The 85,208-nt window shown below is 45.2% G+C and carries 75 protein-coding genes and 2 pseudogenes (1 of these 77 only partly in view); 47 read left to right on the top strand and 30 right to left on the bottom strand.

What is annotated here, in order from left to right:
• The 5 genes from recN to dnaN form a co-directional block, all read right to left on the bottom strand.
• On the bottom strand, nucleotides 1–792 hold the beginning of the coding sequence (gene recN, locus CIK88_RS09545; RefSeq protein ID WP_094436116.1) for a DNA repair protein RecN. It extends 870 nt beyond the left edge of the window; 792 of the gene's 1,662 nt are visible here — the first part of the coding sequence; it begins with the start codon at nucleotides 790–792; its stop codon lies beyond the left edge, outside the window.
• A gap of 20 nt (nucleotides 793–812) precedes the next feature.
• Nucleotides 813–1,700, bottom strand: coding sequence for a DUF4835 family protein (locus CIK88_RS09550; protein WP_254046238.1), 888 nt, complete (start codon nucleotides 1,698–1,700; stop codon nucleotides 813–815).
• A gap of 14 nt (nucleotides 1,701–1,714) precedes the next feature.
• Nucleotides 1,715–2,908 (bottom strand): bifunctional phosphopantothenoylcysteine decarboxylase/phosphopantothenate--cysteine ligase CoaBC, encoded by a 1,194-nt coding sequence (gene coaBC / locus CIK88_RS09555; RefSeq protein ID WP_094390040.1) that lies wholly within the window; start codon nucleotides 2,906–2,908, stop codon nucleotides 1,715–1,717.
• Complete coding sequence (locus CIK88_RS09560) at nucleotides 2,909–3,772, bottom strand: 3'-5' exonuclease (protein WP_094436118.1); 864 nt, start codon at nucleotides 3,770–3,772, stop codon at nucleotides 2,909–2,911.
• Nucleotides 3,773–3,887: 115 nt separating this feature from the next.
• Nucleotides 3,888–5,012: a DNA polymerase III subunit beta gene (gene dnaN, locus CIK88_RS09565; protein ID WP_094436120.1), complete on the bottom strand. Its 1,125-nt coding sequence runs from the start codon at nucleotides 5,010–5,012 to the stop codon at nucleotides 3,888–3,890.
• Between the two features lie 164 nt (nucleotides 5,013–5,176).
• On the opposite strand from dnaN, the gene CIK88_RS09570 reads away from it, so the two are divergent.
• Nucleotides 5,177–5,563, top strand: coding sequence for a DUF3127 domain-containing protein (locus CIK88_RS09570; protein WP_094436122.1), 387 nt, complete (start codon nucleotides 5,177–5,179; stop codon nucleotides 5,561–5,563).
• A 408-nt stretch (nucleotides 5,564–5,971) separates the two neighbouring features.
• Here CIK88_RS09570 and rpsA read toward each other — a convergent pair whose 3' ends face one another.
• Entirely contained in the window at nucleotides 5,972–7,753 is a 1,782-nt protein-coding gene (gene rpsA / locus CIK88_RS09575; protein WP_094436124.1) for a 30S ribosomal protein S1, read from the bottom strand.
• A gap of 426 nt (nucleotides 7,754–8,179) precedes the next feature.
• Nucleotides 8,180–9,658: a proline--tRNA ligase gene (gene proS, locus CIK88_RS09580; protein WP_094390045.1), complete on the bottom strand. Its 1,479-nt coding sequence runs from the start codon at nucleotides 9,656–9,658 to the stop codon at nucleotides 8,180–8,182.
• 132 nt (nucleotides 9,659–9,790) lie between these two features.
• Between proS and CIK88_RS09585 the strand changes: the two genes are divergently transcribed.
• Entirely contained in the window at nucleotides 9,791–10,456 is a 666-nt protein-coding gene (locus CIK88_RS09585) for an OmpA family protein (RefSeq protein WP_094390046.1), read from the top strand.
• Complete coding sequence (gene mtgA / locus CIK88_RS09590; RefSeq protein WP_094436126.1) at nucleotides 10,457–11,182, top strand: monofunctional biosynthetic peptidoglycan transglycosylase; 726 nt, start codon at nucleotides 10,457–10,459, stop codon at nucleotides 11,180–11,182. It begins immediately after the preceding gene.
• A gap of 273 nt (nucleotides 11,183–11,455) precedes the next feature.
• Here mtgA and CIK88_RS09595 read toward each other — a convergent pair whose 3' ends face one another.
• The 3 genes from CIK88_RS09595 to CIK88_RS09605 all read right to left on the bottom strand — a co-directional run bounded on the left by CIK88_RS09595 (nucleotide 11,456) and on the right by CIK88_RS09605 (nucleotide 14,552).
• The gene (locus tag CIK88_RS09595) at nucleotides 11,456–13,093 is read right to left on the bottom strand and encodes an ABC-F family ATP-binding cassette domain-containing protein (protein WP_094436128.1); all 1,638 of its coding nucleotides are present in this window, start codon (nucleotides 13,091–13,093) and stop codon (nucleotides 11,456–11,458) included.
• A gap of 371 nt (nucleotides 13,094–13,464) precedes the next feature.
• Entirely contained in the window at nucleotides 13,465–14,037 is a 573-nt protein-coding gene (locus tag CIK88_RS09600) for a 2'-5' RNA ligase family protein (RefSeq protein ID WP_094436130.1), read from the bottom strand.
• 53 nt (nucleotides 14,038–14,090) lie between these two features.
• On the bottom strand, nucleotides 14,091–14,552 hold the full coding sequence (locus tag CIK88_RS09605) for a peroxiredoxin (RefSeq protein WP_094390070.1): 462 nt from the start codon (nucleotides 14,550–14,552) through the stop codon (nucleotides 14,091–14,093).
• A gap of 223 nt (nucleotides 14,553–14,775) precedes the next feature.
• On the opposite strand from CIK88_RS09605, the gene trxA reads away from it, so the two are divergent.
• Genes trxA through CIK88_RS09620 form a run of 3 tightly spaced genes read left to right on the top strand, consistent with a single transcriptional unit; the run spans nucleotide 14,776 to nucleotide 18,506 of the window.
• Nucleotides 14,776–15,072, top strand: coding sequence for a thioredoxin (gene trxA / locus CIK88_RS09610; protein WP_094390050.1), 297 nt, complete (start codon nucleotides 14,776–14,778; stop codon nucleotides 15,070–15,072).
• A 16-nt stretch (nucleotides 15,073–15,088) separates the two neighbouring features.
• Nucleotides 15,089–17,572 (top strand): FAD-dependent oxidoreductase, encoded by a 2,484-nt coding sequence (locus tag CIK88_RS09615; protein WP_094390051.1) that lies wholly within the window; start codon nucleotides 15,089–15,091, stop codon nucleotides 17,570–17,572.
• A gap of 7 nt (nucleotides 17,573–17,579) precedes the next feature.
• Complete coding sequence (locus tag CIK88_RS09620; RefSeq protein WP_094390052.1) at nucleotides 17,580–18,506, top strand: LysR substrate-binding domain-containing protein; 927 nt, start codon at nucleotides 17,580–17,582, stop codon at nucleotides 18,504–18,506.
• Nucleotides 18,507–18,595: 89 nt separating this feature from the next.
• Here CIK88_RS09620 and CIK88_RS09625 read toward each other — a convergent pair whose 3' ends face one another.
• The 4 genes from CIK88_RS09625 to CIK88_RS09645 all read right to left on the bottom strand — a co-directional run bounded on the left by CIK88_RS09625 (nucleotide 18,596) and on the right by CIK88_RS09645 (nucleotide 24,490).
• Nucleotides 18,596–19,945, bottom strand: a complete 1,350-nt coding sequence (locus tag CIK88_RS09625; RefSeq protein ID WP_094390053.1) for an NAD(P)-dependent oxidoreductase — start codon at nucleotides 19,943–19,945, stop codon at nucleotides 18,596–18,598.
• A gap of 103 nt (nucleotides 19,946–20,048) precedes the next feature.
• On the bottom strand, nucleotides 20,049–20,618 hold the full coding sequence (locus CIK88_RS09630) for a methylated-DNA--[protein]-cysteine S-methyltransferase (RefSeq protein ID WP_094436132.1): 570 nt from the start codon (nucleotides 20,616–20,618) through the stop codon (nucleotides 20,049–20,051).
• Nucleotides 20,619–21,005: 387 nt separating this feature from the next.
• Entirely contained in the window at nucleotides 21,006–21,788 is a 783-nt protein-coding gene (locus tag CIK88_RS09640) for a ZIP family metal transporter (RefSeq protein WP_094436136.1), read from the bottom strand.
• 197 nt (nucleotides 21,789–21,985) lie between these two features.
• Nucleotides 21,986–24,490: an alpha-L-arabinofuranosidase C-terminal domain-containing protein gene (locus CIK88_RS09645; RefSeq protein ID WP_094436138.1), complete on the bottom strand. Its 2,505-nt coding sequence runs from the start codon at nucleotides 24,488–24,490 to the stop codon at nucleotides 21,986–21,988.
• A gap of 374 nt (nucleotides 24,491–24,864) precedes the next feature.
• Here CIK88_RS09645 and CIK88_RS09650 point away from each other — a divergent pair, with 374 nt between their 5' ends.
• From CIK88_RS09650 to CIK88_RS09660, 3 genes are all read left to right on the top strand, one after another.
• Entirely contained in the window at nucleotides 24,865–26,349 is a 1,485-nt protein-coding gene (locus CIK88_RS09650; RefSeq protein WP_158214671.1) for a pectinesterase family protein, read from the top strand.
• A 107-nt stretch (nucleotides 26,350–26,456) separates the two neighbouring features.
• Nucleotides 26,457–26,636, top strand: a complete 180-nt coding sequence (locus CIK88_RS09655; RefSeq protein WP_094436142.1) for a hypothetical protein — start codon at nucleotides 26,457–26,459, stop codon at nucleotides 26,634–26,636.
• Between the two features lie 11 nt (nucleotides 26,637–26,647).
• Nucleotides 26,648–27,010 carry a hypothetical protein gene (locus CIK88_RS09660; protein ID WP_094390059.1) on the top strand — a complete coding sequence of 121 codons (363 nt, stop codon included), beginning with the start codon at nucleotides 26,648–26,650 and terminating at the stop codon, nucleotides 27,008–27,010.
• Between the two features lie 257 nt (nucleotides 27,011–27,267).
• Here CIK88_RS09660 and CIK88_RS09670 read toward each other — a convergent pair whose 3' ends face one another.
• From CIK88_RS09670 to CIK88_RS09680, 3 genes are all read right to left on the bottom strand, one after another.
• Nucleotides 27,268–27,870, bottom strand: a complete 603-nt coding sequence (locus tag CIK88_RS09670) for a lysine exporter LysO family protein (RefSeq protein ID WP_094436146.1) — start codon at nucleotides 27,868–27,870, stop codon at nucleotides 27,268–27,270.
• The gene (locus CIK88_RS09675) at nucleotides 27,867–28,172 is read right to left on the bottom strand and encodes a LysO family transporter (RefSeq protein ID WP_094436148.1); all 306 of its coding nucleotides are present in this window, start codon (nucleotides 28,170–28,172) and stop codon (nucleotides 27,867–27,869) included. Before CIK88_RS09675 ends, CIK88_RS09670 begins: the two co-directional genes overlap by 4 nt.
• A gap of 129 nt (nucleotides 28,173–28,301) precedes the next feature.
• Entirely contained in the window at nucleotides 28,302–28,817 is a 516-nt protein-coding gene (locus CIK88_RS09680) for a hypothetical protein (protein ID WP_094436200.1), read from the bottom strand.
• 422 nt (nucleotides 28,818–29,239) lie between these two features.
• Here CIK88_RS09680 and CIK88_RS09685 point away from each other — a divergent pair, with 422 nt between their 5' ends.
• On the top strand, nucleotides 29,240–30,283 hold the full coding sequence (locus tag CIK88_RS09685) for a hypothetical protein (protein ID WP_254046883.1): 1,044 nt from the start codon (nucleotides 29,240–29,242) through the stop codon (nucleotides 30,281–30,283).
• A 17-nt stretch (nucleotides 30,284–30,300) separates the two neighbouring features.
• On the top strand, nucleotides 30,301–30,918 hold the full coding sequence (locus tag CIK88_RS09690) for a hypothetical protein (protein WP_005812828.1): 618 nt from the start codon (nucleotides 30,301–30,303) through the stop codon (nucleotides 30,916–30,918).
• Between the two features lie 268 nt (nucleotides 30,919–31,186).
• Here CIK88_RS09690 and CIK88_RS09695 read toward each other — a convergent pair whose 3' ends face one another.
• The 4 genes from CIK88_RS09695 to htpG form a co-directional block, all read right to left on the bottom strand.
• A complete protein-coding gene (locus CIK88_RS09695) occupies nucleotides 31,187–31,936 on the bottom strand; it encodes a nucleoside phosphorylase (protein WP_006743466.1) in 750 nt (249 codons plus the stop codon).
• A gap of 11 nt (nucleotides 31,937–31,947) precedes the next feature.
• Nucleotides 31,948–32,448 (bottom strand): nucleotidyltransferase domain-containing protein, encoded by a 501-nt coding sequence (locus CIK88_RS09700; RefSeq protein WP_006743465.1) that lies wholly within the window; start codon nucleotides 32,446–32,448, stop codon nucleotides 31,948–31,950.
• A 682-nt stretch (nucleotides 32,449–33,130) separates the two neighbouring features.
• Complete coding sequence (locus tag CIK88_RS09710; protein WP_094436202.1) at nucleotides 33,131–33,436, bottom strand: AAA family ATPase; 306 nt, start codon at nucleotides 33,434–33,436, stop codon at nucleotides 33,131–33,133.
• Between the two features lie 2,156 nt (nucleotides 33,437–35,592).
• A complete protein-coding gene (gene htpG / locus CIK88_RS09715; protein ID WP_094436152.1) occupies nucleotides 35,593–37,647 on the bottom strand; it encodes a molecular chaperone HtpG in 2,055 nt (684 codons plus the stop codon).
• A gap of 171 nt (nucleotides 37,648–37,818) precedes the next feature.
• Between htpG and CIK88_RS09720 the strand changes: the two genes are divergently transcribed.
• Genes CIK88_RS09720 through CIK88_RS09730 form a run of 3 tightly spaced genes read left to right on the top strand, consistent with a single transcriptional unit; the run spans nucleotide 37,819 to nucleotide 40,273 of the window.
• Nucleotides 37,819–39,060 (top strand): hypothetical protein, encoded by a 1,242-nt coding sequence (locus CIK88_RS09720; RefSeq protein WP_094436154.1) that lies wholly within the window; start codon nucleotides 37,819–37,821, stop codon nucleotides 39,058–39,060.
• Nucleotides 39,061–39,105: 45 nt separating this feature from the next.
• Nucleotides 39,106–39,594 carry a DUF4494 domain-containing protein gene (locus CIK88_RS09725; protein ID WP_094436156.1) on the top strand — a complete coding sequence of 163 codons (489 nt, stop codon included), beginning with the start codon at nucleotides 39,106–39,108 and terminating at the stop codon, nucleotides 39,592–39,594.
• A gap of 4 nt (nucleotides 39,595–39,598) precedes the next feature.
• Nucleotides 39,599–40,273 carry a YggS family pyridoxal phosphate-dependent enzyme gene (locus CIK88_RS09730; RefSeq protein ID WP_094389929.1) on the top strand — a complete coding sequence of 225 codons (675 nt, stop codon included), beginning with the start codon at nucleotides 39,599–39,601 and terminating at the stop codon, nucleotides 40,271–40,273.
• Between the two features lie 21 nt (nucleotides 40,274–40,294).
• Here CIK88_RS09730 and CIK88_RS09735 read toward each other — a convergent pair whose 3' ends face one another.
• Nucleotides 40,295–41,068 (bottom strand): EFR1 family ferrodoxin, encoded by a 774-nt coding sequence (locus tag CIK88_RS09735; protein WP_094436158.1) that lies wholly within the window; start codon nucleotides 41,066–41,068, stop codon nucleotides 40,295–40,297.
• Nucleotides 41,069–41,432: 364 nt separating this feature from the next.
• Here CIK88_RS09735 and ftsY point away from each other — a divergent pair, with 364 nt between their 5' ends.
• From ftsY to CIK88_RS09760, 5 genes are all read left to right on the top strand, one after another.
• The gene (gene ftsY, locus CIK88_RS09740; protein ID WP_094389893.1) at nucleotides 41,433–42,389 is read left to right on the top strand and encodes a signal recognition particle-docking protein FtsY; all 957 of its coding nucleotides are present in this window, start codon (nucleotides 41,433–41,435) and stop codon (nucleotides 42,387–42,389) included.
• The gene (gene rimO, locus CIK88_RS09745; RefSeq protein WP_094436160.1) at nucleotides 42,382–43,683 is read left to right on the top strand and encodes a 30S ribosomal protein S12 methylthiotransferase RimO; all 1,302 of its coding nucleotides are present in this window, start codon (nucleotides 42,382–42,384) and stop codon (nucleotides 43,681–43,683) included. The genes ftsY and rimO overlap by 8 nt, the downstream gene beginning before the upstream one ends.
• Nucleotides 43,680–43,964, top strand: a complete 285-nt coding sequence (locus tag CIK88_RS09750) for an HU family DNA-binding protein (protein WP_094389895.1) — start codon at nucleotides 43,680–43,682, stop codon at nucleotides 43,962–43,964. Before rimO ends, CIK88_RS09750 begins: the two co-directional genes overlap by 4 nt.
• The gene (locus CIK88_RS09755; protein ID WP_094436162.1) at nucleotides 43,961–45,229 is read left to right on the top strand and encodes an HU family DNA-binding protein; all 1,269 of its coding nucleotides are present in this window, start codon (nucleotides 43,961–43,963) and stop codon (nucleotides 45,227–45,229) included. Before CIK88_RS09750 ends, CIK88_RS09755 begins: the two co-directional genes overlap by 4 nt.
• Before the next feature lie 76 nt (nucleotides 45,230–45,305).
• Nucleotides 45,306–47,516: a bifunctional (p)ppGpp synthetase/guanosine-3',5'-bis(diphosphate) 3'-pyrophosphohydrolase gene (locus tag CIK88_RS09760; RefSeq protein WP_094436164.1), complete on the top strand. Its 2,211-nt coding sequence runs from the start codon at nucleotides 45,306–45,308 to the stop codon at nucleotides 47,514–47,516.
• 27 nt (nucleotides 47,517–47,543) lie between these two features.
• Here CIK88_RS09760 and CIK88_RS09765 read toward each other — a convergent pair whose 3' ends face one another.
• Together CIK88_RS09765 and CIK88_RS09770 are read right to left on the bottom strand one after the other, a co-directional pair.
• Nucleotides 47,544–47,918 carry a hypothetical protein gene (locus CIK88_RS09765; protein ID WP_094436166.1) on the bottom strand — a complete coding sequence of 125 codons (375 nt, stop codon included), beginning with the start codon at nucleotides 47,916–47,918 and terminating at the stop codon, nucleotides 47,544–47,546.
• On the bottom strand, nucleotides 47,915–49,375 hold the full coding sequence (locus CIK88_RS09770) for an aminoacyl-histidine dipeptidase (RefSeq protein WP_094389899.1): 1,461 nt from the start codon (nucleotides 49,373–49,375) through the stop codon (nucleotides 47,915–47,917). Before CIK88_RS09770 ends, CIK88_RS09765 begins: the two co-directional genes overlap by 4 nt.
• 306 nt (nucleotides 49,376–49,681) lie before the next feature.
• On the opposite strand from CIK88_RS09770, the gene CIK88_RS09780 reads away from it, so the two are divergent.
• From CIK88_RS09780 to CIK88_RS09860, 16 genes are all read left to right on the top strand, one after another.
• Nucleotides 49,682–50,299, top strand: coding sequence for an OmpH family outer membrane protein (locus tag CIK88_RS09780; RefSeq protein ID WP_094389901.1), 618 nt, complete (start codon nucleotides 49,682–49,684; stop codon nucleotides 50,297–50,299).
• Nucleotides 50,300–50,358: 59 nt separating this feature from the next.
• Complete coding sequence (locus CIK88_RS09785) at nucleotides 50,359–51,678, top strand: DEAD/DEAH box helicase (protein ID WP_094436204.1); 1,320 nt, start codon at nucleotides 50,359–50,361, stop codon at nucleotides 51,676–51,678.
• Nucleotides 51,679–51,839: 161 nt separating this feature from the next.
• Nucleotides 51,840–52,907 carry a 3-phosphoserine/phosphohydroxythreonine transaminase gene (serC, locus tag CIK88_RS09790; protein WP_094436168.1) on the top strand — a complete coding sequence of 356 codons (1,068 nt, stop codon included), beginning with the start codon at nucleotides 51,840–51,842 and terminating at the stop codon, nucleotides 52,905–52,907.
• 11 nt (nucleotides 52,908–52,918) lie between these two features.
• Complete coding sequence (locus tag CIK88_RS09795) at nucleotides 52,919–53,836, top strand: NAD(P)-dependent oxidoreductase (RefSeq protein WP_094389903.1); 918 nt, start codon at nucleotides 52,919–52,921, stop codon at nucleotides 53,834–53,836.
• A 347-nt stretch (nucleotides 53,837–54,183) separates the two neighbouring features.
• Complete coding sequence (locus tag CIK88_RS09805; RefSeq protein ID WP_094389904.1) at nucleotides 54,184–55,431, top strand: DUF1015 domain-containing protein; 1,248 nt, start codon at nucleotides 54,184–54,186, stop codon at nucleotides 55,429–55,431.
• 49 nt (nucleotides 55,432–55,480) lie between these two features.
• Complete coding sequence (locus tag CIK88_RS09810) at nucleotides 55,481–56,059, top strand: YigZ family protein (protein WP_094389905.1); 579 nt, start codon at nucleotides 55,481–55,483, stop codon at nucleotides 56,057–56,059.
• Between the two features lie 87 nt (nucleotides 56,060–56,146).
• The gene (gene ileS / locus CIK88_RS09815; protein ID WP_094436172.1) at nucleotides 56,147–59,581 is read left to right on the top strand and encodes an isoleucine--tRNA ligase; all 3,435 of its coding nucleotides are present in this window, start codon (nucleotides 56,147–56,149) and stop codon (nucleotides 59,579–59,581) included.
• A 27-nt stretch (nucleotides 59,582–59,608) separates the two neighbouring features.
• A complete protein-coding gene (locus tag CIK88_RS09820) occupies nucleotides 59,609–59,992 on the top strand; it encodes a molecular chaperone DnaK (RefSeq protein WP_094389907.1) in 384 nt (127 codons plus the stop codon).
• A gap of 4 nt (nucleotides 59,993–59,996) precedes the next feature.
• Entirely contained in the window at nucleotides 59,997–60,629 is a 633-nt protein-coding gene (locus CIK88_RS09825) for a lipoprotein signal peptidase (protein WP_173815661.1), read from the top strand.
• A gap of 40 nt (nucleotides 60,630–60,669) precedes the next feature.
• Complete coding sequence (locus CIK88_RS09830; protein ID WP_094389908.1) at nucleotides 60,670–61,638, top strand: DUF4296 domain-containing protein; 969 nt, start codon at nucleotides 60,670–60,672, stop codon at nucleotides 61,636–61,638.
• Nucleotides 61,639–61,703: 65 nt separating this feature from the next.
• Complete coding sequence (locus tag CIK88_RS09835) at nucleotides 61,704–62,999, top strand: MFS transporter (RefSeq protein WP_094436174.1); 1,296 nt, start codon at nucleotides 61,704–61,706, stop codon at nucleotides 62,997–62,999.
• Nucleotides 63,000–63,016: 17 nt separating this feature from the next.
• Entirely contained in the window at nucleotides 63,017–63,748 is a 732-nt protein-coding gene (locus CIK88_RS09840; protein ID WP_094436176.1) for a 16S rRNA (uracil(1498)-N(3))-methyltransferase, read from the top strand.
• A 2-nt stretch (nucleotides 63,749–63,750) separates the two neighbouring features.
• Complete coding sequence (locus tag CIK88_RS09845) at nucleotides 63,751–64,395, top strand: ATP-binding cassette domain-containing protein (protein WP_094436178.1); 645 nt, start codon at nucleotides 63,751–63,753, stop codon at nucleotides 64,393–64,395.
• Between the two features lie 20 nt (nucleotides 64,396–64,415).
• Nucleotides 64,416–65,726 carry a phenylacetate--CoA ligase family protein gene (locus tag CIK88_RS09850; protein ID WP_094436180.1) on the top strand — a complete coding sequence of 437 codons (1,311 nt, stop codon included), beginning with the start codon at nucleotides 64,416–64,418 and terminating at the stop codon, nucleotides 65,724–65,726.
• Nucleotides 65,727–65,750: 24 nt separating this feature from the next.
• Nucleotides 65,751–66,308: a DUF3256 family protein gene (locus tag CIK88_RS09855; protein ID WP_094436182.1), complete on the top strand. Its 558-nt coding sequence runs from the start codon at nucleotides 65,751–65,753 to the stop codon at nucleotides 66,306–66,308.
• Between the two features lie 201 nt (nucleotides 66,309–66,509).
• Nucleotides 66,510–67,706, top strand: coding sequence for a uracil-xanthine permease family protein (locus CIK88_RS09860; RefSeq protein WP_094436184.1), 1,197 nt, complete (start codon nucleotides 66,510–66,512; stop codon nucleotides 67,704–67,706).
• 252 nt (nucleotides 67,707–67,958) lie between these two features.
• Here the strand turns inward: CIK88_RS09860 and CIK88_RS09865 are convergent, their stop codons facing one another.
• Entirely contained in the window at nucleotides 67,959–68,849 is an 891-nt protein-coding gene (locus CIK88_RS09865) for a glycosyltransferase family 2 protein (RefSeq protein ID WP_094436186.1), read from the bottom strand.
• 126 nt (nucleotides 68,850–68,975) lie between these two features.
• Here CIK88_RS09865 and CIK88_RS09870 point away from each other — a divergent pair, with 126 nt between their 5' ends.
• The 3 genes from CIK88_RS09870 (at nucleotide 68,976) to CIK88_RS09880 (ending at nucleotide 71,603) form a co-directional block, all read left to right on the top strand.
• Nucleotides 68,976–69,614 (top strand): lipocalin-like domain-containing protein, encoded by a 639-nt coding sequence (locus CIK88_RS09870; protein ID WP_094436188.1) that lies wholly within the window; start codon nucleotides 68,976–68,978, stop codon nucleotides 69,612–69,614.
• 161 nt (nucleotides 69,615–69,775) lie between these two features.
• On the top strand, nucleotides 69,776–70,312 hold the full coding sequence (locus CIK88_RS09875) for a 30S ribosomal protein S16 (protein ID WP_094389916.1): 537 nt from the start codon (nucleotides 69,776–69,778) through the stop codon (nucleotides 70,310–70,312).
• 133 nt (nucleotides 70,313–70,445) lie between these two features.
• Nucleotides 70,446–71,603: a glycosyltransferase family 4 protein gene (locus CIK88_RS09880; protein WP_094436190.1), complete on the top strand. Its 1,158-nt coding sequence runs from the start codon at nucleotides 70,446–70,448 to the stop codon at nucleotides 71,601–71,603.
• A gap of 158 nt (nucleotides 71,604–71,761) precedes the next feature.
• On the opposite strand, the gene CIK88_RS09885 is transcribed toward CIK88_RS09880, so the two are convergent.
• Complete coding sequence (locus CIK88_RS09885; RefSeq protein WP_094436192.1) at nucleotides 71,762–73,423, bottom strand: AMP-binding protein; 1,662 nt, start codon at nucleotides 73,421–73,423, stop codon at nucleotides 71,762–71,764.
• Nucleotides 73,424–73,453: 30 nt separating this feature from the next.
• Entirely contained in the window at nucleotides 73,454–75,112 is a 1,659-nt protein-coding gene (locus CIK88_RS09890; RefSeq protein ID WP_094389919.1) for an AMP-binding protein, read from the bottom strand.
• A 368-nt stretch (nucleotides 75,113–75,480) separates the two neighbouring features.
• Between CIK88_RS09890 and atpD the strand changes: the two genes are divergently transcribed.
• The 9 genes from atpD to CIK88_RS09935 all read left to right on the top strand — a co-directional run bounded on the left by atpD (nucleotide 75,481) and on the right by CIK88_RS09935 (nucleotide 82,801).
• A complete protein-coding gene (atpD, locus tag CIK88_RS09895; protein WP_094389920.1) occupies nucleotides 75,481–77,007 on the top strand; it encodes a F0F1 ATP synthase subunit beta in 1,527 nt (508 codons plus the stop codon).
• A gap of 5 nt (nucleotides 77,008–77,012) precedes the next feature.
• On the top strand, nucleotides 77,013–77,261 hold the full coding sequence (gene atpC, locus CIK88_RS09900) for an ATP synthase F1 subunit epsilon (protein ID WP_094389921.1): 249 nt from the start codon (nucleotides 77,013–77,015) through the stop codon (nucleotides 77,259–77,261).
• A 13-nt stretch (nucleotides 77,262–77,274) separates the two neighbouring features.
• Nucleotides 77,275–77,706 (top strand): hypothetical protein, encoded by a 432-nt coding sequence (locus CIK88_RS09905; RefSeq protein WP_144007235.1) that lies wholly within the window; start codon nucleotides 77,275–77,277, stop codon nucleotides 77,704–77,706.
• 10 nt (nucleotides 77,707–77,716) lie between these two features.
• The gene (gene atpB / locus CIK88_RS09910; protein ID WP_094389933.1) at nucleotides 77,717–78,778 is read left to right on the top strand and encodes a F0F1 ATP synthase subunit A; all 1,062 of its coding nucleotides are present in this window, start codon (nucleotides 77,717–77,719) and stop codon (nucleotides 78,776–78,778) included.
• 63 nt (nucleotides 78,779–78,841) lie between these two features.
• Nucleotides 78,842–79,096, top strand: coding sequence for an ATP synthase F0 subunit C (gene atpE, locus CIK88_RS09915; RefSeq protein ID WP_094389923.1), 255 nt, complete (start codon nucleotides 78,842–78,844; stop codon nucleotides 79,094–79,096).
• 22 nt (nucleotides 79,097–79,118) lie between these two features.
• Nucleotides 79,119–79,628, top strand: coding sequence for a F0F1 ATP synthase subunit B (gene atpF, locus CIK88_RS09920; RefSeq protein ID WP_094389924.1), 510 nt, complete (start codon nucleotides 79,119–79,121; stop codon nucleotides 79,626–79,628).
• 23 nt (nucleotides 79,629–79,651) lie between these two features.
• Nucleotides 79,652–80,188 (top strand): F0F1 ATP synthase subunit delta, encoded by a 537-nt coding sequence (locus CIK88_RS09925; protein WP_094389925.1) that lies wholly within the window; start codon nucleotides 79,652–79,654, stop codon nucleotides 80,186–80,188.
• Nucleotides 80,189–80,239: 51 nt separating this feature from the next.
• Nucleotides 80,240–81,826, top strand: coding sequence for a F0F1 ATP synthase subunit alpha (gene atpA, locus CIK88_RS09930; protein WP_094389926.1), 1,587 nt, complete (start codon nucleotides 80,240–80,242; stop codon nucleotides 81,824–81,826).
• 6 nt (nucleotides 81,827–81,832) lie between these two features.
• Nucleotides 81,833–82,801, top strand: coding sequence for a F0F1 ATP synthase subunit gamma (locus CIK88_RS09935; protein ID WP_094389927.1), 969 nt, complete (start codon nucleotides 81,833–81,835; stop codon nucleotides 82,799–82,801).
• A 505-nt stretch (nucleotides 82,802–83,306) separates the two neighbouring features.
• Here the strand turns inward: CIK88_RS09935 and CIK88_RS09940 are convergent.
• From CIK88_RS09940 to CIK88_RS12510, 3 genes and pseudogenes are all read right to left on the bottom strand, one after another.
• Entirely contained in the window at nucleotides 83,307–84,716 is a 1,410-nt protein-coding gene (locus CIK88_RS09940; protein WP_254046884.1) for a BREX-1 system adenine-specific DNA-methyltransferase PglX, read from the bottom strand.
• A gap of 99 nt (nucleotides 84,717–84,815) precedes the next feature.
• Nucleotides 84,816–84,977: pseudogene (locus CIK88_RS12820) on the bottom strand (Eco57I restriction-modification methylase domain-containing protein); the annotation flags it as partial.
• A pseudogene (locus CIK88_RS12510) lies at nucleotides 84,977–85,208 on the bottom strand (IS4 family transposase); the annotation flags it as partial. The pseudogenes CIK88_RS12510 and CIK88_RS12820, both read right to left, overlap by 1 nt.

The raw sequence follows: 85,208 nt of genomic DNA on the forward strand, positions 1-85,208 counted from the left end.
TGCTGTGGCTTCGGGCAGGATGTTGCAGATGGAGTTGAGTGCGCTTAGAGCTTTTCTCAACTGTGGCTCTGTTCCATATTCTTCTGCGGTTAGACAATTGTTGGCGGTGAAGAGTGATGTCTTGATGTCTTCGCTGTGTGCCATCATATCGCGTTGTTGCTCAAGTTCTTCAAGTTCACCTTCCTGTAGTTGAGCATCTTGCAGTTCGTTATATTGGAATTGTATGAAGTCTTGATTTTGTCTGTTCTGTCTGATTTGTTCTTCCAATTCGTGGAGTTCGTGCTGTTTTTTCTGCAAGCGTTCATATTGGGCAGCATAGTCTCCGAGCAGAGTTTGGTTTTCTGCAAGAATATCTACCACCTCCATTTGGAAGTCCTGTTTTCCGAGCAGCAGATTCTGATGTTGTGAGTGCACATCTACTAATTGTTCTCCGAGTTCTTTGAGTAGCGAGAGTGAAACAGGTGTGTCGTTGATGAATGCTCTGCTTTTTCCGGCAGCAGTCAGTTCCCTTCTGACGATGCAATCTTGAGCATCGTAGTCAATATCATTTCGTTCGAAAAACTCTTTCATCTTGTATTTTTCCAAGTTGAAATGAGCCTCTATGACGCATCTGTCTGTACCTTGCTTGATGGATTTTGTGTCCGCCCTTTGTCCCAAGAGTAATCCTATGGCTCCGAGTATAATGCTTTTTCCCGCGCCAGTTTCTCCTGTGATGACAGAAAAACCTGTTTCGAACTCCATGTCAAGCAGGTCAATGAGTGTAAAGTTTTTGATGTATAATCGTTTAAGCATGATGCATTACATTTTCATTTTTACTCTTTTATTTTCTCCCATGCATTGTTTTGCGAAGCATTGATATCTGTGAGCAGATTGTATATCTCTTCGCGCTCTTTTGCCGTACCTTTTCCTTGGAAGATGTTGGTCAGTTCGTCGCGCTTGTAGTCGGTCCATATTTGTGGCATTCTGCTCATCATTTTGTTTTGGTGTGCTTGTTTGAGGAGTTGTAGTGCGCTGCTGATGGTTTTTCTTGCCCTTTCAGTATTGGTAACCATCTGATCGAGTCCTTTTCGATAGTATTCGTATTGCAGTTGGCGAATGGGGCGCATAGGTTCATCGAGATAGTCGCTAATGATGCTGTATCTGTTTCTGTCGTTGTCGAATGCTTTCCATCCTGCAAATCCCAATGACTGAGCGTTGTTGACCAACAGGTAACATTGTTGCAACACATCTGTTCCCCCCATTGGTGAGAAGGTGTCGAGATCTATTCCTATGATGAGGTAGGCGTAATAGGCCATGAGCGCTGTGAGTTGATGGTCTATTGTTTCGGGGTGAAAATTGAGTTGGTCGTATTCTGCATAATCAAAGTTGAAGTCAGTATCTTGATTGCTGTAGATGGTTGTGGTGTATGTTGATCCATAAACCGGTCTTATTGCCTGTATATTGGCTGTTGCTTCCATCCTTCCTGTGCTTTTGTCGTATTTGCCGACGGTGATGTTAAATACACAGTTGATGCGCTCTTTCTTATCAAACTGGAGGTCAGTCCATTGCCTGTCGTTGACAAATTGCTGGAGTGATTGTTCCAGTTGTTTGAATACACGTTCATCAGTTCCTTGCACCTGCGCATGGTTTATACTGACGCGTGCTTGTAGTTCTTGGGCTTTGATTTCTCCCCAGCAAGCAGCGACAATCAGTATGACCATTATGCGCCAGTGTTTCATATAATCTCCTCCAGTTCGTTGACGATATCGATGGCAACTTCTTGTTTGTTTTTCTTCCCGAACTCCTTTTGTTCCTCTCTTGTGACGATGCAGATTTTGTTCTGGTCAGATTTGAAACAAGTACCTTCATTTCTCAATGAGTTGAGCACGATGAAATCGAGGTTCTTGCGCACGAGCTTATCTTGTGCATGAGCCATTTCGTTGTTTGTCTCAAGTGCAAAGCCCACAAGTCTTTGCCCTTCTTTTTTCATTTTTCCGAGTTGGGCAGCGATATCATGGGTAGGCTTGAGCCTAATGACGAGGTCATCTTTTTCTCGCTTTATTTTCTCTTGGGCCATGTTTTCTGGCTTGAAGTCTGCCACTGCTGCACATAGAATTGCAGCATTTGCCTGTTTAAAATGTTCGACAGTAGCTTCATACATTTCTTCGCAGCTTTCCACGTCAATACGATTGATAGCGGAATGTGGTGTTTCCAGTGAAACTGGGCCGGCAACGAGTGTGACATTCGCTCCTCTTAATGCACATTCTCTAGCGAGTGCAAATCCCATTTTTCCGCTTGAATAGTTGCCGATAAACCTCACGGGGTCTATCTTTTCGAATGTGGGACCTGCGGTGATGAGAATGTTTTTGTTTTGCATGGAGCTCTGTGTGTTAAGTGCGCTGTCGAGGAAATCCACGATGCGTTCAGGCTCTTCCATGCGTCCTTTTCCTTCCAAGCCTGATGCCAAAAATCCGCTTTTGGGTTCGATAATGGTATTGCCGAAGGATTGTAGGCGTTTCATATTGTCCTGTGTGGTAGGATGTTTGTACATGTCGAGATCCATGGCAGGAGCAATAAACACAGGGGCTTTCATTGACAGATAGGTGGTAATGAGCATATTGTCTGCCACTCCATTTGCCATTTTTCCCAGGGTTGAAGCGGTACAGGGAGCTATGAGCATAGCATCAGCCCAGAGTCCGAGTGTAACGTGCGAGTTCCATGTTCCGTCACGTTGCGAGAAGAATTCGCTGATGACTGGTTTTTGAGTGAGTGCCGATAGTGTGATGGGAGTGATAAATTCTTTTCCAGCAGGAGTAATGACCACTTGTACTTCAGCGCCTCTTTTAATCAGTCCTCTTATGATGAGACATGCTTTGTAGGCTGCGATAGATCCTGTGATGCCTAATACTATTTTTTTTCCTTTAAGCATTTATTCTCGTGTTAAATTGGAAGCTTCGCGCAATCTGATGCGTGTCAGCACTTGTTTGGTATTGTTGGTGAAGTCTCCTTGCATAATCCAGCTATAGTAGCCCGGATCGATATTGAGTACGGTAGTTACGGGGGTTCCTTTGTATTTACCGAAGTTGAACATTTCAGTCATAATGGGGTTACCGTCTTTATCGAGTATGTTTTTTCCTGCTCGGTCTTTCAGTTCTCCCCAAACAATTCGTCCGGCAAAATCCACGTTGTTGTTCATACGTGAGAATTCTGCGAGAAACTTCATGTCGTTCTGTAGTATGCGCTCTGGCTCTTCCTGTCGCTCTGCGGTGTACATGTCGAGTTCGCCTTGTAACACTCTGTATGTTGCCTCTGTGTCTTCGTCGGCGCGGTGTGCGGTGAAGTCTTCTTCCATTTTTCTTCCGCAATAGAATTTATAGGCTGCAGCCAAGTTTCTACGCTCCATTTTGTGGTAAATGGTTTGTACGTCAATCATGTTTCGTTTTGAAAAGTCGAAGTCGATATTGGCGCGCAGAAATTCTTCTGCAAGAAGAGGTACGTCGAAGTGATTGGAGTTGTAACCAGCGATGTCGCTGTCAGCGAAAATTTTATTGATGGTCTGGGCTATTTCCTTGAAAGTGGGTTGTCCTTGTACATCTTCGTTGCTGATGCCTGTGAGTTGTACGACGACGTCAGGAATGGGTTTCTCTGGGTTGACGAGATAGTTTCCTCTTTCTTCTCGTCCGTCAGGGAATACCTTGATGTAGGATATCTGTATGATTCGGTCTTTGACGATGTCTAATCCTGTTGTTTCAAGATCAAAGATGACAAGTGGTTTCTGTAAGTTGAGTTTCATGATGGTTGTATTTAATAGATATAAAAAAGGCGATTGATAACCGCGCGCTTGCTACTCGTAATTCCGAGCGTGCTATACTATTGCGCTACGATTACCAATCGTCCGTTGTGTCTTATCAGTCGTTGAGGAGCATAGGCATCATCAGCATGAGCACGTCTTGCCCTTCTGGCTGTTCTGATGGAATGACGAGTCCTGCACGGCTTGGGTCAGCCAATTGTATGATAACCTCTTCGCAATCGAAGTTGGTAAGTATTTCGATGAATGCTGATCCTTTGAATCCAATGCTCATGGGCTGTCCGTTGTAGTCGCAAATCATGCGTTCGGTAGCTGTCTTTGAGAAGTCGAAATCTTCTGCGTCGAGCTGTAGGGTGCTTCCTTCTACATGGAATCGGATAAGGTTGCTTGAGTCGTTGGCAAAAGGTTGTACGCGGCGAAGAGCTGCGAGTAGAGCCAGCCTGTCAACGGTTAGCGTGTTGGTGTTGTTCTGTGGAATTACAGAATTGTAGTTTGGATAACGTCCTTCAATCAGTCGGCATGAGAGTCTTCCATCACCGTAGTTGATTTCCGCATTGCGTTCGTTGAATTTGATTTCTACGTCACCTCCATCCTTCTGCAACAGGTTTTTCAGCAGACCAGCAGGTTTTTTGGGGAGAATAAATGATGCAGGCTGTTCGCTTTGTACGGTGAATACTTTGTTGCGAACGAGTTTGTGACCGTCTGAAGCCACCACAGCGAGATGTTCAGGAGTGAGATCAAAGTATATTCCGTTCATTACCGGTCTGAGTTCGTCTTGAGCTGTTGCGAAGAGAGAACGGTTGATGTTGTCGGCAAGCACGTTGCTTGGCATCACGATGGTGTTTATTCCTTCTGTGATAGGTTGGCTCTGTGGGTATTCGTCTGCATTCTCCACAGGCAGCGAGAAAAGGCCGTTTTGGTAACTGATCTTTGCGATGTTATCCTGAAGGTTGACATCGAATGTGATCGGCTGCTCTGAGAATCCCTTGATGGCTTCGAGCAAGTCATGGTTGTTGATGGCGAAACGACCGTTTGCGTCGTTTTCGGTCAGTTCCATCTGTGTGTTGATGACATTCTCGCTGTCAGAGGCTGTCAGATAGAGCACATTGTCTTGGATGTCGAACAGGAAGTCGGCCAAGATAGGCAGTGAGTTCTTGCTGTTGATGACTTTTGCGAGAGCATTGAGTTTGCTGCTGAGCGCAGTGCTTGATACTGTAAATCTCATGAATATTGTTGTTTATATGTTTTTAGCATTTTTACCGAGTACAAAAATACAAAAATAGTTGTTGACTTGCAAAAATATTTGGAGAAAAGTGTTCTTTTTAGAACTATTTTTCGTAATTTCGCAATCTGAAACATAAATTCAATAAATAAGACTAATATTACATTATGGAATTAACAGGAAAAATCATTGCCGTATTGCCGGCAAACAGTGGCGTGTCTGCACGTACAGGAAACCCTTGGATGTCTCAGGAATATGTCATTGAGGTACCGGGTCAATATCCCAAAAAGTGTGTATTCCGCATTTTAGGTGAGGATCGTATAAAACAGTTCAATATCCAGCAGGGCGAGGATCTTACTGTTAGTTTTGACATTGATGCACACGAGTACAATGGTCGTTGGTTCAATGAAATCCGTGCTTACAATGTGAACCGTGGTGTTGCCGCTGCTCCTGTGGGTGCTCCTATGGCTGGTGCTGCTCCTCAGACTGCTACATCTCCATTCCCTCCTATTCAGGAGCCTGCTGAGGGAAGTAGCGATGATCTGCCTTTCTAATAGTCTGTCGTTCATTCAAACAGATATTCGAGCAATTGACTTTGGGGTCGGTTGCTTTTTTTATATATGAGTTTGAGTTAATAGAGTAGGGCATTATGGGTATGTGGTTTAGAGTTAAGATTTCAGTCTTTCCATTTGTATCCTTCGTGTATGTTATGGGGATTCTTGGAAAGCTATCGGCTCATGGAACTACAGATTCTCTGAATAATAAAATCCAGAAATCATGGGCCTATGGATTTTTTTATTTGAATTCGCAGATTGTGAACTGTTGTCTTCTATGTAATACTAAAAAGACATAGAGGATAGAGAAGAAAACAAAGCAAGTAACTTATGAATAACTTATGAATACAAAGAGAGGCTGCAACCTTATCGATTGCAGCCTCTGCTTATATTGTGGAGTGGGAGGGATTATTCACCCTTCTCCATCTGAGCCTTCAGATTGGCCAGAACGTCGAGGTCACCGAGAGTGGTGCTTGCTGCGATGTTCTCAATCTTTGGAGCTTCGTCCTTCTTAGCGGCACGAGCCTTCTTGGCTGCAGCCTTCTTCTCCTCACGCTGAGGATCCTCGAAAGTGCGGCTGTGAGAGAGGATGATGCGCTTAGAGTCCTTGTTGAACTCAATAACTTTGAAGGACAGAACCTCACCCTGAGTAGCCTGTGAGCCATCTTCCTTAACGAGGTGCTTAGGAGTAGCGAAGCCCTCTACGTTCTCGTCGAGCTGGATAACAGCACCCTTCTCGAGGAGTTCAACGATCTTACCCTCGTGGATAGAACCAACGGTGTATTTCTCCTCGAATACATCCCAAGGATTGTCCTCAAGCTGCTTGTGGCCGAGAGAGAGACGGCGGTTTTCCTTGTCGATGTCGAGAACGACAACGTCAATCTGTGCACCAACCTGTGTGAATTCAGAAGGATGTTTAACCTTTTTAGTCCATGAGAGGTCGCTGATGTGGATCAGGCCGTCAACACCTTCTTCAAGTTCAACAAATACACCGAAGTTGGTGAAGTTGCGAACCTTGGCGCTGTGTTTGCTGCCAACGGGATATTTCACTTCGATAGCCTCCCATGGATCTTCCTTGAGCTGCTTGATACCGAGTGACATCTTGCGCTCGTCGCGGTCGAGAGTGAGGATTACGGCCTCTACCTCGTCGCCAACCTTCAGGAATTCCTGAGCTGAACGCAGGTGTTGGCTCCATGACATCTCTGATACGTGGATCAGACCCTCTACACCAGGCTGGATCTCTACGAATGCACCGTAGTCGGCAATAACGACTACCTTGCCCTTCACGTGATCGCCTACCTTCAGGTTTGCATCGAGAGCGTCCCATGGATGTGGAGTGAGCTGTTTCAGACCGAGAGCAATGCGCTTCTTCTCGTCATCGAAGTCGAGGATAACGACATTGATTTTCTGATCGAGCTCTACTACCTTATGAGGATCGTCTACGCGACCCCAAGAGAGGTCTGTAATGTGGATGAGTCCGTCAACACCGCCGAGGTCAACGAATACACCGTAAGAAGTGATGTTCTTGACAGTACCTTCGAGAATCTGACCCTTTTCGAGCTTGCTGATGATTTCTTTCTTCTGAGCTTCCAGTTCGGCCTCGATGAGAGCCTTGTGTGAAACTACTACGTTGCGGAACTCCTGATTGATCTTGACAACCTTGAATTCCATGGTTTTGCCTACGAACTGGTCGTAGTCGCGTATGGGGTGAACGTCGATCTGGCTACCGGGCAAGAAAGCCTCGATGCCGAATACGTCAACAATCATACCGCCCTTAGTGCGGCACTTGATGTAGCCCTGGATGATTTCCTCGTTCTCGAGGGCTGCGTTAACACGCTCCCAGCTCTTAGAGAGGCGTGCTTTCTTGTGAGAAAGTATGAGCTGACCTTTCTTGTCCTCTGCATTTTCTACGTAAACCTCTACAACGTCACCTACTTTGAGGTCGGGGTTGTAGCGAAATTCTGATGCGGGGATGATACCGTCGCTCTTGTAGCCGATGTTTACGACTACTTCTTTCTTGTCTGCACTGATTACGGTTCCCTCTACTACCTGATGCTCGCTCACTTTGTTGAGAGTCTCATCGTAGGCCTTGTCGAGGTCTTCCTTGCTGACATTGACAGTCGTACCGTTTTCAAACTGGTTCCAGTCGAAATCGGCCAGCGGCTGTACGTTCTTTGTTAATTCTGACATAATTAAAAAAATTGTTTGTTAATTTAATAAAGTTGGACTTTATGTGAACTGTGATTGTAGGCCTATACCCACAAATCGGCTGCAAAATTACAAAAAAAATAGTTTCCTACCAAAGTTTTTTGCCGAAAGTTGTATAATATCCTTCGTTTTCTCGCCGGGATATAATAAAAACGAGCTTTATTCTGCTTATTTGGCTTAACGTAAACCCTGAACTTCGTTCTTCGTTTTTTCTCCATGGCATAACTCGAAGGAGTTCGGTTCTGCTCATTTGGCTTAACGAAAACGATGATTTTTCTTTGTTTTATATTTATGTTATGAGCCAAGTCAAACTAAGTCTGACTTGGCTCATGTTTTTTGTCACGTATTTACGTGGTTCCTTTGTGAGTCTGCGCGGTTTTTATTGCGGTTTTCTCGTTTTTTTTTTGCTTAGTAGCTTCTGGCGATGATGACGCGTGCTTTTGAAGGCTTACCGCTGACCATATCTATGCCCGGAGTCTGCTCGTAGGCAAAAGGTACGCAGCGAATGGTGGCCTGAGTTTCTTCTTTGATCTTTGCCTCGGTCTCGGCGGTGCCGTCCCAGTGGCAGAGGAAGAAACCTCCGTCTTTCACGCGTTCCTTAAACTCCTCGTAGTTGTCGCATTCATAAACGCGTGAGTCGCGCCATGAGCGTGCTTTCTCGAAGATGTTCTTCTGGATGTCTTCCAACAACTGCTCTACATGCTGAGCGATGCCGTCGATGGAGTGTGTTTCTTTCTCCAAAGTATCGCGGCGCATCACTTCGATGGTGCCGTTCTCTAAGTCGCGAGCACCCATTACGAGGCGTACAGGTACACCTTTAAGTTCGTAGTCGGCAAACTTGAAGCCGGGACGCTTGTTGTCCGAGTCATCATATTTCACGCTGATGCCTTTTGAACGCAGTTCGTCGATGACGGGTTGCAGACGTTCGCTGATGTGTTTCAAATCGTCTCCTTTTGAGATAGGTACGATGACCACCTGGATAGGGGCCAGTTTTGGAGGTAATACCAAACCGTTGTCATCTGAGTGAGTCATGATGAGAGCACCGATGAGTCGGGTAGAAACGCCCCATGAGGTGGCCCAGACATATTCCGGTTTGTTCTCTTTATTAAGATAGGTGACGTCGAAGGCCTTGGCGAAGTTCTGCCCGAGGAAGTGTGAAGTACCGCTTTGCAGTGCCTTTCCGTCTTGCATCATGGCCTCGATGGTATAGGTGTCGAGTGCACCTGCAAAGCGCTCTGTTTCGCTCTTTACACCCTGCAATACGGGTACAGCCATCCATTCTTCTGCAAATTTTGCATAAACAGCCAGCATTTTCTGTGCTTCTTGTTCTGCTTCTTCTTTGGTGGCATGGGCGGTGTGACCTTCTTGCCACAGAAATTCTGAGGTACGGAGGAATGGGCGTGTGCGCATTTCCCATCTCATTACGTTACACCACTGGTTGCACATCAAAGGCAGGTCGCGCCATGAGTGAATCCAGTTTTTGTATGTGTTCCAAATGATGGTTTCTGAGGTAGGACGTACGATGAGTTCTTCCTCCAGTTTTGCAGCTGGATCTACTTCTACGCCACTTTTGTCTTCTTTGGCGCGCAAGCGATAGTGGGTCACCACGGCGCATTCCTTGGCAAAGCCTTCTACGTGTTCGGCTTCGCGGCTAAGGAATGATTTTGGTATCAACAGAGGGAAATAGGCGTTCTGTGCGCCAGTTTCCTTAAACATCTTGTCCAGTTGCTGTTGCATCTTTTCCCAGATAGCATAGCCGTAAGGTTTGATCACCATGCATCCACGCACGGCTGATTGCTCGGCCAGGTCGGCCTTGACCACAAGGTCGTTGTACCACTGGCTGTAGTTGTCTGCTCTTTTTGTCAGCTCTTTAAGTTCTTTTGCCATAAAAATACTTGTAGAAATCTAAAATTTGGTGCAAAGTTACTAAATAATTCATAATTCATAATTCATTAATGATATTTTTTTCTACCTTTGCATCAATTTAATAAGTATTCACGTAACAAAAAACACAAAAGAATGAAAATCAAGGCTATTTCGCTTGCACTCTGCTTTGGCATGCTCTTTACAGGGTGCAATAACATGCAGAAAGGAGCAGGTATTGGCGCTGGAGGTGGTGCTGTGCTTGGAGGTATAATCGGAAAAATTGCAGGAAATACTGCTGTTGGCGCAGCTATCGGAGCCGCAGTAGGTGCAGGAACAGGAGCGATTATCGGCAAACGTATGGATAAGGTGAAGGCTGAGGCTGCCCAGGTAAAAAATGCTCAGGTTGAAACTGTGAAAGATACCAATGGACTCGATGCTGTCAAGGTGTCGTTTGACTCAGCTATTCTTTTTGCCACCAACAAGGCCGAACTCAGTCAGAGTGCCAAAAACTCGCTGGCACAGTTCTCTAAGGTGCTTAATAATAATGCTGACCTCGATATTGCCATCATTGGTCATACCGATAATACGGGTAACGATGGTATTAACCAGCCGTTGTCTGTCAGTCGTGCTCAGAGTGTTAATAGTTATCTCCTGTCTTGTGGTGTAAAATCCGCTCAGATTAAGCGTATTGAAGGCCAGGGTTCTACTAATCCTGTAGCAGATAATAGTACTGCTGAAGGTCGTAAGCTCAATCGTCGAGTAGAGGTATATATGTACGCCAGTCAGAAGACTATTCAGCAGGCACAACAGGCAAACTAAATGGGCAAACTTACAGTATCGCAGACTAAAACTCTTGTTTTGCAGAAGATAAGAAAAGTGTTATTATGGATAGTGGCAACGTTTTTCGTTTCCACTATTCTTTCTGTTGTCGTGTTGCGTTGGGTGCCTGTTTGGTTTACTCCGCTCATGTTTATCCGTCTTTTCCAACAGGCAGGACAGGGGCATGAATTGGTGTTGCGCCATCGTTGGGTGCCTCTTGAGGATATTTCCCCTTCACTTCCCAAGGCAGTTATGGCAGGTGAGGATGCTCGTTTTCTTGACCATCATGGTTTTGACTATCGAGCCATAGAGTATGCTGCCATGCGTAATATCAGTCATCCCGAAAAGCGCAAACTTGGTGCCTCTACTATCTCACAACAGACCGCTAAGAATGTTTTTCTTTGGCCTGGCCGTTCGTGGATACGTAAGGGTTTTGAGGTCTATTTTACCGCGCTTATTGAGTTGGTATGGTCTAAAGAGCGCATTATGGAGGTCTATCTAAACTCTATAGAAATGGGTGATGGAATTTATGGTGCGAGTGCTGTGGCAGAGTGGCATTTCCATAAGTCAGCTGCCGATTTGACAAAGTCGGAGTGTGCTCTTATTGCCGGTTCGTTACCCAATCCGCGCAAATACAATTCTGCTGATCCTGGTCCTTATCTACGAAAACGTCAGGGGCGCATTTTGCGTGAAATGAGGTTTGTAAAGACGTTGCCCGATAAATGATTATTGCTTTGCAATATGATATTCTCCTTGTCGGAAATCGACAGGGAGTTTTTTTGTTTCTCTTATCTGTTTCCTCTCTGTCTCCCATGTCGTCCGTATGTTTATTGGGACTTACGTGGGAGTTGCATCAGACTTACTTGGGAAATGCCACGGACTTATCTATATTAAGATGTATGAGGAACGGTGTAATATGAAATCATATTGATATGTAAAGAAAAAGTGACAATATTGATTGTGATGTGCTGCGTTGGCAAACTATTTTCGCATAATGCACTATTGTTTCTTTTCCAATTCCTGCAAACTTTCCATCTTTTTGGACTCAAGGAACTCGTAGATGCCACATAAGTGTTCGCGTACGCGACCATGACCGAATTCATAGACTTTGCTGACAAGGCCATCAAGGAAGTCGCGGTCGTGGCTGACAACGATGAGTGTGCCATCAAAGTCTTGAAGTGCTTGCTTGAGCACATCTTTGGTCTTGAGGTCAAGGTGGTTGGTGGGCTCGTCGAGGATTAGCAGGTTGACGGGTTCCAACAAGAGTTTGAGGATGGCAAGACGTGTGCGTTCTCCACCTGAGAGCACTTTTACTTTCTTGGTAGAATCTTCTCCGCCAAACATAAAGGCGCCGAGGAAGTCTCGTATCTTGTTGCGTATTTCACCTTTAGCCACATCGTCAATAGTCTGGAAAACGGTAAGTTCACCATCGAGTAGCGATGCTTGGTTTTGGGCGAAATAGCCAATCTGTACGTTGTGGCCGAGCTGAAGTTTCCCTTCATTTTTCAGTTGCCCCATGATGCACTTCACCAATGTTGATTTACCCTCTCCGTTTCGCCCCACGAAAGCAATCTTGTCGCCACGTTCCACGGTAAGGTTCACTCCGCTGAAAACCTTTTTGTCGTCGAACGCCATGGCTACATCGCTCATTTGTACAGGGTAGGCGCCGCTTCGAGGACTTGGTGGGAATTTCAGGCGCAGATGGCTGGTGTCTTCTTCATCCACTTCGATGAGTTCCAGTTTTTCAAGCATCTTTACCCGACTCTGCACTTGGAAGGTTTTGGAATAGGTACCTTTGAAACGTTCGATGAAGTCTTTGGTCTCGGCAATCATTTTCTGCTGTTCCTCATATTTCTTCATTTGCTGTTCGCGGCGCTCTTTACGCAGTTCCAGATAGTGGCTGTAAGTAGCTTTGTAGTCATAGATGCGTCCCATGGTCACCTCAATGGTTCGGGTGGTGATGTTGTCCACGAATTTGCGGTCGTGGCTGATGACAATCACCGCTTTAGAACTATTGCAAATAAAGTCCTCAAGCCAGCCGATAGATTCTATGTCGAGGTGGTTGGTAGGCTCGTCAAGGAGAAGAACGTCTGGTGATTTGAGCAACAGTTTTGCCAGTTCGATGCGCATACGCCAGCCTCCGGAGAACTCGCTGGTAGGGCGGTTGAAGTCAGAACGCTCGAATCCAAGACCGAGGAGTGTTTTCTCCACATCCTCTTCAAAGTGGCTCATATCTATGGCGTAGAACTTTTCTGATAGTGTCGAAACCTTCTCGATGAGTTGCATGTATTCGTCACTCTCGTAGTCAGTACGTGTAGTGAGTTCGTTATTGATGCGGTCTATTTCCGCCTGAATCTCATGAAGATGAGCAAATGCCTGGCAGGTTTCGTCAAACACGGTTCGTCCGTCTTCAGTCATCAGATGCTGTGGTAGATAGGCAATGACGCAGTCTTTTGGTGCCGAAACGGTACCTCTTGTTGCTGTGCGTACCCCAGCAATAATTTTGAGCAGAGTACTCTTTCCTGCGCCATTTTTTCCCATCAGGGCAATACGGTCCTTCTCGTTGATTTGGAAGGAGATGTCTTTGAATAGGGTGGTTCCGCCAAATTCGACGGTCAATCCATCAACAGTAATCATATTTCTTTCTTGTGGTTATAGTGAAAAACGTTGCAAAAACAGAATATCGGGTCTGTTTGCGGTCATGTGCTGATACAGTTTGTTATCAACAAAGTTGCAAAGTTACGAAAAAAAGGTTGTAAACAGAAATCGATGATGTAGAATTAACGCATCCCGAAGGTAAAAGACGACAAAATCCTTATATAAATCTTACGAAAGCTGAATGTCATTAAATGAACAATTCGTTTTTCTTCCTTTCGCAACAAAGCGGGGCAAGAAATGCAGTCAATTGGTTTAGACGCTCGCCAATCCCTCTTGCATGGGCAAGACAAACGGAAACACAACGCATGCAGCCGATACAGTTTCTTATGCAATACTTACGATTCGACGTCTCATAGTTCCGAGTATATGAGTTCACCATTGATACGCTCGGATTTCATGACGAAGATTCTTTCTACCTTTATAGAGACTTCGGGAACCTCTATGTCAGTTATGATTTGTGTGGGATGTTGAACCAAGGAAATATGTGGGGAAAAAGCCAGGGAACTATAAGATATGCCATTTGCAGAGAGACGTTCGCGCAGCTTATTGGCAATAGTTGTGATTGGTTCGCTCTCCTTTATCCCACACCAGATAACCCCGTTTTTTGTAGAAAATGTTCCAAGTTTGCCTAAGGTCATGATGAAAGGTTCAAACTCCACTTCGCTCACGGCTTTGTGAATTTCAGGCAGTACATCCATGGACTTTGTCTTTTGGCATTTCTCTTTGGCAGAATCAAAGCAAGCTTTATTCTGCTCCTTTGGCTTAACGAAAACGCTTTCACCTATGAATGCAAGCGTCATGTGGAGATTACCATACGAACAATAGTTTCCTGCAACTCCTTTCGCCTTTAATGTCTGTTGTAAGGCGACAAGAGTCTTTTTTAACTCATCGTCGAAACGTATTGCTATGAATATGCGAGCCATGGAGAGTGTTCGGTTTTATTCTTCCTAACTATGTTGGACTTGAATACAAATTGTTATTTGTTGATGTAGTCCAAGATCTGCTCAGCATGGATTTTGGTTTTGATTTCCTTTGGAGTGAAGATTTTCTCGATAACGCCTTCTTCATTTACGAGGTAAGTGGTGCGGAGAATGCCGATGGTCTTTCTGCCACAAGCAACCTTCTCGCCCCAACAACCGAGTTCCTGCAATAAGGTGGTCTCTGTATCGGCAATAAGTGGAAACTGTAACCCTTGGGTATCAGCAAACTTTTTCTGCAAGGCTTGTTTGTCTTTGCTCACGCCGATAATCTCGTAACCGGCTGCCGCCAGCTCCGCCTTGTGCGACTGCAAGGAACAGGCTTCGGCGGTACATCCGCTGGTATTGGCTTTGGGGTAACTGTAAAGCACAATTTTGCGGCCACGATAGTCACTTGCCTTAATCTCACGTCCGTCTTGGTCTATACCAAGCACCTCCGGTATTTTGTCTCCGATAGTCATAATGGTATGTTTTTTTAGATTGTTATTTCTTGGCAATGGTAATACAAATGCCATTCGCCTGCAAAGATAAATATATTATTCATAACGACCAATCATATTTATGGATTTTTTTGATTATTGATAGTTATTATCTATCGTAATATAGATATATAAGTTTGTTTATCTATAAAAGATTGCCTATCTTTGCAACATCAAATCGAAAACAAATAAAAACAATAACGATATGGAAAAACTTTCAGACATCATCCAAAGTAGTCAGTTGACTCTGGTGGATTTTTACGCAACATGGTGCGGTCCTTGCAGAATGATGCACCCCGTATTGGAACAGCTCAAGAAAGAATTAGGCGACAGCATTCGCATCGTCAAAGTAGATGTGGATAAGAATGAAGCCGTTGCCATGCAGATGCGCATACAGTCGGTTCCTACGCTTATGATCTTCAAAGAAGGAGAGATGAAATGGCGGCAGAGTGGAGCCATGCCATCAAGCGAACTTAAACGAGTGATTGCACAATTTCAATAAAAAAATACTATTGACGATGACAGCAAACAAGAAAAAATATATTATAGTAGGAGGAGTGGCAGGAGGCGCGACTGCTGCAGCACGCATCCGACGTATGACGGAAGATGCAGAAATCATCCTTTTCGACAAAGGGGCATACATCTCCTATGCCAACTGTGGACTGCCCTATTATATAGGAGGCGTGATTGATGAGCGCGACCGTTTGTTTGTACAGACTCCCGAAGCGTTCGGCAAACGTTTCAATATCGACGTACGTACGCTGAGCGAGGTAACGGCTATTGATACTGCTGCAAAGCAGGTTACCATACATACAGCGGATGGAAAAGACTATACCGAAACATACGACAAACTATTGCTCTCTCCTGGAGCGTCGCCCGTTGTACCACCTTTGCAAGGTATAGACAGTGAAGGCATCTTCACTTTGAGAAATGTCAACGATACCGACCGTATCAAGGCGTATATGAACAGTCATCAAGTGAAGCGTGCTGTTATTGTAGGAGGTGGATTTATCGGACTGGAGATGGCGGAAAACCTGAACCATGCAGGTGCCCAAGTGGCGGTAGTGGAAATGGCTGATCAGGTGATGTCACCTATTGACTATTCCATGGCGTCGCTGGTACATGATCACTTACAACAACAGAATGTGAAACTATATCTGAAACAGGCCGTTGAAGGATTCTCGCGTGAGGGTGAAGAACTGACGGTACATTTCAAGTCTGGCATTCGCCTCAAGGCTGATATGGTGCTCTTAAGCATCGGCGTGCGTGCAGAAACACGTCTGGCTCAAGCTGCGGGATTGAGGTTGGGTGAAATGCGGGGTATCTGGGTAGATGAATACCTTCAGACTTCTGACGAGAATATCTATGCCGTGGGCGACGCCATAGAGTTTCCACATCCTATTACCGGTAAGCCATGGCTTAACTTCCTTGCAGGACCTGCCAACCGTCAGGCGCGTATTGTTGCAGACAATATGGTTTTGGGTAATAAAGAGAAATATGAAGGGGCTATAGGAACTGCCATCGCCAAAGTATTCGATCTTACCGTCGCATTAACCGGCCTTCCTGCCAAACGACTCAAACAGATGGATATTCCCTATCTCTCTGCCACCATTCATAATGGTGCACATGCCGGTTATTATCCAGGCAGTCTGCAGATGGATATCAAAATTACCTTCTCTCCTGAAAATGGAAAACTCTATGGTGCTCAGATTGTTGGGTATGATGGCGTGGATAAGCGCATCGACGAATATGCAATGGCTATCAAGAATGGGGCGACCGTGAGAGATCTCACCCGCTTAGAGCATGCTTACGCTCCGCCATTCTCGTCGGCAAAAGATCCTGTTGCCATTTCTGGCTATGTAGCTGGTAATATTCTGACCGATAAAATGACGCCGCTCTATTGGCGCGAGTTGAAAGAGGCAGACATCACCAAGGTGACATTAGTTGACGTGCGTACTCCAGACGAGTATGCGCTGGGAACAATCTCCGGAGCCGTCAATATTCCTTTGGACGATATGAGAGAAAGACTCTCTGAAATTCCTAACGACCGACCTGTATGGTTGTTCTGTGGGGTAGGATTACGCGGTTATCTGGCTTCCAATATCCTTAAGGCTAATGGTTATAAGGTTGTTCGCAATCTGATAGGCGGTCTGAAAACCTATAAGGCAGCAACAGCAACAATCGAAACGCCAGATGGCTTTGATGAAACAGACAAGATGAGCTCTGAAATAGCAGAAGGGCAAACAGAGAACTCATCGTGCGCTGCCGGTTCTTCCGTCGTCAAGGTTGACGCGTGCGGTATTCAATGTCCGGGACCCATCATGAAGATGAAGCAGGCGATGGACGGGCTGAATGCCGGTCAACAGTTGGAGGTACGTGCCACGGACGCCGCCTTTCCACGTGATGCCGAGGCATGGTGTCGTACAACAGGCAATAAATTTTTGGGTAAGAGGTCTGAATCCGGTGTCTATATAGCCATAATAGAAAAGACCACTCCCTGTGCAATAGAAGCCAGCAGACCGCATCCCCATGATATGGGCAAGACCTTGATCCTGTTTAGCGATGACTTAGATAAAACGCTCGCCACGTTTGTACTTGCCAATGGCGCAGCAGCTACAGGAAAGAAGGTGAGTATCTTTTTTACCTTTTGGGGACTTAACGCCATCAAAAAAGCCCATAAGCCTCGGGTGAAGAAGGACATCTTCGGACGGATGTTTGGTTGGATGCTGCCTAAAGACTCCTCCAAGTTGGCGCTGTCGAAAATGAACATGATGGGCATAGGTGCCAAGATGATGCGCTATCTGATGGAAAAGAAAGGTGTTGATTCGCTGGAGTCGCTTCGGCAGCAAGCCATCGACAACGGTGTGGAGTTTATTGCCTGTCAGATGTCGATGGACGTCATGGGGGTGAACCGTGAGGAATTGCTCGACAATGTCACCATAGGAGGCGTTGCCAGTTATATGGAACGAGCCGACCAAGCCAATGTAAACCTCTTTATATGACAGAACGATGAACATACAACAGCTTAGATATATCATAGCCGTCAACCGCTTTCGCAATTTTGCGAAGGCGGCTGAGTCGTGTCATGTGTCGCAGCCTACGCTAAGTGCTATGCTTCAGAAACTTGAAGAGGAACTGGATATCCGCATCTTTCAACGTTCCAACAAGTCTGTAGCTCCGACAACTGCCGGAGCAAAGATTATCCAACAGGCAGAAAAAGCACTCATGGAAGTTGAACGCATAGGAGAAATCATCAACGAAGACAAGGGGACGATAGGGGGAAGATTTGCTCTTGCTGTAGGCCCTACCATAGCCCCGTATATCCTGCCCCAATTCATCAAACACTATCGGGAACTGTTTCCCGCTGTAGAATTGTCGATTCAGGAAATGAAGGCGAATTTCATGGTAGAATCGCTTTTACGAGGCGAACTGGATGCCGGTATCGCTATTTCGGACAATGGGTGTGAAGGAATCCTTGAAATACCTCTCTATACCGAGAAATTCATGGTCTATCTTGCCGAAAGTTGCTGGCGGAAACTGCCGGTTTTCAAACCCGAAAATCTGGAACACGAGAACATGTGGATCATGAAGGATGCACAATGTTTGCGTGACAGCGCTTTCTCCTTCTGCAAGGCCCGAAACAAGGGCAATCATATCTATGAAGCAGGCAGCATCACCACGTTGGTACATATCGTGGATGCGAATGGAGGATTCACCATCATTCCAGAGATGCATCTGCCGCTTCTTACCGAGCAGCAGCGTAAGAATGTGCGCCCGATAGAAGGCAACTGTCTCTCCCAACGGCGTGTTTCTTTGTATGTCAAAGAAGACTATATCCGCGAGCAAATGCTCAATACCGTTACAGATGCTCTGATGGAATTCATGCCCAAGGGAATGCTCAGCGAGAGAATAGCGAAGTATGGTATAAGACTGTGATAAAAAAAGTCTGATCTAAAAAAATACTCCAAGAATCCACAGCAGCGATTCTTGGAGTATGACCGTTATGCTGACGATGAAAAAGCATCCTAAACTTCAGGTTTCTTCATCTCGCCCTTTTCATTTACAGCCTCTATGAGTTTCACAGCATCAACATATTGTGCCATGCCCTCAGCCACACGTTTTGCATCGCGCATGGCGAGAACAACAGTTGAAGGGCGGTTTACCACGTCGCCACCGGCAAACACCCCTTTGCGGGTAGTCATGCCATACGGTTTTTCACGAGTCAGGACGTAGCCGCGTTCATCTACGTCGATACCCGTCGTGGTAGATACAATTCTACTTGCAGGGGCAGAGCCAACCGCCATGATGACGAAATCGGCCTTCTCAGTGCGGCGCTCGCCATTGGATTCGATAACCACCTCGTTGAGCGTTCCATTATCATCGTGAATCTCCACGATGCTCGATTGCCAACTGAATTTCACACCTTCTGCCACGGCATCCTCATACTCCGAGCGGAGTGCACTCATCTCGTTGACGGTACGGTGATAAACCACTTCCACGTGGCTCGCTCCTATGCGTACTGCCGTTCTGGCAGCATCCATGGCAGTATTTCCACAACCTATCACAAATACGCGGTTGCCTTCATGCACCACCACTTCCTCTCGGCTAAGGTTGCCCTCGTTGTAGAGGCTGACGCGCCGCAAAAACCATATAGCCTGGCGCACGCCCTTAAGATTGCTGCCGGGGATGTGGAGTTTCTTAGGCACGCCCGTTCCTGTGCCCATGAAAATGGCATCATAGCCCATTTCAAAGAGTTTCTCGATGGTCAGATCACCCTTGCCTACGGTGGTGTTGCAATGGAACACCACACCCAGCTCTTCTATCTTCTTAATCTCACGGCGTACGATTTCCTTGGGCAGGCGATATTCAGGAATGCCAAACATCAGTACCCCTCCCGGTTCTGGTTCCATCTCAAAAATTTCAACATTGAAGCCCTGTCGGGCCATGTCGCCGGCAATGGTCAGTCCGGCAGGGCCAGAACCGATAACGGCTATCTTACCTCTCGTCTTTGGCAATAGGTTCTCGCGGATAAGACTCATATTGCCGTCGAAGTCGGCAATAAACCTCTCCAGTTTGCCCACGCGAATGCCTTCGCCCCTCTTGTTGAGCACACAGTGTCCTTCACATTGCTTTTCGTGAGGACACACCCGACCGCAAACGGAAGGCAGATTACTCTTGTTGTTGATGATGTTCATGGCATTGCCGAGGTTACCCATCGACAACTCGTGAATCCAGTCAGGAATATCATGACTTATAGGACATCCTTTCTTGCATTGAGGCACTTTGCAATGCAGGCAGCGTTTAGCCTCGTTGATAGCCTCAAGCATGGTGTAGCCCTCGTTAACTTCTTGAAATGATTTGTTTTCTGTTTCCATATTTTCGTTTGTTTCTTCTGTCGCAACAGAGAACTGTGCAAACTTTCTGCAAAGATAATGTATTTTTTTCAAGTTCTACACAGTCACGTGCTTTTTTAGCCTTCTATGGCCAGTTTTTCTGAGCGCTAAGCCTGAATCTCGGTAAATCTTGGGAAGGTGCGTCCGTCACGCGTCTGTGCTCCATCTCCAACAACATGCGCTTTGCTTCCAGGCCTCCTGCAAATCCTGTCAGGCTGTGGTTGCTGCCTATGACGCGATGGCAGGGGATGAGGATGCTGATGCCGTTTGCCCCAATAGCCCCTGCCACGGCTCTGACGGCTTGGGGACGCCCGACGGTTTGCGCAATATCCTTGTAACTCCTTGTTTCTCCGTAGGGGATGCGGAGTAATGCGCTCCATACGCGATGTTGAAAGTCTGTGCCTATGGGACGCAACGGGATGTCGAAGGTCTGGCGACGGCCTGCAAAATATTCATCGAGTTGCTTTTTGGTCTCTTCCAAGACCGAGGTGGCTTCTGTCTTGAAAGAGGCACCCATGCTCTCTGTTAGCCGATGCAGGTTGCGCTCGGCACAAGGATTCGCGTTCCAGTCGCAAAGGCACAGTTCGCCTGCCATGGATGCCAAGACGAGTTTACCGCATGGCGAGTTGTAATATTGGATGCTGATCAGTGGCATGTATTCCTGTTATTTTATTCAAGTTTCGCAACTGATGGAATTGATTGAAGTTAAAGAACGTTTTCGTTAAGCCAAATGAGCAGAATAAAGCTCGCTTTAATTCTGTCATGGCGAGAAAAGGTGCCATAAAATGGAACGTTTTCGTTAAGCCAAATGAGCAGAATAAAGCTCGCTTTAATTCTGTCATGGCGAGAAAAGGTGCCATAAAATGGAAGTTATCACTCCCTGCGGTCGTTCGGGAAGTTAAGAGACAATAGCCTTTTGCCGTAAGACGTAGGACATTTGTCCCTTAACTTCTCTCTTACTTCCCTAACTTCCCTTAACTTCCCCACACGTTTCGCAAACAGCCGTATTCGTCGAGGATGGTGGAGATATGTTCTCGCTTTGCTATCCCATCACAACATCAAGCACCATCATCAGTACGAAACCGATGGCGAAGCCAATGGTGCTGCGGTTGCTATGCTCGCCGTGGGATGCCTCTGGAATCAGTTCTTCCACTACCACATAGACCATGGCTCCTGCTGCAAAAGCAAGCATATAGGGTAGGGCAGGCATGATGAGTGAGGCAAGCAACAGAACGGCAACGGCTCCAACCGGCTCGACCGCTCCACTAAGCGAACCTAACATAAACGACTTCCATCGGCTGTTGCCTGCCGCTCGCATAGGCATAGAGATGATGGCGCCTTCAGGGATGTTTTGAATGGCAATACCTATTGCCATGGAAACAGCGCCAGCTAAGGAAATATGGGCGGAACTGTTTTCTGCACCTGCAAACACCACACCCACAGCCATTCCTTCAGGCAGGTTATGGATGGTTACGGCAAGGGCAAGCATGATTGTCTTTGACAAGTGTGACTTGATACCCTCAGGCTTGTCGGTACCGAGGTGTTGGTGTGGCGTCAGTTCGTCGATAAGTAGCAAGAAACCGATACCCATTAGAAATCCCACAGCAGCAGGCACTACCGACCATTTGCCACAGCCTGCCTCCATATCCATAGCTGGGATGAGCAAAGACCATACGGAAGCAGCTACCATTACGCCAGAGGCAAAGCCCAACAGCGACTTTTGCAGTCGGTCAGACATTTCGTCTTTCATAAAGAATACGAATGCCGAACCGACCATTGTTCCTAATAGCGGAATCAGCAGTCCTATGATTATTGTTATTGTCATTTCTGTCATCATCTTCGTTTGTTTTTATTTCCGATCGTGTCGGGATGTGTTCGGGATGTGTTCGAGATTTTCCATTCGTCATCTTGACATCAAAAGTTTGAATTCACTTGGCAGCATTTCAATAAGTGGGGAAAATAACCACTTTCTCATGTCATGACTTGCTTGATCAGACTATTTCTGTTGCAGCAGAATGGCGCCTATAGTTCGATGACCTGCGAAGAGCGAGGCTGTATTTCTACAGTTTTGTTGCCAAGACCATTCAGATTGAGTTTGAGCACACGAGGTAATGCATTCACCACCTTGAGCCATGTCTTGCCCGTCTTTGAATCCTTCACCACGCTTGTACCGACGTAGCGTTTCAAGGCTGCTGGCAGATTCAGTTCCGAAGCGATATACGTATCGCCGGCATGCTGTCCGAACATCTTCTGAATCTTGTAACTCTCGGTAAGGCGGATGTTCTCGCTATTGTCGAAGTAGATCATATCAGGATTCCAGTTGTGATAACCGTCTTTGCAGAGTAGGGGAGCATAGGATGTCATTTCAACCACATCGCCATTACGCTCTATGTTGCAGAGATGAATTCCTTCTGCAAGGGCACGGTCGAGCTCGTTATTTCCGTTGGCAGCATATTCACCCAGGTAAACCTTCGGTGCCTTGCGGTCGTAGTTGTCGTAATAGTCTTGATGATTGATAAACCATCCCGGTTGTTCGTAGTAGTGTTCATCCACGGCATCAATCCATTGCCTGTGCTCCTTGGCAATTTTCCATCCCTCTATATAATCCGAAGATGGATAGTGGAACGGGCCTACGGTTCCTATTACTTCTATCTCTGGATGTTTCTCCTTCAAGGCTTTGCAAATCATCAGATAGCGCTGTTTGAAATCGGTAGAAATCAGGTCTTCGTTGCCAATGCCCACCATCTTCAGGTTGAAAGGAGCTGGATGGCCTGCCTCTGCCCGCATCTTCGCCCATTCTGACGTGGCAGGGTCGCCATTTGCCCATTCCACCAAGTCGAGCACATCTTGGACATACTGAGGCATGTCGGCCATAGGGATGCCTCCTTGCTGACCGCAGATGCCCTTGGCATTAGGTTGTGAATTTTGGCAAGGCACTCCGGCTGCCAACACCGGCAGAGGCTCTGCACCCATGTCTTCGCACCATTGGAAATACTCAAAGAATCCCAGTTTGCGGGTCTGGTGGTAGTTCCAAATGTTGAATGCCGGCTTGCGGTCCTTCTGCGGTCCTACGCTTTCTTTCCAATGGTAGATGTTCTCCAGTCCTTGACCATGCAGCATGCAACCACCGGGGAATCTGACGAAGCGAGGGTGCAAATCGGCAATCACCTCGGCCAAATCCTTACGCAGGCCATGTCCCTTGTAAGTGTCGCGAGGCATGAGACTCAGCATATCCACTGCCATTCTTTCTTTGCCTTTAGGGATGACAGCGAAACGGATGGCTTTGCCCGGTTCGTCCTTATATTTATCGGAAACCACCAGTTGACTCTTGTATTCATTCCATTGGTCACCTTGTATCTTCACTTTGGTCTTGGCCACGATGTTATTCTCTGCATCCACCAAGGCTATGGTGAGTTGCTTCTTCTTCCCGTCCATACAACGGGCAAACAAACTCACATCATAGGTGGCATGCTTGATGTGGATGCCCTCCCAACCGATATTATAAATAGGATTATCTGTCAGAATAGCATAATGAGGATTGTTCTTGCTGACTCCATTTTCTACTGAAATGGCAGATACGGTCTCCAGTCCCTGCCATGCTGTAGTTGCCTTCCATCCTTTTCTCTCGCCATGATACTCAAAGTCGCCGTTCTGCAACAACTCGGCACAAAGACCACCATCGGCAGCACGGCTGATATCCTCAAAGAAGATGCCGATGAGTTTGTCTGAGATGCGATGCGACTTGTGGGTTTGGATTTGCAGTTGGGCTGTAATCTCATTACCGGCTCCCAACTTCACATGCTTTTCCTTCAGGTAGGCCTGAAGTTCTGCCTCGGTGTGCGGCAAGGGTCTGCCATTCTCCTTGTTGTCGTCAGCAAGTGCCTTATGCCATGCCCGAATATAATCGAGATGGATGGCGGGGATGTTGAAGGCGTTGCCTTCCAACACCTTGCCATTGATGGTAACTGTGTCGCGTTGCCAAAGTATATCGTCGGCAACGGCTTCTATGGAATCCTCTAAAAAGGTGCGGAAATCCTTGTCTGCATGTACATATCGCTTGCCCTCGGCTGTCTGTAGATAGATGTTGAAAGAATCATCGTCCATCTGATAGGCAACCACATCCTTGATACCCTTCTCTTTCACGATGGGGTAGTCCTGAGGACGCCATGTTACCAGATCTTCAGAATAAGCCACGGCAAACTGAGGCGAACTGTTGTTTACGCTCCATAGCGCACGCCATGTACCATCGTTTGCTTTTGTCACAAACGGGCGATACATCTTCTTCTCGCTACCCCATGGACCGAAATCGCTGGTGCACAGCTGCCCGACGTCTATCCACCGGTCATCATCGGTGAGATAAGCCAGATGTAAGCCTTGATTTGCTGCAGGAGAATAAACAAAGATTTGGCAAGTAGAATCCTGATTCACGATTTTATACGCAGGTTCATCCTGATCCATGGGGGATCCGCTCATATCCATTGCGGTCAGCAAGGCTATCCAGGAGAGTAGGTGCTTAGGTTTCATCATATCTCGGGTCTGTTGTCTATTAAGTATATCAAGTTCGTTTGCATGTTCCGTCAGACCGAAACTTGTTTTCTGCTTTGCAAAGATAAGTAATTATTATGAATTGTGCAACATCAAAGCATAAGAAATACGGGAATGATATCCTACGGTCGTTCGGGAAGTTAAGAGACAATAGCCTTTTGCCGTAAGACGTAGGACATTTGTCCCTTAACTTCTCTCTAACTTCTCTCTAACTTCTCTCTAACTTCTCTCTAACTTCCCTAACTTCCCCACATGCGAAAAATGTGTTTTATTGCTATCCAATAATAATTCCTTTAAAAATATAGGATTTCTCAATGTTTTTTTGTAATATTGCAACTCCAAACAACTTAAAAACAATGACTACGAAACGAATCTTTATTACAATGGCAGCTTTCATCGTATGTATGAAACTGCTGGCACAGTCTCCAGTAGGTTTTTATCCTAAGGAGAATGCTCACAACATCAACATCGACACACATCTCATTATTGAGTTTGACCAACCGGTAAAGGCGGGCACAAAGGGGATTGTCACGGTGTTTGACAAAACCACTAACAAGGTGGTTGACAAAATCGACATGTCCGTTCCGGCAGGGCCAACAGAAGGACAGCCTGTTAATCCTCATGCAACATATACTCCTGTACCTTATATCTATAAGTCGGAGCATATTACCAATCGTAACACACGTCCGGGCACTCCATCGGGTGCTGCCAAAGAAGATAAGCGCAAGTATCAGAAGACGATTATCGGCGGATTCTCTGATGCCTTCCACTTCTATCCTGTTATCTGTCATGGTAATAAGGCTACTGTTTATCTACACAACAATATGTTGGATTACGGACATGAGTATGAAATTAAGATAGGCAAGGGAGTCATCGAGGGATGGAATGGCAAGAAATCATGGAAGTTTACTACCAAGGCAAAGGCTCCTTCAACAGATAAATCTCAGGTGGTGGTGGCTGCTGATGGAAGCGGAGATTTCTCCACTCTGCAGGGTGCCATGGATTGGATGCCAGACTCGTTGCCCTCGGAAGCGAGTAGGAAAACTGTTTTTGTGAAGAATGGCGACTATGAAGAACTGGTGTATTTCCGTAATAAGCGGTTTGTGACCATTCAAGGTGAATCTATGGATGGGGTTGTGGTGCATTATCCCAATAACGAGGTTTTCAATCCTCATCCTGTTGACATCAAGACCAACGAGGTGAAGGGAACATTCCCCTCACGTCGTGCTGCGGTAGCTGCTGACAATTGCGCTGATATGATTTTCAAGAACATCACCTTCAAGACCGATTGTAAGGGACAGGCTGAGGGGTTCCTGCTCAATGGTGAGAGAAACTTTTCTGAGAACGTACATGTCATTGGCGACGGAGATGCTCTTCAAGCGAACGGATCGGCCTACTGGCTCAACTGCATCATAGATGGAGGAGGAGATACGGTCTTAGGCAGAGGTCCGTCATACTTCAATCATTGTACCATTTCCACTCATGGCCCCTTCATGTGGATAAGAAATACGGCCGAAAACCATGGTAACATCTTCAACGACTGTACCTTTAAGGGATTGGGTGAGAATGCTGTGATCGCTCGTCTGCCACACAACCATGGAAAGCCCTATCCTCATTCTGAATGTGTGTTGCTCAACTGCACGTTGGACGGTGTGCCTGCCATAGGCTTTGAACCTGTGGCTGAACCTACGGTCACCCTGTTGGAATTCAACAGCCATGACAAGTATGGTAAGGCTATAGATGTCAGCCGGAGACACCAGTATGTTCGCCAGCTTGATGCCATCAAGGATGCTGAGCTGATAGGAAAATACGCTGATGCAAGGTGGGTGCTGAACTGGTAGGCTAAAAAAAGAGAATACCTATTACAACTTTCTCAAGCTGATTTTTGTTCACTTGCGAAAGTTATTCCAGAAACTTTTTGTAAATTTGCGCCAAATAACAAGTGATTATGAGTCCAGTATTCCGACGCGAAAGCGAATATACGTTCAAGGAATATCCCGATGTATGGGAATATATAAAGCGACAGAACAATTCTATTCACATGTCAGAGTTCAAGCCTAATGAGGCTGCCGAGGAGCAGGCCAATATCCTCATACAGGGAACTCTGAAAAAGTATCATCGCCATTAAGTAGGAACACAATGAAAAAACTAAGCAAAGAGTTTTGGAGAGGCTTATGGGTAACCGTCCTTGTTATGGGCTGCCTATTTGGTTGCACAGCCTACTATGCCCTGCAAGAGCGAAAACAAAAAGAAGAATTTCGCCGTTGGGATAATAAGCGCCGAGAGGCAGTCCAGCGGGGGCTTGACTCTATTAGGCTACATAATGACAGCATAAGAAAATCTGTCAGCACCAAAAAGGGAAAAGGAGGAATTATCATTGGAACAGATGACGATGACCGAGACCCTTACGACGACCCTGATTTCGATGACCTGATACCAGGCGAGGAATACGACGAGGAATTTGTTGACCGTTCGCAGGGCGACCCAGAATTATACAATTAACATGCCTGGCTCTAAGTATTTTCTATTAAATAACCATAAAATCCCGTGGGTGGCATACGACTCACGGGATTTTTTTCGTACATTTGTCCCCAACAACGAGCCATTGAAACAGGCTGGTGAAATAATATTGAATTATGAATGTCTTTCACTTCTTTATCATAAGAAGAATCTTGGTTTAATATTGTTCGTTCCGAGACAAATGTCCTATTCCGAGAGCAAACTGCCCAAGCTCAGACATACTGTCAATTTCTATGAAGTTAGAACGAACAGAAGAATGTAACCAAGAATGGCACGGAGAAATCTACACAGAAGCCATGGAAGATGGACACGATGATGAAACTCTCACCCGAATAACGGGTAATGATGGGGAGGGTAGTGTCCATCGTGGTGGCACCCCCTACGCTGATAGGTGCCAATCTTCCAAAATACTTCGCCAACAGTGGGGCACACAACAGGGTGAGAATCTCTCTGCTGATGTTGGCAAGCAAAGCGATGGTACCAAGTTCTGCACCACGGTATTGGGTGATGAAGATGCTCGACAGAGAGTAGTAGCCGAATCCAGAACCTATCGCCAGACTGTCGGTAAGTTGACGATGCCCCAATAGGATAGATACTGCAGCGCATCCTGCCAACGTGCCCAGAATGGTCATGATGGGAAGCATCATCAAACGAGGATTGACCTCTTTGAAACTCTTCAGTACAGAAGTGTCGCAACCGATGCTGATGCCTACGCAGAACATCAGGCAGCAAAGGGTATAATAGCTGACGTCGCTATTTACAAAGCTGTCGGGAATCACGTCACACAATCCCACGATGATGCCGAGGACAAAGAAGCCTACGATAATCAGACTGCCTTTCATGCCTTGCCTCCTTCCTGTTCAACCGATGTCTTGTCTTTCTGTTTGGCTGTTACATATCTCCATAATGCCCAAGCAAAGATTGCACTGCCGATACTGCCGCCCAGCGTTAATACGATGGCTTCGAGACCCAGCGTCTGGAGACCATTGACGATACTTGGATTCGATCCTACCTCGATGCCGAGGAGGAATAGGAGTACCCAAATAAGTGCCGTGATGATACGGCCGATAAAACTCATTTTCTGGTTGCGGAGCAGGTAACCCGTACCTATTCCGCATAGCATAATCATTACAATCTTGAGCATCGTTTTCTCGTTTTACTTATCCGTTTCCTGTTTGGAACGCATTTCCCCAACTTTCGTTGTTATGCTTTTCAAAAACTGTTATACTGTTATATTGTCACGCTTTGGATTGATGACAGCGCTATTCGTAGTCTAACGCTTACTGCCTAAAAGCCTGCTTCTGACACATTTCACCGCTGGCTTGTAGAAAGTCATGTCCATGCTCTCTATGGTGTGCATAAACTCTCCCATCAGTTCTGGATAGAACTTACACATCCGATAGGCAATCTTCATGCAGAGAGATTGAATACTGGGAAACTCATCAGGATTGACCATGTGGGCTAAGCAGAAGTCAAGGAAGTCGGTGCGAAGATCATCTTCTTCCAGTTTCAAGCGCTCAATATGATGGAGCGACAGGCGACGAACAGAAGCGTTGTCGGTCTGCATCGCTAAATCTATGAGCGGGTGGAGTAGTGGTTGCAGCTGTGCGTGCTCCGCTTTGCTGGCCTTGGTCACTCCCCAAAGTGCATTGCGAGCCACTTGATAGTCTTCGTGATTCATATAGGTGCGACAAAAGCCTATGAGGTCTCCCGATTGTTTCACCTCATTATAAATGGCCAATGCCTCTCCTTCACTATACGCACCCTTTAGTCGTTCTTCCGTTATCATGGTGTCACGTTTTTTAGAATATGTGTTATTGATCAAATAGATCATGGCAAAGTTACGAAAATATCTTGATAATTAATGGAAAGAATCATAATTTTAACAGATTTACGTGGCAATAAAAAATCCGTGCACCCTGACGTTTGCTTTCATAAACTGTAATACTGTAACTGTAACGCTTGAAATGCAAAATATGGTTTATGGAAACTGTCAACTGTCAACTGTAACGCTTGCGATTGACATTGGCGTTGTCCAAGAAACAGGAACAGTCCTCGCGAAACCTATTTTTCCTTTCCAAAAACTGTAATACTGTAAGCTGTAAGAATTGAAAAAAGCCCCAATAATCAAGATGTCAATGACCTGTCCCTGTGACACCCTGCCAGTTGCATCAACAGGACAGGACTGTTGGGCGAAAGTTGGAACGCTTCATGACCACGTTTGTACTCTCCCCATCCAAGGAAGAGTCAGAGAAATATACCTTGGATGACTGGGCAAACCTCGCTGATGAAGGATTGGAAGCTTTGGATTCAGTCGGACTTTTACCCAAAGGCTTTAAGGAGAAGGTCAAGACCAATTTCCGCAATTCTATGAGTGTTGCTGCCTTGCATCGGGATTCCAAGTCTGGAACCCTTCACCTGCATCTTGACTGTTGCCGTGTGGATAATGACGGCAAGACCAACGATGTTCACGATGTTCACATCAGAGCAATAAGGGCTGCGGAAATTATCAACGCAAGGCATGGTTGGGAGCAACCTCAGGAGGTTCGTGAAATGCGCCAACAAGATATAGCGGAGTTTTGCGAATATACCCTTCAGAAGATGGATAGTTTCGACATTGACCGTTACTTTGATATGCTTCGCATGAGAGGCTATGAGGTCAATCCAAGGTATGACACTACTAACTGCAAACTTGTGGGCTACACCATCGGCAAGAATGCCTCAGTGTTCAAGGCTTCTGCCATCGGTCGAAAGTTCATGGTATCACAGCTTGAAGCCACATGGAAGAAGATGCATCCTAAGCCTACTCAGGTCAAGATGCGACCTGCTTCACCTTCCGTTTCACCGGCTCGCCCTGCTCGCCATGTTGCTCAGACAACGAAACCTACCCAGTCCAATTCTAAGCCATTGCCAGTTGCTACCAAGACTGCCTTCAATGTCAATGTTAGCGGTGAAATGAAGAGAATCTATATTCCGAACACGGTCAAGGACATCTTCCTCAATGAGGTTCAGGTTCCTGATTCTGATATGACTGCATCAAGAGAGGACATTTCTCATGTAGGTATGCTTCTCTTCCTTGATATGATTGATGCAGCAACAACCGTGTCCGAATCTTGTGGCGGTGGTGGTTCTGCTCCTTCCTCTGGTTGGGGTAAGGATGATGACGAAGACGAGCGTGAGCGGGCTCGCCGTTGCCTCCAGATGGCTCATGCCATGTGCAAGCCACCGCAGAAAAGACGTTCATTCCACCGTTAGACAAATCCTACATATCAATGAGAAGAACAAAACATGTAGAAGAACTCATCGAAGATGACGAGCAGAAGCCTGACTTCGATGACATGATGAACGAAGTCCAGGAAGAGATTGAAGAGCATGATGCCGAGGATGCTGTTGTCAGTCGTGCGCCTGAACTCAGGCAGTTGAGTGAGAACATTGACAAAGCGACCAACACTTGGATCAATGCAACTCTTCAACTGGAGTCTGCCATCCGTAAGTACAATTCAGCTCAGACTGCTCTTGGCAATGCCGTTGACACTATCAGTGGTAAGGTTGACACCATCAATACCCACATTGACAATGTTCTGAAGGATGCCCCAACCAAGTTGAAGGTTTCAGTCAGAGTCGATGATGTTGACTGGAAGAAGATTCAGGACATGTTCGACAAACAACATGAATGGATGACCACTCAGATGCAGAAGCATATCCGTGAGGTCAATCAAATGTTTTATGAAGAACGTAGAAGGGTTCAGGAAAGGTACAAGGAGTACGACGGAACCTACCTCGGACACTATGTGCAGTATTTCTTCTGGTTCTTCTTTGTCCTTGGACTCGTTATTTTCGGCTTGGCTATCTTCCTGATGCTCGACAGTCACTACCACTGGACGAAGTAATCTAATGTTTATACCCTCCAAAATCCCTACGAAACTTGGCATAGTCTAAGTTTGTAGGGATATTTTTTTTCTTGAAAACGTCATTTTCTTGAAAATGTGCACTATTGCCCGTTGTGGGAGCCAGATAGCATGAGTAACTTTGCACCGTCAAAATAAACGAGTGTAAACCTAATTGTTATAAAGTAAGCATTCCGTAAACCACGTATAGATGGTTATGGAATACTTTTTATATAGTCCGCTAAATGGGAATTTACAATTCTGATATACTTCAGATGTAGGTTGCCGTTTCTAAAGCAATATAAAGTTTGTTTAAACTATGGTTGGCATTGTTCAAGCCTTTGGCTTCATATCCATTTGTATCCAAAATGTCACCTGTTTCAAAAAAAGCATACAACTTCAAATTGTAGAAGTCGCACACAGATTGAACTCCAGCCAATTCCATTTCTACAGCGATGCACCCTTCTTCCATACGTTTGCGTACAAGTCCTTTTGTTTCTCTGATCATCGAATCTGTCGTCCATATTTTACCTGTAATATATGGTACAGATAATTTGTCGAAAATTATGGAAAGTTCCTTGCTTGCGGCTATATCAATATAGTCGGATGGTGCTGCAAAATAATATGAACACCCGTCCCCTCTGTAACTTTGTGTCGGTATGATAAATCTACCTTGTGTGGTTGTACGGTCAAGACTGCCACAGGAACCGAACATAATGAACTTTGATGCTCCAGTTAGCCAGCTTGCAAGATGACATTGAGAGGATGCTACTGCTGAACCTATTCCTGACAGGTAGAAAGTTATCGTAACTCCTTTATAAGTTGTTTTATAGATATGCGTATCGCCATTGCAAGCCGGCATAGTTGCAATAATTTCAGATTCGTAGGAATCAAGTAAATGCCGATGAATCTCCTTCGAGAATATTATCAGGCATATATCTGCAAAATCTCCACGTCTGCCGTAGAAATCAAACAGATTGATCATTGGTTCAGTTTCAATATCATAACTATCAGTAATCATAGCATATTGAATCAGATGTGAGTTTTATATTGCTCCGGTATCTCAAGATTGAAAGTTCTGCATAATAACAGGACGTCGTGGACATCATTTTCATCGTATTCATATCCAAGATGGAACTGTACCTGTGCCTCCGGGTTTATGCATGTTACCTCAATATTCCCGATATTTCCTTTACCTGAGAAAGTTTCGCTTGGGAAAGTGTATCCGTCATATAGAATTCCATCTTCGACATATTCGAAACAATGCAGATCGATTATTCTTCCGTTGTCATCTTTCCAGACAGTATGGCTATCGGTCGTATAGTCCATTACAACTTCTCTGTATCCCTTCCAGGTAATCACGGATATGGCCTTACCATAGTCTTTCTTCTCTACGAACAGATCGATGTCGTTATGTATTCTTGTTTCTCTGCCTATAAGTGCATCGACACCCCAACCGCCGTCCAGAAACACCTTTACAGATGCTTCAGACAGCATTTCAAGAATCTCACATGCATCAAAATAAGTGACCATAAAATTGCAATTAAAATAAACTTTGGTGCAAAGTTAATAAAATTCCGTGAGACTAAAGAGACTTATACGTAGAAAGTTAAACATACAACTGTATTTTCGCAGAAAATACTATAAAATGCCACCTGAAAAGCCCACTTTTCGTGCACATTTTTCCAACTAAAGCCATTTTTTCAACCTGATTGCTGAAACGACAATAAGGTTCACAATACCTGATTTTGCACCTTCAGGAACGCAGCACAAAATGATAGAAAATGAAAATTTCCGTTCATTTCCGTGTTAAGATATGTTAAGCAGATGTTTTCATTTTGGGGTTTTTGAAATTTTTGTTTCCAGTTTGTTTCTTTTGGTACTTTTTGCTTTTTGGGAGTGTTGATATTTAGCACTTTACAATTCGGAAGCAGATTCTCAAGAAGAAGATAATGAGTGGGTACAATCACAGAATCTTCCCTGTTTTTTTCTTTTCCAAAACTGTTATCTGTTATTTGTACCGCAAAAAATTCATTTATGGAAACTGTCAACTGTCAAACTGTAACGCAAAAAAATCGTTTTCAAAAACTGTAATACTGTAAGCTGTAAGGATTGTAACGCAAAAATGAAGTCTGAAGTTTGAAGTCTGAGAGAGTGGTCTTTATCATCCTACGAAAATCTTTCTCTGTGTTCTCCGTGTGGTCCGTGGATTTTTTTAGTTGCCTACGGCAAGAAATACATAATAGCTGGCATCTTCATCTATTATCTTGGAATAGAGATAGCGTTTCAGAACCATCGGATTGGTCAAATCCTCCCCAGTAATATCCTCATCCACATCAAAAGACACCATGATTATGTTTTTCTTAGGTACACCTTGACTCACCAAATAGTCATGATAAACCTTTTTCAGAAGCCACGACTTACCACATCGATGAGTCCCCGTAATGATTTTCACCTCACCATTGTCTCGCCGATGAATCAGCTTTTGCAGATAAATCTGTCTATTTACATACGTTGCCATAATCATTTATTCCGATTTTACTGCAAATTTACAATAAATTCCGAATAGGGTAATCGTTTTGGTAAGGCAAAGCCATTTTTATAACATTTATTAACCGAGCAAACACTGAAAATCAGATAAATAAAACAGGGACGGGAAACAGGGACAGTTCTGTTCCACTCAGTTCCCTTGTACTTCCTTTTTTTTGCTTTTCAAAAACTGTTATACTGTTATATTGTCACGCTTGTAACGCAGAAATTGTTTTTGGAAACTGTTATCTGTTATCTGTTATTTGTTATTTCTAACGCTTGGGAATGAATGGCGTTGTCCCGTGCGTACAATTTCACGGGTTTTACTTTTGTCCTTACAGGACGTTCTGTAAAATAATTGTACATACCCAAGGCGTTACCCTGGGCTATGAAAATATTGCCCCATTCGGGGCATTAGTAACCAAATAAGTAGTGGCGGTCTGGTAACACGACAAGCAAAGCGGATCCACGGAGCACACAGAGGACACGTGGCACAACCTTACGAAATTTTGGTGGTGCAAAGTTACGTATTACAACACGGAATTACGAATCCACGGAACACATGGAATTCCATACAATCAACGGCGGTCTGAAAGCCCAATGGCTTCCATAGCCCAGGGCAACGCCCTGAGGACATCATATAGCATATCTAACCACGTCCTGTAAGGACAAAAGTAAAAACCATGCGATATTTTTGCTTTTCAAAAACTGTAATACTGTAACGCTTGTAACGCAAAAAATTCGTTTTTGGAAACTGTCAACTGTCAAACTGTAACGCTTGCGATTGACATTGGTTTTTCTCTTATGATGTCGGAAATGTACGATTTTTTATCTATACACAATGTTAGGAAAGTGATAATATATTGTTAATAAATTTGCCTGATTGTGACACTCAAAGAATGATTCTTTTTAAGACATACGCTTCCCCATAGCCTTGTCGTAGAGTTCATCGAGTCTGTTGGCAAAGTCATGGTGACGTAGTCCGGTAATCGCGAATCTGTATGTGGTCATGATCAGGATTTTTATGTGGGCTTTTTATTTTAGCGACAAAAGTAGTAAATATTTTCAAAATGACAAAAAGAAATGGGAAGAATAACGCTCGATTTCTCTATTTTGGGTTTAGACACGCATCTATGAGTGTTAAAAACTATTTACATGTGACAAGCATAACAGCGTTACAATATAACAATATAACAGTTTTCGTTTAGCAAAAACTGCCGCAGAAAAGAGAAGAAGTCAATTTTTCAAAATATAACATATATAACTTATATATAAATATATATATATAAATATATATATATATATTATATATATAAAATTTTGGCTCGAAATTTTGATTTTGTTTTTTCAAAACTGTTATATTGTTATATTGTAACGCTGTAACGCCATTTTTGCGTTTCACTGAAAAATACCGTTTTCGGCTCTTTTCTTTACAGCACCTAACATCGCAACCATGATCCTACCACAACTTCAAGCCAATAAAAGTATAGTGCTCCACCTATCTTCCTTATATTCAGCAATATACGATAATCACCAAGATTTATACTTCAAAATTTGGCTTTTGTAACCAACTGATACACAGAGAAATGTAACAAGCCGTGGGAAAAGTGGTCACAAGCCGTGGGAAAAGTGGAACAACCGATTATTTTTCTTCGTACCTTTGCACTGGCGTCCAAGATAGGCGGCACCGTGGTTCAAGAGAGAATCACTCATCGCACAGAACATTCCGTCCGCACACAGACGTGGGCAACTCCTCAGTAAGTCACCAGTGAATCCGCACTAAATCCCAAAATTAGGCGGACAACGATGGGACAAAATGGGAGGAACATGGGAACTGAAAAGGAGAAACCGACGATGTGGGAATGGGTGCGATATTGCTAATTTATTGCTACAACAAACTAATCGAAAAAACGGGAAAACGACTTGCCATTTTCCAATGGGACGCATCAAGGACATGTTAACGCAGTGTGACAATATAAGCGTGACAATATAACAGTATAACAGTTTTTGAAAAGCAAAAACGGGTGGCAATGGTAGGGGGGCGAGGTCGATAAAAAGATAAAAACCGACGGGAAGAAACAAAAAAAATCCCGACCACACCGGTTGAGAGCGGGTCGGGATTGTGATCATGGAGCGTATGAAAACGCTTTATTTGATGAGCTCAACGCTACGCTGCAAGAACTTGTCGAGCGCTTCGCCCTTGAGCATGCCGTTCTGCAGGAGTGCAAGGTCGATGAGCTGATGTACGACAGCGTTCTGCTTGCCAAAGTCGGCAAACAACTGCTGCTTCTTGTTTTTCTGCTCGGCGATGGCCTTCTCGGTGTTGGCTTTGTCGTCTTTCTCCTCCTGTGAGAGTTCTTCGGGCTTCTTGCCTTCTTGCGACTGGCGCAGGGCAGCCAAACGAGCCTCTTGTCCGCGCAATTCGCTCTCGATGGGTTTGAGGGCATCGGCTGTAGATGAACCACACTCGTCGAGTACGCGTTTCACAAGGGGATGGTCGCTGTTGAGCACGAGGTTGAACGAGTCGGGCATCTGGGCATAGAAATTCATGCCAGCCTGGAAGCGGCTCATCTCCTTCATACGACGCATGTATTCGTTCTGGGTGATCATGACAGGACGGGCATTGGCACCGAGCGCCTGAACTTCGACCATAAACTCGGTCTTGTCGAGATGGGGAAGCTGAGAACGGAATACAGATGACAAATTGGCAGACTCGTCGTCGCTCAAGGTACTTTTTGGCGCATCGTCTTTCACGATGAGGCGGTCGATGATGTCAGCATCGACACGGGTGAAGCGACTCTTCTCAAACTTCTGTTCGAGCATCTGGATGGCAGGCACGTCAAGCTGTCCGTCGAGCAGGAGCACGCTGTAACCCTTGTCTTTGGCAGCCTGAATGTAGCTGTACTGCTCTTCGCGGTCGGTGGCATAGAGATAGACGAGGGTGTCGTCCTTGTCTTTCTGAGTGCTCTCGATGAGTTGTCTGTATTCCTCGAAAGTGAAGTATTTGCCTTCGGTATCTTTGAGCAGGGCAAAGTCTTTGGCGCGGTCGTAGAAGTTTTCGTCGCTCAACATACCGTAGTTGATGAAGAGTTTCAGGTCGTCCCATTTCTCCTCATAGCCCTTGCGGTCTTCTTTGAAGATGGCTTGCAAGCGGTCGGAAACCTTCTTGGTGATATAGGTGGAAATCTTCTTCACCTCGCGGTCGCTCTGGAGGTAGCTGCGGCTGACGTTCAGAGGAATGTCGGGTGAGTCGATGACGCCATGGAGCAGGGTGAGAAACTCTGGCACGATGCCTTCCACCTGGTCGGTGACAAACACCTGGTTGCAGTAGAGCTGAATCTTGTTGCGCTGCAGTTCGATGTTGGACTTGATGCGTGGGAAATAGAGAATACCCGTGAGGTTGAAGGGGTAATCCACATTGAGGTGAATCCAGAAAAGGGGTTCGTCGTGCATGGGGTAGAGGGTGCGGTAGAACGACTTGTAGTCCTCATCCTTGAGGGTTGAGGGAGCCTTGGTCCAGAGGGGTTCTACGCTGTTGATGACATGGTCTTCATCGGTATCCTGCATCTTACCGTCTTTCCACTCCTGTTTCTTGCCGAATACCACGGGCACGGCCATGAACTTGCAGTATTTATTGAGCAATTCTTCAATCTTGTTCTTCTCCAGGAATTCCTTGCAGTCGTCATCTACATGGAGCACGATGTCGGAACCGCGGTCAGCCTTGTCTGCCTCGTCGATCTCGTAGGCAGGACTGCCGTCGCATGACCATTTGACAGCCTTTGCGCCATCTTTGTAGCTCTTGGTGATGATATCCACCCGCTTCGCCACCATGAACGAAGAGTAGAAACCGAGTCCGAAGTGTCCGATGATATTGTTGGCATTGTCCTTGTACTTCTCCAAGAAGTCGTTCACGCCAGAGAATGCAATCTGATTGATGTATTTGTCGATTTCCTCTTCGGTCATACCGATACCGCGGTCGCTGATGGTGATAGTGCCTTTCTCGGCATCGAGGCTGACACGCACGGCAAGGTCGCCCAGTTCGCCCTTGAACTCACCCTGCTGAGCGAGTGTCTTGAGCTTCTGAGTGGCATCGACAGCGTTGGACACCATTTCACGAAGGAAAATCTCATGATCGCTATAGAGAAACTTTTTGATGACGGGGAAGATGTTCTCTGTAGTAACCCCAATATTACCTTTTTGCATGATAGTATATCTTATGTTTTGTTTGCTATGACATACACTTTGCAAATTGCGTGCCAATCTTCTGATGCTGTCATCGATTTTTGAGAAAAGGGATGAAAAAAACAGCACTATTGTTGTTCGGTTCAGAAATTATGATTACTTTTGCGCCACATAATTCTAAAAGTATCAACGATGAACTACGAAGAACTTCTGGCCACACGCCGACAAGGACGACTCTATCAGACAGAACTGCCGATTGGCGAATTCTGCCGCATGCAGATCGACGGAAAGTATCGCAGTGTGGTCCATGTGCGAAAAGAAATGCTCGACAATATCAAGTTTGGTGAAGCTCTGAAAGCCGAGTGTGACCGCAACCTGTCACTTGCTGACAGTCACATCATACACTTCCGTCCTGTGGTGGAACAGGGGGAGATTACACGACTCGACTTGGAACCTGGTCAGTATGTGCCTTTGTGTCATGTGCTCAACGAGCATCCTGCCATTGTGGCTGAACCCCATTTCATGGAGCAGTTTACGCGCGGACTGCTGGAGGCTGCCGCCTTCCTGCACAGTCACGGACTGCACTATGTGTGCTTCTCGCCACAGACCGTATTCCTCCGAAAGGGCGATCAGGCTGTCATGCTCCTCTCGTGTGGTTCCTACTATCAGGCGCTGAGCGACCAGAAGGCTTTCTATGCCGACGGAAAAGCTGACTATGTGGCACCGGAGGTGCTCGAAGGTGGAACCGTGGACGAGCGTTGCGACATCTATTCGATAGGAAAACTGTTGGAGACGGTCTTTGCCGATGCACAACTGCCGTTGGCTTACCGGAAGGCTTTCAAAAAAGCCACCGCACAGATGCCGGAGGACCGCTATGCCTCGCCAGAAGACATGCTACGCAGCATAGACCGCAGACGGGGAACCTATCGGTCGCTGGTGACGCTGGCTGTGGCTGCCGTGGTGGCGTTGCTCGTGGTAGGGCTCTATTTCGACCTCATGCCCGAACAGGAGAATATCGAGTTTGTCAAACCAGCCCCACATACCGCCACCGACGACTTGATAGACGATGGATTCAGACCGGAAGACCTCGGAGTGGTGCCTGCCGACTCGATGTCGGAAGAGGCTGTGGCTACCCAGCGTGAATACAATGCCAAGGCGGAAGAGATATTCCGCAAGCGCTATGAAAAGGAAGCCGACCGCATACTGTCCAAGATCTACAACAGCAAGAATATGGGCAATACGGAGAAAAACTTCAGAGCGATGAGCGAATCAAACGTGAAAGAACTGCTCAAAGCACAGGAGGAGCTGGCTGCCGATGCTGCCATCGACCCCGCCAGAAGTCACGCCATCGCTACGGAAATCATCGAACGGCTGACCAATCAGAAGAAAGCTGCCATTGGCATGGGGTCTAATGCCAACGGGGTGCAGAAATAATAGAATTTTTCATACAATTACACATATAAATAATAATCAGAAAAAATGAGAAGCAGAACAGCAATTTGGTTTGAATGTAAGATTCAATACGAAAAAACCATGGAAGATGGACTTCAGAAGAAGGTGACCGAGTCATACACCGTTGATGCACTCAGTTTCACCGAAGCTGAGAAACGCATCATGGAGGAAATGTCCTCATACATCAGTGGCGAGTTTACTATCAAAGACATCAAAATAGCTCCATATAAGGAAATCTTCTTCAGCGATGAGGAAATGGCTGACAGATGGTATAAGGCTAAACTGCAGTTTATCACCATCGACGAAAAAACGGAAAAGGAGAAGCGTACAGCTGTCAACTACCTGGTGCAGGCTGGAACGCTGAAAGGCGCTGTGGGCAACATAGATGCCGTGATGGGCGGAACCATGATCGACTACGTCATCGCATCGGTGGCTGAAACAACCCTGATGGATGTGTTTGAATACAACAAGACAAAGGTGGACGACAAACCAGAATACGAACAGCAAAACGCATAAGAATATGGATTACGATGTGAAAGGTCATCTTCGCGAGGTGCGCTCACGACTGCCCGAAGGAGTGTGTCTGGTGGCTATCAGCAAGTACCATCCCGTGGAGTATCTCCAGGCTGCCTACGAAGAAGGACAGCGCGTGTTTGGCGAAAGCCATGAGCAGGAGCTCCGACAGAAGGTGGAGGTGCTGCCCAACGACATACAATGGCATTTCATCGGACATCTGCAGACCAACAAGGTGAAATATATCGCTCCGTATGTGTCGATGATAGAAGCGGTGGATTCGCTCAAACTGCTCAAGGAAATAGAGAAGCAGGGTGCTAAAAACAACCGCGTGATTGACGTGCTGCTCGAACTCCATATTGCCGAAGAGGAAACTAAATACGGACTGACACTCGATGCCTGTCGCCAACTGCTCGAAGAGGGCGAATGGCGCAATATGGCGCATGTGCGCATCTGCGGTCTCATGATGATGGCTTCCTATGTGGAGGACGAAGCGCAGATACGCCAGGAATTTCGTACCGCACACAACTTCTTCGATGAGGTGAAGCAACGCTATTTTGCTGAATCGCCATACTTCACACAGCGCTCATGGGGCATGAGCCACGACTATCCTATTGCCGTGGAAGAGGGAAGCACGATGGTGCGCGTGGGTACTGCTATTTTCGGTCCAAGGGTCTATTGACCACCTGGGAACAGCCCACGGTTATTGGTCGGACTTGAAATAATACTGGCCACGCTTCCGCGTAATGCTGCCGTAATTGATGGCATGCGTGGGACAATGGTGGTAACAAGACAAACAACAGGTGCATTGTCCGTTGTGTAACCACACGGGCGGTGCACCTGCTATATCTCCCACAGGACAAACCTTGGCACAAAGACCACACTGGATGCAGGACTGACTATCGACGGTAAATTTGCGGTCGGTTATCATCCAACGGTTGAAAAACGCACCAATCACATAGGAATAGAGGCGGGGAGTGGCACCACGCTCCAGTTCGACAACACCGGTTTCGCAACGCTTGACGGTCTCGGCAATACGCTCCACGACAGTGCGTGCCTCGGCAATCTTCTGATGCTCGCGCGCTGGTGTGTCGGTCAACATGAAAGGCAGGCAAACATAGGTTTCGGGCATGATGACCGAAAACAAGGTGGAGGCATGGAAGCCCTTCTTCCGTAAGTCGTTGTTGAAGATGGTCATGGTCTCACCCGTGTCATCGCCACAGGTGGTGACGGCATAGGTGTAAGTGTTTGGAGAACAGGTGATCGCGACTCTCTCGATAAAGTTGCGCATGATGTGGGGCGGTTGCCATCCATGAGTGGGAAAACAAAAGCCTAAACGCTCGTCGTGCTCCAACGTGTAGTGGAGAGCATTCTGTCTTAATGCTTGGGCAATATCCACCAAGCGCTCGCCCGTGGCTTGTGACAATTGTTGGGCAACCCATCGGGTGTTGCCTGTTCCGGAGAAATAGAATATCATGGGTGCAAAGGTAATGATTATTGATGTAAATGCGCACAATAATCGAATGTTTTTCTTGTATTTCGCTCGGTTTGCACTACCTATGACCTGCGCTCTTAGGTAGGCTGCACCTCGGAAATAAAAGAAAAAATGTGTTTTTCTTTGTATTTCGCTCGGTTTGCACTACCTTTGACCTGCGGTCTTAGGTACTCTCGCTCAATAATAAAAAAGAAAATTGCTTTTTCTTTTTGTATTCTGCTCGCTTAATCGTACCTTTGAGCTGCGCTCTTAGGTAGGCTGCACCTCGGAAATAAAAGAAAAAATGTGTTTTTCTTTGTATTTCGCTCGGTTTGCACTACCTTTGCAAAAAGAAAAATTAAAAATCATGGGAATATTTGGATTCTTTAATAAAGACAAAAAAGAAACACTGGACAAAGGTCTGCAGAAAACGAAAACAAGCGTGTTCGACAAACTGGCACGTGCAGTAGCTGGAAAATCAAAAGTCGATGACGATGTGTTAGACGACCTTGAAGAGGTGCTTATCACAAGCGACGTGGGAGTGGATACTACACTCAAAATCATTGAGCGAATCGAAGAAAGAGTCGCTCGGGATAAATATGTCAGCACAAGTGAACTCAATGGAATACTCCGTGAAGAAATTGCTGCACTTCTCGCTGAAAACAATACAGACGACAACGACTCGTGGGATCTGCCAACAGACCACAAACCCTATGTCATCCTCGTGGTGGGAGTCAATGGAGTGGGAAAAACCACTACCATCGGAAAACTCGCATGGCAATTCAAACAGGCGGGCAAGAAAGTGTATCTGGGAGCTGCGGATACCTTCCGCGCTGCTGCCGTAGAACAACTCTGCATCTGGGGAGAAAGAGTGGGAGTGCCCGTTGTCAAACAACAGATGGGAAGTGATCCTGCCAGTGTGGCGTTCGACACCATCAGTTCGGCTAAAGCCAATGGCGCAGACGTGGTACTGATAGACACCGCAGGAAGACTACACAATAAAGTGGGTCTCATGAATGAGCTCAAGAAAATCAAAGACGTGATGAAGAAAGTGATGCCTGAAGCACCTGACGAGGTGATGCTGGTGCTCGACGGTTCTACAGGACAAAATGCCTTCGAACAGGCTAAGCAGTTCTCGGCAGTCACTCAAATCTCGTCACTCGCCATTACCAAACTCGACGGAACAGCAAAAGGAGGAGTGGTAATAGGTATCAGCGACCAACTCAAAGTGCCTGTGAAATATATCGGACTCGGAGAAGGTATGACCGACCTCCAACTGTTTAATAAAACCCAGTTTGTAGATTCACTCTTTAAGCATGAATAAAAAGAAGAAAACCATAGATTTCATCACCATGGGGTGCTCGAAAAATCTTGTTGACAGCGAGAACCTCATAGGACTCTTCGAAGCCAAAGGCTACGAGGTGACTCACGATAGTGAGCAACCTCAAGGAGATATTGTGGTCATCAATACCTGTGGATTCATTGAAGATGCTAAGCAGGAAAGCATTGACGCAATACTCGAAATGGCACAGGCTAAAACGGAAGGACGACTCGAAAAACTCTTTGTCATGGGATGTCTTTCGGAACGATATCTGGCTGACCTTGAGGCGGAAATACCGGAAGTGGATGGATGGTATGGAAAATTCAACTACAAACAACTGTTGGCTGACCTGGAAGAGTCAATGCCGGATGGGGCACACAGACATCTTACTACTCCCAAACACTATGCGTATCTGAAAATAGCTGAGGGATGTGATAGAAACTGTGCATACTGCGCCATTCCCATTATCACGGGACGACACAAAAGCAGACCTATTGAGGAAATACTCGACGAGGTGAAATATCTCGTAAAACAAGGCGTGAAGGAGTTTCAGGTTATTGCACAGGAGTTGACCTACTATGGGGTGGATATTGACGGAAAGCAGCATATTGCCGAACTCGTGGAGAAAATGGCTGACATAGAAGGCGTGGAGTGGATCAGACTGCATTATGCCTACCCAGCACACTTCCCGTGGGAACTGCTGAAAGTGATGCGAGAGAAAAAGAATGTCTGCAACTACCTCGATATTGCCCTGCAACACATCAGCGACAATATGCTCGACAGAATGCATAGACACGTCAGCAAGGAGCAAACCTATGAACTCATCAGAAAAATGAGAGAGGAAGTGCCGGGAATACACATCAGAACAACACTCATGGTGGGATTCCCTGGGGAAACAGATGAGGACTTCCAGGAACTCATCGAGTTTACCAAATGGGCACGATTCGAAAGAATGGGGGCTTTTGCATACTCCGAAGAAGACGGAACATACTCGGCTAAACACTACAAAGACGATGTGCCGGACGACGTGAAGCAGAACCGACTCGATAGACTGATGCGCATTCAACAGAATATTAGTGCAGAGGTGGAGGCGGAAAAGGTGGGTAAAATCATGCGCGTCATCATCGACAGAACAGAAGGGGAATGGTATATTGCAAGAAGCGAATTCTGCTCACCAGAGGTTGACCCGGAGGTCCTGATACCAGTTAGCGAAACAGAATTGACAATCGGGGAGTTCTATGATGTTCGGATTACCGACGCAGAGGAATTTGACTTATATGCAACAACACGACTATGAACAATAAGGAATTTATCAGCATGCTGTCACAGCGCACTGGTTACGACCAGAGAATCACCCAGAAACTCGTGAGTAATATCGTTACTGCCATGAGCGACGCCTTCGTGGATGACAACAGCGTGGTGGTGCCCAATTTCGGACTCTTTGAAACGAAAAAGAAAATGGAGCGCATCATGGTCAATCCTGCATCGGGAGTACGTATGCTTGTACCACCTAAACTGGTGCTGACATTCAAGCCTACACAAACCTGGAAAGAAAAACTGAAAGGAGACAGACTATGAACAAACTCACACTCAACAATATTGCCAAGGTGTTGGTCGAAAAAAACGGATTGGAACCTAAAGAGGCCATGATGTTTACTACGGCTATGTTCGATCTGATTCACGACAGACTCAACGAAGAGGGAATTGTCAAGGTGAAGGGACTCGGCACATTCAAAATGATACGGGTAGAAGCAAGAGAGAGTATCAATGTCAGAACCGGTGAACGTGTGTTGATAGACAGTCATGCAAAAATTACATTCACACCCGATGCGGTGATGAAGGAACTGGTCAACAAACCTTTCTCGCAATTTGAAACCGTTGTGCTTAACGATGATGTTGAGTTTACCGACATGAAGAGTGAAGAAACTACCGACGAAACAAATAACTCTGAACAATCGGAATCCTTGGTTGATGTTGTAAGTGAAGGGGGAACGCCTGAACCTGCTCCTGAACCTGCTCCAGAGCCAGTTGCCGAAGTTGCTCCCGAACCTGCTCCGGAAGTTGCTCCAGAGCCAGTTGCCGAAGTTGCTCCCGAACCTGCTCCGGAACCTGCTCCCGAGCCAGTTGCCGAACCTACTCCTGAACCAGCTCCAGTAGTTGCTCCCGAGCCAGTTGCCGAAGTTGCTCCTGAACCAACTCCCGTAGTTGCTCCCGAGCCAACCCGAGAGGTTCCCGAACCTACAGTACCTTCTGCCGATGAGGAATCGGAAGAAAATACATCAGCTGTGCAGACATGCTACGAAGAAGATGAAGAAGAATCGCATTGGCATCGCAATATTGGTTGGGCATTCTTGGTCTTGGTGCTGATGGCAGCATCGGCAGTAGGCGGCTACTTATATGGTGTCGGACAAATTCCAAGTCAGACAGCAATGGCTGATACAGTTTCTGCGGTCAAGGTTAATCCTGTTGTGACAGACACATTGGTAAACGATAGTCTGAAAGCCGACTCGGTTGCCGTTAAGACCGAGGCAAAGCACGAAGATAAGGCAGCTTCAGAAGAACAGCCTCAAGAGAAAACAAGTCAGAATCTGCATGACAAATATGCGGAGATGGACGCCCGTGTGCGTACAGGAGCATACAAAATAACCGGACTGGACAGAGAAGTCAAGGTACGCGCTGGAGACAACTTAAAACGCATAGCACGGCGTGAACTCGGAAGCGACGATATGGTGTGCTATATTGAGGTGTTCAACAAAATGAATGCAAGTGCTGAACTCAAAGAGGGGCAGACCATCAAGATTCCTGCTTTGAAACTGAAGAAAAAGAAACAGCGAGACGATTAAAAACAGGCCACAACACGAGCACAGAATGTTGTCAGGCCTAAAAGGATAACGTTAACAAATAGAAAGGATTAGCCTTATGGGAGACAAAATCGATTTCACAACACAAGAGAAAGATACGTCAATGACGCTCTACAATTTGTTGCGCAAAGAAATAGCTACATCGCTCAAAGAGGGTGATGAAGAGAAAATGCGGCAAAAAATCACATGGCTGATAGAGTCGAAGGAACTGCAACGTGACGTGTTTGGATTGAATCCCGTAATGCTGGCCTTTCAGACCGCTAAACTGATAGTAGAGGAAATAGGACTGAAACGCGATGCGGTACTCGCTGTGTTGCTCAACCCGTGTGTGGAGTGTGGACTCATCACACCGGAAGAAACAGAAAAAGAGTTTGGGACTGCCGTGTTCCGCATTCTACGAGGACTGAAACGTATCAAAGAACTCTATCTGAAGAATCCTGTGATAGAAACAGAAAACTTCAGAAACCTCTTACTGTCCTTTGCGGAAGATATGCGCGTCATACTGATTATGATTGCCGACAGAGTGAACCTCATGAGGCAAATACGGGACGCTCAGGATAAAGAACTGCAACGAGAAGTCAGCGAAGAGGCCATATATCTCTATGCGCCACTCGCACATAAACTCGGTCTCTATAAACTCAAAAGTGAACTCGAAGACATGTCGCTCAAATATCTTGAGCACGATGCGTATTATTATATTCGAGAAAAACTCAACGAAACGAAAGAAAAACGAGATGCGTATATTGCTGACTTCATCAAACCTATCAGCGATAAACTGAAAGAGGCGGGGATGAGCTTCCATATTAAAGGACGCACAAAATCCATACATTCTATTTGGCAAAAAATGAAGAAACAGCAATGTGACTTCGAGGGTGTTTATGACCTCTTTGCCATACGCGTCATCCTTGACTCACCACTCGAAAAGGAAAAAATGCTTTGTTGGCAGGTCTATTCGATCGTGACGGATATGTATCAGCCAAACCCCAAAAGACTGCGTGACTGGCTGAGCGTGCCGAAGTCAAACGGATACGAAAGTCTGCATATCACCGTGCTCGGACCGGACAAGAAATGGGTGGAGGTGCAGATTCGAACCGAACGCATGGATGAAGTGGCGGAACGTGGTGTGGCGGCACACTGGAGATACAAAGGAATAAAAGGGGAAAGCGGACTCGACGAATGGCTGACGAATGTCAGAAAGATGCTTGAGACAAGTGACGGAGTAGAGGCCATGGACCAGTTTAAAATGGATCTCTACGAAGATGAAGTCTTTGTCTTTACACCGAAAGGTGATCTCTATAAATTCCCGAAAGGGGCAACAGTTCTTGATTTCGCCTATCACATACACTCTAAGATAGGAAACGCATGTACTGGAGCACGCATCAATAATAGGGTGGTGACCATACGTCAGCAGCTGAGAAGCGGAGACCAGGTGGAAATCATCACATCGACGAATCAGAAACCAAGACAGGAGTGGCTCAATATTGTAAAAACATCAAGGGCCAAATCGAAAATCAGACTGGCGCTGAAAGAAACCCAGGTGAAAGAGGGACTCTTTGCCAAGGAGATGCTGGAAAGAAAGTTTAAAAACAGAAAACTGGAGTTGGAAGACTCTACCATGCAGCACCTCATCAAAAAACTGGGATTCAAAGAGGTTAGCGACTTTTACAAGCAGATTGCTGATGGGTTGCTTGATGTCAACTCCGTCATAGATAAATATGTGGAAATCCAGCAGGGAGAACAGCCTGTCACAGGAAATAATGTGGCACAGACTGCTGCCGACTTCGTGTTGGACAATACTCATCTGCATCAAGATGCCATACAAAGTGACGTGCTTGTTATCGACCGAAATCTCAAAGGAGTGGATTATCAGCTTGCACGCTGTTGTCAACCGATTTATGGAGACAAGGTGTTTGGTTTTGTAACCGTCACAGGAGGTATCAAGATTCACAGGGAGGATTGCCCCAATGCACCAGAGATGCGCAAACGTTTCGGATATCGTATCGTGAAAGCTAAATGGAGCGGAAAGGGGGCCTCGCAGTACACCATTACACTTCGGGTGATAGGAAACGATGATATTGGTATTGTGAACAATCTCACCAACATCATCTCGCGTGAAGAGAAACTGGTGTTGAGAGGTATCAATATCGACTCACACGATGGTCTCTTTAGTGGAAGTCTGGTGGTCATGCTGGACGACACGACACGGTTGGAAGCACTAATAAAAAAGCTTCGCACCGTGAAAGGTGTGAAGCAAGTGGAACGCATTTGACCGAAACAGCATCCTGGAAAACAAGGTTCAGTTTTCTTTGAATGCCACAATGTGTGTCAGGTCGGCGTTGAGATAATAAGTGTCGGAACATTCCAATGTGTCAACATAATATTTCACACGGGTGATGAATAATTTGCGGGTGGGATTGCCATCCGCATATTTTATGCCCTTCTTGTAGCGTTGACCTCCATCTGCCGCCTTGTTGCGCATCTTCTGGATGACGTCGTTGGTAAGTAGAAATGTAGAGTCAATGTCTGTGAAGCGACGGGCATTGATGCTGACCTCATCTTTCATGTTCTTATCCATGAAGTCCTCCACCAAGGCCTCAGCCTCGTGCTGTTGCCCACAAGATGTGAGTAACAGCACGAGTGAGACTATTGTAATGGATAATGACTTGATCATTTGGCAGGAATGTTTTTCAGTATATCAAGCAGATGATCCCATACCATCTGTACGGTAGGAATGTACAGACGCTCGTCGGGGGTGTGGACAAAACGCAGGGTAGGACCGAAGCTCACCATGTCGAGGTTGGGATAACGCTCAGAGAAAAGACCACACTCCAAACCTGCATGAATGCCGCGTACAACAGGTGTCTTGCCGAAGAGCTTCTCATACGATGCAACGACGATTTTCTGAAGGTCGCTGTCTGAACGCATCTTCCAAGCAGGATAACCGTCACCGGTATGTACTTCGGCTCCTGCCAGCATGAAGGCTGCACTTACGGTGTTGCACATGTTGTCGAGATTGGACATTACATTTGAACGTTGAGAGGTGACGATGTTGATTTCGTTTTCAGATGTTGCAACGCTGGCAAAGTTGCTGGAGGTTTCAACCATACCGCCCAAAGCCTCGTCTTGGCAGATGGCTAAAATACCATTGTCAACGGCTTGTACGGCATAGATGAAATTGCGAGCAACCTGCTCCTCAATAACAGGCTCGGCATCGGCAGATTCCATGAACCATTCCATAGATGGGTCGGTCACGTGGAATTCGTCTTCTACATCGCTGGCAAAAATATTCCAGTCTGCGCGGATGTTCTCCTTCAAAGCATTGGGGACGGCAATGACAAAAGAACCGTCGCGGGGAATGGCATTGTGAAGTTTGCCGGAGTTGAACTGGGCCAAACGGATGCCTTCGTATTTCATCATCTCGGCAAAGAGAAAACGTCCCAACAGTTTAATAGCGTTTGCACGCTTCTTGTTGATGTCGTCGCCAGAGTGACCGCCTACCAAACCCTTGACTTGGGCGCGGAGGAAAAAGCTGCCCTCAGGAGCTGCTTCACGCTTGAAGGTGAATTTTACTGTGGTGTTGCGACCACCTGCGCATGATACAAAAATCTCGCCCTCATCTTCTGAGTCAAGATTGATGAGATAATCGCCTGTCATGAATCCGGACTTCATACCCACAGCGCCGCTCAGACCAGTCTCTTCATCACGGGTAAAGACACACTCCACTGGACCATGCTCAATATCATTGCTCTCCAAAATGGCGAGTTCAATGGCGCAACCAATACCGTCGTCGGCACCAAGAGTGGTGCCCTCAGCAGTAAGCCATTCGCCATCAATATAGGTCTTGATGGGGTCTTTGTCGAAATCAAACTCTACATCGACAAGTTTATCGCAAACCATGTCCATGTGGCTTTGCAGTACGACCGTCTTGCGGTTTTCATAGCCAGGAGTGGCTCCCTTGCGGATAATGACGTTGCCGACTTCATCGACATGAGTGTCCAGACTATGGCTTTTACCCCAGTTAGTCAAGTACTCAATCATTTTCTCTTCACGTTTTGATGGACGTGGAATTTCGTTGATCTTCGCGAATTGTTCGAAGACAACAGCAGGTTTTAACTCACTTTTATTCATTATTAATGTTTATTATTGTGGATTTCAGAATTATTTGTTTAACTTTGCAGCGACAAAAGTAAGAAAAATGATTGAAATATTGCTATCGACAGCGTTAATAATTGCTATCAGCGTCACTTTTTTATGTGTGAAGTTGATATTTCGGAAAAATGGCCGCTTTGAGTCGCAACATATTCACGACAGTAAGGCCATGAAAGATCGGGGAATCCATTGTGTCATGGATCAAGATCGCGAAATGCGTCGGAAAAGTCGGTTTGCAGTTTCTGAGCGAATAGAAAAATAATAAAATAAAAATAGAAAAAAACAATGAAAAAGTACGTTTTCAGCACAATGGCCTTTGCTGCCATTGTTGCACTCGCTTCTTGTAATAACGCTGCACCAAAGATGGATGAGCAGCCTGCAAATGAAGCTAATGGTAGTGAGTCAGGAATTAAAATCGCCTACGTTGAGGTTGATTCTCTGATGACACAGTATGATTTCTGCAAGGATTTCACTCTTGTGCTTCAGAAAAAAAGCAATAACGCACGCAATACCCTTAATCAAAAGGGACAGCAGTTGCAGAATGCAATGAACAATTTCCAGCAGAAACTTAACAATAATGGATTTGCAAGCCGAGAACAGGCAGAAAGCCAGCAGTTGGCCATTCAGCGTCAACAGAATGACTTGCAACAGTTGCAGGCTCGCCTGGAAAACGAACTGGCCAACGAGACCCAAACCTATAATGACGGTCTTCGAGACAGTTTGCAGCATTTCCTTGCCGCTTACAACAAGGATAAGAAATACGATATTATTCTGACCAAGCAGGGTGACAATATCCTGTACGCAGCAAAACGTTATGATATTACGCAAGACGTGATAAACGGTTTGAATAAGCATTATAAGTCAACGTTTAAAAAGGCTGACAAGAAAGAAGATAAGAAATAATAAACTGATTAAAATGGGCGTGTCTTGTTGTGGCACGCCTGTTTTGATTTATGCTCAAGATGGACATTCAGAAGATATTCCGGGAATTGCATATCGAAGAGGCTAACGAAATGCAAAAGCAGGTGGGGGAAGTTATCCTTCACGAGAAAAATGATGTGGTAGTGCTCTCGCCCACAGGTTCGGGTAAGACATTAGCATATCTTCTGCCTTTGGTTCAGATGATCGATAGCTCATCGGAAGACGTGCAGGCCTTGGTCGTGGTGCCTGGCCGAGAATTGGCCCTGCAGTCTGACCAGGTGCTTCGAAGTATGAGATGTGGAATCCGTTCTGCCAGTTGTTATGGGGGACGTACTGCCATGGAAGAACACCGGATGCTGAAGGATGTTAAGCCACAAGTGGTATTTGGAACACCTGGACGCCTGAACGATCATCTTGGTAAGGAAAATATCTCTCGCTATGGTGTGCGTTGGCTCATTATAGATGAGTTTGACAAATGCTTGCAGATGGGATTTCAGGATGAAATGCAACGGCTTATTCAATCTTTACCAGGTTTGCGTCGCCGCATTTTATTGTCTGCAACAGATGCCGAAGAAATCCCTGCTTTTGTTTCATTGGCGAAAGCCCATACACTCTCTTTCCTCGATAATCAGGAACAAACCTCGGACCGTGTAACACTTTACGAAGTCAAGAGTCCTGTCAAAGATAAGTTGGAAACGTTGCGGCAATTGTTGCTGGGATTTGGAGATAGTAGTACCATCGTATTCCTTAATTACCGTGATAGTGTAGAACGTGTGGATGGATTCTTGAAAAACAACGGATTTGTTACAAGTTGTTTCCATGGCGGGTTGGAACAAAAGGAGCGTGAGGCTGCACTCTACCGATTCTCTAACGGTTCGGCTAATGTGTTGGTAAGTACGGATCTTGCCTCGCGTGGACTTGATATTCCTGATATTGCCAATATCGTTCATTATCACATGCCAGAGAGCGAAGAAGGTTATGTTCATCGGGTGGGGCGTACTGCCCGTTGGGATGCGAAAGGCAAAGCATTCTTTATTACTGGACCTGAAGAACATATTCCAGACTATGTGAAAGGAAACGTAGAGTCGTATGTCCCGAGCAACGAGAAAAAAAACGTGCCTGTGCCTCGGATGGCTACTATATATATAGGTAAAGGAAAAAAAGATAAGGTGAGCCGTGGGGATATTGTCGGATTCCTCTGCAAGAAGGGAGGACTTGAAGCTGCTGAAATCGGCAAGATCGATGTGAATGACCGTTATACATATGTGGCGGTTAGTCGGGCAAAAATGAATCAGGTTCTGCGTCAGACCCAAGGCGAAAAAATTAAAGGAATTAAGACGGTAATAGAGCCTGTAAGATAGAAATTTGCTACTTCTGAGTGGCAAAATGTAAGAAAATAACTAAAAATGCTTGATTTTTGTGCAAAAATTTGTCCAATTCAAATTAAAAGTGTAACTTCGCGCTGTCTAACAAAACAGTGACAGAATAATAAAATAAATACTAACTCAAATTCACAATCAAAATGAAGAAGTACAACTTTAACGCCGGTCCCTCAATGCTCCCACGTGAGGTGATTGAAAAGACCGCTCAACAGTGTTTAGACTTCAATGGTTCAGGTCTCTCTCTGATGGAGATCAGCCATCGTGCCAAAGATTTCCAGCCTGTAGTGGATGAAGCTGTGGCTCTTGTCAAGGAGCTGCTGCAAGTTCCAGAGGGCTATTCTGTGATTTTCCTCGGCGGTGGTGCTTCGCTGGAGTTTTGTATGATTCCATACAACTTCCTTATTAAGAAGGCTGCTTATTTGAACACAGGTGTTTGGGCAAAGAAAGCCATGAAGGAAGCAAAATTGTTTGGCGAAGTAGTAGAGGTGGCTTCTTCAGCAGATGCCAACTATACTTTCATTCCAAAGGATTGGACTGTGCCCGCTGATGTTGATTATCTCCATATTACAACCAACAATACCATCTATGGTACTGAGATGCGTAAGGATCTGGATGTAAATGTACCTTTAATTGCAGACATGTCTTCTGATATTTTCAGCCGTCCTATTGACGTTAAGAAGTATGATGCAATCTACGCTGGAGCACAGAAAAATCTGGCTATGGCTGGTGTAACAATTGTAATCGTGAAAGACGAGAAATTGGGTAAAGCTCCTCGTGAGATTCCTACCATGCTTGACTATCGTACACACGTAGAAAAGGGGTCTATGTTTAACACTCCTCCTGTGGTCCCCATCTATTCTGCTCTTGAAACTCTCCGTTGGATTAAGAAAAACGGCGGCGTAGAGGTAATGGATAAGCTGGCTCAGAAGCGCGCAGAAATCGTTTACGGAGAAATCGACCGCAACAAGTTGTTCCGTGGAACTGCAGCAACAGAGGATCGCTCGCTGATGAATATCTGTTTCGTAATGAACGACGAGTATAAAGAACTGGAGAAAGAATTCCTTGACTTCGCTGTATCTAAGGGTATGGTAGGTGTGAAGGGACACCGTTCTGTAGGAGGTTTCCGTGCATCATGCTACAATGCTCAGACCATTGAAGGTTGCGAGGCTCTTGTAGCTTGTATGAAAGAATTTGAAGCTAAACATTAATTCTGACAACAATGAAAGTATTAGTAGCAACAGAAAAACCATTTGCAGCAGCTGCTGTCAATGGTATCAAGGCCGAAGTAGAGGCTGCCGGCAACGAACTCGTGTTGCTGGAGAAATATACAGAAAAAGCGCAATTGCTTGATGCAGTGAAAGATGCCGATGCAATGATTATCCGTTCTGATAAGGTTGATGCAGAGGTGCTTGATGCGGCAAAACAATTGAAAATTGTGGTTCGTGCAGGAGCTGGTTATGATAATATTGACCTTGCAGCTGCCACAGCTCATCAGGTAGTGGCTGAGAATACACCAGGCCAAAACTCAAATGCAGTTGCTGAACTTGTATTTGGAATGTTGGTAATGGCTGTTCGTGGTTTCTACAACGGTAAGAGCGGTTCGGAACTGTTTGGTAAGAAACTCGGTATACTGGCTTTTGGTAACGTTGGTCGTAACGTAGCCCGTATCGCCAAAGGATTTGGAATGGATGTTTATGCCTATGATGCTTTCTGCCCAGCAGAAGTCATTGAACAGGCTGGCGTGCATGCAGTAGCCAATCAGGATGCTCTCTTTGAAACTTGCGATGTTGTTTCGTTGCACATTCCTGCTACTCCGGAAACCAAGCAGAGCATTAATTATGCATTGGTAAACAAACTGAAGAAGGGTGGCGTGCTCGTAAATACAGCTCGTAAGGAAGTTATCAACGAACCCGAACTCTTGAAACTCATGGCAGAAAGAGAAGACCTGAAATATGTAACAGACATTATGCCTGAAGCTGATGCGGAATTCCGTAAATTTGAAGGTCGTTACTTCTCTACTCCGAAAAAAATGGGTGCACAGACTGCTGAGGCTAATATCAATGCTGGTATTGCTGCTGCAAAGCAAATCAATGCATTCTTTAAGGATGGTTGCACAAAATTCCAGGTAAACAAATAATTTTTCTAAACTGATATTACCATCGTGATATGTGGTTTCAGCCGTATGTCACGATGGTTCTTTTTTGTCTTTTATCGGACATAGCTAACTCAAGAATAAGGGCAATCTGGCGTGAGGCTTTTGAGGCTTCTGGCGGCTCTTTTTTTTGTTTTAGGTTATTTCTTTTTCTTTTTTTGTAAACTGGTAAATAATGTTTGGTGTACAGTATGCAATACGAAAAAATAGCAACAAAATAGAAACTCCTGATATAAAGCTCGGATAAACAAGAGAAATGATGCGAAACATTTTGCATTCTCGTATCTTTTGTGTACTTTTGCATCAAGTATTACTCAAAAACAAAAACAACTATGGCAACAATCAAACCGTTCAAGGGTGTACGCCCTCCCAAAGAACTTGTAGAACAAGTGGAGAGTCGTCCGTACGATGTTCTCGATTCTGAAGAAGCACGTGCTGAAGCAGGAGACAATGAGAAGAGTCTTTACCATATTATCAAACCGGAAATTGATTTTCCTGTAGGTACTTCAGAGTATGATCCGCGTGTTTATGAAAAGGCTGCAGAAAACTTCAAGAAGTTCCAAGATAAGGGATGGCTTGTGCAAGATGCCGATGAACACTATTATATCTATGCTCAGACTATGAACGGCAAAACTCAATATGGTCTTGTCGTTGGTGCTTATGTAGATGACTACATAAATGGCAATATCAAGAAACATGAACTGACCCGTCGAGATAAGGAAGAGGATCGTATGAAGCATGTACGTGTCAACGATGCTAATATTGAACCGGTGTTCTTTGCATATCCAGACAATGATGTGCTCGATAAACTTATTGCACGCTACGCAGCAACAGAGCCTGAATATGATTTCATAGCTCCGATAGACGGATTCCGACATCAGTTCTGGGTAATTGCTGATGAGGCTGATATTCAGACCATCACCGAGGAATTTGCCAAGATGCCCAGCCTTTATATTGCTGACGGTCACCACCGCTCTGCGGCTGCTGCACTTGTGGGAGCTGAGAAGCAAAAGCAGAATCCTAACCACAAAGGAACTGAAGAGTATAATTATTTTATGGCTGTTTGTTTCCAAGCCAGCCAACTCACCATCCTTGATTACAACCGAGTTGTTAAAGATCTCAATGGATTGACTTCGGAAGAGTTTCTTGCTGCCTTACAGGTTAATTTCATCGTTGAAGACAAAGGAGAAGAAATCTACAAACCGCAACGTTTGCATGAATTCTCACTCTATCTTGACGGACACTGGTTTGCTTTGACAGCAAAAGAGGGTACTTACGACAATACTGACCCAATCGGGGTGCTTGATGTGGATATCTCCAGTCGTTTGATTCTCGACGAGATTCTCAACATTGGTGACCTCCGTTCTTCTAAGCGTATTGACTTTGTGGGGGGCCTTCGTGGACTTGGTGAGCTCAAACGCCGTGTTGACAGTGGAGAAATGCGTGCAGCTTTAGCACTTTATCCTGTAACAATGCAGCAAATCATGGATATTGCCGATAGTGGAAAAATTATGCCGCCAAAGGCAACTTGGTTTGAACCAAAATTGCGCTCAGGACTTGTAATCCATAAACTGTCATAAACATACGGTTAATAATGGCGTCTTTTGGGACGTCCTTGAAAAACGTTAGATGACTGACGAATTTAAAACAATATCAGCGACAAGCGAGGGATACTACACCGAAAAACGGAGCAAGTTCCTCGCTTTCGCTCATCATGTGGAAAATCATGATGAAATAAAACTTATCTTGGCAGGGTATCGAAAAAAGTACTACGATGCTCGCCATGTTTGTTATGCGTATATGCTTGGTGCCGAACGTGCTGATTTTCGTGCAAATGATGATGGCGAACCAAGTAGTACAGCAGGAAAACCTATCTTGGGACAAATCAATTCAAACGAACTGACAGATATCCTTATTGTTGTCGTTAGATATTATGGCGGTGTCAATCTCGGAACTTCAGGACTTATTGTGGCTTACCGTGAAGCAGCAGCAGATGCTTTGGCGCATGCGAAGATGGAGTTGCGACAGGTGGAAGAAGAAGTCAGCTATACCTTTACCTATCCACAAATGAACGATGTAATGCGTATAGTCAAAGATATGAATCCACGTATTATTTCACAAACATATGATAATACCTGTGTCATCCGTATGGCTATCCGTAAAAGTGAGGCGCAACAATTACGTGACAGATTGGCGAAATTGTTGTAATACAGCGTATAATTTTGGATATTTCAGAAAAAAAAGTTACCTTTGCACATTATTTAATAAAGGAAACAAAAAAAACAAAATAAAACTATGGCAAAGAGATTCGCCGAACACGGCGGTTTGAACTTGACGCAGGTTAACAATGATATCCTGCAGATGTGGAAAGATAAGAACGTTTTCTTACGCTCTATTGACGAACGAGAGGGATGCCCACAATTCGTATTCTTTGAGGGACCTCCCTCAGCAAACGGACATCCTGGAATCCATCACGTACTTGCCCGTTCTATAAAAGATACTTTCAATAGATACAAGACCATGCAGGGCTATCAAGTACATCGTAAAGCAGGGTGGGATACTCATGGACTGCCTGTGGAGCTTGGAGTGGAGAAAGAACTCGGAATTACTAAGGCAGATATTGATAATAAAGAGAGCGAACGCTATATTTCTACAGAAGATTACAACCGTAAATGCCGTGAAAATGTGATGATGTACACCGCAGAATGGCGTGATCTTACTGAACGTATGGGTTACTTTGTGGATCTTGACCATCCCTATATCACTTACGACAATAAGTATATTGAAACCCTGTGGTGGCTTCTTAAGCAATTCTACCAGAAGAACCTTCTCTATAAGGGATACACTATACAGCCTTATTCGCCAGCAGCAGGAACGGGACTCTCGTCACATGAGTTGAACCAACCTGGTTGCTATCGTGATGTAAAGGATACTACTTGTACAGGAATGTTCAAAATCAAAGAGGCAGAAGGAAATGCTGTCGTTGATGCACTCAAACAAAAAGGATGGGGCGAGCTTTATTTCCTTGCTTGGACAACTACGCCTTGGACTCTTGCGGCTAACTCAGCACTCTGCGTAGGTCCTAAAATAGATTATGTGGCTGTTGAAACCTTTAATCCCTATACAGCAGCTCCCGTTACTGTCGTAATGGCAGAAGCACGCTTGAACGCATACTTTAAGCAAGAAGGTAAAAATGCTGATTTTGAAGCGTATAAGGCTGGTGATAAAATTATTCCTTGGCGTGTTGTAGAACATTATAAAGGAACCGATCTCGAGAATATTCATTATGAGCAGTTGCTGCCCATGATTTCGCCAATCGGTGAAGGCGCATTCCGTGTTATCCTTGGTGATTATGTGACCACTGAGGATGGTACAGGTATCGTACATATTGCACCAAACTTTGGTGCTGATGATGCTTTTGTTGCCAAAAAAGCTGGTGTTCCTGCCATTGTCTTGATCGATAAGAAAGGCGCAGAGCGTCCTGTAGTCGATCTCGAAGGTAAATACTATTTGGTTGAAGATCTCGATGCTGATTTTGTTAGCAAGTATGTTAATCTGGAAGAGTGGGGTAAATATAGTGGTCGTTATGTCAAAAATGCCTACGATGACACACTTACCGATAAAGACGAAACGCTCGACATCAGTATTTGTATGGACCTAAAAGCTGCTGGCAAGGTTTTCAAAATTGAGAAACATGTCCATAGCTATCCACATTGTTGGCGTACCGACAAACCAGTACTTTATTATCCACTCGATTCTTGGTTTATCCGTAGCTCGGCTTGCAAGGAGAGAATGAGCGAACTTAACAAAACCATCAACTGGCAACCTGAATCAACAGGAAGTGGACGTTTTGGCAACTGGCTTGACAACCTCAATGACTGGAACCTGTCACGTTCACGCTTCTGGGGTACTCCTTTGCCTATTTGGCGTTCAGAAGAAGGAGAAGAAATCTGTATCGGAAGTGTAGAAGAACTCTACAATGAAATAGAAAAATCAGTGGCTGCAGGCTTCATGAAGTCAAATCCATTGAAAGACCAAGGCTTTGTGCCAGGAAATATGTCGCAGGAAAACTACGACAAAATAGACTTGCACCGTCCTTACGTTGATTATATTATTCTGGTTAGCCAATCTGGTAAGCCAATGAAGCGTGAAGCAGACTTGATCGACGTTTGGTTCGATTCTGGTTCTATGCCTTATGCACAGATTCACTATCCATTTGAAAATCAAGATGCTATTGATAAGAAGAAAGCTTTCCCCGCTGACTTTATCAACGAGGGAGTCGATCAGACACGTGGTTGGTTCTTCACACTGCATGCAATCGCTACGATGATTTTCGATTCGGTAGCTTTCAAGAATGTAATATCATCAGGTCTTGTGTTGGACGCAAAAGGAAACAAAATGTCGAAACACGTCGGCAATGTGGTGAATCCTTTCGATATGATAGAGAAATATGGTACAGATGCCGTACGTCTTTACATGATGACCAATTCAGAACCTTGGGACAACTTGAAGTTTGACCCAGAGGGAGTGGATGAAGTGCGTCGCAAGTTCTTTGGAACACTTTACAATACATACAGCTTCTTTGCTTTGTATGCAAACGTAGATGGTTTTGAACCAGGCCAGCAGCAGATAGACTTTGCAAAACGTCCAGAAATTGACCGTTGGATTCTGTCTTGCTTGAATACATTGATTAAGAAAGTAACTGCAGAACTCGAAAACTATGATCCAACACGTGCAGGTCGTCTAATAGATGCATTTGTAAACAACGACCTTTCCAACTGGTACGTACGTCTTAATCGTAAACGTTTCTGGGGTAAGGAAATGAGTGACGACAAACGTTCAGCCTACGAGACTCTTTATACCTGTCTGATGACTGTAAGCCGCTTGTTGGCTCCATTTGCACCGTTCTATTCTGATCAGTTGTATCGTGACCTTGGTGGAGAGAAAGACAGCGTACACCTTGATGCTTATCCTACTGCAGATGAAGCATTGATAGACGCTGACCTTGAAGCAAGAATGGAAATGGCACAACAGATTACGTCTATGGTTCTTGCCTTGCGTCGTAAGGTCAATATCAAGGTACGTCAACCGCTACAGAGCATCATGATTCCTGCCACTGCAGAACAAAAGCGTCACATAGAGGCTGTCAAAGATCTTATACTTAATGAAGTTAATGTCAAGGAGCTTAACTTTGTTGAAGGTGCAGGTATCCTTGTCAAGAAAGTGAAATGCAATTTCCGTACAATGGGTAAGAAGTATGGTAAACTCATGAAAGGTGTTGCAGCACAGATGAGTGGACTCTCTCAGGAGCAGATTGCTGATTTGGAGAATAAAGGTACTATTGCCATACAGGTTGACGGACAGAATCTTGATGTCGAACTGGCAGACGTAGAAATCATTAGTGAAGATATTCCCGGATGGCTTGTTGCTAACGAGGGTTCATTGACCGTTGCCCTTGAGGTCGAACTCACCGATGAGCTCAAGCAAGAGGGTATGGCTCGTGAAATTATCAACCGTGTGCAGAATATCCGTAAGGATAGCGGTTTGGAAATCACAGACCGTATTCAAATCGTTCTTGCACCAAATGCAGAAATTGAGCAGGCTGTTAAGGGATTTGGTGATTATATCAAGACACAGGTTCTCGCCGATGATATTACTATCAGCCCCAATGATGGCATAGAAGTGGAATTTGATGATTTCAAACTGAATATACAAGTAACAAAATCCTGATTATAACAAATCCTAAATTTAAGTATTATGGCAACAGAAAAGACCAGATACACAGATGAAGAACTGGAAGAGTTCCGTCAGATTATCAACGAAAAGTTGGCATTGGCCAAACGTGATTACGATCAGATGATGCGAGTTCTGATGAATCAAGACTCTAATGATGTTGATGATACATCACCAACATATAAGGCTCTTGAAGAAGGAAGTGCTGCCCAGTCGAAAGAAGAAATTATCTCGCTTGCAGCTCGTCAGCAGAAGTTCATTCAAGGACTGAAGGCAGCATTGGTTCGTATTGAGAACAAAACTTATGGTATAGACCGGATTACCGGAAAACTCATACCAAAAGAACGCCTGCGTGCCGTTCCTCATGCCACCTTAAGTGTTGAGTCGAAAATGGCTGGCAAAAAATAGGTAAATGGCAACGAATCTTAAGATGAAACGCGGATGGATGGCAGCACTTATAGTGACCGCCATCCTCTTGATTGACCAAATTATCAAGATATTGGTCAAAACGAATATGGCACTCCACGAGCAGATAGAAATCTTCTCGTGGTTTAAAATCGTGTTCATTGAAAACAATGGTATGGCTTATGGAATGGAGATTGGCAGTAAACTGATACTTTCAATCTTTCGTATCATTGCCGTTGCCATACTCGGCTGGTATATTGTTCGACAGGTTAAGAAGAATGCACGTTGGGGATATATTGCCTGTTTGTCCATGGTAATGGCAGGTGCGGCAGGAAATATTTTTGATTCGATGTTCTATGGTCTGATATTCAACGCATCGTCCAATTATTATGTCTCATACTTCGTGCCCTTTGGAACAGGCTATGCTCCGTTTCTGATGGGTAAGGTGGTTGACATGTTCTATTTCCCACTTATCGTTACTACCTGGCCTGAGTGGATACCAAGAGTAGGTGGAAATCCATTTGTTTTCTTCAGCCCTGTCTTTAACTTTGCGGATGCGGCTATTTCAGTAGGTGCTGTTCTGTTGTTGCTTTTCTATAGGAAAGAAATTGGTGAGATTGAATTTAGAAGAAGCAAATGAAAATTGGCGCAACGAGGTATGCGCTCTAAAAAACGTGAATATGAAACATATAATAGTCATAATTCTGCTTCTGTCAGTTACGTTCTCCTGCAAACCCACAGTACCGGCTGACTATATTCAACCCAGCGACATGGAAGACATCCTTTATGATTACCATGTTGCTCAAGCTATGGGGCGTGAAGGACAAAAGAACAGCCTACCGTATGATGAGAATGGCTATTTTCAAGCTGTTTTACGTAAATATCAGGTTACCGAAGCTGAATTTGACTCTTCATTGGTGTACTATTACTCTCATGCTGAGAGACTGAAGAAAATATACCAGAATGTTAGTGAACGTCTCAATAACGAAGCTTCTGCCCTTGGTGTGACAAGTGGCTCTTTCGGACTTTCTACTTATGGTACAACAGGTGATACTGCCAATGTTTGGCGCGGTCCTTCGGAAGTGATGTTAATGCCATTGCCCACAGCCAATCGTTTTGACTTCTCCCTGAAAGCAGATTCCAGTTATCATAAAGGTGACAGTTTCATGTTCCAGTTTAACTCCGATTACATCTACGAGGCGGGCTCTCGTGATGCTGTAGTGTGCCTCTTATCTACATATGAAGGCGACAGTATCGTACAGACCGTTTATCATATCACGATGTCTGGACTTTCACAAATTCGTGTTCCTGTCAATCGTGACTATCGATTGAAGGAAATGACAGGCTTTGTTTATCTTGCTTCAGACCATCAAGATCGCAATGTACGTCGTATGATGTTTATTAACGACTTGCAACTGATTCGATTCCATCAGAGAAAAGAAGAACAAAACGACAAACCATTATCTGTAGAACCTATTAAAGATGAAACCAAGAAGGATAGCATGCTTAGAATTAAAGATGCCAGACCATTGTCTGCTGACACGGCAGGTCGTAATGATACAAAACGGAATCATACGCGAAGTATTCCCGTTAAACAAAGAATACCCATACACGGAATGGGTGCCCAAACGTCTGGAAGTAAGAAATGACGCACAGGGCAGACCAACCCTTTGGGATGATAACAAACCAATAACATAAAATAAAACAGAACAATATGAACATCAAAGTACGTTTGGCACTGATGAACTTCATAGAGTTGGCCGTTTGGGGAGCATACCTCACATCTATGGGCAATTATCTTGGTAAAGCGGGTATGGGAGCAGAAATCTCATGGTTCTATGCCATTCAAGGTGTTGTCTCAATCTTTATGCCTACACTTATAGGTATTGTGGCTGACAAATATATCCAGCCTCAACGTCTGTTGGGTTTGTGTCATCTTCTTGCAGGAGTTTCGATGTGTGGTTTGTTCTGGATGGGACAGACCGCTGGTCAGCCAGATGAATCCCTGTTTATGGCTGTTTATACCTTTAGTGTTGCTTTCTATATGCCTACCTTGGCATTGTCCAATACGGTGGCATTTACAATATTGAAGAACAATGGCCTTGATACGGTAAAAGATTTCCCACCCATTCGCGTGTTTGGAACAGTTGGTTTCATTGTTATGATGTGGCTTGTGAACTGTGCTGCATGGGATAATGGATCCTTGCTCTTTGTCTTGGGTGACAACAACAATAAGTTCCAATATACTCATTTCCAGTTCTTGGTTTCTGGCCTGATGAGTTTGGTACTTTTCTTGTATTGTTTCACATTCTCAGAGTGCAAATTAGTGAAGAAGGAAAAACAATCGCTCTCTGAAGCATGGGGACTTGACGCTTTCCGGTTATTCAAGAGCAAGCAGATGGCACTTTTCTTCATTTTCTCCGCCATGTTGGGCATGTCTTTGCAGGTTACCAATGGTTATGCAACTCCATTTATTACATCATTCAAAGGTGATCCTGCCATGATAAATACGTTTGCTGCCAACAACGCAACGCTGTTGGTGTCAATATCCCAGGTGGCCGAAGCACTTTGCATCCTGTTGATACCGTTTGTCCTTAAACGTTATGGTATCAAGATTGTCATGCTCATTGCCATGTTTGCATGGGTTTTACGCTTTGGATTCTTTGGATTGGGAAATCCTGCTTTCCCTGGAGTTATCCTGTTTGTGTTGTCGTGTATTGTATATGGTGTGGCTTTCGATTTCTTCAATGTGTCTGGCGGACTTTTTGTCGATCAGAAATGCGACATCAAGGTGCGCGCCTCTGCACAAAGACTGTTTATGCTGATGACGAATGGCCTTGGTGCCACCATTGGTACGTTATTGGCAGGTAAGATCATCAATCATTATTGTGCGTTCACTCCAGATGGTTATCTGATGGGTGATTGGCGCACTTGTTGGTTGATATTTGCGGGTTATGCACTTGTGGTGGGAATCCTTTTCGCCATTCTGTTCAAACCTAAGAATCTGTAAATTCGAAATGTAAAAGAATGAAAGAAGTTCGATATTTCTATGTTCCAAAGGCTGGTGAGTGCGACGCCTTACCATCCGAAGAAGCACAACATGCTGTTCGGGTGTTGCGTTTGCAACCAGGCGATGAGATGATGTTAATGGATGGAGAGGGAACTTTCTATAAGGCGGAGGTCTCTGTTGCGTCCAATCATCATTGCTTATACCGCATCCTTGAGACATTACCACAACAGCGTCCTTGGAGTGGACGTATTCATTTGGCTATTGCACCGACAAAGATGCTTGACCGTATGGAATGGTTGTTGGAAAAAGCTGTGGAAGTGGGAGTCGATGATATTTCATTTTTGGATTGTCGCTTTTCGGAACGTCGGCAAATCAAACTTCCACGAATGGAAAAAATCGTGATTTCGGCCATGAAACAGAGCCGAAAGGCATGGAAAACGAATCTTGATGAAATGCAATCTTTCAGCCAGTTTGTCGCTGCAGAACGACCTGGTGACAAGTTTATTGCCCATTGCTATGAAGAAGTCGAACGTACTTATCTTTTTGACGAATTGAAGCATCTGCCTGCAGACACACCTGTTACCATACTTGTTGGTCCTGAAGGTGATTTCTCTATAGAAGAGGTGCGACAGGCTATCAGTCAGGGATACAAATCCGTACATTTGGGAAAGAGTCGTCTGCGTACGGAAACAGCAGGATTGTCTGCTGTAATGATGGCTCAGTTGTGCAAACCTTATAAAACAGATTAGACATGCATAGCATTTCTTTTAATCAAGTGACTCCATGGGTGTTTGCAGAGGTTACAGATTTGCATTCAGAAGTGTGGAAGTCACAGGTAACCTTTGAACGTGGCAAGAAATACCTTGTCGCAGCAGATAGTGGCTGTGGTAAAAGTACGTTCTGTAGTTATCTTCAGGGTTATAGAAATGATTATACAGGACAGATTCTTTTCGACAAGACGGATATTAAATCTTATGCTATTAGGCAATGGGTAGAAGTTCGCCAACGTCATATCGCTATGCTCTTTCAGGAAATGCGCCTTTTCGCGGAACTTACTGCGTATGAAAACGTAATGATAAAGAATCGCCTGACTTCTTCAGCGTCGGCGGTTGAAGTCAAAGACTGGTTTTCGCGGCTTGGACTTTCTGACAAACTTGATGTGAAGGCAGGTCAACTTTCACAAGGTCAACAGCAAAGGGTAGCCTTGCTGCGCTCTCTTGTACAGCCTTTTGATTTTCTCGTAGCTGACGAACCCATTTCTCACCTTGATGACACGAATTCCTATGAAATGGCTCATATCATCAGAGAGATAATAGATAAAAATGGATCTGGTCTTATAGTAACAAGTATAGGTCGCGATCTTCCATTTGATTATGATAAAACATTAAAACTATAAAACATAAATACAGAGCAAAAATGAAAAACGTAGAATACTGGCAACCGGAGCTTGAGACCATGCCCCGTCAGCAATTAGAGGCACTTCAGGTAGAAAAACTCCGTCGAACTATTGACATATGCCTTCAATCCCCCTTTTACAAACGGGTGTTGGGCGAACGAGGTATTACATCAGATACTATCAAGACCATTGATGATGTAAGACGCTTGCCTTTTACCACTAAACAGGACTTGCGCGAAAACTATCCTTTCGGACTTGTTGGAGGCAATATGAAAGATGCAATCCGCATCCATTCTTCCAGTGGTACAACAGGAAATCCGACAGTTGTGACATATTCTCGCCATGATATAGAGTCATGGGCAAATATGATTGCTCGTAGTATGTATATGGTTGGTTGCAGAGATACTGATGTCTTCCAAAATTCCAGTGGCTACGGCATGTTTACTGGCGGATTAGGTTTCCAGTATGGTGCAGAAAAACTTGGAGCCACTACGGTACCTGCTGCTGCTGGTAACTCTAAGCGTCAGATTATGTTCATCCGTGATTTTGGCACTACTTGTCTTCATGCCATTCCGTCTTATGCCATTCGTCTTGCGGAAGTTTTTCATGAAGAAGGTATAGATCCACGAAGCACAAAGTTGCATACTCTGTTTATAGGGGCAGAGCCACATACAGATGAGCAACGACGTCGCATCGAGCGATTGTTGGGGGTGAAAGCCTATAATTCTTTTGGAATGACCGAGATGAATGGTCCTGGTGTAGCTTTTGAGTGTCAGGAACAAAACGGTATGCACCTCTGGGAAGATAACTACATCTTGGAAATCATAGATCCCGATACTTTAGAACCCGTTCCTGATGGAGAAATCGGAGAAATGGTTCTTACCACTCTCGACCGTACTATGATGCCCATTTTGCGTTATCGCACTCATGATTTGACTCGTATTCTGCCTGGCGATTGCCCGTGCGGACGCACTCATAGACGCATTGACCGTATCAAAGGTCGTACAGATGACATGTTCATCATTAAGGGAGTTAATGTGTTCCCCATGCAAGTGGAAAAGATACTTGTCAAATATCCCGGTTTGGGAAGCAATTATCTTATTACGCTTGATTCAGAAGGCGATAATGATGTAATGACTGTTGATGTGGAACTCGATGGATTGAATACAGACGTCTATCCCGAACTTCAGAGAATGACCAAAGACATTCAGCGTGCATTGAAAGACGAAATACTTCTTACGCCTCGTGTACGTTTGGTAAAGAAGGGGTCTCTTCCGCAGAGTGAAGGTAAGGCGGTGCGTGTAAAAGATCTTCGTCCCGGACGTGGATAAGACAGGGATAAAAATGAACCGAACATGAGAAAGATAATAATCCTTGGAATATTGATATTGACGACTTTCGCAGCTGAGGCACAAAATACGATGAAAGATGTATTTCTCAGCATGCCGAAATCGTTAACACCTGAATTGACAGAAAACAACAGACTTGACATGGTGGATTTCATAGAATCGAAAATGAAAGCTCGTGTAGATAATCTGTTGGATGGACATAGCGAATTGCTGATGCTTAACGATAAAGCATTCTCTTTGCAAATAAGTGAAACCTTGCGGTATGATGTCCGCTTGCTGTTGGCAGATGGAGACAGTATCATCTGTTTGGTAGCTACTTATGGAAAAGATGCTCCAGAAAGTAATGTAACATTTTATAAGGCCAGTTGGGAACCGATTCCATCCAGCCAGTTGATCACTCTTCCTCAACAGATGTATGTGGCCTCATTTGTTTCTCCAGATAATTCCGATTTGCAGATAATATATTCTCAGGCTCTTAATCCTGTTGCTATGGAAGGACAAAAAAATGAAAAAGAAATAGCTGTGATGTTGAAGTGGAATGGCAAAAGGTTTAATGAAAGTTAAAATTTTAAAGAAATATACGAAAACTCTTGCGGGTATAAAAAAAAACGTCTATATTTGCAACGTGTTTTTCATGGTATTAGATTATTAAGGTTAATTGAAAATTGCTTGTCGTGAGACAAGCAATTTTTTTTGAAATGTATCATACCTTAAAACCAATTACTACAATCTTGATTAAATCATTCAATACTAATAATAACTATTATGGAAACAGAACAACTATCGACAGTTAAGAAAACCATCGTAGGCGTACAATTTCTCTTTGTGGCTTTCGGTGCAACTGTTCTTGTGCCACTACTGATTGGCATTGATCCTGCAACGGCTTTATTTACCGCAGGTCTGGGAACATTTCTCTTTCATTTTCTTACCAAAGGGAAAGTCCCGATTTTTCTGGGAAGTTCATTTGCTTTTATTGCCCCAATTATCGCTGCTTCCAAACAGTGGGGGCTTCCAGGGACAATAGCGGGACTAACCAGTGTATCATTAGTCTATTTTGTGATGAGTGCTCTTGTCAAGTGGCAAGGAAAACGTCTTCTTGACCGTATCTTTCCTCCTATTGTCATTGGGCCTGCTATTATTCTGATAGGTCTGTCGTTATCAGGAAGTGCTGTGAATATGGCAAAGACCAATTGGATCTTGGCTTTTGCTGCGCTTATCACAGCTATTCTCGTTTTGACCTTTTGCCGTGGACTTATGAAACTTGTTCCTATTATAACAGGTGTGGTAGTTGGTTATGTGTTGGCCATTACAATGGGTGAGGTCGATTTCTCTGGAGTAATCGCTGCGCCTTGGATATCCTGCCCTGTATCGTTTGACACGTTGAGTCATTTCTCTTGGGGACCTTTCATCTATATGTTGCCAGTGGCAATAGCTCCGGTTCTTGAGCACATTGGAGATGTTTACGTTGTAAGTGCGGTTGCTGACAAGGATTTTGTCAAGGAGCCAGGCCTTCATCGGACAATGCTGGGAGATGGAGTTGCCTGTTTGGCATCTGCCGTACTTGGTGGTCCTCCCGAAACAACCTATTCTGAAGTGACTGGTGCAATGTCTATCACAAAAGTCACCAGTCCGGTTGTTATCCGGATTGCAGCAGCCACAGCCATCTGCTTTTCTATTGTAGGCAAACTTAGTGCATTGCTTCAGAGTATTCCTCAGGCTGTTTTGGGCGGCATCATGCTTCTTCTGTTTGGAACGATTGCAAGTGTTGGTGTTCAGAATCTGATGCATAATAAGGTTGATTTAAACAAAACGCGCAATGTCATCATCATGTCTGTCATGTTGACCATGGGATTGGGTGGGGCAGTGCTCTCGTCAGGTTCATTTACCATTTCTGGCATTGGCCTCTCAGCAGTTGTTGGTGTAGTGTTGAATTTGATTCTTCCAGACAAGAAAGCTGAGTGAAAACTCACCAATATCAATGGTCCCCTGAAATTATTAACGAAGTTCCCAACGATATAAATACTAATCCGCAATGCCTAATTTAGGTGTTGCGGATTTTTATAGGTATGCTCGGCATAATTCTAAATAGGCAATAAAACAACAAAGGGCATAACTAATCCCAAAAATATTGTTGTTCAATTTACATTGCGTCCATTCTTCCGTCCTTATGAGTAGAAAGAATAGCAAACGAAGAATGAAATTTCCCCTTCGATATTATGGTTTCAATGATGCGAAGAACATGAGTTTGTATAGATTGTACAGTTGTGAGACAGGTCTCTCGCCATTTAGGTTGCGCATGAGATAATAGCCGATGGAACTTCTATATATTAAGCGTAAAACAGGCAAGAGTCCAATCTTCTTAAGAACTTCCACATGCTGGAGTAACCGAGAGTAGGGGACAATGTCTTTACGGAATTTATACAAAGTATGCATAGCTTCTTCCGTCTTGATCATGAAATAAGTGTTTGATTCAAAACGGGTGAGATATACAGGATTCTCAATGTGTGAGATGATGATTCCGTTTTGTTTCAATGTCTTTCCGAAAATCACATCCTCGTAGCCGTATTGGCGAAAGCGTTCATCAAAACGGCAACCTTCCATTACTTTGTGTTCGATGAGAAAATTGGTGGTTCTGAAATTCTTGTATGGGTTGCGTTTCCGTTGTTTTGCAGTATATTCTTTCTCATGCGTTTTCTCGTAATGGTAGCGCAAACTGTGACGCAGTTTATTTGCATCTCCACCAATGCATAAGCCACCACAAACCACCGAAGCCTTGTTGTCAAGATAGCGTTTCAGATAGTCTGGGTCAAGGATGTCCACATCGCAGTCAAGAAATAGTAATGTGTCATATTCTGCCTTGTCTGCCAACCAGTTGCGGATGATTGCGCGCCCCATGTTTTCTTCATGGATGATATAACGCACATGGTCGATTGCTGCCACTGGTCTGTTCTGATCAACGTATTTGGGATTGGTAGAACCATCTTCGACAACGATAATTTCGAAGTCGATGCCACAATTGACAGCTTGAACGTGTAGTTCTTGGACCAACGCACAGCAGTTTCTGTTGAATACAGGTATAAGTATGGATAATCCTTGCTTGTACATGATTGCAAAAGTAGTAAAAAATGTTTGTATGGTGAAATTTTGTCGATATTATTTTGCATTTTTCTTGAATTATAGTACTTTTGCGCGACATTTTAATAATATATTAATAATATAGGCATAAGAACAATGAAAAAGTTTTCTTTGAAATCAGTTATTATGGGCTTCATGCTCATGATGTGTGCAATCGCAAATGCACAGTCAATCAGTGGCGTACTTGATGGCGTACTTGGCAATAATACCACCAGTAGCGGAGGTTCGAATCTTATTTCTAATCTTACTGCTATCTTCTCAGGTAATAAACAGGCCAGTGCAGCAAATATTGTCGGAACATGGGTTTATGAAGAACCAGCCATCGTTCTTAAATCAGACAATGTGTTGACGAATGCTGCGGCCAAGATTGCGGCCAACAAGATGGAAAGTATTCTTCAGACCAAACTGACAACCGTAGGCATCAAACCAGGTGCAATGACGATGACTTTCAAACAAGATGGTACTTTCACTTCAACATTAAAGGGAAAGACCACCCAAGGAAAATGGAGTGTCAAGGACTCCAAGTTGCAGCTTACCACGTTGGGTGTTAAGTCAGTCAGCATCACCACTCAGTTGGAAGGCAAGAAACTCATGTTTGTTGCAAACTCAACCAAGTTGCTCAATCTCTTCAAGGCATTTGGTTCCAAGTCGGGTAACGCAAACCTCCAGACCGTTTCCAAATTGATGAAAAATGTGAATGGAATGGAAGTCGGTGTGACGATGAAAAAGAAGTAAAATGCGGCGTAATACCCGTAATTGGTTAAAAAAACGAAAACAAAAGGATAAAACTTTTCAAAAAACGCTGATATTCCGAAAAATAGCAGTACCTTTGCATCCGCTATTACGAGATAGTAGCACGAAATTCAATTATTAAACATTAAAAGTTATTTAAAACAATGGCAACAAAAATCAGATTGCAACGTCGCGGTCGTAAGAGCTATGCTTTCTATAGCATCGTAATCGCAGACGCAAGAGCACCACGTGATGGTAAATTTACTGAGAAGATTGGAACTTTCAACCCTAACACCAATCCTGCCACAGTAGATTTGAATTTCGAACGCGCACTTTACTGGGTAGAGGCAGGCGCACAGCCCACCGATACCGTTCGCAACATCCTTAGCGGTGAGGGCGTTTACCTGATGAAGCACCTCCGTGGTGGTATTAAGAAGGGCGCTTTCGACGAGGCTGCTGCTCAGAAGAAGTTCGACGCATGGAAGGCTGACAAGCAGAAGGGTCTCGACAAGGTTCGTGAAGACGAGGTCAAAGCCAAGAAAGAGGCTGCTGCTCAGGAGCTCGCTCAAGAAAAGAAACTGAATGAGGAAATGGCCAAGAAGGTAGCTGAGAAGAAGGCTGCTGCTGAGGCTGCAAAGGCAGAGGAAGAGGCCGCAAAGGCTGCTGCTGAAGCAGAGACAGAAGCTCCTGCTGAAGCTTAATTTCCCTTCACACAACGAAACAAAGGAGAGGACGGATGGCAATATTCCGTTCTCTTTTTTTGTTCTATATATTTCCAACGCGGTTTTCTCCTTATTATATTACTACCAACAAACTTACGATCTTCCTTTTTTTATGCACATTCTTGAAATTCCATCATTCTTCCCTCCTTATGGTGGCGAGTTCTGTCTTGAGCAGTCCAAGGCTTTACAGCAGCTCGGCCATGAAGTTCGGATATTGAGTCGCGTTCAACTTGGTATTACTAAAGGTTGGAAAGACTATCTCTTTCTCCCATATACTATGGGTGTAGAAACCATGGATGGGGTAGAGGTGTGGCGTGATTTTCAACGTGGAATCCCCAAGGTGGTGCGTCCCAATGTTGATAGATGGCTGAAAGGAGTGTTGAAATTGTCAGAAGAGTATTTCCGTCAATATGGTTATCCCGACGTCATCCATGCCCATTGCGTGAAATGGGCAGGTCGGGCCGCCATGTTGATAGCGCAGCACCACCGCATCCCTTATGTGATTACCGAACATCTTCCTTCCATGATTTATGAAGAAGAGTTCCGTAGAGCGTCTCTGGGACAATGGGAAATCCCCCTGTTGCGTGAAGCGTTGGAAAAGGCGGATAGGGTAGTGGTCGTTTCCGAGGAGTTAGTGGATGAACTCGCACCGTATTTTGGTAAGCGTTACTCCCATCAGGTCGTTTCTAATATGATAGACACTCGCTTCTTTCATTATGCCAAACGTCAACCTTCTGATACGTTTCGTTTTTGTGCCATAGGCAATTTCATTCCGCGTAAGGGTTACGATATTTTAGCAGGAGCATTTCGGAGATTGAAGAGTCAAGGGGTGAATGCCAGTCTGACGTTGGTTGGTCCTTATACCGATTCTGCCTCTTGCCGCCGCCTTTATGCGAATATTCCAGATGTGCGTTTCGTGGGAACCACAGATAAGATTGGTGTCCGCGACATCCTTTACTCGGCTGATGCTTTAGTGCTTCCCACTCGTAGCGAATCACAGGGCTTGGTTTTGTTGGAGGCTATGAGTACGGGTATTCCCGTCATTACCACCGATGTTGTTCCGCAGAGCGTCCGTCAGCATGATGGTTGTGTGACCGTGCCTACCGAAGATGCGGTTTCGTTGAGCCATGCAATGGTTCGCTTAATCAGTGAACATTTTTCATCCGAACACATTTCTTCTGCCATTTCCGAAAGTTATTCTCCACATATCATCGGAAACCAATTGCAACAGTTGTTTTTCTCGCTGTTAGAGCGTCAAGTGAGACAATGAGCGTGGTGACATAAAAATGCAGACGTACATGCTGACCTGTTGGCGTAAAAAAAAACTTTGCGTTTCCAAAACACGGGAGCGCAAAGTTTTTTTATCTACCGATTAGCTTTCAAATCCGCTTTACACACGCAGACTTGCGCGTAAACTCTTTCATCGTCTTATTTGTAGAGGTATCGTTTGATGCTCTTTTTAGGAGTTTTCTCAAATTCTTCCTTCTGTATTTCTATTTCGGTGATTTTCTCGTAAGCGGGGAGTAGTTCGTTGAGTTGCTGACGGTTCTGCTCCATGACATTGTAGATGTCCTCCTCGTTGAAGTTCATATTCTTCGCTTCATCGTAATCAGGATAAACCAGACCGACAAGCTTGTTGTTGCGCTGAACAACCACAGTTTCCACCACCATAGCCATAGAGTTGAACTTATCTTCTATCTCTTCGGGGTAGATGTTCTGTCCGCTGGGTCCCAGAAGCATGTTTTTCGATCTTCCGTTGATAAACACGTTTTTGTCGTCGTCCATGGTACCAAGGTCTCCCGTATGATACCATCCGTCTTTATCAATAGTTTCTTTGGTAGCTTCATCGTTCTTGTAGTAGCCCAACATGACATTGAGTCCGCGAGCCAAGATTTCACCAGGTTTTGTACTGGGACTGTCTGAGTCAATTTTCACCTCCATGTGAACTACAGGTTGTCCGCAAGAACCCAGTCTGAAGGTTTGCCAGTCGCGGTAGCAGATGATAGGTGCACATTCAGTGGCTCCGTATCCTACGGTGTATGGGAATTCTATTTTGCGGAGGAACGTTTCGATTTCGCGGTTAAACGCAGCACCTCCGATGATTACTTCATAGAGTTCACCTCCAAAAGCCTTCACCACTTCCTGACAGATCATCTGTTTCACCTTTTTGGAGATGACAGGCATTGCCATGAGGAGACGCATGCGGTTGTTTTGTATTTTGGGGAATACCTTCTTTCTGATAATCTTTTCGATGATCAGCGGAACAGCGATGATGATTCTTGGTTTGATGTCGGCAAATGCTTGTGCAATGATGGCAGGCGATGGTATGCGGTTAAGATAATAGACGTGGCATCCGTAGAGGAATTCAAATAGAAATTCGAAAGCCATTCCATACATGTGTGCCATGGGGAGAATGGAGATGATGCGGTCGCCCGTTTTGATGGTGTTACCCAGTACGTTCACGGCAAAGTCGAAGTTCGACCACAGTGCGCGGTAGGGAATCATCACACCTTTAGAGAATCCCGTAGTACCACTGGTATAGTTGATCAGCGCCAGTTGTTCTCCGTTTTCTTCATATTCGTAGTGTACGTGTTCTTTGCGGAAATATTTTGGAAATTTCTTACCGTAAAGTTCGTTAAGATGTTCGCGTGCGTATGTCAGTTTGTCTGTTCTTGAAAGCATGAGAGAGTAGTCGGGGTTGTTGACAATACCCTCAAGATGTGGCATTTGCACAGGGTCAATCTGTGTAGCCACATGGTCGCCCACGAAAAGCAGTTTTGCATCAGAGTGGTTGACAATGTTGTGGATTTGTTCCGGCATGAATTCGTGCAGGATAGGCACGGCAATAGCTCCGTAGGTCAGCGTGGCAAGAAAAGCCACTGCCCATTGGTTTGAGTTTCTTCCGCAGAGTGCGACTTTATCGCCTTTCTGTACACCACAGTTTTCAAAGAGAATATGCAGTTTCTCTATCTTACGTGCCACATCGTGATATTGTAGCGTGGCTCCCTTGTAATCGGTCAAGGCATCAAGATCCCAATTGGTCTTGATGCTTTGCTCGATGAGTTGTATGAAACTTGGTACGTTTTCCATCTTCTACGATTGTTTAGTTTAGTATGATTCTTATTTATACAAGTAGCGCTTGATACTTTTCTTTGGAGTTTTGGCAAATTCCTCATATCGGATTTCGATACTCTGTATGCGGCTGTATGCAGGCATCATATCGTTGAGTTGCTGACGGTTTTGCTCCATGATGTTTTGTAGATCCGTCTCGGTGAATCCCATCTCTTTGACCTCGTCCATGTCAGGATGTACGAGTGCCACAAGGTGTTGGTTGCGCTGTACGATAATACATTCGCTGACAACTGCCATTGATGCGAGTTTGTCTTCTATTTCCTCTGGATATACGTTTTGTCCGCTGGCTCCGATGAGGATGTTCTTTGAGCGTCCTTTGATAAACACATGTCCGTCTTCCGACATGGTTGCAAGGTCTCCGGTATGATACCATCCCTCCTTGTCGAGTGCGGCATCTGTTGCCTCTTGGTTTTTGTAGTAGCCCAACATGACATTGGTGCCTCGTGCCAGAATTTCGCCTGCCGTGTTCCGTGGATCAGGTGAGTCAATCTTCACTTCCATGTAGTCAACGGGCGTACCGCATGATCCTTTTTCAAAATCGTGGAAATCACTGTAGGTAATAAGTGGCGCACATTCAGTAGCACCATAGCCTACGGTGATAGGGAAGTCGATGTCAACGAGGAATTTCTCTATTTCCTTGTTAAGTGGAGCACCTCCTACAATGACTTCATAGGCTCTGCCTCCAAAAGCCTCACATACCTCTTTACAGATATGCTCTTTGACTTTCTTCGAAACCACGGGCATCTGCCAAAGCAGTTTGATAGCGTTGTTCTGTATCTTGGGGAATACTCTCTTGCGTATGATTTTCTCGATGATGAGTGGCACCGCCACTACCAGGTGTGGTCTTACTTCCTTAAAAGCCTCTGCAATAATGGCAGGTGATGGCAGTCGGGTGAGGAAGAAGAGATGGTAGCCTGAACAGAATGAAAACAAGAACTCGATGGCTTGTCCATACATGTGTGCCATGGGGAGGATAGAGAGAATCTTGCTGAACTTAGGCAGTCTTGGTGCCAATGCATTCATGCAGAAACTCACATTGCCCCACACTGCGCGGTAGGGCAGCATTACACCCTTTGAGAACCCGGTAGTACCACTGGTGTAGTTGAGCATGCAGAGTTCTTCGGGTGAATCCACGTGCCAATGAATATCCTCCTTGCGAAATGCCATCGGATATTTCTTTCCAAAGAGTTCATTAAGGTGTTCGCGGGCGTAGGCCAGTTTTTCATTTCTGCATGTGTGGAGTGAGAAATCCGGCAGATTCAGAATACCGCTCAGGTTTGGCATTTCCTTTTCGTCAATGGTCTTGACGATGTAGTCGCCTACGAAAAGCAGTTTTGATTCCGAGTGGTTAACGATGTTGTGAATCTGTTCGCCATTGAATTCATGGAGAATAGGAACGATGACAGCTCCGTATGCGAATGTAGCAAGGTAAGCCACAGCCCAGTGAGCTGAGTTGCGTCCGCACACAGCGATGCGGTCACCTTTCTCTACTCCTGCTGCTTCCATGAGAATGTGGAGCTTTTCTATTTTGCGTGCCACATCGTGATATTGTAGTGTGGCTCCTTTGTAATCAGTCAGTGCATCGAGCAACCAGTTGTCTTTGATGGTTTTTTCGATGTAAGAGTTGAAGCTTGGTATGTTGTCCATTGCACAAATAACGAAATTTTGTGCAAAGGTAATGCTTTTTTTGCACATTCACAAAAAATATGTGCAATAATTTTGTAATATGTCCATTCCCTTATACCATACCTTATTAAATATAAGGTAAAAAGTAAACTGGATGATGTACTTTAGTTTTCCAAGGGCTATTTTAAGGGCTATTTTATGTGTACTTTTGTCGTCTGTGACGGGTGGTGATTGTTCAATGTTGCTGCAAAGGTGTTGCAAAGGTGTTGCAATAAACAAATAGTTGCATTAAAGTTTGTGAATTTTTTCTTTTTTATTAAAAAACTTAGTAATTTTGCGTTCAAAATATCTAAGCAAATAAAGTTAACTAAAATATAAAAATACTGCTTATGTCACAGATTAATGGACACATTTCGCAGATCATCGGCCCGGTAATTGACGTCTATTTCAATACCGAAGGCCAAGACGCAGAGAAAGTGCTTCCCCGTATTCATGAAGCGCTGACCATTAAGCGTCAGGATGGTACGCAACTTGTGGTTGAGGTACAGCAGCACATCGGTGAGGATACCGTGCGCTGTGTTGCCATGGACAATACCGACGGTTTACAGCGTGGACTGGAAGCCGTACCGATGGGTTCTCCTATTTTGATGCCTTCAGGCGAACAGATCAAAGGCCGAATGCTCAATGTTATCGGCCAGCCGATTGATGGTATGAAACAGCTCGCGATGGAGGGTGCTTACCCCATTCACCGTGAGGCTCCTAAGTTTGAAGAACTTTCTACCACCAAGGAGATACTTGCCACGGGTATCAAGGTCATCGACCTGTTGGAACCCTACCTTAAAGGTGGTAAGATTGGACTTTTCGGTGGTGCTGGTGTAGGTAAGACCGTGCTGATCATGGAGCTCATCAACAATATCGCCAAGGGGCACAACGGATTCTCTGTATTCGCCGGAGTAGGAGAGCGTACCCGTGAGGGTAACGACCTGATCCGCGAGATGATTGAGTCTGGCGTTATCCGTTACGGCGACAAGTTCCGCAAGGCCATGGACGAAGGCAAATGGGATCTCTCGCTGGTTGACCCTGAAGAACTGAAAAAGAGTCAGGCCACCCTTGTGTATGGTCAGATGAACGAACCACCGGGTGCCCGTGCATCCGTAGCCCTTTCTGGTCTGACCGTTGCAGAAGGCTTCCGCGATGGCGGCAGTAAGGATGGCGGTGCAAGCGATATTTTGTTCTTTATCGACAATATCTTCCGTTTCACTCAGGCTGGTTCCGAGGTGTCTGCCCTGTTGGGCCGTATGCCTTCAGCTGTAGGTTATCAGCCTACGCTTGCCTCTGAAATGGGATCCATGCAGGAGCGCATCACCTCTACCAAGAAAGGTTCTATCACTTCCGTACAGGCTGTTTACGTGCCTGCCGACGACTTGACCGACCCTGCTCCAGCAACTACGTTTACCCACCTTGACGCCACAACCGTGCTTGACCGTAAGATTGCCGAACTTGGTATCTATCCTGCCGTAGATCCTCTGGGAAGTACCTCACGAATCCTCGACCCACTCGTTGTGGGCAAAGAGCATTATGAGTGTGCCCAGCGCGTGAAGGAGATCCTGCAGCGCTATAAAGAATTGCAAGACATCATCGCCATCCTTGGTATGGACGAACTCTCCGACGAGGATAAGCAGACTGTAAACCGCGCACGTCGCGTGCAGCGTTTCCTCTCTCAGCCATTCTCAGTAGCCGAGCAGTTCACTGGTCTGCCAGGTGTGATGGTGCCCATCGAAGAGACCATCAAGGGTTTCAATGCCATTCTTGACGGTGAGGTTGACGATCTTCCAGAGCAGGCCTTCCTCAATGTAGGAACTATTGAAGATGCGAAGGCAAAGGCCAAAAAACTGTTGGAAGCTGCTAAAGGATAATTCGTATGTTGAAGTTGAAAATAGTTTCTCCCCAGAAAATCGAGTTTGAGGGCGATGTTCAGAGCGTTCTCGTTCCTGGTGTCTTGGGCCAGTTTGAAATACTGACCAACCACGCCCCGATTATCTCTGCGCTGACAGAAGGAACCGTAGTCTATGCGAAGTCAGACGGTGTGAAAAGCCAACTGGCTGTTGCTGGCGGTTTTGTTGAAGTGCAGAAGAATGAGGTGGCACTTTGTGTAGAACTCAATGCATAAGGGAAACAGACCAATGACGGAAGTACAAGAAAATCACATGATGCGTAAAGCTGCAGTCACCTATATCATTCAGAGCCTGACAATCATCGCAGTGATGACTGTTCTGGCCCTGTTGAGTGCCGGTGTATGGGGAAGCCTTTCGATGATAGGCGTGCCCCTTGCCGTTGCTGCAGGTTTCCAAGTGTTCGCCAGCCTGACCTACGGTTTGGCTTGGCGTGCGGTGGCATCCAGTTCATCAGCCAGTCTGCCGACGTTCTATCTTGCAGCATCTGGCTTGCGTATGATAGCAGGCATTGCCACCGTGCTGATCTATCTGTTTCTTGCCGACGACGAGATGCAGATTCGCTTCTTCGTCTTCCTCTTCCTTGTCTATTACCTTGTGCTGCTCATTTACGATACCCTTTACTTTGTGAGGGTGGAGAAAAAGATTCATCGAAATGCATAAAATAAAGAAAATGAAATATTTACTCGTAAGTCTTCTACTGTTACTTGGGCTTTCGTCCCCTGTCAATGCGACAGCGTCTAATAGCGTTGACGTGAAGGAAATCGTGTTGGGCCACATGGCAGACGCCTACGAATGGCACATTACCACATTCGGGAAGACCCATGTCAGCATTCCCCTGCCGGTCATTGTGAGAAGTGAGGCAACGGGAGCATGGCATTGTTTCAGTTCCTCTCGCATCGAAGAGGCTGCCGAAGAAGGTCACGATTACCAAGGCTTCTATTTCAACGAGGCGAAGAACGGTAAGATTTATGAGCGGCTTTCCGACGGTAGTAGCGTGCGTCCTTGGGATTTGAGCATCACCAAGAGTGTGCTTCAGATATGGATTGTAGTATTTGTCATGCTCGCCATCTTCCTCAGTTGCGCCCGTTGGTACAAGAAGCACGATGTGACGCGTGAGAGCCCCAGAGGCTTTGTCGGCATGATGGAAATGCTGGTCATGACCATCCACGACGACCTCATCAAGGACTCCATCGGCGAGAAGCACTATCGTCCCTATGCCCCTTATCTGCTGACAGCGTTCTTCTTCATTCTGATCACCAACCTGTTGGGCTTGTTGCCGGTATTCCCCGGTGGCGCCAATGTGACGGGAAATATCAACGTCACCTTCTTCCTTGCCCTGTGCACCATGTTGGCAATCAACCTGTTTGGCAATAAGGAATACTGGAAGGAAATCTTCTGGCCCGACGTGCCTGCATTCCTCAAGGCTTATCCCGTGGCTATTATGCCAGTCATCGAACTCTTCGGCATTCTCACCAAGCCCTTCGCGCTGATGATCCGTTTGTTTGCCAACATGATGGCAGGCCACGCCATTATCCTCTCCTTCACAGCCATCATCTTCATCGGATGGTCACTCAATGCTGTTTTGGGAAGTGGACTTACCGTGCTGAGCTTCGTCATGATGCTCTTCATGAACTGCCTTGAGTTTCTTGTGGCATTCATCCAGGCATACGTGTTCACCATGTTGAGTGCAGTATTTATCGGACTGGCTCACCCCGAACACCATGAAGGATAAACACATTCTCTAAAGAAAAAAAGTAAACAAAAAAAATAAGTATAACCCATTTAAAAATTTAAGATTATGTTATCATTGATTTTACAGGCAGCCGCAGGTGCTGGTCTCGCTAAGTTTGGTGCCGGTCTCGGCGCAGGTATTGCAGCTATTGGAGCCGGTCTCGGTATCGGTCGTATTGGTGGAAGCGCTATGGATGCTATTGCCCGTCAGCCCGAAGCAGCAGGTACTATCCGTACAAACATGATTCTGACAGCAGCCTTCGTAGAGGGTGTTGCCCTGTTTGCCGTTGTAGTTTGCGCACTTTGCGTGTTCATGTAATCCATAAAAAACTTCAAAGCAAATGGATATGAATTTACCATCAATACTGACGCCCGACTTCGGACTCTTCTTCTGGATGCTCGTCGCGTTTTTGGTGGTCTTCCTTCTGCTCGCTAAGTTCGGTTTCCCCGTCATCACCAAATCGGTAGAGGAGCGTAAGAACTTCATCGACGAGAGTCTCCGCAAGGCCCATGAGGCACAGGAGCGACTCGCCAACATCGAGAAAGAAGGAGAATCCATCTTGCAGGAGGCTCGCGAGAAGCAGACACAGATACTCCGTGAGGCAGCCCAGACCCGCGACGCCATCGTGGAGCAGGCCCAGGAAAAAGCCCGTCAGGAAGGTTCACGCTTGTTGGATGAGGCAAAGACTGCCATTGCCCAGGAGAAGAATGCCGCAATCGCCGACATTCGTCGTCAGGTAGCAGCCTTGAGTGTCGATATTGCCGGAAAGGTTCTTCGCGAGAATCTGAAAGACGACAAGTCGCAGATGGATTTGATTGACCGTATGCTGGATGAAGTTTCTGCTAAATGACAATAAGTAATTGATGATTGCGTATGGATATTGGAGCAATATCGATCAGATATGCACGGGCCCTGTTGAAGGCAGCCACCGCTGAAGGTCTCGAAGACAAGGTCTATCAGGACATGATGACCTTGGCGAAGAGCTACCTGGAGGTAGATCAGCTGCGGCAGACCGTCGAAAATCCCATGCTTTCGAAAGAAAAGAAGGAGGGCATACTGGCGGTTGCCGCCGGTGAGCAGCCTTCTGTTCTCACTCGAAACTTCATCAATCTCGTATTGAAAGAAGGCCGCGAGAACGTGATGCAGTTCATTGCGAATTCATATATCACGCTCTACCGCAAGCAGAAGAACATCATCCGTGGAAAACTCACCACCGCAGCGCGTGTGTCCGCTCAGACCGAGCAGAAGATGCGCCAGATGGTAGAGAGTAAGACTAATGGCACTGTGGAGTTTGAGACAGAGGTAAATCCCGATATCATCGGCGGCTTTATCCTTGAGTACGACACCTATCGCATGGATGCGAGCGTGAAGTCGAAGCTCAACACCATTCTCACACAGTTAAGTAAATAAGCAATAGTGTCCCCCCGTGGCACTTGTATCAAGCATTATTATTAAAAACAAATGTCAGACAAAATAAAACCAAGCGAAGTCTCGCAGGTGCTGCTCGAACAGCTCAAGGGCGTCAACGACTCTGCCAGTTTCGATGAAGTGGGCACCGTCCTCACCGTCGGCGATGGTGTGGCACGCATCTATGGACTCCGCAATGCAGAAGCCAACGAGTTGCTCGAGTTCGAGAATGGCACTATGGCCATTGTGATGAACCTCGAGGAAGACAACGTGGGTTGTGTGCTTCTCGGTCCAACGGCAGGCATTAAAGAGGGACAGGTCGTGAAGCGCACCAAGCGCATCGCATCTATCCGCGTCAACGACAATATGTTGGGACGCGTCATCAACCCCCTCGGACAGGCTGTGGATGGAAAGGGAGACATCGACCTGACAGGAGCATTTGAGATGCCGCTCGACCGTAAGGCTCCTGGTGTGATCTACCGTCAGCCGGTAAAGGAACCGCTCCAGACCGGATTGAAGGCTGTCGATTCCATGATTCCTATCGGTCGCGGACAGCGTGAGCTCATCATCGGCGACCGCCAGACGGGAAAGACCGCCATTGCCGTAGATACCATCATCAACCAGAAGAGTTTCTATGAAGCAGGCAAACCCGTCTATTGTATTTACGTGGCAATCGGACAGAAAGCCTCTACCGTAGCCACACTGGTACAGTCGCTCAAAGAGCACGGCGCCATGCCCTATACCATCGTAGTAGCCGCCACAGCAGCCGATCCTGCTGCCATGCAGTATTACGCTCCGTTTGCAGGAGCTGCCATCGGTGAGTACTTCCGCGACCGCGGTTATGCCGCCCTTGTGGTTTACGACGACCTCTCCAAGCAGGCTGTTGCCTATCGTGAGGTATCCCTCATCCTTCGCCGCCCGTCAGGACGTGAAGCCTATCCTGGTGACGTGTTCTACCTCCACTCTCGTTTGTTGGAGCGCGCAGCAAAGATGAACGAACAGCAGGAGGTGGCAGAACAGATGAACGACCTGCCTGCATGCATGAAGGGTCATGTACGCGGTGGTGGTTCGCTCACCGCACTTCCTATCATCGAGACCCAGGCAGGCGACGTGTCAGCGTATATTCCTACCAACGTCATCTCCATCACCGACGGACAGATCTTCCTGGAGAGCGACCTCTTCAACCAAGGATTCCGTCCAGCCATCAACGTAGGTATCTCCGTATCCCGTGTGGGTGGTTCGGCACAGATCAAGTCGATGAAGAAGGTGGCAGGAACATTGAAGATCGACCAGGCACAGTATCGTGAACTGGAGTCCTTCTCTAAGTTCTCCAGCGATATGGATGCCGTGACCGCCATGACCCTCGACCGTGGTCGTAAAAACAACCAGTTGCTCATCCAGCCACAATACAGCCCCATGCCCGTAGGCGAGCAGGTGGCAATCCTCTATTGTGGTGTACACGGACTGATGCGCGAGGTACCCATCGAGAAAGTACGCGAGTGTCAGGATGCCTTCCTCGACAAACTGCGCACCTCCGCTCCCGAAGTCATCGAGACCTTGGGCAGTGGCAAGATCGACGACGCCACCACACAGCGTATCGAACAAGTCATGGCAGACATCGCCGGAACCTATAAAGCCTGATAGCCTATGCCGAGTCTGAAAGAAATCAAGGGACGTATAGCAAGTGTCCAGAGTACCCGTAAGATTACGAGTGCCATGAAGATGGTAGCTTCTTCCAAGCTCCATCATGCCCAGGTGGCCATCCAGAACATGCTGCCCTACGAGACCTTGCTGGAGCATATCCTGAAGTCGTTTCTTGCGGCAGAGGCCGAGGCACAGACTGTGTTCAACGAAGAGCGTCCCTTGAAGCGTGTGGCACTGGTGGTCTATTCCAGCAGTTCATCGCTTTGTGGCGGATTCAATGCCAATATCATCCGTTTGCTCAAGCATCGTGTTGATGACCTCTCTGCCCAACTTGGCGCCGGTCAGGTTGAGATCTATCCCATCGGACGTAAAGTGGCTGATGCAGCCGCCAAGATGGGGTGTAAGGTCCATACCGACTATGCCGACATGGTGGAACATCCCGATGTTGCCCAGTGCATCGCATTGGCGCGCGAGCTCGGAGGCCGTTTCATGCACGGTGAGATAGACAAGGTCGATTTGATCTACCACCACTTCAAGAGTGCAGGATCGCAGGTGCTCACCACCAAGACCTTCCTCCCCATCGATTTGGAGAGCGAGCTCCAGCGTGACCATGAGCGCGACCTCACCACTACTGTTGTCACGCGTGAGGCACAGGACTATCTCAAGCGCAACGCCCGCAACGAGCAGAAGCGCGAGGAGAAAGCAGTACCTCTGAACGACAACTTCATCGTCGAGCCCGACATGAAGAGCGTTCTCACGTTGCTCATCCCCAAGCTCGCACATCTGATGCTCTACACAGCCCTGCTCGACAGCATTGCCTCAGAGCATGCAGCGCGCATGGTAGCCATGCAGACAGCGACCGACAATGCCGATGAGCTATTGCGTCAGCTGAACCTGCAGTACAACAAGAGTCGTCAGCAAGCCATTACCAATGAGTTGCTCGACATTGTAGGTGGTTCGATAAACAGTTGATTTTATATCGTTTTTAGAGATAAATGGGTGTTCGCTTGGTCGGACACCCATTTTTCTTTATGCGCACACGGAGTGTTTAGTTTATAGGTTAAAGGTTAAAGTTTATAGTTTAAAGGTTAAAGTTTAAAGGTTAAAGTTTAAAGGTTAGAGGTTAGAGATTATAGTTGAAGATTATTCTAAAGATTTTTGTTAAGATTTCGAGCATCTCTGATGCGATCCATAACAAAGTCCTTCCCAGAAGCGAGGAACTCGAGCGCATTTTGGTCAAAGATTTTTGTTAAAGATTTTATTTCCGTCTAAATTCCGTCTAAATTCCGATGATCCAATGATACGATGATTGATTTCTGGCCAAAGGCCATATTTTATTAAAGATTTCCTCCAAAGATTTCTAGCCTTCAGGCTACTAAAAAAAACCGTTTTCCATAACTGTCAACTGTCAACTGTAACGCTTGGAAATGATGATGTTGACTACGGATAGTTTGGGATGACATTGACCTGTGACATGTTATATAACCAAACTATGCTTTTCATTATCTTGACCGTCTAATAACTCATAGAGAGTTGTATCAGTAAACGTCCTCCATATCTTTAAACCAACGGACTTGTAATCGTTGAAAAGTTGTCCGATGAACTCAATCTCGAATACAAGTCTAAGGTCATTCTGATCTTCCTCAGGAGTTCCTTCTTTACGGAATCCAAGACGTGCAATTTTAATCAGATAAATGTCTCTTATGCCTTTGCCTTTAAGGTATGGCACAAAATAGTATAATCTATTTAGTGCAACTGTTGTTGGAAACTTCTTACCAGTATAATATATCTTGGCTGACTGTCCGGCAAAATGCTCAAAATTATCTGATTTAACGAGACTAATCAAACAATTCTTATCAATATTTAAAGCGGAAGGAATGATTTTGCATCCATAAACACTTGTCGCACTATCATTAACCATCCAGTTTTCAACGATAGGATTGTCTGCATATTGATCGAACAACTCTAGGAAATTCAATTGTTTTGCTACCGTCTTAGCATTCTTGGATTTCTTGCTGTCTGCTCCTATGTTTTTGAAATACAGATTGGCAAAAATCTCATCAATCTCCTTTTTGTCAGTTTCAACATTCGTGTCACCATTTTTCAAGTTGACAATGATATTCTGAACCAATGCATCTACCTTATTCTTTGTCTTGTCACAAGGTACAATAAAAGGAATCTTCTTAATATAATTGGCAGAATTATTGGTTGATGGATTGATTGCGTTGATTAATTCTGTACATACAGAAGAGTTGAAGAATCCTAAAAGGTAGAATATCCACTTCTCTTCTTTTGGGAAAACTCCGACTATAGATTGGTCAAATAAACGTCCTTCAATCAAAGCTCCAGTGAGTTTGGATGAACGTATCATCGGAATTCCGATTCCATTTTTAAAATAGAAATCAGAGTTTTGAAACCGACACTTTTTGCTTTGTTTATATTCAGAAATAGCTTGAGCAGACCAATCCATAAACCAATGGTTGGGCTTCACATACTCAATATTGCCACCTTTGACGATGGGTACAAGATAATCATCCTCTGTAATACCTGAGACTTTTTCTTCCTGAGACAAGTCCAATCTACGAATATTCTCAGTTTTTGCACAGATATACTTTTTTGAATTTTTAATCTCACTATTTAATGGATGAAGATAATTCTTGTCATTTCCAGAATAAAATCCAGTAACACAACTTGCTATATCTCCAATCTTTTTTAAATCTTCATTGTTAATCAGACTGGCGACTTTATCTGTTGAATTAAACATGAATGCAGAACCAACTCCATCATAAACAGATTTCTGAGAGATAATTTTTCGGGTACCGCAATTACTGTTCTCCAATTCTTCAACTGACTTAAAGTTTGTTCTAATAACTATTTCATTATTCATATTCTGAGAAATTTCAGTGGATTTTTTTAGAGTAATGATACAGAGATTCGCATAGCCAAAATTAATGCCAGGAAAGAAAGAAGATGGGAATAAAGCCAACTCCCTAATTTGCGTGTTGGTTAACAAAAATTTTCTAATAGACAGATGTCTATGAAGAGAAAGAAACGTATCAGGGATAATAAAACAAAGTTCACCGTTTTCCTTCAAGCAACGTGTGCAAGCATAAAGGAATAAGGTATAACTCTCTTCACTAGTGTCCACTAAATAAATTTAAGACTTAATTCTCTTACAGTTTGTAACTTCTCGGCAGGTTCGCTTTTGCCGAGCAAATCTACGAGAGGGGTTCTGTCCAGCAATGAGACAGATAAAATTCTTAACAAATCATACATTTCCATATTCAATTTCATTTTTCGTTCAACAATCGCAACCAAGCAATATGCAATGATTGCACTATACAATTGTATCTTTACAGCATTTTCGGTTGTGCCATAG

It is taken from the genome of Prevotella sp. P5-50 (assembly GCF_002251295.1).
Lineage (GTDB): Bacteria > Bacteroidota > Bacteroidia > Bacteroidales > Bacteroidaceae > Prevotella.

What these genes read in the sequence shown, in the direction of transcription:
- CIK88_RS09550 (WP_254046238.1), bottom strand. Translation starts at nt 1,700, where the DNA reads ATGGTCATACTGATTGTCGCTGCTTGCTGGGGAGAAATCAAAGCCCAA.
- coaBC (WP_094390040.1), bottom strand. Translation starts at nt 2,908, where the DNA reads ATGCTTAAAGGAAAAAAAATAGTATTAGGCATCACAGGATCTATCGCA.
- CIK88_RS09560 (WP_094436118.1), bottom strand. Translation starts at nt 3,772, where the DNA reads ATGAAACTCAACTTACAGAAACCACTTGTCATCTTTGATCTTGAAACA.
- dnaN (WP_094436120.1), bottom strand. Translation starts at nt 5,012, where the DNA reads ATGAGATTTACAGTATCAAGCACTGCGCTCAGCAGCAAACTCAATGCT.
- CIK88_RS09570 (WP_094436122.1), top strand. Translation starts at nt 5,177, where the DNA reads ATGGAATTAACAGGAAAAATCATTGCCGTATTGCCGGCAAACAGTGGC.
- rpsA (WP_094436124.1), bottom strand. Translation starts at nt 7,753, where the DNA reads ATGTCAGAATTAACAAAGAACGTACAGCCGCTGGCCGATTTCGACTGG.
- proS (WP_094390045.1), bottom strand. Translation starts at nt 9,658, where the DNA reads ATGGCAAAAGAACTTAAAGAGCTGACAAAAAGAGCAGACAACTACAGC.
- CIK88_RS09585 (WP_094390046.1), top strand. Translation starts at nt 9,791, where the DNA reads ATGAAAATCAAGGCTATTTCGCTTGCACTCTGCTTTGGCATGCTCTTT.
- mtgA (WP_094436126.1), top strand. Translation starts at nt 10,457, where the DNA reads ATGGGCAAACTTACAGTATCGCAGACTAAAACTCTTGTTTTGCAGAAG.
- CIK88_RS09595 (WP_094436128.1), bottom strand. Translation starts at nt 13,093, where the DNA reads ATGATTACTGTTGATGGATTGACCGTCGAATTTGGCGGAACCACCCTA.
- CIK88_RS09600 (WP_094436130.1), bottom strand. Translation starts at nt 14,037, where the DNA reads ATGGCTCGCATATTCATAGCAATACGTTTCGACGATGAGTTAAAAAAG.
- CIK88_RS09605 (WP_094390070.1), bottom strand. Translation starts at nt 14,552, where the DNA reads ATGACTATCGGAGACAAAATACCGGAGGTGCTTGGTATAGACCAAGAC.
- trxA (WP_094390050.1), top strand. Translation starts at nt 14,776, where the DNA reads ATGGAAAAACTTTCAGACATCATCCAAAGTAGTCAGTTGACTCTGGTG.
- CIK88_RS09615 (WP_094390051.1), top strand. Translation starts at nt 15,089, where the DNA reads ATGACAGCAAACAAGAAAAAATATATTATAGTAGGAGGAGTGGCAGGA.
- CIK88_RS09620 (WP_094390052.1), top strand. Translation starts at nt 17,580, where the DNA reads ATGAACATACAACAGCTTAGATATATCATAGCCGTCAACCGCTTTCGC.
- CIK88_RS09625 (WP_094390053.1), bottom strand. Translation starts at nt 19,945, where the DNA reads ATGGAAACAGAAAACAAATCATTTCAAGAAGTTAACGAGGGCTACACC.
- CIK88_RS09630 (WP_094436132.1), bottom strand. Translation starts at nt 20,618, where the DNA reads ATGCCACTGATCAGCATCCAATATTACAACTCGCCATGCGGTAAACTC.
- CIK88_RS09640 (WP_094436136.1), bottom strand. Translation starts at nt 21,788, where the DNA reads ATGACAATAACAATAATCATAGGACTGCTGATTCCGCTATTAGGAACA.
- CIK88_RS09645 (WP_094436138.1), bottom strand. Translation starts at nt 24,490, where the DNA reads ATGATGAAACCTAAGCACCTACTCTCCTGGATAGCCTTGCTGACCGCA.
- CIK88_RS09650 (WP_158214671.1), top strand. Translation starts at nt 24,865, where the DNA reads ATGACTACGAAACGAATCTTTATTACAATGGCAGCTTTCATCGTATGT.
- CIK88_RS09655 (WP_094436142.1), top strand. Translation starts at nt 26,457, where the DNA reads ATGAGTCCAGTATTCCGACGCGAAAGCGAATATACGTTCAAGGAATAT.
- CIK88_RS09660 (WP_094390059.1), top strand. Translation starts at nt 26,648, where the DNA reads ATGAAAAAACTAAGCAAAGAGTTTTGGAGAGGCTTATGGGTAACCGTC.
- CIK88_RS09670 (WP_094436146.1), bottom strand. Translation starts at nt 27,870, where the DNA reads ATGAAAGGCAGTCTGATTATCGTAGGCTTCTTTGTCCTCGGCATCATC.
- CIK88_RS09675 (WP_094436148.1), bottom strand. Translation starts at nt 28,172, where the DNA reads ATGCTCAAGATTGTAATGATTATGCTATGCGGAATAGGTACGGGTTAC.
- CIK88_RS09680 (WP_094436200.1), bottom strand. Translation starts at nt 28,817, where the DNA reads ATGATAACGGAAGAACGACTAAAGGGTGCGTATAGTGAAGGAGAGGCA.
- CIK88_RS09685 (WP_254046883.1), top strand. Translation starts at nt 29,240, where the DNA reads ATGACCACGTTTGTACTCTCCCCATCCAAGGAAGAGTCAGAGAAATAT.
- CIK88_RS09690 (WP_005812828.1), top strand. Translation starts at nt 30,301, where the DNA reads ATGAGAAGAACAAAACATGTAGAAGAACTCATCGAAGATGACGAGCAG.
- CIK88_RS09695 (WP_006743466.1), bottom strand. Translation starts at nt 31,936, where the DNA reads ATGATTACTGATAGTTATGATATTGAAACTGAACCAATGATCAATCTG.
- CIK88_RS09700 (WP_006743465.1), bottom strand. Translation starts at nt 32,448, where the DNA reads ATGGTCACTTATTTTGATGCATGTGAGATTCTTGAAATGCTGTCTGAA.
- CIK88_RS09710 (WP_094436202.1), bottom strand. Translation starts at nt 33,436, where the DNA reads ATGGCAACGTATGTAAATAGACAGATTTATCTGCAAAAGCTGATTCAT.
- htpG (WP_094436152.1), bottom strand. Translation starts at nt 37,647, where the DNA reads ATGCAAAAAGGTAATATTGGGGTTACTACAGAGAACATCTTCCCCGTC.
- CIK88_RS09720 (WP_094436154.1), top strand. Translation starts at nt 37,819, where the DNA reads ATGAACTACGAAGAACTTCTGGCCACACGCCGACAAGGACGACTCTAT.
- CIK88_RS09725 (WP_094436156.1), top strand. Translation starts at nt 39,106, where the DNA reads ATGAGAAGCAGAACAGCAATTTGGTTTGAATGTAAGATTCAATACGAA.
- CIK88_RS09730 (WP_094389929.1), top strand. Translation starts at nt 39,599, where the DNA reads ATGGATTACGATGTGAAAGGTCATCTTCGCGAGGTGCGCTCACGACTG.
- CIK88_RS09735 (WP_094436158.1), bottom strand. Translation starts at nt 41,068, where the DNA reads ATGATATTCTATTTCTCCGGAACAGGCAACACCCGATGGGTTGCCCAA.
- ftsY (WP_094389893.1), top strand. Translation starts at nt 41,433, where the DNA reads ATGGGAATATTTGGATTCTTTAATAAAGACAAAAAAGAAACACTGGAC.
- rimO (WP_094436160.1), top strand. Translation starts at nt 42,382, where the DNA reads ATGAATAAAAAGAAGAAAACCATAGATTTCATCACCATGGGGTGCTCG.
- CIK88_RS09750 (WP_094389895.1), top strand. Translation starts at nt 43,680, where the DNA reads ATGAACAATAAGGAATTTATCAGCATGCTGTCACAGCGCACTGGTTAC.
- CIK88_RS09755 (WP_094436162.1), top strand. Translation starts at nt 43,961, where the DNA reads ATGAACAAACTCACACTCAACAATATTGCCAAGGTGTTGGTCGAAAAA.
- CIK88_RS09760 (WP_094436164.1), top strand. Translation starts at nt 45,306, where the DNA reads ATGGGAGACAAAATCGATTTCACAACACAAGAGAAAGATACGTCAATG.
- CIK88_RS09765 (WP_094436166.1), bottom strand. Translation starts at nt 47,918, where the DNA reads ATGATCAAGTCATTATCCATTACAATAGTCTCACTCGTGCTGTTACTC.
- CIK88_RS09770 (WP_094389899.1), bottom strand. Translation starts at nt 49,375, where the DNA reads ATGAATAAAAGTGAGTTAAAACCTGCTGTTGTCTTCGAACAATTCGCG.
- CIK88_RS09780 (WP_094389901.1), top strand. Translation starts at nt 49,682, where the DNA reads ATGAAAAAGTACGTTTTCAGCACAATGGCCTTTGCTGCCATTGTTGCA.
- CIK88_RS09785 (WP_094436204.1), top strand. Translation starts at nt 50,359, where the DNA reads ATGGACATTCAGAAGATATTCCGGGAATTGCATATCGAAGAGGCTAAC.
- serC (WP_094436168.1), top strand. Translation starts at nt 51,840, where the DNA reads ATGAAGAAGTACAACTTTAACGCCGGTCCCTCAATGCTCCCACGTGAG.
- CIK88_RS09795 (WP_094389903.1), top strand. Translation starts at nt 52,919, where the DNA reads ATGAAAGTATTAGTAGCAACAGAAAAACCATTTGCAGCAGCTGCTGTC.
- CIK88_RS09805 (WP_094389904.1), top strand. Translation starts at nt 54,184, where the DNA reads ATGGCAACAATCAAACCGTTCAAGGGTGTACGCCCTCCCAAAGAACTT.
- CIK88_RS09810 (WP_094389905.1), top strand. Translation starts at nt 55,481, where the DNA reads ATGACTGACGAATTTAAAACAATATCAGCGACAAGCGAGGGATACTAC.
- ileS (WP_094436172.1), top strand. Translation starts at nt 56,147, where the DNA reads ATGGCAAAGAGATTCGCCGAACACGGCGGTTTGAACTTGACGCAGGTT.
- CIK88_RS09820 (WP_094389907.1), top strand. Translation starts at nt 59,609, where the DNA reads ATGGCAACAGAAAAGACCAGATACACAGATGAAGAACTGGAAGAGTTC.
- CIK88_RS09825 (WP_173815661.1), top strand. Translation starts at nt 59,997, where the DNA reads ATGGCAACGAATCTTAAGATGAAACGCGGATGGATGGCAGCACTTATA.
- CIK88_RS09830 (WP_094389908.1), top strand. Translation starts at nt 60,670, where the DNA reads ATGAAACATATAATAGTCATAATTCTGCTTCTGTCAGTTACGTTCTCC.
- CIK88_RS09835 (WP_094436174.1), top strand. Translation starts at nt 61,704, where the DNA reads ATGAACATCAAAGTACGTTTGGCACTGATGAACTTCATAGAGTTGGCC.
- CIK88_RS09840 (WP_094436176.1), top strand. Translation starts at nt 63,017, where the DNA reads ATGAAAGAAGTTCGATATTTCTATGTTCCAAAGGCTGGTGAGTGCGAC.
- CIK88_RS09845 (WP_094436178.1), top strand. Translation starts at nt 63,751, where the DNA reads ATGCATAGCATTTCTTTTAATCAAGTGACTCCATGGGTGTTTGCAGAG.
- CIK88_RS09850 (WP_094436180.1), top strand. Translation starts at nt 64,416, where the DNA reads ATGAAAAACGTAGAATACTGGCAACCGGAGCTTGAGACCATGCCCCGT.
- CIK88_RS09855 (WP_094436182.1), top strand. Translation starts at nt 65,751, where the DNA reads ATGAGAAAGATAATAATCCTTGGAATATTGATATTGACGACTTTCGCA.
- CIK88_RS09860 (WP_094436184.1), top strand. Translation starts at nt 66,510, where the DNA reads ATGGAAACAGAACAACTATCGACAGTTAAGAAAACCATCGTAGGCGTA.
- CIK88_RS09865 (WP_094436186.1), bottom strand. Translation starts at nt 68,849, where the DNA reads ATGTACAAGCAAGGATTATCCATACTTATACCTGTATTCAACAGAAAC.
- CIK88_RS09870 (WP_094436188.1), top strand. Translation starts at nt 68,976, where the DNA reads ATGAAAAAGTTTTCTTTGAAATCAGTTATTATGGGCTTCATGCTCATG.
- CIK88_RS09875 (WP_094389916.1), top strand. Translation starts at nt 69,776, where the DNA reads ATGGCAACAAAAATCAGATTGCAACGTCGCGGTCGTAAGAGCTATGCT.
- CIK88_RS09880 (WP_094436190.1), top strand. Translation starts at nt 70,446, where the DNA reads ATGCACATTCTTGAAATTCCATCATTCTTCCCTCCTTATGGTGGCGAG.
- CIK88_RS09885 (WP_094436192.1), bottom strand. Translation starts at nt 73,423, where the DNA reads ATGGAAAACGTACCAAGTTTCATACAACTCATCGAGCAAAGCATCAAG.
- CIK88_RS09890 (WP_094389919.1), bottom strand. Translation starts at nt 75,112, where the DNA reads ATGGACAACATACCAAGCTTCAACTCTTACATCGAAAAAACCATCAAA.
- atpD (WP_094389920.1), top strand. Translation starts at nt 75,481, where the DNA reads ATGTCACAGATTAATGGACACATTTCGCAGATCATCGGCCCGGTAATT.
- atpC (WP_094389921.1), top strand. Translation starts at nt 77,013, where the DNA reads ATGTTGAAGTTGAAAATAGTTTCTCCCCAGAAAATCGAGTTTGAGGGC.
- CIK88_RS09905 (WP_144007235.1), top strand. Translation starts at nt 77,275, where the DNA reads ATGACGGAAGTACAAGAAAATCACATGATGCGTAAAGCTGCAGTCACC.
- atpB (WP_094389933.1), top strand. Translation starts at nt 77,717, where the DNA reads ATGAAATATTTACTCGTAAGTCTTCTACTGTTACTTGGGCTTTCGTCC.
- atpF (WP_094389924.1), top strand. Translation starts at nt 79,119, where the DNA reads ATGGATATGAATTTACCATCAATACTGACGCCCGACTTCGGACTCTTC.
- CIK88_RS09925 (WP_094389925.1), top strand. Translation starts at nt 79,652, where the DNA reads ATGGATATTGGAGCAATATCGATCAGATATGCACGGGCCCTGTTGAAG.
- atpA (WP_094389926.1), top strand. Translation starts at nt 80,240, where the DNA reads ATGTCAGACAAAATAAAACCAAGCGAAGTCTCGCAGGTGCTGCTCGAA.
- CIK88_RS09935 (WP_094389927.1), top strand. Translation starts at nt 81,833, where the DNA reads ATGCCGAGTCTGAAAGAAATCAAGGGACGTATAGCAAGTGTCCAGAGT.
- CIK88_RS09940 (WP_254046884.1), bottom strand. Translation starts at nt 84,716, where the DNA reads ATGAATAATGAAATAGTTATTAGAACAAACTTTAAGTCAGTTGAAGAA.